Origin of the sequence: Aeoliella sp. (genome assembly GCF_965227375.1) — a bacterium.
In the GTDB taxonomy this organism is placed as follows: Bacteria; Planctomycetota; Planctomycetia; order Pirellulales; family Lacipirellulaceae; genus Aeoliella.
The window spans coordinates 2532959-2648301 of record NZ_CBDDFX010000002.1; the positions used below are offsets into that span (position 1 = coordinate 2532959).

A 115343-nucleotide genomic window follows, 5' to 3' on the forward strand; every position below is an offset into this window, starting at 1 on the left:
TGCCGGGCAACGCCATGCCGGCGGCGACGCCGCCCGACCTGCAGGCGGCCCCGCCGTTAGCTGAACCGCTAGCTGAGTATTAACGAAGACACCTCTCAGCGGCATTGTGGTCAATCCCTCAAGCCACAATGCCGCTTCTTGCTGCGCGCTCGCAGCCGTATGGCCCTTGGGCGACTTTGCCGATTCTACCGAAACTACTGCTTTCGCCAGTTGTGCCGAGAAAAAGCAAAGTAGCAATCATCCCGATACCGATTACTTTTCATGTTCCGAAGACTCTCGGGGCGCGCGGGGTGTATCCCACAGGCGGCTAGCAAATGCTAGCAGGCAACCAACACCCCACCAAAGACTCAGCACTTGGGCCTGGCCAACGTCGCTCGGGGGAGATGACAGTGTCGGGCTGACTACGATTCTGGGGGGAATCAACACATGTCACGCGTATTCTCATTCTGCGCCAGCCTCGCGCTGGTGCTCGTCATGTCCGGCGGCGCCTCCGCCCAGTTGGTACAGTCTGCCGGCTACCAATCCGACCAAGAGACCAACGATGTCTCATGGGCCCAAGCGCTCGAGCAACTCGATGGCCAGGGCAACGACATCGAACTGGCAAGCTGCTCCACCTGCTCCGACATGGACGGGGTCGGCTTCACTGCACCGAGCGGATCGTCGCTCAAGCTGCTCCCAATGGGTCGCGGTTCGCGGTTCTTCGTGGGCGGCGAGTACCTTTACTTGCGGGCCAATCCCAGCGAGGCGGTTGCCTACCTGGAACGCGACTTGGTCAACTTGACCGACACGTTCCATCAGTTCGACTTCGACTACAGCAGTTCGTTCCGCTTCTACGGCGGTTGCCGCAACTGTTGTGGCGAGGAAGTTCGCTTCACGTTCAGCCGCTTCGACACTGGCAGCGACTTTATCAGCCCCACCGAGACGTCTACCATTCAGATCATCTCGCCGCTGGAGCAGACACCCATCATCGATGGTTCCCGCGTTACCGGCTCGGCGGACATTAAGCTCGACTCGTTCGACCTGGGTTGGTCAAAGACCATTCCGATCGGCTCGCCGCTCTGCTGCGAAGATTCGTGCTGCGACCCTTGCGGTGACTGCTGCGATCCCTGCGGCGGCTGGTGCCCGGCTTGGGACTTCACCTTCACCGGTGCGGTGCGTGCCGTGGATCTGTCGACCAATCGCACATTCAACACCATCGACGCCAGCGACGACCTGTTGGAACAAGGTACTGCAATCTCCGACTTCCAGGGTGTTGGTGGTCGCGTTGGCTTGATGGGTCGACGATACTTTGGACGCCGTGGTATCTGCAGCGTCTACATGAAGGGCGACCTGTCGTTGCTCATTGGCGAGTACGACTCGGTGCTGAACTCCGTCGACTACTCCGGCACCGTGCCGGTCGACGCTGGCACGCAGTCGATTAGCTGTCGCCACTTGATTCCGGTCACCGAAATCGAGGCCGGCGGCACCGTGTTCGTCACTTGCAACACCAGCGTGTCTGGCGGTTACTTCTTCTCCGCTTGGCACGACCTCGGTTTCCGCGACGAGTACAACTTCCTGCTGCAGAGCAGCTACGACGATGCCAACATCATGGGCTTCGACGGCTTTTTCCTGCGAATGGAAACCTCGTTCTGATCAAAGAGACGAGACACTTGTAATACGAGCAGCAGAACAGCCGGCCCATTTGGGTCGGCTGTTTGCGTTGATCGGTTCAATGCGCCACACATCCGCTTCGCCAAAACCTGCGTCAAACAGATCTTTTTGTGTGGCGACCTCTGTGCGCGTTGGAAGTCGCCGAAAACTGAACTGGTCGCCACACGAAAAAGTCTGGCTTGACCAGATAAAGTCTGGCTTGACCAAACTCAGATACGGCCGAGCATCCGCTCGCGGCGGTTGCGGCGCTGAGCGCGAAGGCGGGCGCGACGCTTCGTCTCGCTGGGCTTCTCGTAGAACTCGCGAACTCGGATTTCTTTCTTGATACCGCTGCGTTCCACCAATTTGCGGAACCGACGCACGGCCTCCTGGGCTGTCTCTCGTTCGCGAAGCGTTAACTTTACCACGGGTACTCCGATACTCCTGGGATGGGGATACAACTACTCGGCGACCGAAGCCACAGTCAGCCGAGTCGCGTAGTATAGTCTATCCTGCGATTCTAAGTCCAGGCGGCACAAGGCTTTTTGATCGCTTGACTACGCTGCGAAACGACGACCTCGTGTTGGGCGTTTTGGGCCCAAAACGGGGATAAACGATCCATGGTACCAAAACTCCGTCGCTCCAGCCGCCTTCGATACTCCCAAATCCTTCTATAGCAACAACTTGCATCAACTGCCAATGTTAAAGTCCCATGAGTTTTGGGCCCCGGTTAACCGCAGTTGGGACAAAACCCAAAGTGGGACCAAAACCCCGATATCGTTCTGGACCTTTCCGATGACACGTAGGTCAACGGCTATTGGCATACCCAACTGCCCAGTTCCTCACCTACTCACCTACTCACCTACTCACCTGACATATACACAAGTTCAGTCACCCCATTAGACCAAACCGCAGTATGAATTCAACCGCTTTTTTGTACCTTGGCTGCTGACAAGCACTGACCGAATGCGTCGCGGACCGGAAACTCTCCATTGATCGACGCGACTTCACAGGCCCGGCCAGATAGAGTATCTGCAAGACTAGTTGTGGCGAACACACGGGACCGGCCCAATGGAATGCCTTCAATTCAGGCAACTGGCTTACTGCACATTACCTCACCTCGCGGATAAGATCCTCCTCCATCCGAGCGAGCCCATCCTTGCCGCTTGGTCGAACACCAGATTGTCGGTTCTACAGGTGGTCCCCGAAACGACAATAGCTTGGGAACTGGTGCTCGATACCGAGGCGGAGAGTCTGGCAGCTCTTTCCTCTTGCTCGATACAAGACGCAGACTGGTTTGGCGATAATCTGGTGGTCGCTGAGTTCGGCAGCCCAATTCAAATGCTAAACAAGGAAACGGGCAAGTTGGTGCGCGAATTGGGCGCGGCTGGCCTGTCGGCACGGTCGGGTTATCAGGCAGTTTTAGCCGATCACCTGTCTCACCAACTCTTCGCCAGCAAAGGCAAGCCGGAAATCACAGAGGTATACGGTGGCCCGGAACTAGAGTTGCAGGGAACTTATTCCGGCGGAACGTCTAACCTGCAGTTGCATCCAGGCGGAGACCTCGTCGGTCAGATACTCTGGAACACTCTCACCCCGCTCGTCCTGTCCAATCGGCGACCTCCATTCGGCGTGTACACAAATGCGGGAGTGGCGAGTCCTCCAACCGCTTGTTTCGCATTTCTCGCCGATGGCGAGCATGTGGCCTTCGTCTCGGAAAGTGGCCTTCTCCAAGTTGTTTAACTCTCTAGTTGGACTCTCGTGAGTTCGACAACTGTGGCTGATAAACAGCATGGCCCTGGCTGCGACAATCTGATGGCCCTTTCAGATGGATTGCTGCTCTATCCGGATCCGTTGGGAGCACTAGTGGAGTACGACGCTTGGCATGCATCCACGACCGCCGCATACAAGCTTCATAGCGCGCCAATCTGCTCCTTTAGTTTCTCCATCAACCAAAACCTCATGGCGAGTGTTGATTCGGCGGGCGACCTTGTTGTGTGGACCGTGAAAGGACTGCCACCAAAGGACGACTTGCAGCCGCGCACGCCCTGCATTCAGGGCAACTTCATTGAAGATCGCGCGGTACTGGATGAGGAGTTCAATTTCCGCAGTCTCGCAAAAAGCGAGTAGTCTCCTTGTTGCAACACAGCAGGCGCCTGAGATAAAACCTGTGTAGTGGATAGCCGCCTCACACCATTCTTGCTTCCTCATGCCACCACCCACCCGCAACGTTGCCCTCGCCTTCTTCGCTCACCCCGATGACGCTGAGATTCTGTGCGCAGGCACACTCCTTCGCTTGCGCGACTTGGGCTGGGAGATCCATATAGCCACCGCCACGCCGGGCGATGCGGGGACGATGACCTTGTCGGCAGAGGAGATCGCCGCGATTCGCCGGGGCGAAGGAGCAAGTTCCGCCAGGTTGGTAGATGGCACGTATCACTGCCTGGAAGAGCGTGACGCGAAGGTCGTGTACAACGAGCAATCCAATCAGAAGGCGATCGACCTGTTTCGCCAGGTGAACCCCACTCTGGTGTTCACGCACCCCCGCGAGGATTACATGCTCGACCACGAGCAAGTGCACCTCCTGGCCCGCAGTGCGTCGTTCGCTTTCGGTGTGCCAAACGTCTCGGAGGTGCCGCGCCCAGACGGGGCGACGATTCCTTGGCTCTACTACACCGATCCGGTGGAAGGCCGCAACCCGTACACCGGCGCCGAATCACCTTTCACCACGATGGTCGACATCTCGAGCGTCATGGATCGCAAGGTAGAAATGCTCGCCTGCCATGCGTCGCAACGCGAGTGGCTGCGTGCGCATCACGGTATGGACGAGTACATCGATGCGATGCGCCGTCACGGCTCGCAGCGAGGCGAACAAGCGTGCGTGCCATACGCCGAGGCATTTCAGCAGCACATGGGACATCCCTTTCCGCAGAACGACCTGCTTACCGAACTTCTGGGAGGTCAATCGTAGTCATGGCCCGCGCAATCAGCAAAGTCGCCCCCGATTGGTGGGACTACACCACGCTCGATCCCGAGATCCTGGCCGATGCGGCCCGTTTGACCGCCGACGACTTGGCCGCGCTGTCGCGCCCCGGCTTCCAAGTGAACATGTACGACTCGCTCGAGGGGCTGTACTGCGCCGAGGCGCTCGAGTACGTGAGCGTTTGGAAGCAGGCGACCGCGGATGATCCGGTTGGTATCTGCGGACCGATTGGACCCACCGAACAGTTGCCGCTGGTAGCCCAGATCGTCAACGACCTGGATATCGATCTGCGACACGCCCATTTCTGGGGCATGGACGAATGGATCGAAGACGGCCAGCCGGTCGATGCGGAACACCCGCTGTCGTTCGCCCGCGCCGACTTGAACTTGTGCTTCAATCGCATCCGCCCGGAGCTGCAGATGCCGCGAGAGAACATTCACTTCCCGGTCGACATCGACGCCTACGCGGCTAGCTACGACCAGGTGCGGTGCCTGCTGATGCAGGGAGGCCAAGGTGAAGTGAAGCACTGGGCGTTCAACGATCCGCCCAAGCGCGAAGGCGCCTACCAGGACGAGCCGCCACCGCCCGAAGAGTACTTGAAGCTGGGCACGCGGGTCACGGATCTGCATCCGTTGACCGTGATCCAGAACGCCCGCACGTCTGGCGGCGGGTACGTATCACAAGTGCCCACGCAGGCCGCCACAGTAGGCCCGCTGGAGACCTGGAAATCCGACTGCGTCTCGATCTGGCACCCCGGCCACCACGACAACGCGTTCGGCATCCGCCTTACAGCGCTGATGATCTCAAAGAACATCGTCGACACCTCGGTGCCAATGTCACTCCTCGCCCGCCACCCGAACGTGCGGTTCAGTTACTATCGTGGTGGGATTGGGCGTGTGGAGGTAGATATTCACTAACGGACTTGTGCGTTTAGAAGCCGGCCCCTCATTCGTGCGGTTCCCTTGGCGTCATGACAATTCGCTACAGTTTGCGAACGCTCGTCCTGTTCCTACCGTTCGCGTTGGTTTACTACCCGTGCGTGGCGCTCGGCGGATTGCTGATTCTGTTTGGTATTGCACCATTGGCATTCCTCGCCAGCGGTTCGCTGGAAAATGCCACCGACCGCACCGTGTGGGTTACGCCTGTGGGGACCGTGGGACCTCAGGGAGATCGCCATCTGCTGCCGCTCTATCGTCCCTCGTGGCCAATGTTCATCAAAGCTCAACAAGGACACTTCCGCGTCGAGCCAGGGGAGACCTTCGAGTTTGTCTACGATATGGACGACATCAACTTCTCTGAATTGGTGATCGAAGACGAGAACGGCGGCATGGGACAAATTGTCGTCAACCCAACGCCCACGACGCCGCAGTACATCGTACCCGCGCAGACAGATTATGTGCTCGATAATCAGACGGCCCTAAAGCCCGTGCCAGCGAAGGTGGCCGCAGCAGCACGTGGCGGCACATGGAACGGCCAACTCTGGTGGATGTACGCCGTGTGCGTACCGCTCGCGTTGTTCGAACTACTCCGTCAGTTGTACCTTGCTTCGCGACGCAAGTGATGAGCGTTACAAGACAGAGAGGTCTAGAAAATCACCGCCGATAGAAGAGTCCCGCGATGCAGCCGAGTAATGCAGTGCAAACGGCAGTCGGCTCGGGTACCCGCTGTGCTGCACTGAGTGCACTGGAAATCTCGGGCGTCGTGGCGCCAACGCGCTCGACCCAGAAGAAGTAGTCCGCGATGTCCACAATGCCTGGCGAGACTTCTTCGTTCGCCAGCGTAGTACCGCCCAGACTGTTCCGCCACACGGCGTAGTCCGCCAGACTAACCACACCATCGTTGTTGTAGTCGCCTTGCACATCGGTGGCGCCGACATAGATTCCCTGCTGGAAATTGTTGAGTACCTCGCCGGTGGTCAATACGCCGGTGTGAACTCGAACATCGGCAATGTAACCACTCCACGGATCGGTGACTCCGTCGCGAGCGCCGCCTACAGTGATCAGCCTGTGGGTGGTGTCCAAATCAGAACCACTGCTGTTCGCGTCCACCGTGTCGAACGTGCTGTTGAGCCTGCCATCGATGTAGCCGCGAACCAGGTCGCCGTCGTAGGTCCAGGCGAGGTGCTTCCAGCTACCCGTGTTTACCGAACCGGAACTCCAACCGCCATCGTTGTTCCAACCGGAGAACATGCCGTTGGATTGCGATGTGTAGCGAAAGCTGCTGAGTTGGTCGTTACCGCTCTCGCCCCACGACACCGCGGTGGCGCTGCCCGATGTGCTGCTGAGGTACACCCAGGCTTCGACGCTGCGGGTGTTGTTGCCTTCAATAGACGAAGGGGTCTGCGACTGCGAAATCACCGCATCCCCAATGTCGAGCGGCACGTAAAGTGCCTTGGGAACGCCCGCGGCGCTGGCGACGTTCAGGCTACCACCACCTACCGTGCCGAAGTTGCCCACCGAAGCGCCCGAAGTCGCGAGGTTGGTCCAAGTGGTCGCGGCCGAGTCGAGGTCCCGCGCCCGCAAGTCGACCACCAGATCGCCAGCGGTAATCACCGCCGCACTGGCATTCGAAAGCGAAGCGCAGGCTGCCACTAACACGATCGCTACGCCAAACATGCGGCAGCGACGCACGACTGGCACCGCGATCAACGCGAGGGCCACAATCCAAACCGTGGCGGGCTCGGGAACGTTCACTCCCGATGCCGCCGACCCGTTGGCCACGAGCCACAGCGAATTGCCAATGGTCTCCGTGCTAAATCCCGGCGTGATGGAGTCGAAGTCGCCGACCAGCGACACGGCCGAGAGGATCTCCCAACTTGCGCTGCCGGTGATCTCGAAACCGCCGACAAGTTCCACCTCCAAGTGCCCACCCAGTTCGACAGCGCCAGAAACACCGTAACTATCCGAGAGGCCAATGCCAGCCAAATCGATGGCCAACCCGCCGGACATGATATTCAAGTCGCCTTGGATGGTCGTGGTGCTCGCTCCGCCATCGGCTGTGTGGAGCGTGCCGCCCGCGATCTGCAGGTCGGCGTTGATTTGGTCGGCGGACAGCGTTCCGCCAGTGAACAGAAACTGGCCGTCGTCCTCCACCACCAGCAGCGGAGTGCTGAGTGTGCCGCCATGCAACTCGTACTTTCCATTCTCGATCGTAACGGCTCCGTCGAGCACTCGCAGTTCACCACCATACTGTCGAACGCGTCCTGTGGCCGTACCGCCCACCACGAGATCGTCGGTCACTTCGAGCCAACCACTGGTGACATACAGCTTGGCATCGGACCGATCGCCGACGCGGAGCGTGCCCGCCTTCTGCCCTACCGCGTCGATAAACGCCGCACCGTCGTTCACGCCGACATCGTCCACGCGCGACGGCTCCCAACGGTTGGTCCAGCGTTTGGAATCGGCGTAGCGACCGACGCCGGAGAACTCTACCGGCCCCACCGCGGCGAACGCCGCCAAGTCGTTCAGGTACTCTTCGAGGTCGGTGTATCCGTCGAGGTCAAAATCGTTGTTGTTGGAGGCTTGATTCGGATCGGTGCCGTGCTTCTCTTCCCAGTCGTTGGGAATGCCGTCCTGGTCCGAATCGGTAGGCGTGGGCAGTCCACCGAGGGTCGGATAGCCGTTATTGCTCACTGGCAGTTGGTTCTCATGGCTCACGCGCGAACCCGTACGGTTCACGATGTTGTCGTGCACCAGTTGGTCGACTTCGTCGCGAGCCCACGGAGTGGCGCCGAATTCGGCCAGCGTGCGAGTGTAAGCCGATGCCGGGCTGCCGGATTGCCACACGTCGGGAGCATCGAACGGCGTGGTGTACCAGTTGTAAGCGCTGCTGACGATCGACTGATCGGCCATCGCTTCGGCCCGGCTGTAGGTAATCGGATCGTCAGACGAATCGCCGTCGCGATCGAGAGCGTTCTCGGCGTAGTAGAGGTCGAAATTGAAGTCGCGGCCGCCGGTCATCATCGGGCGACCGTCTGAAATGTAAGTGTTGCCGTCGAAATTCGCCCGCCAGTGCGGCGAGACGGAATTTTCCGATTGGCCCGCGATGAAACCGTTGTGGTAGTCGTACACCACGTTGTCAAGCCAATCGACCAGGTTCGCCCGCGCTTTGGGATTGCGTGTCTCGTTGTGGGCGTACACGTTGTGATGGAACGTCAGGTTGCCAGCGGCGCCGCCGTTGTCTTGGATCAGTGATCCCGCCGAGTGATCTTCCATGCCGAAGCTGACAGAACTGTACTGCAGCGTGTAATTGGTGCCGGCGACCGGCAGCGACTCGTCGTAGCTGAAGCCGGCGGAGATGTGATCGTAGATCACTCGGTTCGACTGGTTGTTGGCGCCAGCGGCGTCCACCCGGCCTGCACCCTTACCCGGCCGGAACCGCATGTGCCGCACGACGATGTCGTCGCCACCGATAGAGAACTCGGCGTTTCGCACGCCAATTCCGCCAGGAGCCGTCTGGCCGGCGATGGTGATCTTGTCGCGGGTAACGCCCAGTTCGCTGTTGAGGTGAATCCAACCACCCACGTCGAACACGATCGTCCGCCCGCCGCTCGGCGCGTTCTGAATGCCGTATCGCAACGAGCCCGAACCGCTGTCGTTCAGATTGGTAACGTGGTACACATCGCCACCACGCCCACCTTGCGATGTCGCGCCGAAACCCTCCGCCTGGGGAAACGCCTTGACCTGGGCAAACGCCGGCGACGACGCCAGCAACAGAACGAGCGCCAGTCCAAGGGCACCCATGCCACCTGTTTTAGGACAATTTGAATCTCTAGTTTTCGGTTCCATCTGCATTACAACGCGTCTCGAGTGCATTCTCTGTAATCTCTCAGTCTGTTCTTCGGCGCAACCGCCCGCAAGCAGTTTGCCCCTGGAAACAAAGGCTTTGCGGAAGATGACAGCGCGTTTGCAGGCAGCGGAGATTGGGCGACCGTAATTGCCGCAGTGGCCGTCTGCTACGACCCGAACAACAACAACTCCACGCACCCAGAGTGGCTATGGCTCACGGCGCGCAGGTCGATTAAGTTCAAACGAGTGTCGCCTGCCAGATACGAATGCCATCGTCGCACGCGACCACGCATTTTACGCCGATTGCCTCCTTGTCCCGCTTATCCGAGCAAGTCATGAAAATACTCCCCGCATGCTTTGCCGCCCTGCTCTTGGCGTGCATTACCAACTCCTCGCCTGCCGACGATGCGGCCATCGGCTGGCATTCGGTCGATGGCATTGTGCAGCGCATTGGCACCCCGCAGTTTCCCGACCGGGAGTTCAACGTGGTGGACTTCGGCGCCAAGGGCGATGGCACCACCAACAGTCAGCCAGCCATTCGCGATGCCATTGAGGCCTGTCACCAGGCGGGTGGCGGACGCGTGCTGGTTCCGGCCGGCGATTATCGCGTCGATGGTCCGGTGCGACTGAAGAGCAACGTCAACCTGCACCTCGAAGCCGACTGCACGCTGCGGTTCAGCACCCGCGCTAGCGACTACTTGCCGGTGGTGTTCACTCGCTTCGAAGGCACCGAATTGATGAACTACTCGCCGCTGGTCTATGCCTTCGAAGAGACGAATATCGCCATCACTGGCGCCGGCGTGATCGACGGTCAGGCGGGACACGACAATTGGTGGAAATGGAAAGGCGCATGGGACGGCACGCCCGATATCGGCTGGAAAGAGGGCGATCCCGACCAAACCAGTGCGATAGATATCCTCCGTTCGCAGGCCGATAAGAACGTTCCGGCCGAGCAGCGGGTGTACGGCGAGGGCTCGCTGCTCCGCAGCAGTTTCGTTCAGCCTTATCGCTGCAAAAACGTGCTGATCGAGGGAATCACCGTGCGCAATTCGCCCATGTGGTGCGTCCATCCCGTGCTGTGCGAGAACGTCGTGGTGCGTGGCGTTACCGTCGATAGTCACGGGCCCAACAACGACGGCTGCAACCCCGAGTCGTGCCGCTACGTGCTGATCGAAGACTGCACGTTCGACACCGGCGACGACTGCATCGCTATCAAGTCAGGACGCAATACCGATGGTCGTCGACTCAATCGGCCGAGTGAGTACTACGTGATTCGCAATTGCACGATGCGCGACGGGCATGGAGGCGTGGTGCTGGGGAGCGAGATGAGCGGAGGCGTCCGCAACATCTTTGTCGAAGACTGCCAGATGGACAGCCCCAACCTCGAACGGGCGATCCGACTGAAGTCGAACTCGAACCGCGGCGGTTACCTGGAGAACCTCTTTGTCCGCAACGTCACGGTGGGGCAAGTGAGCGACGCCGTGCTGCGCGTCAACTTGTACTACGCCCACGAAACGGGCGATTACCCACCAACCGTACGCAACATCTACATCGAGAACCTCACTTCCCAAAAGTCGCGTTACGCGTTCTACTTCCGCGGTCTGAAAGAACACCCGATCGAGTCGATCACGATTCGCAACTGTACGTTTGCGGGAGCGGAGAAGCCCAGCGTCATCGAACATGTTCAACAACTCACCATGGAGAACGTCACGTTTCCGCTGGAGTAGGGTTTACTGCATCGTGGATTAATGCGGTATGGCGCTCCCCGAATAGAGCTCGGAATTGAATGCGGAAAAGGAACCACCCATTGCAAGATTGCATCGTTGAAGCATTTTGAGTCGGGTCCTAGTATGGAAAACATCGGCACATAGTTGCAGCTTGCAACTTGCATTAACACTTAGACGCTTTTCTCTCCACACGCATGTGGATCAGATTCATGGAATCTGGAATCGGATCAACGAACACTCCTCACGCTGTGAAGCGTTCGACTTCGCTGCGCGTCGACCCTAGCCACACCCCAACGGATCGCCAAACCGAACTGGCGCGCATCGTCCACTCGACGGTGCACTCCACACCGGTGTGGGATCTGCATACCCATCTTTACCCGACTGGCTTTGGCTCGCCGGTTCCGACGGTAAGCGACTCGGTCGATCCTCAGGGGCTTTCCCTGTGGGGCATCGACGAGCTGCTCACCTACCACTACCTGGTGGCCGAAGTGTACCGCGTCGTGCCTGCCACACGTTTGCCGTACGAACAGTTCTGGCGGATGAGCAAGTCGGAGCAGGCGGACCATATCTGGAAGAACCTGTTCGTCGACCGCACTCCGCTGAGCGAAGCTTGCCGTGGCGTGCTAACGACGCTGTCGCTTCTAGGGCTGGACCCCAATGAGCGCAATCTGGACAACCATCGCAAGTGGTTCGCCGAGCAATCGCTCGATAGCCACATCGACCGCGTGATGGACACCGCCCGGGTGTCTCGTATCACCATGACCAACGCGGTGTTCGACGACAACGAGCGCGAACGTTGGCTGGCGACCCCTTCGGCGGGAGCCGATGCTCGCTTCGAGGCGGTGCTGCGATTCGATCCACTGCTGCGCGACTGGCACTCGGCGGGTCCCAAGCTTCGCGAGTGGGGTTACGAGGTCGATCAAGATCTCGACGACAAGACAATCGGCGAGATTCGCCGCTTCCTGCGCGACTGGATCGGCAGGATGAACGCCATTTACTGCGCTGTGAGCCTTCCGCCCAGCTTCCGTTACCGCGGCGCCGAAGATCGCTCGCCCGGCAGCACGGTGTTTCGCGAAGCAGTGCTGCCGACCTTGGCCGAAGCCGGTTTGCCGATGGCCATGATGATCGGCTCCCGCCTGCAAGTGAATCCATCGCTGAAAGACGGCGGCGACACGGTCGAAAATTCCGACGTCGCCTCGGTGGTGCAGCTTTGCAGCGACTTCCCCGACAATCGTTTCCTTTGCACCATGCTAGCCAGAGAGAACCAGCACGAGTTGGCCGTGGCCGCGCGCAAGTTCGGCAACCTGATGGTCTTCGGATGCTGGTGGTTCTTGAACAATCCCTCGCTGGTCGAAGAGATCACGCGAATGCGATTGGAGCTGCTTGGCACCACGTTCGTCCCCCAACACTCCGATGCCCGGGTGCTGGATCAGTTGATTTACAAATGGGACCACAGCCGCAGCATCATCGCCAAAGTGTTGGCGGATAAATACGCAGATGTCGAAGCCACAGGCCGACGCGTAAGTGAGACCGACATCCAACGGGACGTGCAGCACTTGCTTCATGGTGCATTTGCCGACTTCCTAACACCTTGAAATCAATGCCTGACTCATCTACCCAACAGGCCACCATGTCGCCTGTACCGCTTGGATTAGAACCCACTTTTGGATTTGGCGATCGACTCGGAACCGCCACCGCAGGGCACCTTGCGTCCTTGAGAGAAGCTGGTGGGGCAATCCGTGGGATCTTCGCACAGCAGTCGATTCGCGAGATGACTCGCACCAATCGCACTCCGGACGAAGTGATGTCCTGTGCAGTGGGCGCACTTGAAGCCAACGCGTTCAGCGACCCTTGGGGCGCCGACGCCGATCACCTGAAGACCGAAGACGATGTCCGCAGCATGATGGCCGCCGGATTCGTGTTCTTTACGCTCGATCCCTCGGGCGACGTAGATCAGGAAGCCGACAACTACGACACCGCGCAACTGGCGGAGCGATTCGAGGCTTGCCGCGACTTCGCCCCTTGGTACGACTCCTACCTCGGCCAAACGATCCAGCTCGATTCGACCACCATCGACTTCAACCAGGACACCCTGAGCCGGGCGGCGGTGAAGTACGGCAAGTCGATCCAGGCGGCGGTGAAGCTTGCCAGGTTCGTAGAGTCCGAAGCGCAGCGTCTCGGCAAGTCGTTCGAGTTGGAACTCAGCGTCGACGAAACCGCCCAGCCAACCACACCCGCGGAGCACTACCTGATCGCCGATCAGTTTCGTCAGGCAGGCGTGAAACTCATCAGCCTGGCTCCTCGTTTCGTTGGCGACTTCGAGAAGGGTGTCGACTTCAAGGGCGATTTGCAACAGCTCGAAGCATCGCTTCGTGTGCACGCCGAAATTGCCGAGCGAATGGGCCCCTACAAGCTGTCGTTGCACTCGGGTTCCGACAAACTCGCTATGTACCCGCTGCTCGCTCGCACCACGAGCGGGCGGTTCCACGTCAAAACGGCAGGCACAAGCTACCTGGAAGCCTTGCGCGTCGCTGCACACAAGGACCCCAGTTTCTTCCGCGAGATTATCGACTTCTCCCGCGCCCGTTACGACGTGGACAAAGCCACGTATCACGTGTCCGCCGAAGTGAGCGAGTTGCCGGAGACTTCGCAGTTGAGCGACACCGATGCCGAAGTGGTTTACCTGGAGCGGTGGAGCGATGTCCCGACAGGTAGAGGATTCACCCAGCCCGGCCGCCAGGTGCTGCACTGCACGTTTGGCTCCGTGGTCACGGACCCGAATCTCGGCCCGCGGTTGAAGGACCTGCTGGCATCGCATGCGGAAGTCTACACCGAGGTCCTGCGTGACCACTTTGTGCGGCATCTGCAGGCGCTTCGTTGATGGATCACGCTCTCGCCACGCTCCGGTTATCCGCGTTCGCCGTGGTCCTGTGCCAACTCGGCGCCGCCGTGGCCAATGAGCCAGCCGATTTGCTCGTCGCGGCCGACGGATCGGGCGACTTTACTTCCATCCAGGCGGCGCTCGACTCGATTCCGGTTGGCAACGATCGCCGCGTTGTGATCCACATCGCGCCCGGGCAGTACAACGAGCGAGTTCGCGTCGATCACCGTTTCGTCACGCTCCGTGGCAGCGGCCCTGATCAAACCAAGCTCAGGTACTTCTTTCCGCGGGAAGATTACCATCGTCGCTACGACCGGTTCGGACCGGCAGTGCTCAACGTGTTCGGCGAAGACGTCATCGTGCAACAGATGACCATCGAGAATACGCAAACCGAGACAGACGTGCACGCGTTTGCTATCTACGGCCAGCCCCAGCGTTTCATTCTGGACAGCTGCCACGTGCTGAGCGAGGGAGGCGACACGGTCTCGCTGTGGAACACTTCTTACGGCATGTACTACCACCGCAATTGCCTGTTTCGCGGTGGGGTCGACTTCGTCTGCCCGCGAGGCTGGTGCTACGTGAGCGACTCGCGCTTCGAGTCGACCAACGGGAGCGCCGCGATCTGGCAGGACGGACACATGGACCTCGACATGAAGTTCGTCCTCCGCAACTGCGAATTCGCGGGACCTGAGGATTTTTCGCTCGGTCGCAATCACTACCCTTCGAAGTTTTATCTGCTCGATTGCCGCTTCGATGAGTCGATGGCCGACAAGCCCATAGAGGTCGTAAGTCAGCCGAAACAGTACTACGCACCTGAAGTCTACCAGCGGAAGTACTTCAGCAACTGCCACCGCGAAGGAGGCGACTACGCGTGGCATGCCGACAACCTGCAAACGGCCCCCGGCACACCTTCCGCCGACCAGATCACCCCCGCTTGGACGTTCGACGGACAATGGGATCCCCAGCGCAGCGACTCGCCAACGGTCGCCGCCGTGGAGTCGGAGGGCGACGAAGTGCATGTCTACTTCTCCGAACCCGTCGCGTGCAAGGTCACGATTTCGGTCGTTCGAGAAGACGGCACCCTCGCTCCGCTATTTCGCGGCATGGGTACCTCGCACCTGGTGTTCAAAGGTGGCACTGCTTCCTCGGCAGCTGCACGGCTGCAAACCTCCGGCGCGGCGATCCACGCGGTTACGGCCACGATAACTCCACGCTACGTCGAATCAACGGACCTACCAGGGTCGTCACCTCGGCAGAACCACAAAGTGCTCCTGGTCGGAGACTCGACCGTTGCCACTTATGAGGCTAACAACACTTCGCAAGGATGGGGAGCCACCTTCGGCCAGATGTTCGACGACCGGGTCGAAGTGTTAAACCACGCGCGCGGTGGGCGAAGCTCGAAGAGCTTCCGCGACGAAGGCCTCTGGGACATTGCCCTGGCGACAGAGCCCGATTTTGTATTCATCCAGTTCGGCCACAACGATAACCCAGGCAAAGGACCGGAGCGGTATACCGATCCAGCCGAAGGGGGAGAGTATCGCGCGAACCTACGGCGGTACGTTCGCGAAGCGCGCGAGGCGGGTGCCGTGCCGATCCTCGTGAGCCCTCCGACTAGGCGGCGATACCTTCCCGACGGGCAGATCGATCCTCAGGAAGGCAACACCCCGTACGCCGAGGCGGCCAAAGCAGTCGCACTCGAAACGGATTGTGCGTTTGTCGACCTGAACGCCGAAACCCGCCAGCTATTCAACCGGCTGGAAGAGAGCCACAGCCATTGGATTCAGCCGCTCGGCGACCGAACGCACTTTTCGCCGCGGGGCAGTCGTCGCATCGCACAAATCGTGGCGGCTGGCATCCAACATCAAGTTGAACCATTAGGTCGTTTCATCATCCAAGAGCAACTCGTTCGGCCGTGACATGGGGCGCATTCGGCCGATGGCGGGCCATCCCCAGTGCACCTACCTTCGGCTGCTAAGGGTAGCTATACTGAGATCCTCTTCCTGAAGCGCGGCCGGAGTGAATAACCGCAGGTGACCATGAGCAAGACTGTCTCGCTACTGCTAGTCGGCTGTGCTGCTTGCCTCTTGATCGCCGTATCAGCGGTTTCGTTCGTCGCGGGCGCCTCGACCACTCCCACCGATACCGTGGAGTTGAAGTTAGGCCACTCATTGGATCAAACTCATCCCGTGCACCTGGCGATGGAGTTTATGAAGGAGCGTCTGGCCGAGAAATCCTCTGGCACAATGATCCTCGAGATTCGACCCAATGGCCAGCTAGGAGCGGAAACCGAATGCGTGAGCCTTGTGCAGCGTGGCGTACTCGGCATGACCAAGGTCTCTGCAGCGCCGCTGGAGAATTTCGTTCCCGACATGGCAGTGTTCGGCATTCCTTACCTGTTCGAAGACGAAGAGCATTTCTGGCGAGTTCTTCATAGCCAGCTCGGCCGCGAACTGCTCGAAGCGGGCGCGGAAAAAGGCCTGCGAGGGCTTTGCTATTACGACGCCGGAGCACGAAGTTTTTACACCATTTCGCAGCCCGTGATGAAGCCCGAAGACCTGCAGGGGCTGTCGATCCGTGTGCAAGAGAGCCCCACTTCGATCGCTATGATCGAAGCCCTGGGTGGCTCGCCCACGCCAGTTGACTTCGGCGAACTCTACACGGCGTTGCAGCAAGCAGTCGTCGACGGAGCGGAGAACAACCCACCCAGCTTCTATACCAACCGGCACTTCGAAGTCTGCAAACACTTGTCGCTCGACGAGCACACGCGCACGCCCGACGTGTTGATTATCAGTGAACGATGGTGGCAGCGACTGACGCCCCAACAACAACAGTGGCTTACCGAAGCGGCCGAAGAGTCCGCGGAGTACGAACGTGAGTTGTGGAAGGAGAAAACCCAGGAAGCTCTGGCGGGCGCCAAAGAACGCGGCGTCACGATCCATCAGCCCGACCTCGAACCATTTCGACAAAGCACTTCCGAAATGGTGAAATCGTACGCAGGTACCTCGACAGGCGACCTGATCGAGAAGATTCAGGCCATGGGAGGCGAGCAATGATCCAACACTTGAAGAGCGTCGAACAGGCATTCGTTCGCGTGCTGGAATGGGCGGTGATCGTTTTGATCGTGGCCCTGGTGCTCGACGTGCTGTGGCAAGTGGCCTCTCGCTTTTTACTCGACGACCCCAGCACGTGGACGGTCGAAATGGCGCGGTACTTGATGACCTGGCTTGCCATGCTGGGCACCGCGGTAGCCTTCGCACGCCGCGAACACTTGGGACTGGACTACTTCAAGCAACAACTCCACTCCGACGCCCAGCGGCCCGTGGAGATACTCGGGCAGCTGGTGATCATCGCGTTTGCGGTGTGGGTACTCCTGGGTGGCGGCACGCGTTTAGCCACCGAAGTGTTTGCCTCGGGCGAGCTTACCCCAGCGTTGGGCGTGCCGAAGGGAGTGGTGTACCTGGCACCCCCCATCGCCGGAGCGTGCATCCTGCTGATCTCCGTGATCGAGTTGCTCGAGATGCTCACCGGCGCGAAGCCGGCCTCCGACTCGAGCCCGCAACCTGATGTCGACTCCGCCGAGGACGGCGATTGAAATAGCGTGGATACTCAACTACTCATCCTGGTCCTGACCTTCGTCGTCCTGCTGCTGATCGACGTACCGATTGCGGTGGCGTTGGCAGTGGCGGCTGCGTTGTCGCTGCAGTCGGCCGTGGGCGACGCAGCCAGCAGCGTCGTGGCGCAACGGATGACCGACGGCGTGGCCAGCTTTTCGCTGCTGGCCATCCCCTCGTTCATCCTGGCTGGCCGGCTAATGGGCGAAGGAGGCATGGCGCGCAGGCTGGTGCAATTTGCCACGGCGCTAATGGGTAACTCGCGCCGTTCGCTCACCTACGTTACGACTATCTCCTGCATGCTGTTCGGCGCCATTTCCGGTTCCGCCACCGCAGCGGTTTCCGGCGTGGGAGGAATGATCCTGCCCGAGATGAAGCGCAAGGGCTACCCGGTGCCGTTTAGCGTGACGCTCACCACGGTCTCGGCAACCACCGGCCTGATCATCCCGCCCAGCAACATCATGATCGTGTACGCCGTGGTGGCCGGCAACGTTTCGGTCGCCGCCATGTTCTTCGCAGGCGTGCTGCCGGGTATTGTGTTGGGCTTGGCCATCGCCGCGATGAGTCGGCTCATCACCCCCAAGCTTCAATTGGCCGATGTCGACGAGGGCGAATTCGACGGCATTCCGCTCGGCGAGGCGACCCTGCAAGCGTTGCCAAGTTTGCTGTTGATTGCGATCGTGCTGGGCGGAATCCTGTTTGGCGTGTTCTCTGCCACCGAAGCGGCGGCCGTTGCGGTGCTGTACGCGTTCGTGCTCGCGGTGCTCGTTTATCGCGAAATCCCCACTTCCGCCCTGCCCCGCATTTGTCTCGACTCCGGCGTCACCACCGCGGTGATCTTCTTCCTCATCGCCTCGAGCCAGGCGGTCAGTTGGATGCTGGCGTACGAGGCCATTCCACAGATGGTGAGCGAGGGACTGTTGTCGCTTACCGATAATAAGATCGCACTCCTGCTGCTGATCAACGTCTTGCTCCTGATTGTCGGAACGTTCATGGACATGACGCCTGCAGTGCTGATCTTTGCGCCAATCCTGCTGCCGATCGTCACCAGCCTGGGCATCCATCCGGTGCACTTCGGTATCATCATGATCACCAACCTGTGCATTGGGCTCTGCACCCCGCCTGTCGGCACTTGCCTGTTTGTCGGATGCGGGGTTGGCAAAACCACCATCGCGCAACTTGTTCGTCCACTGATTCCTTATCTGGCTGCGATGTGCGTTGCGCTGCTATTAATCACTTACTTGCCGGAGCTTTCGCTTTGGCTGCCGCGATTGGGTGGACTGTTGGACTAGGCGCGAAAGCCGTTTGGGATATCCACACCGAGACATTTCGGAATCGGTCACCCCGTATGCAACCACAAGGCTGCACTACGAATTACTGGTTGATACCGGCTGCCAAACATTGCACAATGCGTTCGGCATTGCCGATGAAGTCCAAGTGACTAGTATCCTATAGTCGCTATTAAACACCCAAGGTGTAGAACTTGTCGTGACAGATCGCAACCAACAGATCGCGCTAGCATTTCCGCGTGGTTCTCATCAAGAAGTATTGATCGAAGGCGTTACTCGCTTTGCTTCTGAGAACGCGCTGCGGTGGTCGTTGACGATTGCACCGGAATCCTTGCTGCTGTCGGTGCTCGACCTCGAAGGCTGGTCGGGCGACGGGGTGCTGGCGGCTTTGAACACCCCTGAGGAACTGGAGTACGCGGCCAAGCTGTCGATGCCGGTGGTGAACATCTCCAGTGCGCTAGCCGAGTCCCCGGTTCCACGAACCATGGTGGATAACTACGCGATTGGCGAACTAGCAGCCGACCACCTGTTCGCCCGCGGATTTCGGGAGTTCGCGTTCTTCGGCCTCGAAACCATTCACTATTCGCTCACTCGTTGGCGGGGCTTCAGCGAAAGCCTGGAAAAACAGGGGTGCAGTTGCTCGAAACTGCTGGCCACTCCGACCTTCCGCTTCGATGGGGCCACGTGGGTGGCGCAACACGAGCAACTCTCGAATTGGCTGGAGTCCCTTCCCCGACCGTGCGGCGTGTTCGTCGTGTCCGACTATCGTGCCTGTCAGGTTCTCGAAGCCTGCCGCGAGCAAGGCATCAGCGTGCCAGATCAGATTGCGGTGGTGGGAGTCGACGACGAGCAGGTGATCTGCGAACACGTTACGCCAACGCTCACCAGCGTCGCCCGCAACGATGCCTTGGAGGGCTACAAGGCCGCCGAGATGCTCGACATGTTGATGAAGGGCGAGGACCTGCCATCGGGCGAAGTCATCGTCCCGCCAAGCGAAGTCGTCACGCGCGACTCGACCGCGGCGTTCGCCGTGTCCGATGAGCGATTACACAAAGCGCTGGCACATCTTCACGAGCACATCCACAAACCAATCACCATCGAGGAACTCGCGGCCCATGCGGACGTGTCGCGACGGTGGCTCGAGTACGCATTCCGCGATGTGTTTCGCGAAACGCCCTATCAGTACATACGCCGTCAACGGCTGATGAAAGCCAAGCAGTTGCTGGCCGACGAGCCCAAGGCCAGCATCACGAGCGTCGCCAAGCGAACCGGCTTTGCTTCGGTCAAGCAGATGCGCATCGCCTTCCAACAGGCGTACGGCATGAGCCCCGGTGAGTTCCGCCGCTCCTTCGACAGCTAGTCCGAGCCGCGCCGGTGTGTAGTCATGCAACTTCATTTGCCAACCGTCATCTTCGGCTCCAGTGCGCTGGGCAACTTGTACGAAGCGCCCAGCGTCGAACAGAAGCTGGCGATCACTCGAGAGTGGTTGGCCTGCGGCGAGAGCCCCACGGTGATCGACTCGGCCGGCAAGTACGGTGCAGGACTCGCCCTGGAGGCAATAGGCAACAACCTGCGGGCGTTCGATGCCGATCCGGATGAAGTGCTGATCAGCAACAAACTCGGCTGGGTGCGCACCCCACTCACCACGCCCGAACCGACATTCGAACCGGGTGCATGGGTCGATATTGAGCACGACGCGGTACAGAGGATCAGCGGGCAGGGGATCCTCGACTGCTGGGAGCAAGGCCTCGAATTGCTCGGCGCGCCGTACCAGCCGCAACTCGTGTCGGTTCACGATCCCGACGAATACCTGGCTGCAGCCACCGACGACGAAGACCGCCAGCGACGCATCGAGAATCTGTTCGATGCGTACGACTCGCTGCTCGAACTTCGCGACCAAGGTGTTGTCCGGGCGGTGGGCGTAGGTTCCAAAGACTGGCGCGTCGCGCAACTGGTCGCCCAGCGTGTGTCGCTCGACTGGGTGATGCTGGCTAACAGCTTGACCATCTACACGCATCCCCAAGAGCTGCTCGACTGGATCGCCACGCTTCACGATCAGAACACCTCGATCATTAATTCGGCCGTGTTCAACGCCGGCTTCCTGGTGGGAGGGCGGTTCTTCGACTATCGCGTCCCCTCTCCCGAAGCGCCTGCCGACCAACCGCTGTTCGCGTGGCGAGCGTCATTCCTCCAACTTTGCCAGCAGCATTCGGTAGTTCCGGCGGCGGCCTGCGTGCAGTTCGCCCTTTCCCCGCCTCAAGTTGCTTCCGTGGCACTCAATACAAGTCGCCCTGAACGAGTCGCTGATTGTGTTGAGTTGGGCCGCACACGAGTGCCCAACGAATTCTGGATCGACGCAAAGACAACTGGTTTAATCGCCGACGACTACCCTTACCTGCCTAGCTAGTGCGAGCCGCACCATGAGAGTTCTTCAAATCACCAATCCGGGCGAAGCCCAGTTGATCGAGCGCCCCGTGCCTCGCCCCGGCCCAGGCGAGGTACTGCTGAAGGTCCGCACGGTGGGCTACTGCGGCACCGACCTAAGCACGTATCGCGGCGCAAACCCCTTGGTCCAGTATCCGCGCGTTCCCGGTCACGAGGTGGCCGGCACCATTGAAGAGTTCGGCGACGGGGTGAGTGCAGATTTATCCATCGGCCAGCACGTGCTCGTGTTCCCCTACACCGAGTGCGGTCAATGCACTGCCTGTCAGGCGGGCCGTCCGAATTGCTGCCAACACAATCAAACGCTCGGCGTGCAGCGCGACGGAGCCCTGGCCGAGTACGCCTGCCTACCCGCCGAGAAACTCATCGCCGCCCCGGGACTTTCGGATCGCGATCTTGCTCTGGTGGAGCCGCTCACGGTCGGCGCCCACGCCGTGGCGCGGGGCGCGGCGAACGAGAACGACACAGTGCTGGTCTTTGGCTGCGGCGCCATCGGGCTGGGCGTGATCGCCGCGGCGGCGAGTCGCCAAGCCCGCGTGATCGCCGTGGATATCGACGATGAGAAACTGGCACTCGCAACCAAGTGTGGCGCAGCCGAGTGCGTGAACTCCCAGTCCGAAGACCTCACCGCGCGCATCCAAGAACTCACCGATGGACATGGTCCCCACTTGGTGATCGAAGCGGTGGGACTGCCGCAAACGTTTCGCGCCGCGGTGGACTTGGTCGCATTTGCCGGCCGAGTGGTCTACGTTGGTTACGCGAAGGCCCCGGTGGAATACGAAACCAAGTTCTTCGTGATGAAGGAACTCGACATCCGCGGTTCCCGCAACGCCCTGCGGGCCGACTTCGACGCGGTGATCAAGATGCTGCAAGGAGGAACGCTGCCGGCCGACGAGATCGTCAACCGCACCACGAGCCTCGACAACGCCTGCGACGCCCTTGCACAGTGGGCCGCCAGTCCCCGAGAGGTAACGAAGATCCACGTCACGCTGGATTAACTACGGAGACCGTAGAACCGAGCGCAGTTCTTCCCCAGCACTCCCGCCTGCTCGGTGGGCGAGAGTCGCTTGAGGTAGTTGGTGACAATCTCCATCACGGCCGAATGCTCGCCAGCCAGCTTGCACACGGGCCAGTCCGAACCGATCATCAACCGCTCTGGGCCAAACGCTTCGAACACCACATCGAGGTACGGCTCAAAGTCACTCGGCTGCCAGGCTTGCCATTCGGCCTCGGTCACCATGCCCGATAGCTTGCAGTAGACGTTGGGAAACTCGGCCAGCGATTGGATATCCTCTCGCCAGGGCGAGAGATCCCCGCGCGCAATCGGCGGCTTGCTGATGTGATCCACGACGAATGGCTGATCGGGAAACTCGTCGACCAGCCTGCTGGCAACTGGCAAGTGCTTGGGAAAGAGCAACAGGTCGTAAGTGAGCCCATAATCGGCCAACCGCCCAATGCCATGGCGGAAATCGGCGCCGAGCATGAATTGATCATCAGGTTCGTCGTGAACCACGTGACGTACGCCCTTGAGCTTTGGGTGCGGGGCAAATCTGTCGAGTTGGCCCTCCAACTCCTCCGATCGCAGGTCGACCCAGCCTACGACACCTCGAATGAACTCGTATCGGTTGGCCAAATCGAGCAGCCACTCGGTTTCTTCGAGATTCTGTCGAGCCTGTACAACCACGCTGCCGTCGAAGCGGCTCTCTTTCAGCAGTGGCTCGAGGTCGACGGGTAGATAGTCGCGCTTCAGTGCGCCCATCTGCTCGTTCATCCATACATGCTCGCGTGGACTATAGCGCCAGAAGTGCTGATGAGAATCGATGCGCATTGCGGGTGTAGAACTTCTCTTCATAGAGCCTAAGAGATGATATCGTTGACCAACTCGCCATGCACGTCGGTCAGCCGGTACCGCCGGCCTTGGTGTTTGTAGGTCAACCGCTCGTGATCGATGCCCAGCAGGTGCAGCATCGTGGCGTGCAGATCGTGAACGTGAACCGGGTTGCGGGTGAGGTTGTAGCTGAACTCGTCGGTTTCGCCATACACCATGCCCGGCTTCACGCCGCCGCCAGCCATCCACATCGTGAAGCACCGCGGGTGGTGATCGCGGCCATAGTTGTTGGCCGTCAACGTGCCCTGGCTATACGCGGTGCGACCGAACTCCCCACCCCACACCACCAACGTATCGTCGAGCATCCCCCGCTGCTTGAGATCGGTGATCAAAGCGGCCGCGCCTTGGTCGGTGGCGCGGCACTGGCGGCGAATCTCGCTCGGCAGGTTGCCGTGTTGATCCCATCCTCGATGGAAGAGTTGAATGAAGCGCACGTTGCGTTCCGCCAATCGGCGCGCGAGCAGGCAATTGGCCGAGAAGGTTCCCGGCTCCCGCGAATCGGGACCGTACAGTTCGAACGTCGCTTCGCTTTCGTCCGACAGATCCGTCGCCTCGGGCGCGGAGGTCTGCATGCGAAACGCCATCTCGTATTGCTCGATTCGCTCCAGCACGCGCGGGTCCTGCGTCTGCTGGTACTGCAATTGGTGCAGCTCGCTCAAACGGTCAAGCATGTTCCGCCGGGCCTCGGGGCTCACACCGCCGGGGTTGTTCAGGTACAGCACAGGGTCTTTGCCGCTGCGAAACTGCACGCCCTGATGCGTCGACGCCAGGAACCCGCTACCCCACAATCGGGAATAGATCGGCTGCCCCGTCCCCCCTTTAGTCACCAACACGCAAAACGTTGGCAGGTCGTCATTCATGCTCCCCAACCCGTAGCTCAGCCACGCCCCGATCGACGGGCGACCGGCATTTTGGGATCCGGTCTGAAAGAACGTGATCGCCGGATCGTGGTTGATGGCCTCGGTGTGCATGGAGCGAATGATGCAAAGGTCGTCCACCACCTTGGCGGTGTGCGGCAGCAGTTCACTCACCCAGGTGCCCGATCGCCCATGCTGCGCGAACTGAAACTGCGCACCAGCCAGCGGCAACTTGGCCTGGTTAGCCGACATGCCGGTAAGTCGCTGACCTTGCCGGACCGAGTCGGGCAAGTCCTGACCGTTGAGTTCGTTGAGCAGCGGCTTGTAGTCGAACAGATCCATCTGCGACGGACCGCCGCTCATGAACAGGTAGATCACCCGTTTGGCGCGCGGTGCGTAATGCAACACATCCAGAGCGCCTGCTTTGGCCGCCGCGGTCGCGTCGTTTGGCAACAACTGCGAAAGTGCCGCCGCACCGAGCGACACCCCTGAACGAGCCAGGAAGTGCCGCCGGTTGGCGTACAGCGACAGTTGATCTTCTGGTGATGGGGAGGGGTTATTCATCAAAGAACGCACTCGGGGATTGCAAATCCAATTAACGTTTCATCGTCGCCGCATCGTGGTTCAACACCGCCTGAGCCACGGCGGCGAGTGCGGCCATATCCGCAGCCGTGGCAGCCTCGGGTTCTGGCAAGTCGCCAACGGACAGCAGCTGCTTGGCCGACTCAGGATTGTCGGCGTAGTACAGTCTCTGGTCTTGGTGGAGTTGCTTTAAGATCGCCAACTCTGCGTCGCTCGCGTGACGACTGGTCACCAGTCGGAAGAGCTGGGCGAGTTGCTCGTCCAGACTCGGCAGCTTCAGATCTTTGATGCGATAGGCCAAACCGCAGGCGGCTTCCACGTGCTGCGGGTCGTTCAACAGCACCAAGGCTTGCAGCGGTGTGACGGTCGATTGACGCTGCATGGTGCACACTTCACGGTCGGCCGCGTCGAACGACATCATCGCTGGCGGCGGGCTAGTGCGTTTCCAGACCGTGTACAAGCTGCGGCGATGGCTACCCGCACCGTGATCGCGTTTGTACGTGGCGGCTCCCTTTTCTTCCCACAACCCGGCAGGCTGGAACGGATGCGCCGGAGCGCCGCCGAGTTGTTCAAACAACAACCCGCTTGAAGCTAGCGCGGCGTCGCGAATCATTTCGGCACTCAGTCGCCCACTCGGTCCGCGAGCCAACAGTTCGTTCTCCGGGTCGCGTTCCAGCAGTTCGGCGTCCGCTCTCGACGACTGCCGATAAGTGGCCGATGTGACCATCAGCCGCACCAGAGCTTTGACGTCCCAACCCGATTCGACGAACTCCACCGCCAGCCAATCCAAGAGCTCCGGATGCGTCGGCGACGCGCCTTGGCTGCCAAAGTCGTTCGCCGTGCTTACCAGCCCCCGCCCGAAGATGGATTGCCAGAAGCGGTTGACGGCCACGCGCGAAGTGAGCGGGTGCTCGGGATGGGTCAGCCACTCGGCCAGACCCAGCCGATTCGGCGGCCCGACAGGCAGGTCCGGAGCGATCATGCTGAGCGTGCTTGCTTGCACGACCTCGCCGGGAGCATTGTACGCACCGCGCTCCAGCAAGTGAGTTTCGCCAAGGCTCACTTGGTCCTGCATGACGGCGATCTGATGGATCTGGTCGCGCAATCGATCGCGTTCGCGTCGCGCTTCAGTCAATTGCCCCACGGCCTCGCTGTAATCGGGATTCTGCCAAGCCAAAGTGTGTGCGAGCCACTCGCTTTTCGATGCCTCCTCGCTGGAGCGACCGCACAACTTATGGACCTCCAACGCCGTAAGCTGCTGGTCGTACACGTGCAGATCGTCAACCGCTCCGCCACGGAAGCCCGTATCGCGAAACCGCTGCCCCACGGCGAGCCGAACGTGCTCGTCGCTGGCGATGTCGCCCGCGACGTAACGGATGGTCCGTGTGAGCGAATCGTGCGTGGCTTGCGTGCTCGCTTCGGTGCCGTTGACGTACATCCGCACGCCGGCAGCACGGCTCGAGCCATCGTAGGTGACGACGAGCTGCGTCCATTCGTTCAGTGGCAAAGGCTCCTGGGCCACGACGTTGATCGCATCGCCCGGCCAGAAGTGCACCAGTGAGAACGCCGCTCGCCCTTGGTCGAGTACGATCTGGTATCCACGTCCGCAAGCGTCGAGCCATGCTTGCGAGCGGTGGACTACCACACAGCTCTGCTGTTCGACTGCCGGTCGTACCCAGATGCTCAACGTGAATGGATCGCACCGCTCAAAAGCGTGCGTTGGGCCGGTCCAACCATTGTCTCCATCGAGTTCGATACCGCGGCCTACCGCGCCGGCAATCGCCTTCGGCCGCCCCACCCAGCTTTCACCGTCACGCAGCGTTTCCATGTCATAAAAGCCGACCGGTGTGGGCAACGTCACTGCTGGTGGGCCGCCCTCCAAGTGCGTTTCGTTCGCCGCCTGACCAGCAGCGTCGACCTGCTGCTCCGCTTCCGCAACACGTGCCTCGAGCCGGGCGAGCTCCGCCGCCTGGTCCGTGGTCGGCAACTCCAGAGCCGGCGTGGGGACCGCGTCGGTGAAGTGAGAGTACAGTCCCAGCTCGCCCGTGTTGTTGAAAAAGGCAAACAGTTGGTAGTAGTCCTTCTGAGACACCGGATCGAACTTGTGATCGTGACACCGGGCGCACTCAAGCGTCAGCCCCAGCACCGCCGCGCCGAGCGTGTTGGTGCGATCGGCCACGTTCTCGGCACGAAACTCTTCTGGCAGGCTGCCTCCTTCGTTTGTCTCGCGATGCAACCGGCAGAACGCGGTCGCCAGGCGTTGCTCACGCGAAGACTCCGGCAGCAAGTCGCCAGCCATTTGCCAGGTGATAAACTCGTCGTAGGGTAAATTATCGTTCAGCGACTTGATCACCCAATCGCGCCATGGCCACACGCGTCGGAAGCGGTCGTTCTGATAGCCGTAGGTATCGGAGTATCGAGCTGCGTCGAGCCAGTCGACTGCCAACCGTTCGCCAAACCTTGGCGACGCGAGCAAGCGATCAACCACCCGCTGGTAGGCATCTGGCGACTCATCCGCCAAAAACGCGTCGATCTCGGCAATCGTCGGCGGCACACCGGTCAAGTCGAGGGTAACGCGGCGCAGCAGCGTCGTCTTCTCGGCGGCCGCGGCGGGACGCAATTCTTCGCGTTTCAAACGCTGTGCGACAAAATGGTCGATTGCATTGTTGCCCCACCCATCAAACGCCGGCGTGGGTGGCGTTGCCTTGTCAGGAGTGGCGAACGCCCAATGCTCCTGCCAGGGCGCTCCGGCGGCAATCCACCTCCGCACGAGGTTCTTCTCTTGGTCGGTCAGCGTGACCTTGAACTCCGGGGGCGGCATCTGCTCGTCAGGATCACCACTTTCGATGCGGCGAAGCAACTCGCTTTCGTCCGGCTCGCCCGCCACCACAACCGTGTAGTCTTCACTATCCGGTGCGGCGATAAAATCAGCGCCGACGTCCAAACGCAGATCCGCCTCGCGTTTGTTGCTGTCCGGCCCATGGCAGGCGAAGCAACGATCCGACAGCAGAGCGCGCACTTCCCGCGCCAGCGAGTCTGGCGTCTCGGCCAATGCTTGGTAGTCGAAGCACCACAGCAACATCAGCCCAACGAAGAGCTGACGCGCACCGACAAACTGTTGCATGGAACCATGGCACATCATACGCACATGATAGCAGATCGAACGCACAGACGTTCAGGCGGTTCCAAACACGCAATACATGCCGATCGCTTCACGTCCGACTGACTCGATGCGAGCGCACATACCTGAACTGCCGCCGCTCTTCCCGCAACACTTTGCCTATCGACCCCAAACTGGTCAGACGAGTGCCCCGCCAGCCATTCCTTGATTGGAAGACTTGAATGGAATAACGGTGGTGCAACCTTGTTGCTGCAGGCTCTCTTTGGTCAATGTTGCAACTCCATTGGGGGGGACAGCGGATGAATTCACACCCGCGGCCATCCGCACGAGGGCGATTTGAGAAGGTGCAGGTGCATTGTGCCAAACTGGACTTCACCTCCATATCGATGTCCAGTTTGCAAATGATTGCCGCACAAGTGCCGTATTCTGCAAGGGGAGGTCTAATTTGCGCAGGGGGTAACTATGCATTGCCAAAGGAGTCCTAAAACAGGGGCGCACGACGCGTGCAAACTCGGATTCTATGGTTATCTTGGAATTTAGTGAGTGGGCAGCTCATCTTTGGTAATCGCATGTGGTTACCTAGTCAGTTTGTGTTTCCTCTTCGACTCATTTGGTTGCTTCGGGTTTGCTTGAGCCGTGCCAACGATTGGCGGTCCCCGGGTAGCGTGAAGGAGGTATTAGCTCTTCTGTTTGGCTTCGCTGCTTGTGATGTCTGATACGGACCTGGCGAAGGGTCCAATTCAATTTCTTTCTTGTTTGGGAGTGAGATTCTTATGAAGATGTTCAACTGTGGATTAGCGATCCTTGCGATCGCGCTGTTGGCCACGCAGGCAAAGGCTGATCTCTTTGCCTACGAAGGTTTTGACCCTGCCGGCGCTACGCCCGACCAGGATCTTGTAGGCACCGCCAATGGCGCCACGAGCATGGGCTTCACCGGGGGCTGGGTGCTGACAAACGGCGGCAACGGTGCTTCCGCGTGGCGTGACGCTGGTCTGTCCTACCCCGGCACCTACGCCGGAACGAACACTGCGGTTGGAGGCCACGCTCAAAACACTGGCACAAACGTGAACTCGCGTATTGCTTCTGCGTTCAACGCAACCGCTGACGCCGCGATCAATAGCGCGGAAATCGTGTGGATGAGCTGGCTGGCCGAACGCGTCGGACCAACCACGACCGAGTACGGCGTAATTCCCGAAGGCGATCGACTGCTGTTCAACCGGCTTTCCGAGTATCCGCGCAACTTTGGTATGAAGATCGGCATGGAGGCTGTGAACAACAACGGCGATGACGGCCAGATCGGCAAAGGTAGCGACTGGAACAGCACCGGCGAGGTCTACGGTGTTGACACTCCACCGCACCTGGTCGACTCGTGGGGTGTAAACGACTTTGAAGACGTGGACGCTGTCTACACCGGTGAGTACTTTGACGATGGCACCGACCACATCGTGCTTAGCGTGTACCCTGCGTCGTCCACCTTCGCACTGTGGATCAACCCTGCCGCGGGAGATGCTCCGGACTATTCATTTCAGCACACTGATGAAGGAACGCTTCAGGAATTCGTCATGCACGCGATCGGCTTCGACGCCGGCAGCGATAGCGGTGATCGTGCGCCCGGCGACTGGGTGGTTGACGAAATCCGTATCGGCGACTCGGCGATGGACGTGGCCGGCCTCTCGTTGCCAACGGTAATCCCTGAGCCCTCTTCGCTCGTCGCGCTCGGCGGCCTGATCGGCCTGGCTGGCTTGGCTCGCTTGCGACGGCGGAGCTAGTTTGCAACAGATTTTGAATTCGAATGAGTAAGGATTCGGCGTCCGCGGCCATGGCCGCGGACGCCTTCCTTGCCAAATGCGTGCGGAACAGAAGACCGCTTTGGAGATGAAGCAGTCACATAATACATTTGGGAGCGCGACTCATCACGCTGCTCCCCTCGAAGTTCTAGGTTGTTCGTTCTAAAGATCGCCCCCTCAAATAGTACGGTGAGATGCGGCAGTTGATGACCGCGGGCGACAATTGGTTTACGCATAGGTACTTTCCTATTGCCCAATATCAAGGAGGCTCCGCCTGGCTGCGGAGGCTAGCGATGATTCGACGCGCCTTTGTTGTATCCCTATTTTCGGTTGGGCTTGTGTTTAGCGGGATCACAGCTCCTGACGCATTCGCTGAGGGAGAGTCGCTGGCCGAGTTCGAATGGAACGAGTTGGCAGGCGGAACCCACAACTGGACCGACACGTCGCCCAGCAACTGGATTGCGCCTACACCAGTGGACACCGGCAACCCGATGTACCCCCTGTGGTCGGACATTCCCGGCAACGACGACTACCCGGACGATCCCAGTCGCACAGACGCGGACCCCAACACGATCGCCCCAGTCGTGGGCGCAAACCTGTCGGTCGGGTTGACCGGCGACCTGACGGTCGACATCCCCACAGACGTGACAATCGCATCGCTCGAGATCGGTGTCGCGGGTCGCACCACAACCGTCGGCAGCACTGGCGGGCGGCTGCTGATGAAGCATGACGAGCCTAACGTCACAGTAGAAATCCCCGACCCCGACCCAGAAGCAGAACCGGGCACGATGGTCGACGAGTACACATTTGCGTACAACGCAGGACTCGCGATTATCAAAAGCAACGGCAGCGGATCCGCATCGAACGTGCTTGGTGCGGTTGTGGGATCGCAAGAGACCGTAGAGTTTGCCGGCGATAACTCGATTACGCTCTCCGGTGGACTTCAAGAAGTCGCATCGAACATTGGTGACGACACGATTGCCAACAACACCAATTTTCGTAGCCATGTCGGCTCATTTGACCCGATGCAACCGATCGAGGCGCAGACACGCGTGATCGTTACCGGGCTAACGACCACAGTCGTCGATAACCTGCTGAACGCAGACGATAACCCGGAGGACGTGCCGCTCTCGTTTAACCGGGGCGGGGCAACCACCCAGGAGTTTATGTCCGACAACAACCTCGAAGTGGGTAGGGACCACCCCCATGGCATCCTGGATCTGGTGGGGGGTATTACTGGCAATGGCCGCGTTAGGTTTGGCAATCAGTCGACGAATGAGGGCGCCACGCCGCTCAGCACGGTGGTCTTGTATGACAACAACGACATCGGCACGACGTCGACCGGCGCAGTGCTAACCGGCCGCGTCTTTATCGACCGCGGCAACGTGGTCATGCGCCACAACAACGCGTTTGGAACTGGCACGGTCGTCAATGGCACCGCCGCGAACCAGGTGGGCATGAACCTGGTCGTCGCGCCGGGACCCACTGAGTCTGGCAGCGTCGAGCGTGTGCTCGAGAACAACTTCTCGCTTCCGCACGACTTCACAGTAAAGAGCTCCGATGGAGACCATTCTCTAACTATCAACGGCGACACCGACGCATCGAACAGCGGAGCGTGGATCAACCTACTCCCAGACGGCCAACAGCTCACCATCAATGGTCAGGTCTGGACCAACGAAAATCAGGAAAACCGCTATGGCTTTGATGGCTCGGGCAAAACGATCGTGCGCGGACGCATCATTGCCTGGGACTCGGCAATCAAACCCATGCTGCCCCCCAACGGCACCACCACCCGTATCGAAAAGCACGGCACCGGCGCAGTGTACATCGAGTCCAGCCTCGGCCCCGACGGCGTGGTCGGCGGCGGCGACGACCACGACAACAGCACCACCTGGACGAACAACCTGTCCAGCGTGTCCGACGGACAAGAAGCAACCATTATCATCGGGGGCGGCAACCTGCACTTTCGCGTTGTGAGTGACATGGGCGCGTCGAATCTCATGGTTGAATCCAACGGCGGAGCGACCGGAATCGACTCCGGTACGATTGCCGCGGCCAGCAGCATCAACTCGCGATTCAGTCGCTCCCTCGATTACATGGGCCCCTTCGAAGGATTGCCTTTTCCCACACTCAGCCAGGACGTGGAGAGATCCAACGCCTGGGACCACGGTGGCCTGATGCTCACTACGGCCGCAGACGCCTCGGCCAACCTTGATTTCACCTCGGGTAGCCTCGTAAGTATGCAGGACATGACCGTCGCCGCGCCCGAAGGCGGCATCACCTACACCGGCACGATAACGCCAGCGGCGCTCGAGTACCGCATTGGCAACATCACCGGCAGCCCGACCACCTATCGCCTTGGTGGCGGTAGCGGCACGCTTACGATCCCGACCAGCAAACTCAGCGGTAGCAATGCGCTGCTGGCCACCAACGGCGGGGACTACAGGAATCCCAACGGAGAAGACCGCGTGCGACTGGGCATGGTCAAGCTGGAGGGCACTAACAGCTACACCGGCCCCACTACCGTCACCGGCAAGTATCAAAACACGCTGCAGGATGTCGCGTTCGCGGACAGTGTGAGTCTCGCAGAGACCCGGCAGTACAACGGAACCACGCTCGCGGTCGACCAGATGGGTGCGATCGGCTCGGGCCCGCTGATGATCCAGGGCTCCACCCTTCGCTATGAGGGCGTGGGCGAGAGCACCAGCCGCTTATTTACAGTTGGCACCCACGGCGCTACCCTCGATGCATCGGGATCCGGTGCAATCAACTTCTCGAGCACCACCGCGCTCACCATGGATACAGCTGAAGCACGCGGCGCGAATATCTCCGCAGGGTTCTCGCAGGGTGCGAACCAGTTGGTTGGCTTCTTCCATACCGATGACCTGGTGATTGGAATGGAACTTAGCTACCCCGACTCCGGAGGAGGGGACCCGCACGAAACCACCATCACGGACATCCTAAGCCCTACCCGCATTCTGGTCGAGGATGAAATCACCGACGACGCCACGACCACAGTGAGGACCGTCACGTTCACCGACACGGAGCGCACCTTCGCGCTCACCGGTGACAACACCGGCGACAACATCCTGTCTCCCGCGATCACCGACTCCACTAACAGCGGCGTGGTCCACGTCGAGAAGTCTGGTGTCGGCAAGTGGATCCTCAATGGCGCGAACACCTATACGGGCGACACCAACGTGCTACAGGGTACGCTCGGAGTGATGGATGGCATCGGTACTCTTGCTGCCGGCACCAATCTGATGCTGGAAGACGGGGCAGCTCTCCAGTTCGAGATCAACAGCGCCGGCACTCCAGGCACCGACTACGATCAGCTCACGATTGCAGGTGATGCTACGCTTGCAGGCCTGATTGATGTCTCGATCTTGGGTGCCGCTACGGCGGGGCAGACGTTCGACATCATCACCACCAGTGGTGGAACCATCGACATGACGGATCTCTCCGTCGTCGGCGATGGCAACTTCACGCTCTCCTTGGAGAGCATGGACACGATCTTGCGACTGACGGCAGGTTCCGCAGGCGGACTTGCCGGCGACTACAACGACGACGGCGTAGTGAACATCGGCGACTACGTGGTTTGGCGAAACAATCTTGGCAGCACAACGGCAATGCTGCCAGGCGACAACACGCCGGATATCGTCGATCAGAACGACTACACCGTGTGGAAGGACAACTTCGGCATGACGTCTGGTGCAATTGCGGGCATCTCCACCCAGCAAAACGTACCTGAACCCTCCACTATCGTGATGCTGCTTGCTGCGGCCGCTCTTGCCGTAACTGTAAAGCGTCGCGCATAAGTATAGACTTTGACAGAGTATTGAGATCGGCGGGTTCCACCGTCAGGTCAGATCCTGCCGATCTCCTCAGTTCGTGCCTCCACGCCCCGGCTTTAACCCTAGGCGTCAATTCTGATCATTACTGCCGCTGTTGGTTCTCTGCGCCCGTCGCGCGGACTCTATACAGCGGACAACTGAACCAAAGTCTGCAGCAAATGCGCTCGGCGATTTTGTTGGGCCGCACTAGTCGCCGAGGCTAAAGAAAGAGTAGCGGAAACTAGCTCTGAAGTACGCCACCCAACTTGGGTCGGGAGTCAAACTGGAGTCGGTGGCAAGGTCTGCTGCAGCAGTAACCTTCCTTTTCCCGCAGCCACTGCACACAGCCGCGCACCAGTAGATGGCAGACTCTTGTGATGACTTTCTGTGTGCCCTCGGCGAACGGTAAATTGTCCGAAAAGAAGCTGCCGCCCGGCAAGTTAAAAGACCGCTATCTGGTATATTACCAGGGTATTCGGTTCCCCTGGATGCCTAACACAGGAAAGGCTAAGAGATGACACGCAATCGGAACGCAGTGTGCGACCGAAGCAGTTCGCTGCGGGGTTTTACACTGGTGGAATTGCTCGTGGTGATCGCGATCATCGGCATTTTGGTCGCGCTGCTGCTGCCTGCTGTGCAGGCGGCGCGTGAGGCGGCGCGCAACGCGCAATGCAAGAGCCAACTCAAACAGATGGGCATCGCTTGCCTGAATCACGAGTCAACCTACAAGCACTTTCCATCGGGGGGATGGTCGACGCGATGGGTAGGTGACGCGGATGCTGGCTACGGCACCAAACAGCCTGGCAGTTGGACCTACAACATTCTGGCTTACACGGAGTTTGGCGCGCAGCGAGATCTGGGGCGTGGAATCTTGAACGGGATCATGAACTTGCAATCCCCTACGGCGGAGCAGCAGCAAGAGATGCTCACGTTGGTCTCCACCCCGATCGGATTGTACATGTGCCCATCGAAGCGACAGGTTCAAGCGTTCCCCTATGCGGACGAGCAAGAGTTCTTGGCTGAGAACGCTAAGGCATGCGTCTCCGGTGAGTGCCAGGTAGCACGGGGAGACTACCGGGCGAATGCGGGAAGTGCAAGAACTGGTGGAACGCAACCAAGCGCGGCATTCGCAATTAGGCAGTGGCTAACCCAACCGGTCGACAACAAGGGGTTTAACGGCGTCATCTACTCGCGTAGCACGGTCAAGGTGTCGCGGATTACCGATGGCACGTCAAAGACGGCGCTCATTGGCGAGAAAGCGCTGCGTCCCAACTACTATTTGACCGGCACTGACAGCTCGGACGACCAGTGCCTGTACACCGGGCATGACCAAGACAACGCCGGAGTAACCCGCTTCAACGGAAGCCCTTGGCCACCGATACCCGACGAGGACGTACAAAGCGACGCGGAGATGCGTTACCGATTCGGCGGTGCTCACGCATCCTCTTACAACATGCTGCTTTGTGACGGGTCGGTGCATACCTTCACCTACGACGTCGACCCTGAGGTGTTCGTCCTGTACGGTGGTAGGGATGACGGGGACGTGCTTACTCCATGAGCGGCTTGGAACAGACTAGATCGGCGCCAGCCTCCGCGCTACAGTCGCCGCAGCGAGTGTCCCGCGTCGCATTGGATCGCGAACACGCGAGCACTTGAATAGACCAGTTATCTCACACACTTTGGAGCCGCTTGTGGCAAAGTGCCGCTAGCGTAGAAATGGCCCCGCCTAACTTGTTTTCGTACACACCTCCCCCCGAACGGCTTGCCGTCCATGCTTCGACTCTGCCTGCTAACGTCGCTGGTGGTCATCGCAACCGCACCTCGCGGGTATTGCTCCACCGACGACCAGGAAGCAGCTTACCGTCAGGTCATTCAGGAGCGGGCGACTAGAATTGTCGGACCGCTTGGGATCGAAGATTCAGTCAAACAACAAAGAGTTGCCGACCTGGTCGCCGGCCAATATAGAGACCTTCGTGACATCCATGACCGACGCGACGAAGCGCTCGCAGCGGCCGGCGATAACCAAACACCGGCGCAAGATGCCTACCATCGCGAAGTAGTCGCACTGCATCGTAAGTTCGTCGCCCAATTGCTGACGGAACTCGAGCCACAACAAGTGGAGCAAGTGAAGGACGGGATGACCTACGGAGTCGCCCCTCATACCTACAGGGCCTACTTGAATCTGCTGCCCGATCTGTCGGATGAGCAGAAGCGATACATCCAAGCCAACCTGCTCGAAGCCCGTGAGTTCGCCATGGACGCGGGCTCGTCAAAGGAGAAGCACGCTTGGTTCGGGAAATACAAAGGGCGGATTAACAACTACTTGTCCAAGGCGGGTTTCGACCTGAAGCAGGCCGAGCGCGACCTGGCGGAACGATCGAGGAAGGGAAGTTGAATGTCGGACTCTAAACCGTACTTCCATACTTTCGGGCGAGCATTGCTGGCAACCACGATGATGGCCTCGTTGCTAATGACGTTCTCCCGCGCCCAGTATCCCACGATCAGCAACGACGTGGCCGCCGAAAGCGAGCGACGCTTCCGAGCAACCAGGCAGCACTCGGACGAAGCTTGGCGGGCCGCCCAACCGGCCATTGAAGCAGCGGCAGCCAACGGCAAGCCATTCATTCAAGATGCTCGCCGCCCGGATGATCTTCCCCAGGCGGACATCCCGGCATTCCCCGGAGCCCAAGGCGGCGGCATGTACTCCTTCGGAGGGCGCGGCGGCAAGGTCTATGTCGTCACTTCGCTTGAAGACAATGGGCCTGGCACCTTTCGCGAGGCCCTCGAGGCAGGTGGTCCGAGGATCGTCGTGTTCAACGTCGCAGGCATCATTCGCTTGGATGGTCCCGTTGTTGTCCGCGCACCTTACCTGACCATCGACGGATCGAGCGCGCCGGGCGATGGCGTTTGTATTGCTGGCGCAACGGTCGAGATCGACACGCACGACGTGGTGATTCGCCACCTCCGTTTCCGTCGTGGTGAGACGTGGGTCGGCGACCGAAACGATGCGCTCGGGGGAAATCCGATCGGCAACATCATGATCGATCACGTGTCGGCAAGCTGGGGTTTGGATGAGAACCTTTCGATGTACCGACACATGTACGAACCACCAGGCGAGTCAACGCGAGTTAAGCTGCCCACCGTGAACATCACCATCCAGAACTCCATCTTCAGCGAGGGCCTCAATACCTACAACCATGCGTTCGGTAGCACGCTCGGTGGCTACAACAGCACATTCCACCACAACCTGTGGGCGTGTAACACGGGACGCAATCCCAGCGTTGGCATGGTGTACGACTTCACGTTCATCAACAACGTGATCTACAACTGGCGGCACCGCACCATCGATGGCGGCGACCACCGCAGCTTCTACACAATCATCAACAACTACTTCAAGCCAGGCCCGGTCACGCCCAACCGCCCCATCGCCCATCGCATTCTCAAACCGGAGAAACGACGCAGCCCCTACTTCAATCTCGATTTTGGCAAAGCGTACGTCGCTGGGAACTTTGTCGAGGGCAACGAAGAGGTCACCAAGGACAACTGGGCCGGCGGTGTGCAACTGGAACTCGAAGACATGCTGCCAATCCGACAGCAGCTCACCCAAAAGCAGGCGAGCAACTACCAAGCCCCGGCCAGCGAGGACGAAAGGCGAGAGATCGCCGAACCGCTTCGCGAACAAGCGCTTGCCGAAATCCGCTCCGCTCGTCCCTATCCACACTCTTACGTGGATATCCAGCCTGCGGAGGAGGCGTACGAGTACGTGCTGGAAAACGTGGGTGCCACGCTGCCAAAACGCGATGCTGTGGACGAACGTATTGTAAAAATGGTTCGCACAGGCACCGTCACGTATGATGAAGGCAAGGGCATCATCACCGACATCGAACAGGTAGGCGGTTACCCCGAGTATAAAGGCGAACCTTACAAGGACAGCGACTCGGATGGCATGCCAGACGACTGGGAACAAAGCCATGGCCTCAATCCGCAGGATGCTTCCGATGCGGCCGAAGATCTGAACGGCGATGGCTACACCAACATCGAGGACTTTCTCAATGGCCTTGATCCGGCCGCGCCAAAGCAACAGTGGCCCACACCAAGAACCTATGAAGACCTGTTCTGGCAAAGCTTCTAATGGGTTCGGTTGGCGGCGGTGTGCAGTGCTCGCTATCGGCATCTTGTCGACGAACACTGCCACGGCAGAAGATGCAACCGTGCTCCCGCTGGATCACTCCCACCAGTTTGTCGAGCGGCTGAACGCCGCGGACGACGAGTACGTCGTCAACCTGATTCCCAACGCTGACGCTGCGGCGTGGATCGCGGACAAGGCTCCGCGTTTCGATTGCCCCTCCACGAGATTCGTCGAGACGTTCTACTTCCGCTGGTGGACACTCCGAAAGCACATCAAGCAAACACCTGATGGCAGAGTGCTCACCGAATTCATCACCCCGGTGAGCCATGCAGGCGCGCACAACACGATCTCTTGTGCCCTAGGACATCACATCGCCGAAGCCCGGTGGCTACGTGACCAGTCGCTGCTGGATGAGTACCTCCATTTCTGGCTCCGTGGAGGCCCCATTGCGGGACCGCAACCTCATCTGCACAAGTTCAGCAGTTGGCTAGCCGCTGCTATCAATCAACGAAGGCTGGCAACGGGCGACGATGCTTTTGCAACGGATCTGCTGGACGACCTGGTGGCCGACTACGAGCGGTGGGAAGACGAGCGACAGCTACCGAGTGGACTCTTCTGGCAACACGACGTGAAAGACGGAATGGAAGAGTCGATTAGCGGCGGGCGGCGCGTGCAAAACATCCGGCCGACCATCAACTCCTACATGGTTGGCAACGCGGAGGCCATCGCCGAGCTTGCGCGGCTCGCAGGCCGCGATGACCTGGCTCACACTTACCAGCAGAAAACCGAGACGCTAAAAGCACTGGCGGTCGAAGCCATGTGGGACTCGGAAGCGAAGTGCTTCAAGGTTCGTTTAGAGAATGGCGAACTCTCCGGCGCCCGGGAGGAAATTGGGTACATCCCCTGGCTGTTTGGGCTAGCGACCGACGAGCACGCGGTCGCCTGGAAGCAGACCCAGGATCGCGAAGGGTTCTGGGCGCCCCGAGGTCTGACCACCGCCGAACGACGCCACCCGGAGTTTCGCTCGCATGGCGTTGGCACCTGCGAGTGGGATGGAGCCGTGTGGCCATTCGCCACCAGCCAGACCCTCGGCGGAATGGCCAACGTGCTGCGTGGCCCAGAGCAACCTTACGTCACCCGCCGCGACTACTTCGAGCACCTGTTGCGTTACGCCGAATCTCACCACAAGGATGGCGCTGCCTACATCGGCGAGTACCACGACGAAGTCACCGGCGACTGGCTGATCACCGGACCAAAGGAACGACGAAGTCGCTACTACAACCACTCTACATTTTGCGACCTGGTGATTACCGGTCTGGTCGGCGTGACGCCCATGGACGGCGACCAGATTCGCGTCTCGCCCCTCTTGCCCGAGGACTCGTGGGACTGGTTCTGCTTGGACGGTCTCCCCTATCGCGGGCGGGAACTTACCGTAGTGTGGGACCGCGCTGGTACAATGTATGGGCTGAAGCCGGGACTCACCTTGCTATGCGACGGTGAAGTATTAGCGCATGCGGACACGCTCACCGAACTCAACGCTCAACTTCCACCCAAGGCTGCAAAGGATCGCACACCGTGAGACTTTCTCAACTTCTCCCCCTGCTTTTGGTGGTAAGCTGCGTCTTCACGAGCGCCCTGGCCGACGGCGGTCCGTGGGAACTGAAGTACTCTTCGCCCGCAAAGAAGTGGACCAGCGCTCTGCCTATCGGCAACGGCCGCATGGGCGGCATGGTGTTTGGCGGTGTCGCCGAAGAGCGAATCCAGTTTAACGAGGACTCAGTCTGGACCGGAGGCCCTCGCAGCTACGCCCACCCCGGTGCGTCGGAACACTTGGCGGAGATTCGCCAACTGCTGCTGGATGGTAAGCAACGCGAGGCAGAACTCCTGGCGTCGCGCACGTTCATGTCGCAGCCATTACGGCAAGAGTGGTATCAACCGCTAGGCGACGTCACCATACGGTTTGAGAACGAACCAGGCGAGGTAACGGACTATCAACGCACGCTCGACCTGTCTCGCGCCGTTGCGACGACCACCTACTCGCAAGCTGGCACGCGAATCACCCGTCGGGCGTTTGCGTCCTTTCCCGACCAGGCGATCGTCCTGCAATTGGAGTCGGATCGTCCTGGCGCGTTGGAGTTCGTGCTGGCGCTTACCAGTCCGCATGATCGCTGCGAGACGACCATCTCCGACGCCCGGGCGCTGCTACTCTCGGGCCAGGTAAACCCTGGCCAGAACGGAGATTCTCCGACCGATGGCCAGGTGAGCTTTGCCGCGCAACTGCGTGTGCTGGATACCGATGGCACGGTCACATCGGAAGTGAAGGAAGGAGATGCAGAACTCCGCATCGCCGGCGCCAGCAGGGCCACTATCGTTTTGTGTGCAGCCTCGTCGGTAGTCGACTATCGCGACGTTTCGGCGGATCCCAAAGAGCGATTACGGCGCGACATGGACGCGGTTGCCGAGAAAACATTCGCAAGCTTGCTCGCGCGTCACGAAGCAGATCACCGCGAGTTGTTCGGTCGTGTAAGCTTCTCACTGGGTGAGACGCCCGAAGCAGTGCGCGACCTCGATACCGACGATCGGCTGCTCGCCACGAAGCAAGCGGACGATCCCGACTTTGCCGCCCTTTTGTTCCACTACGGTCGGTACTTGATGATCGCCTCGAGCCGTCCGGGTGGACAGCCCGCCAACCTGCAAGGCTTGTGGAACCAGGACCTTAGCCCTGCCTGGGGTAGCAAGTACACTTGCAACATCAACACCGAGATGAATTATTGGCTCACGGGGCCCTGCAACCTGGGAGAATGCAACGAGCCGCTGTTCGAAGCCTTGCAGCAGATTGCCGAATCGGGAAGCGATACCGCACGCGTCCACTACGACGCTCCTGGCTGGGTACTGCACCACAACTTCGATCGCTGGCGGGGCACTGCACCAATCAACGCTTCGAATCATGGCATCTGGCCCACCGGCGGGGCGTGGCTGTGCCAACATCTATGGCTGCACTACCAGTACACTGGTGACTTGTCGTTTCTCGAACAGACCGCCTACCCTCTGATGAAAGGCTCTTCGGAGTTTTTTGCCCACTATTTGATGGAGGATCCACGCACTGCAGATGGCACGTTCATCAGCGGTCCGAGCAACTCGCCGGAAAATGGCGGCCTCGTCATGGGACCGGCCATGGATCACCAGATCATCCGCAACCTGCTCGCCAACACCATTGAAGCCAGCCAACTGCTGGGTGTCGATTCGGAACTTCGCGACCAATGGATCGACGTCCACCGGCGTATCGCACCCAATCGCATTGGCAAACATGGCCAACTGCAGGAGTGGCTCGAAGACAAGGACGATCCCAACAACCGGCACCGCCACGTGTCGCACCTGTGGGGACTGCACCCAGGCAGAGAGATCCACCCAGGAACTCCCGACCTATTCGCCGCCGCCAGGAAGAGCCTCGAAATGCGCGGCGACGGTGGCACGGGGTGGTCGCGCGCGTGGAAGATCAACTTCTGGGCGCGGCTTCGCGACGGAGATCATGCTCACTTGGTCCTCACCGGTCTGACCACACTCACAGTATCGGATAAGACCGACTACCGAGGGGGCGGGTTGTACGAGAACCTATTCGACGCCCATCCACCTTTTCAGATCGATGGCAACTTCGGCGCAACGGCAGGCATCATCGAGATGCTTGTGCAGTCGCACCTGGAGACCGAGGATGGCGTCCGCCGCGTCGACCTCCTCCCCGCTCTGCCATCCGCCTGGAGCGAGGGAACTCTGCAAGGCGTGAGGACACGTGACGGATTCGAGCTGGATATCACTTGGGAAAATGGCGAACTACGTGAGTGCCGCCTTACCTCGCATCTCAATCGACCGATCGAGGTCCACTACGGCGACCACACCATCCGTTCGGACATGAAACCTGGAGAGACCGTAGTTCTGAATAGCGAATTGAAGCGTGACGATGAATCCTAAGTCCTTAACTCAACGCATAGCGGCATTGAATTTCGCTTTCTGGCTAGTAAGCGGCGTTTCCTGGTGCGCAGAGCCGGTTGCGATCACAGACACCAGTCACAGTCGCCACGCACTGTTGCGACCCGTGGGTGTCGACGAGGTAGTGTGGACCGACGGCTTTTGGAAAGCTCGTACCGACGTTTGCGCTAATCAGACCCTCCCCTCCATGTGGGAATTGATGCGCGATTCACGATACAAACCGTTTCTCGAGCACTTCCTGATCGCAGCCGGGGATCAGGAAGGCGACTATCACGGTGCAGCCTGGAACGATGGCGACTTTTATAAGTGGATTGAAGCGGCCTGCTATGCGATAGCGGACAACCCCAACACTGATTTGTCAGCCGCCGTCGATCAGGCGGCGGCAGCCATCGTCGCTGCCCAGCGGGACGACGGCTACATCCACACGCCAGTGCTCATACGCCAGCGAAACGGCGACCAGACCGCGCAGCCGTTCGCCGATCGTCACGACTTCGAGGTCTACAACATGGGCCACCTGATGACCGCAGGCTGCGTGCGGTATCGGGCGACGGGCAAGCGGGATCTGCTCGACGCGGCGCGCAAGGCGGCCGATTTCCTTGTCGAAGCGTTCGCCGACCCCACTCCACAAATGGCGCGACAGGCCGTTTGTCCGTCGCACTACATGGGCTTGATCGAACTCTATCGCACCACGGGTGAGCAGCGATACCTCGAGGCGGCCCAACATGTGATCGACCTGCGCAACCTGGCCGCCGGGCTCGATGGCGGCGGAGACGACAACCAAGACCGTATTCCGTTTCTAAAGCAACGCGAAGCGGTGGGACACGCCGTGCGCGCAAATTACCTCTACGCCGGCGCTGCCGATCTGTACCTGGAGACTGGCGATGAGCAACTCGTCGAGCCGCTCGAAGCAGTGTGGCAAAACGTGAGCAGTAAAAAGCTGTACATCAACGGCGGCTGCGGCGCCCTGTACGACGGCGCTTCGCCCGACGCTTCGCGAGCCCAAGACCAGATCACCCGCACCCATCAAGCGTACGGACGCAACTATCAATTGCCTAACATTACTGCGCACAATGAAACGTGCGCATCGATCGGCGCTCTGCTCTGGAACTGGCGGCGACTGCTAGCCACCGGCGAAGGCCGCCACGCCGATTGGATCGAACTGGCACTCTACAATTCGATCCTCAGCGGAATAAGTCTCGACGGCACCAAGTATCTGTACGTCAATCCTCTGCGTGTGGTCGAGTCCGACCCCACGCAGTTGCGTTGGTCGCGACAGCGGAAACCGTTCATTGTCTCGTTCTGCTGCCCACCCAACGTCGCTCGGACGGTTGCCCAAAGCAGCGGCTACGCGTACAGCCATTCACCGGGCGCACTTTGGGTACACCTGTACGGCAACAATCACCTCAAGACCACCGTCGACGGCGAGCCGCTCGAAGTTGAGCAAACTACCGAATACCCCTGGGATGGCGAGATCACGTTCCGCTTCAAGCAATCGCCAAAGGGCAAGGTCGCCCTTAAGCTGCGTCAGCCAGGCTGGGCCAAGAAGTGCACGGTCATGCTCAACGACGAACCCATCGAAGCGGAGTCCAAGAATGGCTATCTGACACTCGACCGCGTCTGGAAAGTTGGCGATGAGATTCGCTTATCGCTCCCAATGCCAATTGTCACGCTAGAGTCGCATCCGCTGGTCGAGGAGACTCGCAATCAACTGGCAATCAAACGGGGGCCTATCGTCTACTGCCTGGAGTCGGCGGATCTACCTGAAGGCGTGGCGATGGACGAAGTAGGCCTCACGACCAACTTGGATCTGCGACCCATCCACAAGCCAGACCTCTTGGGAGGAGTGACGATACTTGAAGGAGAACTGCCCGTGCGCGAAGCGGGCGAGTGGAACAGCTTGTATCGAGTCGCCAACGAGCGCGATTCTCGCAAGGTGCACTGTCGGCTGGTTCCGTACTACACGTGGGGCAACCGTAAGCCGGCGGAAATGACGGTTTGGATGCCGCGGATGTGACCTCCTTCGAGTCAGCTACTCAACCGGTGTCAGCCACACGACCGAGGTCCGCATGGTGGTCGTGTCTCCTGCGTCGTACTGCGACTCTTCAACCACCTTGCCGGTTCTCGCATCAATCCAACGCGTGCGGAAGCGTCGCTTGGAATCGGCTTGGGGAATCTCTAGCTCTGCATTTGCGTCGACAGCATAACAAAGCTGTTCTCCGGAGTCGCTAACGAGTCGCAGCAATCCATCACCACTTTTCTCTGCGGGCAGCATACCGACCAGCGCCTTCCCGAGCTGCATTGGCAGCGGAGGAACCTCCGCCAGCGATCCGCCCGCCATCAGCACAGCCCATCCTGGGTTCGGGGTGGAACACACGCGATGGGCGGAGAAGATTACGGGCTTTTTGGGGAAACGCGTGCGGTACTCGCGCACGGCTTTGGCGACAGCCGAGAAGTCACCTCCCGCGCTTCGCATCTGCCGCTGGTGCTGCCGCGGCGCCATGTTCGCCCCGCCGGGGGGAGCATACACCCGGCCGTCCCGAGTGTAGCACCAATAGCGAACGTCTATCACATCGATCTTGTCGGACCGCGTCGCATCGTCGAGCATTACGTCTTGCACGTCCTTGGTAGCGCTAATCGCAAGCAGACACTCCGCTCCTGACTCTGCACGCGATTGGGACATTGTGTCGAGCCAGAACTCGGTGAACTCGAGCGGCCCCGTGTACTCAGCACTGGTCATGTGAATCACATTGTGTCGATCGGCGAACGCCGTGACGCATTGTTCCAAGTACGCTTTGTGCAACGCCCGCAGCGGTGCGTTGTCAGGGCTATAGAACTGATGGGCGATGAAGATCCGCTTGTCACCAATATAGGGCGGTGGTTCGCTAAGGCCGGTATCGTTGATGTTGTTCACCGGCCGCCAGGGACAGTCGGCCCAGTGGGCACCGGCCTCCAGAATGTTGTGTTGGAAGTAGCACTGGTGGATCAACAGCTTCCCTCGCTCGTCGCACAGGCGGGCCATCTCCGACAGTCGCGACCAGTACCACGGGTTGTACCGCGTCACATCGTAACGGCTCAAACCATCCCACGCTTTACCTCCACCGGTGCGCGCGAATGGTTGCTCGAAGAACGGAGGTACCACCGCGCTAGTGGCACGACGGACCATCAAGTGATCGTCTCGACGCCGGTCGTACCACAAGCCGTAGTGATGGTCGTAGGCAACTTGTCTGCGAGCGTCCATCTCGTCAAGCAATTTAGGCAACTCGTCGGTTAACCCGACCCCGTAGCGTCCTGGCGCGAAACGTGTGATCGAAGGCCCGAAGGCTGGCGCATCGTCGGGCCGAACCGTGCCCCGCCACCAGGTCGGCGACAGCGTGCCGCCCGTGAGCACCTGGCCATCGACCGTCAGCCAGCCGTTGACGATCTGCACTTGCTGAACCTCTACCGGCGGACTTGCAGGTGGCGTTTCGATTCGCTTGGCAGTACTTGGATTCGGTGGAGTCTCCGCCTCCCTGAAACGCTGTTCAATCACATCGCGCAATGTGCGAGCGGGTTCGTTTGATTCGGCAACGAACGCCTCGGCTTCTTTGTACGTGGGACTCGTCGAAGCGCGGGGGTTGAGCAAGAAGGGGCCAACACGCTTGGCAGCCTCTGGTCCGTGATGTTCAAGCACTTGCTGCTGAAAGAGGCTAATCGGGCGGACGAAGTCACTGTCTCCTTGAATCTCACCATCGCCTACCGGCTGCGCCCAGAAACCGACTACCCAGTTCGCCGCGCCGGGCGGGTTGAAGCAATGGATCTGCGCAGCCTGGCACTGCCACGCCAGACAGTTGGCAGCCGACCACCCTGCCCCCAGCGGATCGAGCCAGCGATTGCCAAAGAACAAGTTACCTCCGTCGATCCGCACATTGTCGTACAGCACTCCGGTCGCCCAACTTTCTAACGGTCCACTATCGCCGTGGGTGTTGTAGGCGTAGCAATGGACAAACGCATTGGGCCCCGGTGCGCAGTGCCCAACGGCAAAGTCGTTCTGCCCATGCTCGGCCCAACATCGCAGGAAGAGCGTCTGACCTCCCTGCGTGAAGAAGCTCTGCCGACGGTAACCGCCGACTTCCGAAATCGGATCGAGGCTGATGCAATCTTCAACCGTCACCCGAGAGCACCCTTCCCTCAACAGCACTGCTCCGCCTGCGAAGTGTTCGAAACGCACACGCCGAATCCATATGTCGCGGGCGTGGTTGGCCACTACTCCGTACCAACTGTGCTCTTCGTCGTGAGGATGATCGCTACTAAACTCGCTACGGAGCTGTAGGTCCTCAATACCAATATTCTCGATGCGTCCGCCGGGCTCGTAGCGGCAGACAGTGCCCATGGTATCGACTTCTCGATCCATCGCGCAGGTGAGCGGAACATCGAGCGCGATCTTGTTGCCATCGACCTGGCTAATGGTGCGTTCCCACCGCAAATCGCACCGCCCCGCGCGCCATCCGACGCCCAGCACCTTGGCGTCGAGCTGCTTGATCCAGGCATCCGAACTCGGGCGCGTGATCAACACTCGGTCGCCGGGGCGAAACTTGCTGGCACTCGCTAGTCGCAGTTCGGTCGCCCCGACGGGCACGTACTCTTGCTCGATGGTTACCGGCTGGCCAAAGTCCGGCACCGGGACGTCTCGTGGGCAGACTCGGATCAGTGGGCGGCGTCCCTCACCGGTCGCGATGAGCGTTGTCCCTTGGTCCGTCGCTCCCGCGCCGCGCAGCACGACTCCACTCTCGGCGATGCGTAGCTGGCCTGCCACACGGTGCTCACCTGGGGCGAGATAGACGGCGCCGCGGAAGCCCTGTTTGTCGAGTGGCAACTGGGCGACTGCATCGATAGCAGCCTGAATGCGCGATGTCGCGTCGCCTGGCAATGCTTCGACCACGAAGTTAATCTCAACACTCGGCGGCGACTCCGCACTGCCGCGATACCCGCAACTGGAAAAGTCCGGCACACGATCTCCAGCCGGAGTTGCGTGGTATTCGAGCCGATCGCCGCTCCCCAAGCTAACGGGCCCCTCTGCTCTGCCCTCTTGCCAAACGCCGGCAATCACGGCAAGCAAACCGGCGACAATAAAACTAGCTGTGAATCTCATGCAGTTCACCTTCAACTTCCAGCGACTCCGTAGAGGCAACGCCGGTAGGCCGGCGCCTCCAGTAGTTGGCCAGCAGCGAGCCGGAGACATTCATCCAGGGACTGAACAGGATCGGCGCCAGCCCCACTGTAGCCATTTTACCCATCGCGTCGGCCAGCGTGACACCCATTGCCCCGTTTTGCATGCCCACTTCAATAGCGATGGTCCGAGCACCAGAAACATCCATACCAACCGCTCGGCTCAAAGTGTAGCCAAACAAGTAACCCAGTGTATTGTGCAAGACTGCCGCTATCAAAAGCACTCCGCTTAGATCGATGAGCTGGTCTCGCCCATCGGCAACAGTAATGGTTGTAAAGTACAGAATCCCTATCATGGATATGACTGGCATCCAGTCGTGCAGCCGCGGATATCGCTGGATCGCCAAGTGATAGGTGACGCCTGCCGCAATTGCTCCCAGCAAGTAATTGAGCAAGGTGACAACCTCAAGAATATTGGACTGTTCACCGACACGCGACTCAAACCACTGCCACCCGCCGAACACTAGCAGTAACAACCATGCTGCGGCCAGGGCCCCGATGGTGAAGATGGTTTTGCGAGTCTTTTGCGGCGCTGCAATCAGCACATCGTGCAGCATTGCCGCGGCGATGGGAACGATCATGATCTTGATGATCGTCAGCATCATATTGACGAAGTTGACCGGGACAAACTGCCCCGCGAGTAGCTTCATCCACGTGGGCGTCACCACCGGCGCCATGAGCGTGGCCACTGCGGTGAGTGTTACCGACAACGCCAAGTCGCCACGGGCGAGGTGCACCATGACGTTCGATGCCAAGCCGCTGGAGCAGCAGCCGATTAGCACCACGCCAGCGGCAATCTCATCGGGAAGTTGCAGAGCAAGCGCCAAGCCCAAGCCGACGAGTGGCATGATCGTGAATTGGCACACCAGTCCCACTACCACCCGCAACGGAGTGCGAACGACTCCCGCGATGTCCGCCAGACGCATCTGGGTGCCCATACCGAACATCACGCCTTGCACCATCAGCAGCTTTAGCCAGCTGTTCTGAAGATCGATCGAGTATCCCAACAACCGCAAGTCCAGCAGCAATTGCGGGTAGAACATTGCCAAGGCGATCCCTGCGACCATCCAGGCGGTAAATCGAAACGGCGCCACCGACTGGCGCTCCCCCAGCCCGATGGCGAGCGATACCAACCCACCAATGAGCACGGCCGCGCCCGACGCCCGGCCCGATGCCAAGAAAGCTGCACCAAGCGCTATCATGAAACCGGAAAGTGCCAGAAAGATGCGGTACAACTTCGCCATGATCTATCCCCGGCAATGCTCCGCTAGGTAGGCAACCGCCAACCGAGGACTGGAGAGGATCGGCGTACTCAGCTCCCCCAACTGCTGTACCACTCGGGCCATGGAGGCCTGGGCCAGAACGACAACGTCGTTCTCCTCGGCCAGCTTGGAAAGCGCCTCGGCGACCATGACGTCGTGCCGCTGGCTGTCGCCAGACATCAACGCTTCGAATGCCCCTTCGCACAGTTTGGCCGTGAGCTGAATCCGCTTTCCGGCAATGCTCGCGCGACGCTCGATCAGCGATGCCGTCGGCTGGAGCGTCGTCGGCAATGTGGCCGCTACACCGATTCGCTCGCCGCTCTGCACCGCCAGATCGGCCATAGGCTGGTCGACTCGCAAGACTGGCGTCTCAACCAGCGTGGCGGCGCGCTCCACGGCGTCGCCAATCGACGAGCACGTTACCAGAATGTGATCCGCACCCGCTTCGCTGGCCGCGATCACCTGCGACGCCACGCGGCGGGAGACACTCGGCGTGAGTCGGCCCGCGGCGATGACGTCCTTGATCAGGCTGTCGTCGGCGATATTGAACACAGCCACGTCGGGCAGAAGCTCCTCGCAAAGCTCCGCGAACACCGGCACCAGTGTAGCCGAAGTATGGATCAGCCCCAGTTTGTTCATGCCTGTACTCTCTCTTTCGTCATCAGGTTCGCCAGAAACTCAGGCTGACCAACCTGGCCACCTTTTAGAACGATCTTGAGGCCATCGAGCCATGGCTCCGGCGACGCAACTCGGCACACTGGTGCACCAGTGGTCAAAGTAGCTGCCATCTCAAGGCACTCGATCGGCAGCGATCTGGCAGTGTGGCTCGACGTGTCTCCCCCCGCGATCACCAGCAGATCGGGCCGCGATTGCTGGAGTACCAGTTGACATAGCCTGCCATAACATCGCCCGAGTAGCTCCGCTGAAAGCTCGCTGCCTTCGGTCTTGGCTTCGGTGGCTACAATTACCGATTGCGATGCCGCCATGCAGTCGACCACCTGCCGCGCAACCTCCGCGACCCAACCATCGCCAGAATTGAGTTGCTCGACCGTAAGCGTCAGTTTCTCCATGCCGGCCGCTTGAGCGGCTGCCACCTGCCCGGCGGTGACCGGCGAGCAGCTACCCGCAAGCACGAGCACTGGCCCTTGAATACTCGCGTCCTTCTTCCGATCGCGCTGGGTGATTCTACCTGTCGCGTTCCACTCCGCAGTGAGCACTGACTCGGCTGCCGATGAACCCACCCAAAACAACGGTTCATCGGGTGTGCCCAACGGCTCGACCAAGGCGCCGATCATTCCGAAGTGTTCCTCGGAGAGTGTATCGAACAGCACGACTTGGTTGCCCTCGTCGTTCACGAGTCGCTCCAATTCCGAGGCGGCGTCCTCGGTGGACTGATCGAGGGTGCGTATGTCGATAAGGCCGATCTGCTTGTCGGTTTGCTTCGCCAGGTGGAGTCGCAGGTCGGATTCGTCTGCCGGTGTTGTCGGATGCTGGCTTATCGAGGGATGTCGATCGAGCCGGAAGGCTGGGCCATGGGCGCCGATGCCCATCGAGGCGAACAGATTGCCGAACACACACCACCTTCCTAGCGTCGGGGTACCGACGACCACTGGGATGAAGGGCCCACTGAACACCTCGGCGGCCACGTCGATCACACGGCCGATGTTTCCTACAGCCGGAGAGGAGTCGAACGTTGAGCAGACCTTGTAGTGAACGTGCGGAGCTCTCAGATTCCGCAAGGACGCAAGCGCAGGTCGAACTTCCGCTTCGAGTTGATCGGTCGGCATCGCCCTGGTGGCTCCGGCGACGCCAACGGCTTCGATACCGGGATAATTGGCCAACGTTTCGATAGTTGGTGGACGGAGAAATAGCGCAGTCGGCACGCCTGCCAGTTCGAGCCGCTCCATGGCGTCGGTCGCGCCGGTGAGGTCGTCTGCGTAGTAGGCCAATCGCAAGTTAGGGCCGGTGGAGGAAGTCATGCACTGCCCCCGGCGATCTGTTGCTGAAGGTCCGGGCCGCCAAACTTCTCCACCGATTGACGGAACTCCGTATAGGTGCTGGCCGCTTCGACGAGCGACAACCCGCCGACGGCCGCCTGCCATGCCTGCTGAATCGCCACCACACCTGCCGCAGGTCCGCCGGGGTGAGCCATGATGCCTCCGCCCGCCATGTACAGCAGGTCAGTCGTATTCGTGAGGCGATAGGTCTCGAACGCTTGCCCGCCCCACTGCCCTGACGAAACGACCGGCAACAGCGGCCGAAGCTCTCCAAGCGACTCCCCGCAGGCAGCGATCGATCGAACCACCGAGTCGTCGGACTCCCAGAACTTGTTGTCGATTCCGTTTACGTGCAACTGGTCGACACCGGCTAATCGCCACAATTTGGCGTAGGCAGGAAACTCGACGCCGAGCATGGGGCAGCGCGTCATCATTCCCCAGCCGTTGCGGTGAGCGTGAATAGCGAGGTCGCCATGCTCGCACAGCTTCTTTACGGCCACCAGCCCGACGCTGTTGATACTGACCATCGCACAGGTGCCGCCCGATTCGACAAGCATGTCGTAGTGCCGCAGCATGGCGTCGAGTTCGTCCGTGACGTTCATGGCGAGCATCACGCGCTTGCCGTTCCGATCGGCGTGCCGATTCACCACGTGCATGAGCGCGGCCAGTCGCTTCTCGAACGGCGAGTGCGGCGGGTTGGCCATCAATTCGTCGTCTTTGATGAAGTCGACTCCCGCGGCCACGATTGGTTCGATCAGGTGCGCGGTTTCTGTCGGGGAGAGTCCCACGCTTGGCTTGATGATTGTGCCGATCAAGGGACGGTCGGCGACTCCAGTAAGCTCGCGACATCCTTCGACGCCATGGCTGGGGCCTGGGTAAGGCGCCAACAACTCGTCAGGAAAGCGGAGGTCAACTAGCTTAAGCCCCGTAAAACAGCGTAGCTCGTAGAGGTTCCCGCCCACCGTGGAGGCAATGGCTGGCAAGTTCGCGCCGAAATTCTCTACGGACCAACTCACGCTAATTCTAACCCGCTTGTACTGCTCGCCGGGCCGGCCTCCAGGTAGGCTTGGCTGGTCAACAACCTCCAACGGTTCGATTCGTTCCACTCGAGCGGCGAAACGTTGTTTGAGCTCGTCCGATTCACCCGGCACAGAGACGAATGTGCCGGAAGACTGCTCGCCAGCCAATTGCGCAGCCGCATCCTCCACCGGCATCGGAGTTTCGACCAAGTACGTGGCTGTTAGGCGAGACATAAACGGGTGAGAGTAGGACTAAGGAGCGGGCGAGCCGCTGGGTTGCTTTAACGCAGCACTCGCTCGACGGCCACATGCCAGCCATCGACCAGTTTGCTTAGCTGATCGGACTTCATCTGTGGCTTGAACACGGTCGCGTCCCGCGGTAATTGCCGCAGCGACTCCATCGAGTCGACCATTCCCAAGCCAAGCATGCAAGCCATCGCTGCGCCGAGCGCCGAAAAGTGAGGTGAGGACGCAGAAACTAGTTCCACTTGGGCGATGTCCGCCACCATCTGCATGAGCAACTGATTGCGAGTCGGGCCACCGTCGACGCAGAGCGAAGCGGGCCGCACGCCGCTCTTGGCCAGCATCTCCATTACATCGCGGACCTGAAACGCAATCGACTCGAGCGCAGCGCGGCACAGGTGCTCGCGCCCGGTGTAAGCGGTCATTCCAACAATAGCCGCCCTGGCGTCGGGCTGCCAGTAGGGAGCACTCAGCCCCGAGAAGGCGGGAATCAAGTAGACTCCCCCGCTGCTGTCGACCATCCGCGCGAGTTGCTCCGCCTGTTCCGGAGACTCGATCAAGCCGAGTTGATCTCGCAACCAGGCGATCGTCGCTGCCGAGTAGTTGATGAGCCCTTCCCAGGCGTAGGTCGGCTTACCATTCACCACCCACGCCAGCGCCGCCACGGCGCCGCAGTCGGGCATCTGCAGATCGCCGATGTTCAACAACACCGAGGTGCCGGTGCCGAAAGTGGCCTTGGCATCGCCCGGAGAAAAGCACCGCTGAGCGAACAACGAGGCCTGCGAGTCGCCCATCACCCCGCAGATTGGCACACGTGCCGGCAGCGCGCCACCCAGGTCGGTTTCGCCAAACGTGCTCGTGTTCTCGCGGACTTCGGGAAGCGATTCAATCGGCAACTCAAACAGATCGCACAACTCGCGATCCCAACTTCGCTTGTCGATGTCGTACAGTAACGTCCGACTGGCGTTGGTTGGATCACTGGCGTACGTTTGCCCTCCAGTGAGGCGATGCACCAAGTACGCGTCGATGGTCGATACGCATGCGTCGCCCTGCCGGGCGGCCTCAGCGATATCGGGCCGCTCTCGCATCAGCCATGTGATTTTGGCGCCAGAGAAGTAGGAATCGATCCGCAGCCCGGTCTTCTCCGTCACTCGCTGCTCGTGCCCCGCCTGACGGAATTCCTCGCAAACGCTGTCGCCGCGGCGGCACTGCCACACTACCGCATTGGCGAGCGGCCTGCCGGTGGCACGATCGAAGGCGACGAATGTCTCCCTCTGGTTGGTGATCACGACGCCTCGCACCTGAGCAAGCTTGTCTGAGTTGCGGCTGCAGAGTTCCCGGGTGCACGTCAGCAGGTTCTGCCAGATCTCCTCCGCGTCATGCTCCACCCAGCCCGGTTGCGGATAGTGTTGGCGGTGCTCGCAGGATGTCGAGTCGAGTACGGTCGCTTGCGAATCGAACAGGATCGCCTTGGTTGCCGAAGTGCTCTGGTCGATGGCAACTAGCAGGCTCATAGGGTGGCCCCTTCTGCCGCCAGCGCCTCGCGCGCCTGACTAGCAATGCCCTCCATCGAGATCCCATAGTGAACGAAGATATCGGCCTGGCTGCCGGTGTAGGTGTCTTCGTCCGGGATGGCGACGATGCGGAATGCTGGCGTGACTCCCGCGGACAACAGCGTGGCGGCACAAGCCTCACCAAGTCCGCCATGGACCGAATGCTCCTCAGCGGTGACCACCGCACGACATTCGCGCCCTGCCGCCAGAACGGCCTCCGCATCCAGGGGCTTCACGCTCGGCACGCTCAGCACACGAGCGTCGATGCCTTCTTCCTCTAGCTGTGCCGCGGCCAGCAAGCAATGAATCGTCGCCTCGCCGGTGCCGATGAGCGCCACGTCGGATCCTTCGCGAAGCACCACCGCTTGACGGGGATCAACTGGAGCCGCCGAATCGCTCAGGTCGTACATTGCGGCTTTGCCGAATCGCAAGTACACCGGCTTGGCGTGGCTCGCCGCCCAACGCACGGCGGCCTGGGTCTCACGATTATCGCCGGGCGCGAGGATCGTGATATTCGCGATCGCTCGCAGCGCGGCGAAATCGTGGAGCGAATGATGCGTGCTGCCTAACGCACCATAGCTCACTCCGGCGCTAATGCCGACCACGTTGACCGGCACGTCGGAATAACACACGTCGTTCTTGATTTGCTCCAGCGAACGAGCGGTTAGGAAGCATCCGGGGGAAACTGCGAAGACCTTCTTACCCGCGGAAGCCAGCCCCGCCGCGACGCCCACCAGATTCTGTTCGGCAATGCCGACTTCGACAATCTGCTGTGGAAGCGCCTGGCCGAACGGCTTCAGCTTTCCCGAACCGCGTGAGTCGCTGGTCACCGCCAGTACGTCGCGATCCTGCTCGGCCAGAGCGTGCAGCGTTTCGGCAAAAACTTCGAGATTCGCGCGACCCTTCTTAAGGCCGAGACGGTCGATCTGCCGCTGAGCTTCAGGCGAGTAGACACTCGGGGCGGGCGCACTCATGTGGCCACCCCCTTTAGCTCGTGCAGCTGATTCTCCAGTTCCTCGATTGCCTTTTCGTATTCTTCTTGGCTCGGCACACCATGATGCCAGGCAACGACATTCTCCATAAAACTTACCCCTCGCCCTTTCGTGGTGTGGGCGATCACGCAGGTGGGCTGGCCGGGCGTGGGGCTCTGGAGTGCATCGGCGAGAGCCTCCATCGAATGTCCGTTAACCTCCACGACTCTCCAACCAAAGCTGGCAAATTTCTCGTCGAGCGGATCATTCGAGCAGACGTCGCGAGTTGGCCCGGTAATCTGCAAGGTGTTGCAATCCACAATGGCCGTGAGATTATCTAGCTCGTAGTGCGCGGCGCACATTGCGCCTTCCCAGTTGGAGCCTTCGGCCAATTCGCCGTCCCCCAGCAGGGTGAAAACTCGGTAGGGCGACTCGTCCAACTTCGCCGCCAGGGCCATGCCAACCGAAATAGGCAGGCCATGCCCGAGCGCTCCTGTGTTCATCTCGATGCCCGGCACCTTCCGAGTCGGATGACCCACAAACGGCGAACCACCGTGACAAAGCGTGGCAAGTTGATCGGCCGGAAAGAACCCCTGATCGGCCAGCACCACGTACAGCGCCTCGACCGAGTGCCCTTTACTCTGCACGTAGCGATCCCGATTCGGGTCGGCCCAATTATCCGGACCAACGTTCAGCACGCGATTGTAGAGCACGTTTAGGATATCAACGCACGACAGGCTGCCACCAGTGTGCCCGGCGCCAGCATCGTAGATGATGCGCAGCACGTCTCGACGATACTCGAGGCTCTTTACTTGCAGTTCATGGTTGGTGAACTCTGAAACGCTCATCGATGGCTAACACTCCCCGTGTACATAAGTGGGCCAATCGAGATACGTTTCGAAGGCTTCCGCGAGTACAGCGGCGGTGTGCGACTGAGTCATCACGACGTGATGCTCGAACCCCTGACGGCACACGTGCTTCAAAAGTCCTTGCAGGTTGGGCACTTCGGCGACTGCGCGAGTGCCAAACGTATCGAGTTGGTCGTTGGTAAGCTGCCCCTGGCCGACGTAGGCGCGGACGCGACCATCGCAGTCGGCCGTGGTCAATCGGCCGTAGGTGAGGGGACCCTCGGGTGTGCGGCCCTTGAGTGCCCCGTAAGTGTTTTCTTCGCCGAGCGTGCTACCGAGGATAGGCGCCGTGGCAATTTCGATGTCCGGCAGAAAGCTCTTGGCCCAATTGCCGCAGTGGAATAGTGTGCACTTGTCGTCATAGTCGCCGTAATTGTTATTCCAGTCGACCAAGGCCGCTGGTGTCGACGACGCGAGTTGCATGGCGTACATGGTGAGCGTACCTGTCACGTCCACCTCGCAGGCACTGGGCATGAACCGCTCGCTCATCATGCTCATCAGCGTACAGACGTTGCACCCCATATTTTGTTGCACCGACGTCCAGCACTGAATGGCCGTCGCATCGAGCGCGTTCTCTTCCATCCAGTCACCGAGCACCACGCCCATGCGAGCCATCTGAACAAGCTTCTCATGCGGCACGCCCGGCGCGGGTGCGTAGCCCTGGATGTCGTCGAGCTTGGCAGCCACCCGGCCGTCGTCGGCCGGGAGCTTCTCGGCGGTCGCGATGAACTCAGAGAGATCCACCGTGGTGACGCTGATGCCGTTGCGTTCCAGGATCTTCTCGCTGTACCGCACGGTGTTAAACGCCCCGGGGCGCGCACCAACGGCCCCCAGGCGCACGCCGCGTAGGCCGTTCACCACTCGGCACACGGCAACGAACTTCACCAAGTCGCCACGAAAGCTGTCACTGGAAGGGGCGGAGACGTGCTTCTCGGTAAGCGTAAACGGCATACCCGCCTGAACAAGATTGTTGCACACCGAGATTTTGCCACAGAACGCATCGCGACGCCGCGACACGCCCAACTGATTCAGGTCGTCAGGATACCCCTGCACGAGCACGGGCACGTCGAGGGCCGCCAGTTTAAGCGTGTCGGCCACGCCTTTCTCATCCCCGAAGTTTGGCAGGCAGACCAGCACTCCGTCGATCTCGTCCCGGCGGCTGCGAAAAAGCCCCGCGCACCGGCGCGCTTCGGCGTGCGTTTCCACGCCGCCCAGCTTCGACTCCTCTTCCGATAGCCACACCGGCGTGATGTTTAGCTCTTGAAACAGCGCAGCAATGTCGCCGCGAGCTTCGGTGATCAATTGATCGGGGAAGAAGTCGCGATTACCGACGATCACCCCTAGTGTCGCAGGACGGCTCTCGGACAAGGATATCTTAGCCATGATGCTGTACCCCACTGAGGGAATGGATCCATCGCATGCCAATATCTCCGCCGCCAGGGCACATCGACGAGCGGACTGGCTCGTGGCAGCTTTGAGCTTCTTCATTCAATGCGCTCGAATCGGCATGTTCTTCTTGCTCGCTACCAGCCTTCTGCAGACCATCGAGCACCCGACGTTCGACTTTTAGCACGGTGCCATGTTTGTGGCCTTGGGGAAACTGAACTTCGTCCTCCAGGTCCTCGAACGACTCGAAATCGGTTGTCGACACCGCTCGGTATTGGTGGTCGCCGTACTGGTCGAAGTAGATCAGCCAACGGTCGCCCACCTTAGCGACCGAAGGACCTTCGGTCTTGAAGGCGGTGATCGGCTTGGTGACGTTCCTCCACGGCCCGGTCGGAGAATCTCCCTCAGCCACACGCAGTGCAAGTACGGGGCGGGTGTTGTCTTTGAGCACTAACTTATAGGCCGGACCTTCGTCGCGGCCCCAAGGTACGATCACCGCGTCGATCACACTGAAGCCGGGTTCGCAAAACAATTGCGCCGGCGAGAACTGCTTGAAGTCCTTGGTGCGTGTGTAGTACATCCGATGGTTGTTGTCTTCGCGTTCCTCGCGGATTGGATAGCGACCAGGAATGGTCGAAGCCCAGGCAATGATGAAGTCCTGGCTCTTGCTGTCGTAGAACAACTCTGGCGCCCAGACGTTCACCGTGCTGGGTTCGTGCTCCATGACCGGAATGAACCGTTGCGGCGACCAATGCACCAGATCGCTTGACGACGCGTACCCGAACCCCAGGTCACCGCGCCAATTGGTGGTCCACACCAAGTGATAGGTGCCGTCCGGCCCCTGCACCAAGCTGGGGTCGCGCATCAAGTGGCCTTTCCCGGCAGCGGGCTTCATGAACACCCCCGGCACCCGTTTCCATTGGAGACCATCGCCACTCCACAGGAAACGCAGCCCGGCAGTCGCAGGTTCCTCAAAAGAGGTAAACAGATAGACTTGCTGCTGGTCAGCGGTCGTCTCATCCGGCTCTTTCGCGCGGAGCAAGCTCCCCATCCAGACGTACACCCCGAATGCCACAAGGCACCAGCAAACAGCGCTAGCAGGGAGTCGTCGGTTAGCAAAGGCGGCCATGATGTGGAAAACGCAGCACTGAATGAAATCGATCGAGCCAAATCAACGGAACGCTGACACTATTCAATTGGGGCGTGCAGTTCTTCGGTCCCCATAGCGCGCCGTTGAGGCACCCTAGAGCGTTCCAACGCCGGATCGACAACATACTCCTAAGGAGCGTGCGATCGCAGTAGGCGGGACTCAACGCTGTGTGGAGGCCACAAGGGACTATCCGTGCGATACTCATCACCGCCCTCAACGTCGCAATACGGCAACAGCTTCGCATCGTCTTCAATCGCAACTGTTTGCCGAAAGCTACCAATGCCAGATCCGTTGGAACTTGGATATCCTTAACCACGCTCTCGGTCGCGGAAATCACGCGGAGGCAAACCCTCTCGCTCAATGAACATGATCCGCATCCGCTCGCGGCTGGGAAAGCCAGACAAGTATGAGACCGTCTTGATAGGCAGATCGGTCTCCAGCAGCAAACGCTTGGCTCGAGCGAATCGACAAGCGTTGATTTCGTCAAGAACACTCCTCCCAAGCGACTCCGAAAAGCGTCGATCAAGGGTCCTACGGGTGACAGGAAGTTGTCGCGCCACATTCGCAACCGCTAATGGAGGTGTGTGGGTATCGTTCCAGATGATTTCGATAGCCGCGCGAACAATTTCATCCTCTATTTCGCTTGCTTCCGGCGGAGTGGAATCATCCCTCTCTTCATCGCTGTGGAAATGGAAATCCGTTGCCTGGTTGATCGCATCCCACAGCGGGCCAAGTGCGGCGGCCGCCACGGCGTTGCCATTCTGGCTCGGCGAGTGCTGTACGGTTCGGAGCAACCGATCAAACCCTTGTCGCAGCGACTCTACGTGATTGGGCGTGACGATGGCCCGTTGGGAGGTGACACCACCTTCTTGCAAGCACTGCGCGACCGCGGAACCACTCAGCGACACCCATCGTTCCGTCCAGCCAGTGTCGTGCACAGGGCGATAGCGGTGCCAGACCCCGGGAAACAGGAAGAGCAGCGCGTCGCCGTGGAAGCGAACCAGTCCCGTTGCAGACGATTCGAACTCACCATGGGCATCGGTGATGTAGACAATCTGATACTCCGGCAGCACTCGCCCCGTACACCACTTGAAGTTGTAGAGATTCGGGTGGTTGCCGTCCGCGTAAGACTCGCCAGGCAAGACTTCACGCATACCAACACCATTCACGACGGCTTGCCCCGCATTGCAGGCAGCCACAGGCAGGTACCTAAAGAACTGCCGCCCACGCTCAGCCACACGATGCTTCTGCGTTCGAGGCGCGGCCTTCCGACTTTGGAGTCCAAATGCGGATCGAGGAAGACTCGAAAGCAGTTCGTGAGAAGCGGGAAAATTTAAGGCTGTCATACCTGTTACTCACCAACACAAGCTAATGGAAACGTACTGTCACGCGACGAGGATTACTTGGTAACAGCCTTGAGCGCCATGCGCATCGAAGGCGGCAGGTTCAATGTTCCGAGGTTTATCGGTGCATCGCCATTGTCTTCACTTCGCAACGATTGATCGCAGGAATGTTGGATATGGTTGATCACCAACTCAGAAGCTCGCGCCGAATCTCTCGCTACCAGAGCCGCTAAAATTTTGCGGTGCCAATCGTTAGCGTCAATCACTCGCTGGAGGGAGTGCACACCACGACGTGCATAGAACATCGAAGAGATACTTCGAGTCTGCTCGAGAATATCCCCTAACCTGCGGTTTCGCGCCGAAGAGATAATCAGCATGTGGAAAGCCATATCGGCTGCCAGGAATCGATTGAGGGCTTCGCCCTCTAGCGCGGTGGCACCACTTGATTGTGCCGAAGTTATTTCTGTATCGATTGCCACGCAGAGAAGCTCCAATTCTTCGAGCACCTCAGCGGTGATACGGTCGGCCGCTTTCGCCGCGGCCATTCCCTCCAACGCCTGCCTGATCTCAAACAACTCGCGCAAGTCTTCTTGAGATAGACTGCGGACCACCGTGCCATAGCGGGGGATCTGGTCGACGAGGCCTTCGTGTGATAGCCGACGCAGCGCCTCCCCTACCGGGGTGCGGCTTAGTCCAAGCTCTTTGGCAATCGCGGCCTCAGATACCATTGCCCCTGAAGCGAGTTCTCCGGAGGTAATTCGCTCGCGAATCGCCGCATAGGCGAGCTGCGAATGGCTTTGCCTGTTCTTCATGGTGATAGCCACTTCTGCCGTGGGTCGGCTCGAGCACAAGCACTCAAAAGTCGATTCAGCGAAAGTGTATGGATGGGTCGAATAGTTCTGGAAAAGACAAGCCCAACCTCCGGAAACCGGGAAAGCCGCAGCTTGGATCGCCTTACGATCCCACTGGAATCCCAGTGGATCTTCACCCCATTGGACACCACTAAACCCTTACAGTCAATGAATTTAGGTCGCACAGTTTTTGCAATCACAGCGCCTTTGCTTGCAACACAGGGGTAACTTGCGAACTGGCCGGTCCAGTCTACGCAAACTCCCTCCGCACCTATTTTCCGACACCTCAAATGTGGAACTATTCCTTTTGGTCAGAGGGGTGATGATATGCCAAATGGGACGTTTCTCCCTTGTAGGCAGCCACGCTTATAGTAACTGTCTCAATTCAGGTCGGACCGCGCGCCTGCTCGTTACATAATGGCTGTTATGCTGAAGAGACGCGTGTTCTCTCCCGCATTGCACTTCGCTGCGCACAGGTAACTTGATGCTCTTATCGCGTTCCATTCGATTCGGCCAACCGACTTCATGCGCGCTGCCGTTCTTTGTTGCCTTCGGGTGGACTCTCGTACTCGTCCTGCCCTCCTTAGCGCCCGCTGAAACGGTTAACAACAGCGCAGTTGTCGCTAGCGAGTTCATCTACACCGATGCGCCGTTTCCTTCTTGCCACGCTTCGACCTTGGCAGAAACACCGGAGGGTCTAATTGCGGCGTGGTTCGGTGGCACGCACGAACGGCATCCCGATGTTGGAATTTGGGTTTCCAGAATGACACCCCAAGGTTGGACCGCCCCCGTCGAAGTGGCTAATGGGATCACCGACGAAGAACGCTTTCCAACTTGGAATCCTGTTTTGTTTCAGGCAGCCGAAGGACCGTTGCTGCTGTTCTATAAAGTAGGTCCTACACCACGTGACTGGTGGGGCATGTTGATGAAGTCCGATGACAACGGCAAGACATGGTCAGAACCCACACGCTTGCCGCCGGGAATCATGGGGCCCATCAAGAACAAACCGATTGAACTTGCTGACGGCGTGCTGCTGTGCCCTTCGAGCACGGAGGACCAGGGATGGCGATTGCATTTCGAGTACACCGCCGACCTCGGCAATACTTGGCGTCGCAGTTCGCCACTGAACGATCCAGAACACATCAAGGCGATTCAACCTAGTGTTCTTGCCTACGGACCACAGAAGCTCCAAGCCATTGGTCGGACGCGCGCCAGCGGAATGTTCCAGGTTTGGTCCGAGGACGGAGGGGAGACCTGGGGCGAAGTGACCAAGCTAGGCCTTCCCAATCCCAGTTCAGGAACCGACGCGGTTACGCTGGCCAACGGCCAGCAGTTGCTGGTCTACAACCACAGTCCTACCTATAAGGTCCGTAGCCCCCTGAATATCGCCTTGTCGCGAGACGGACTGCAATGGAACGCTGCATTGGTGCTGGAAGACAATCCCGACGCACCTGCAGGCTTTTCCTATCCAGCCGTTATCCAAACCTCGGATGGCTTGGTCCATGTCACCTATACATGGCGGCGCGAGCGAATCAAGCACGTGGTGATCGATCCACAGCGACTGCGATCCGAACCCATCGTCGACCTTCAGTGGCCCGATGGCATAGAGGAGGCGCCGTGAATCTGCCGATCGTCGACCTTCTCGTCATAGCCGGGTATCTGCTTGGCGTATTCGGGCTGGGATGCTGGTTCGTCCAGCGGAGCCGGACCACCAGTGGTTTCATGGCCGCAGGCGGGCGTCTACCAGGCTGGGCCGTGGGGCTTTCGATCTTCGGCACTTACCTATCCAGCAACACGTTCCTCGGCGTACCTGGTAAAGCCTATGGCGCCAACTGGAACGCATTCGCGTTCTCACTATCCCTACCACTGGCAGCTTGGATTGCGGTCCGCTGGTTTGTTCCGCTGCATCGCAACAGCGGTTCGATCTCTGCCTACGATCACCTGGAGAAGCGATTCGGCCCTTGGGCCCGCACCTACGGCGTGGCATGCTACATACTGATCCAGCTTGTTCGCGTGGGTGCCATCCTGTTCGCCGTGTCATTGGTCCTGTCAGCCCTCACGGGATGGTCGCAACCAGCAATCATCATCACCGCCGGCGCGTTGGTCACCGTATACACGGCGCTCGGAGGAATCGAAGCGGTAATCTGGACCGACGTCATTCAATCGATAGTGCTGACAGTGGGCGCGGCCATTCTTCTACTGCTCATGCTCTTTGGTATGCCGGAAGGACCTGGACAAGCGGTGCAAATCGCCAGGGAAAACGACAAATTATCGCTCGGCAGTATTTCGTTTGATCTCACCACGTCGACTTTCTGGGTACCGTTGTTGTATGGTTTGTTCGAGAACCTCAAGAACTTCGGCGTCGATCAGAGTTACGTTCAGCGATACCACGCATCGCCAACAGAAAGGCAGGCCGCGCGAAGCGTGTGGCTCGGGGCCCTGCTCTACCTACCGGTCTCTGCAGCCTTCTTTGCCATTGGTTCAACCGCCTACGCCTACTACCAAACCCACCCGAAGATGCTTGCCGAAGTCGAAGCCCAAGTGGCCCAGCGGGCGGTGGACGCCGGGGAACAGGTTCCTGTGATGACCGACGCCGCGGTGGGCGACAGCGTACTGCCGCATTTCATCGTGGACCAGCTACCCACGGGCGCTACCGGGATATTGATTGCCGCAATCTTTGCCGCGGCCATGAGCAGCATCGACACTTCGCTCAACAGTTCCGCCACAGTAACCCTGCTGGATATCTACAAACGTTACCTCCGCCCCGATTGTGGAGAACGCGAGTCGATGGTCGTGCTCTACGCGGCCACCGCAGCCATGGGCGCGGCCGGAGTGGCCGTGGCCCTGGCTCTGATTGGCACCGAAAGCGTATTGGATGCCTGGTGGACGTTGTCAGGCATATTCTCTGGAGCATTACTGGGCATCTTCCTGCTAGGTGTCGTTAGCAAGCGGGCCACGCGAACTGCGGGTCTGATCGGTGTGGCTGCTGGCTTGCTAGTGATCCTTTGGCTCTCGCTGCCGCAACTGGAGAAGGCAAACCTAGTCTCGTTGTCTTCTCTGCTGCGGAATCCGCTACACGAACATATGACGATTGTCGTCGGAGCAATAACCGTTGTCCTGGTGGGTACCGTGGCCGCATTGGTCATGACGAGGAAATCAGCCACCGTTTAGAAGTTGGGAACGCATGTCAGATTCACTTTTCTCCAAACCGCTGCGAGGTGTCGTGCCTCCGCTTGTCACGCCACTGGTCGATGACGAACTCGACAAAAAAGGGCTCGATCGGCTGCTCAGTCGCATGATGGCGAGCGGTGTGCACGGGCTCTTTCTTCTCGGCACTACAGGCGAAGGTCCTTCGCTGAGCTATCGCCTGCGACGTGCACTAGTGGACTCGGTGACTACTATCGTAGCAGGACGAAAGCCGGTGTTCGTGGGCATCACCGATACCTCGCTGAGCGAATCCATCGACGCCGCTCGATGCGCTGAGGCAGCAGGAGCCGATGCGGTTGTGTACGCCCCGCCTTGCTATTTCCCCACAAGTCAGCAGTCGCTGGCCGATGGGTTGCGGCAATTGGCGGATCAATCGCCCCTGCCGGTGCTGCTCTACGACATGCCCGCTTTGACGAAAACCAAGTTCGAGATCGACACGGTGGCCAGCCTACTCGACGAACCGAACATTGTTGGCCTCAAAGACAGTTCCGGCGATTTGGAGTACTTCCGGCAGTTGCTCGATCTCAGAAAGGACCGTCCAAGCTGGACCCTAATGACCGGCCCCGAACACCTCATGGCACCGAGTGTTGCGATGGGCGGCGATGGCGGCGTATGTGGCGGCGCCAACGTCCATCCGGGGTTGTTTGCGGAACTTTTCGATGCCGCTGCAAATGGTGCAGCGCCTCGCGTGGAAACACTTCAAAAGAAAGTAGAGATACTGGGTGGACTTTACTCGCTAAGCGAAGATCGCGGAGTGGCCGTCATCCAGGGAGTCAAAGCGGCCTTGGCGGCTCTTGGCATTTGCAGTTCCGAATTGTGCTCACCGTATCACCCCCTACCGGCTGATCGCGGCCAAGCGGTATTGGAAGTGTTGTCCGAGGTGGGGTTGATCGAGCCCGCAGCCAATCACACCCCCAGCCCCTTGGCTTCGACCAACAGTTCGTAGCTGAACCAGTCTCTTTGCAGCATGCCCCGCCAAACTGAATCTGAGCGATTCCGTATCTCGCGCCATCGCGTTCTACGATGTCTCGGTGGACGCCAGTACCATGTTGATGGGGATGTCTTCGCACTACTGGGTGAACGGGATGATCAGCCAGATAGCCACTAAGACAAGCGGAAGTCTCCCTAATTTGGGACCTCTTGGCGAGCAATCGTGTACCTTCCTTGGTTCCCCTGAAAACCAACAGCTTGCTCAATAACGGGCGTGGAACGGGGCGACGATCGCATGGAAATCGGCTATACTGAGCGTCAGGTGGTGCACTCTTCCTCTGCGGAGACTTTTCGATGATCAATAAATGGCCTTTTTGGCTCGTGGTCGCAGTCGCTCTAGTAGCCATCTTGGCATATCGCAAGACGATTCCTTCGGAGACCATTCAGGCGCCTCCTCCAAGCAGGATCGCCATCGTCACTGGCGGCTCGGGTGACTATTGGCAATCCGCTGTGGCTGGTGCGCAGGCAGCAGCCAAGGAACGCGGAATCGAATTGGATGTCCGCATGCCGGAATCGCCAGAGAACATTGAAGAGCAGATGCAGTTGCTATCAGCGTTGGGCACGACCGACGTGGACGCCATCGCCGTCAGCCCGCTGGACGAAACCAGCCAACTTTCGGTGATCAACACGCTCGCCGCCCAGAGACCCGTCGTCACCTTCGACTCCGACGCCCCTCAATCGACGCGTCATGGGTACGTAGGAACGAGCAACTTCAGTGCGGGTCTAATGGCTGGCACCTTAGTGAAGACGGCAATATCAGACGGCGGAAAAGTCGTGGTGCTGATGGCCAACACCACCAAGTCCAATATGCAAGATCGCAAGGCGGGATTCCAGACACGCATCGCCGAGTCGCCTAACCCAGAGGAGTCGCCGGTCGATCCACGGTTCAACGTCGTCGGTTTCCTGACGGATGACGGCGACAATGAGAAATGCGAACAACTCTTGAACGAGACTTTGAACGAACACCCGGATCTGGCTTGCGTGGTTGCCATGAACTCCAGGCAGGGCCCGATCGTTGTCAAGGTGCTCAAACAGCGCGAAAAGGCTGGGGATATCAAAGTAATTACCTTCGACACCCCAGAAGAAACTCTCGCGGCGATCGAGGAAGGGGTCGTGTTCGCCACCATTGCCCAAGATCCTTACAAGTACGGCTACGAAGCGGTTGCTATGATCGACAAGCTGTGCCGCGGCGACAAACGGTATTTGCCTATGGTGGGACGTGGCGCAATCCACGTGAGCGTGGAGCCCATCAAGAAAGACGACGTCGAAGCTTTTCGTAAACGCACCGCTTCGCGTAAGCAATCCGACAGCGCATAGTGTTCTAGCTCTCGGCAAGACGGATTTCGCCCGCAATGTTGGCCAAAGGGGCCGCTATGCGCTCGCAGGAATGGTAGATAGATAACACAGGAGATGGCACCTTGAGAATTGTGACGCTTGCTCTGCTGCTGGCGCTGCCAATGGTCGGCACGGATGCCAGCGCCTTGAAGGTCGTTGGACCGACGTGTGAGTTTGCAACCGACCCGCTGGGAGTCGACACGCGTCAGCCGCGTTTGTCCTGGCAAGTCGAGTCCAACGAGCGTGGCGCACGACAAACGGCCTGGCAGGTCCTCGTTGCCACGAGCCCCAATCTGCTGACCGATGGCGTTGGCGATTTATGGGATTCCGGAAAGCAACAGGGAAGTGAAACACTGCTGATCGGATACGAAGGCAAACCGCTTCAATCGAGCCAGCAAGTCTTCTGGAAGGTGCGAAGCTGGAACGTAGAGGGGGAAGCCTCCAAGTGGAGTCCAGTCGCGACCTTCACCATGGGCATCTTGGACGAGGCCGAGTGGCGTGCCGAGTGGATCGTTGCGCCGTGGCAAACCGAGTCGGTCTTGATGCGCAAGAGTTTCCCGGTAAAGGCGGGCTTGAAGCGGGCCGTGGCCCATGTGTGTGGCTTGGGGCAGTTCGAGATGTCGCTCAACGGACGGAAGTCGGGCAAGCACCTCCTGGCGCCAGGTTGGACAAAGTACAACCGGACCTGTTTGTACGAGACCCACGACGTCACTTCGCTGCTGGAGGAAGGCGAGAATGCCGTTGGCCTCGTTCTTGGCGACGGAATGTACCATACTGAGCGGCGCAATCGCTTTAGCAAATTCCAGGGCACTTTTGGACCGCAACGTGCCTACGTTCAAATCGAGCTGGAATACGAAGACGGCACCAAGCAACAGGTGATCACCGACGATTCCTGGCGCGTCGCCCCTGGCGCGGTGACCTACAACGACATCTTTGGCGGCGAGGACTACGATGCGCGCCGCGAGCCACAAGGCTGGGACCAAGTCGATTTCGACGACTCGTCCTGGGCTCAATCCGTTCCGCTGGTGCGACCAAAAGGTAAACTTCGTGGCCACACGTACTCGGCACCATCCATCGAAGCGATAGAATCGCGCGACGCCACGGAGGTTACCCGCGAAAGCGATGCGCGCTACATGTTGGATTTCGGCCAGAATACGTCGTACATGCCGCGCATCACCGTTAGTGGTCCCAAGGGGAGCACCGTGCGTCTTACCCACGCCGAGGTGCTTGATGAACAGGGCAATATCGATCGCGGCACTTGCGGTGGAAACCGGGGCCCTGCCTACTGGCAGTACACCAAAGCTACCGACGGCCCGGAGGAGTGGTTCCCCAAGTTTTTCTACGCCGGGTGTCGATTCCTGCAGGTGGACCTCCTACCGGCCGAGTCCGATGGCGCTCTGCCGAAGCTCGACCACATCGAAGGCGTCGTGGTGCACTCCACCGCCCCGCCGGCGGGTGAGTTCGCTACGTCTAATGAGCTACTCAACGAGATTCGCACACTTGTGAGGTGGGCCCAGCGGTCGAATATGGTCTCGGTGCTGACCGACTGTCCGCATCGCGAGAAGCTCGGGTGGCTAGAGCAGTACCACCTGAACGGCCCTGGCGTGCGGTACGAATTCGACGCGCATCGCATTTTCATCAAAGGAATGCAGGACATGGCCGATTCGCAGCTCGACAACGGGCTGGTACCGAACATCGCGCCGGAATACGTGGAGTTCCCAGGCACGTTTCGCGCCGCCGCCGAGTGGGGATGCGCGGTGGTGCTCACGCCTTGGCAACACTACCAGGCGACCGGCGACCGGAAGTTGCTCGCCGAATACTACAAAGTGATGCAGCGCTATCTGGAGTACCTCGAGTCGATTGCCGAGGACGGAATCGTCTCAGAGGGTCTTGGCGACTGGTACGACCTCGGCCCCGCCGACCGCCCCGGCCACGCCCAACTGACTCCCCCGCCGGTGACCGCCACAGCATTTTACTTTCGCAGCGCCGAAGTCATGAACCAGATTGCCGAACTACTCGGCAAATCAGAAGACGCTGAGCGGTATCGGGAACTCGCCGATTCCATCCGCGACGCGTGGCAAAGAGAGTTTCGCAACGACGATGGCACCTACGCGACCGGTTCCCAGTGCTCCAACGCGATCGCCCTGGTCATGGGGCTAGCTGCGGAGGAAGACCGAGACGCCGCACTCGCTGCGTTGGTCGAAGACGTCGAGTCACGCGGCAACGCGATGACGGCTGGCGACGTCGGATTTCGTTATCTGCTGCAAGCGCTCGCGCAAGGTGGTCGTTCGGATGTAATCTACGCGATGATCAACCAATCGGATCGCCCCGGCTACGGCTATCAGCTTGCGCACGGCGCAACGAGCCTCACCGAAGCCTGGGACGCCAACCACCATGCATCGCACAATCACTTCATGCTGGGGCACATTACCGAGTGGTTCTACAAAGACCTGGTAGGCATCGCACCGGATCCCTCGGATCCCGGCTACAAGAAGATTGTGATTCGCCCCAATCTGGTGGGCGATCTCAAGTGGGCCGATGCTACCCACCACTCAGTGCGCGGGCCCATTCATGTGAAGTGGGAGCGTAGTGGCAAGGATCTGACCCTGAGTGTTTCGATCCCCGCGAACACGACTGCCACGGTGTTTGTCCCGGTGGAAGAAGGACAGCAAGTTTCCGAGTCGGGCCACCCTGCCGCCCAAAGCCCTGGCGTCAAGCAACTCGCTGGCAAACCGGGTCGGGAAGTGTTCGCAATTGAGTCCGGCGAGTATGAGTTCGTCGTCCGGTAGGCGATATTGTAGTGAGCTACTGGCCGATAATCAGCCTGAATCCTCCCACGAGTGCCACGACCATCACCCAACCCAACACTATTCCCAGTACCGAGGTGATCGAGGGAATGGGAACCTGCAGGCCCCACCGGTCCAAAAGCATCTGTCGCTTGGCGGGTGGGGTTCCTTCGGGAAGATGGCAAGGCTGCGTGATTTCTTCACCCGGGCGCACTGGCGTGTAGATCAGATCGTAGAAGCGGTTTAGCTTCTCTTCCGCCACATTGCGGGTGCCTAAGCTCACCACAACGCACGCGACGACTCCACTCGTGAGATAGAAGACCACCACCCAGGGATCAGAGAAAACCGTCCCATCTCCTTCCCTCAAGACGATGCCCCAATTGGTGGCCCACTCGTACCGTGCGAGCCAATCGACGAAGCTGTTAACATTGGTGAGCGCCCACGCAACGACCGCCGCCAGCGTGCCCGCCCAAGCGCCCTCGACGGTGGCTCGACGCCAGAAAAGTCCAATCCAGAAGGCGATGGCTACCATGGGTGCAATGCGGAACCACACGTTCAACGCATCAACCACCCCCTCGACCGAGTAGGCGAAGAGGACTCCTCCGGCGACGATGCCAACCGATGCAATGCGGCCTACCGTGAGGTAATGCTGGTCGCTGCGGTTCGGTTTCACGTGCCGGTAGAAGTTCTCGGTAAACAGCGCCGAGGCGCTAATCATGATTGCGTCGCAGGAACTCATGATCGAAGCCAGCAGGCACGACAGGAAGATGCCGAGTAGTCCAGGAAGCATGTTGGGCAGGAACTCACGGGCGACGTGCCCGTAGAGGTAGTCGGGATCGATCGTGCTCAGGTCGACTCCGCTATTGAGGTACCAGGCCACTGCGGCGAGCGACGTCACGCTCCAAGCCATGGTGCAAATACGTTTCACGATGTTGCCAATCATGAAACCCACTCGGCCATCCATCTCGGTCCGTCCCGCGCCGCATACGCCCATGATGAAGGGCTGCGCGACAATGCCCACCAACGCCTGGATCGAATACATCACTACAAAGAACATGCCGAGTTTCCCCGGCCGGACCAGGGAGAGCATAGCGGGGTTGTGTTCGGTCAACGTTGCCTGCATTCCCTCGAGCCCACCGGTCGCCTGCAACACGAACGGAAGCAGCGCGAAAGAGAACGCAATTGTCATTAGCCCTTGAACAAAATCGGTCACCACGGCAGCACCAAGCCCGCCAGCCATCCCATACACGAGAAACAGCACGGTGACCACCACGATCGCGTAGTTGGCATCTATCGTTCCACCGGTACAGGAGTCCACCATGGCACCCGCGCCCTTGAGCAGCAACCCGATCTTCACCGCCATGCCAACCACGCCAAATACGCAGTACAGCAGGGCGACACTTCGGTTGTAGCGCAGTTCGTAGACGTCGGCCGTCGTAACCGCTCGCAAGCGGCGCATAATGGGCGCGATCACCCAATAGAACGGCGTAGCCGGCAGCCAGACCCACTGCCACCATATGGCCGAAAGTCCATTGGTCAGGGTTTTCGATGCAACGGTCACCGCCTGATCGGACGAAGTGCCGGTGCCGAAGGCGAACGTGATCATCATCGCCTTGCCGAATCGGCGTGGCATAAAGAAGTCGCTCGACGACTTCACACGCCGCGCAGTCCACGCCCCGAGCAGCGTGATTCCGATGAGATAGACTGGCAGCACGGCCCAGTCGATTGGCATCATGTCGAAGACACCTCGAAGCGAAGCCAGGAGTTAGGGATCGGAAATCTTTGAGTAGTCACGGTACTGGCCTTCGAGTTCGTCGGACGAGAGCGTCTTGCCCGAATGCAGTAGCACCCCGTACCGCAACCGCAACGACTCACCGGGCGAAACGGTCACGCGGCTCGGCTCTCCGGCATCAAAGGCCGCCAGGGCGAATGGATTGGCGGCCAGAAATCCGTAATCGCGAGCGTGCATTCGCGTCGCGCGGAAGTTGTCGGGATGGCAAAACAACGCAACGCCCGCTGGCTCTCCTTTGAGCTTGCCGCGATAGTCAATCCAGCGCGCCGACTTACCCCAAATCTGCTCGGCGTTTCTGCGCCCCTCGTTGTCGATTATTTCTCCCGTGCCAGCGGGAACGGGGTCGGGCCCTCCCTGCTCTACTCTCAGCGGAGTGGCCACACGCAGGCCGAGGCCCATTTCCTCCTGGTCGCCAAACCAGAACGGCTTGTCGCTCGAAAAGGTCGTATCCCAGGTAAGCAAGATGCCGTGCTTGGTACGACGCAGCGTGTAGCGCGAACGATCGCGACAGATGGTCGACTGCTGGTCGCCGGCGGTGTAACGATTCTCGACGCGGATTGTCACGACTCCGTCTTCAAGCTGCGGCTCTTCAAGAAATCGCTCGTGCACCACCGCGGCCTTCAGCCGCCAGTTGTCGGAACCACTCAAGTCGCCGAATGCTAGCCATAGCCCGGGATGATACTCGGGATGATCCATCCGATCTTCGCCTTCGATCGGCGGATGATTACGGGTCAATCGCGTTCCATCGGGCGAGCTCAGGTTGGCGAAGTACGGGCGACTGATCTTGGGATCGTCGTACGCGTACTTCGCGATCGGCTCGCCGTCAAACAGAATACGGACCTCGCCCGACGTGTTCTCGGTAGAAAACTCACCGGCGCGGCTCTGGATCGGCAGAACGAGCACCGTGACGAGTACAAATAGTAGAATGCGCACCACTGCTAAACGTTGGGGGTCGCCCAATGCCCTCCGTCGCGATACTTGCGGCCGAGCAACTCTGCCGCTTCCTTGTCACCAACGATCTGTTCGGCCTTCGGGTCGAACTCGATGGAACGGCCTGTCTTCAACGCGATGTTTGCCAGATGCACCGGGGCGATGCTACGGTGGGCCTCGATCAACGGCGCCGCCAGTTCGGCGTTGCCTCGCACAGCGTCGAGGAAGTTATCAAAGTGCGCAAAGCCTGTACTACGTGGGACTTTTACCGCATCGATCCGTTCGTTCTTGGCCCCCAGTATCTGTAGTTTTCCCCGTTTGCTGAGGAACATCTGGCCTTCGGTTCCATAGAACTCGACACCTGAGTCGCAGTTCATGGGGTAGTTGGTCGACCACAGCCGCATCTCGAAAATGAGCTGCTTGGTCTTCGCCCCGTTGTCGCCTGGGTACTCAAACACGCAAGTGGCCGTGTCCGGGAATTGCTGATCATCGTCGTAGAAGTACTTGCCGCCGGTGGCGTTGACGCGACTGGGCAGCGAGTCGACCCCTAAGCCCCAGCGGGCGTAGTCGAGTTCGTGGGCGCCGTCGTTGCCGATGTCGCCAGTGCCGAAGTTCCACCACCAGTGCCAATCGCTGTGCAGGCGGTTTGCTTGGTAGGGCATCCACTCGGCGGGCCCTACCCAAGTGTCGTAGTCAATTGTCGCCGGCGGTGTCGAGGGATTCTGGTGACCAATCGAGCCACGACGCTGGATGTTCCAAGCTTTGGCAACCAGCACCTCGCCGATCACTCCTTCGTGCAGGCGCTGAATTGCATCTCGAGTGAACTCGCGGGAACGCTGCTGGGTGCCGTGCTGTGCTACCACACCGCTTGTCTCCGCCGCCTGGAGCAACAGCTGGCTCTCGCGCAGATTGTGGCTACAAGGCTTCTCAACGTACACATGCTTCCCCGCCTGGCAGGCGAGGATAGCAGCGGGGGCGTGCCAATGGTCGGGCGTGGCGATTACCACCGCGTCAATGTTCGGATCGTCCAAAAGTCGCCGAAAGTCGGTCACTGCGCTAGCGCCCGACACGCCACACGCTTCGGCCGCTGCGGCCAAACGTTGCTGGTCAGGGTCGCACACGGCTACCACTCTTCCGTGGTAGGCTCTGCCGCGCACGCCACAGCCGACCAAACCGACGCGTACCTCGGAACTCGGCGCGTTGGCCCAGCCTCGACTTGCTGCTCCGGCTGCGACCGCCGCGGCGGAACTCAACAAAAAATGCCTGCGATGAACAGCCACTACTTACTCCTCACGGATTGAATCTCACCTTGCAGCACACGCACAATCGCACTGTTGTCCAAATCGCCCAGGCCCATCGACTCACCCAGTTCGAGAAGCTGCAGGTGCGTCTTCGACAACGGCAAATCCAGATTTCTCTTCGCGGCTTCCTCGAGTATGATCCGCACGTCTTTGGCGTGCTGCGTCAATCGGGCCTGGGTGGCAAAGTCGCCATCGACCATCTTCCGCCCCTTGGTATCCATGACTCCCGAATAGGAGTTGCACTGCTTGAGCACGGCCAGTGTGTTGGCTGTATCCAGGCCGAGACGATTGGCCAGCACCAGCCCTTCGGCTAAGGCAACACGATTGAGGCCGAGTATCAAATTGTTGACGAGTTTGAACTTGGCCGCCGCGCCCCACTCGCCGACATAGTGCGCAGCAGCCGTGAGAGCCTGCAACAGGTCTTGGTTTTGCTCGAGAGTGCTCTGGCTGCCCCCCACGAACGCAACTGCCTGTCCGCGGCGAGTTTGATCGCTAGAAGCAGCGATGGGCGTCTCCAAATACTCTACACCCGATTCTGCAAGCCAACCGCCCAGTTGCTGCGCGTCGTCGGGGCCACCGGTCGTGGCGTCGACCACCAACTGCCCTTGCTTAAAACCGCTTGTGAACCTCTCCAGGCACTCGCGGACGGCGGCAGAATTGTAGAGACACACGACGATTCGCTGGCACTCCTCCAACGGATTGTCAGACCACACCGCACCCCGATCGATCAGCGGCTGCGCTTTCTCCTTGGTACGGTTGAAGCATCGAACCTGCCAGTGCTGGCCTAGCAAACGATCGCACAACGCCGACCCCAACAGTCCCAAGCCTATCACGCCAATCGGTGCGCTATTGGTGTTGGACTGGGGCATGGTTGCGGCTTTGAAAACAGGATTGGGCACGGACCGTGTAGGCAAACCTCTAGGTTACCGGCAGAGCGGGCGCGTGCCACGCGGTTAGGGGCCGGTTGTCCGAAAACGGGGCCCAATCGGGGCCCTGCCAAGTGACTTGGTGCTGGGTTGCGACCTACTCCACGAGTTGATTCAAGTACTCCTCGAGGTTCGTGTACCCATCGCTATCGGCGTCGGCATTCCGATCCCCTGGGTCGTCGGGGTCTAACCCTTGGGCGGTCTCCCAATCGTTGGGCATGCCATCGTTGTCGGTGTCCCAAGCGGCTGGTCGAGTCACCTCCGGGTAGTCATCCCATCCACCCACATCCTCTTGCGAGTCGGGAAGGCCGGGCTTGCCGCTGATGCTGCCTTCGTAAGTGGTCTTCCCCTCGCGTGTCTCGCGCAGCACTCGTTGGTCGTGCTCGTCGAGTTTCGGAAAGTTACAACCTACGTCGCCGACCACACTTTCGTACGCTTCTTGAGCGGTCTGCGTTTGTACGTAGGGGGGAAAGAACGGCTCGTCGTGCATGAAGCTCGACAGCGGCTCGCCGCGCGGCTCGACGATGCCCGTGTAGCCTTGTTGGTTGTCGTAATGTCCCTCCATCACGTTACCCGCCGCGTAGTAGTCCTGCGGGCCGAAGGCCTCGATGAAGTCGCGTTCGGGCTTCAGCACATGAAATACGCGCGTCGCGGGCCCAGGTTTGTAGTAGTTGTTGACGAACTGCACAAGCCGCGCGCCGCCGTCGGTAGTGCGGTAGTCCCAGTTGTAGACAACATTGTTGCGGATATCCAACACGCCGCGATGCCGAGTCGCCTGATTAACACCACCGGCAAGGCTCCAGTTGCGCCCCGCGCAATGGGCGAGCAGATTGTGGTGGAAGCTGCCAATGTCGCCGCCGATGCTGGCCGCGAAACCATGGGCTTTTCCTTCTCCATACTTCTTGTGGCCCGCTATGTTAAGGGCTTCGGAGATGAGCGTACGCTGCAGCGTGATATTCAACGCCCCGCGGGAACTGAACGACTCATCCTGCGTCCAGCTAATCGAGCAATGATCGACGATAGAATGATCGCAACTCGCCAGCCCCATACCGTCGAGCGTCCTGCCCGCAGTATCGCCGGGACGGACTCGTAGGTAACGAATCACCAAGTCGTCGGCACCTAGCCCTCCCAGGTTGTAGTTGCTTACGCAGATACCCATCCCGGGTGCGGTTTGGCCAGCGATGGTAAGTTCGCTATTACGCATGATGAGCCGATCCTTGAGCACGATGCGGCCCGAAACGTCGAACACCACTGTACGGGGCCCCTCGGCTTCGACCGCCGCCCTCAAACTGCCAGGGCCGCTGTCGTTGAGGTTGGTGACTTTGATCACTCGCCCACCGCGCCCACCACGTGCAAAACGGCCGTAACCTTCCGCACCAGGAAAGGCGAGGTGGCGAACGCGGAAGGACCACAACTCACCAGGCGTGACCGAGCCGTCAGCATCCACGGTGTCGACCCTCCAGCAGTAGCAATTCAGGCTATCGTTTTGGTCGATCGGAACTTCGATTCGTGGTTCAGCGGTCGTGGCCACTGGTTCCGCCGATCCGCACTGTTTTTCTGCCGACGCTGGATCCGGATTACTCGCCAAGTAGACTCGGTATTCCTTCGCTCCGGGCACTGGCTCCCATGCCAGCTCTACCTGGCCGTTGTCGCCATCCACATGCCAGTCGTAGTTCGCCGGGGTGGGGGCGCGGGCCCTCGACCGCGGATCTGTCGCATCGAGTTCCAGCGCGTTAAGCACTACTGGACCACCGCTCGCACTCTCCAAGCGCAGCGTCACAGGGCCCTCGCCAACTTCGAACTCGATGTACGCCGACGCCATCTGGTGATCTTGCTCAACCGCGGTGCTTGGAGTGACCCGCTCGGATTTCTCACCGTGACTCAACGTCATCTCAGCGGCATCCCCTTTGGGCAAATTGTGGTACGTTGCGAGGCGATGTTTGCCAGGAGAGAGATTGGACAGCACGATCTCGATCGCTCCGGACTCGCAAGTAACGCCATCGGCTGCGACGCTTGCGCCAGTGGCAAGCGCCGGCTTGTGCAAAAAGCCTTCCAGCGTTCCCTCTTTGGCGCGAATTTCCAGACTGCCATCCTCGAAGGTTTGGATGGCTGCTGCTTCTGAACCAATCTCCCACTCCTGCCAGCCGAGCGTCTCGGCATCGGAGCGACCCGTCGCAGCGCTGAGATCGAACCGCTGCGCCGTGCATGCGGTGCAAACACACAGGGCGCTCAGTGTGGCGACTACGGTGGACTTCGGCATCGACATATCTGGCTTCCTTACTTCGGCTTGAAATTCAGTTCGATCTGGCATTCAGGCAGACTATCGCAGTCCGCCGAAAGCGTGGCCGTTCCCCCTTGTCCGGTGCTCCTTAGGACAACCAGCGCCCGGCCTTGGTGCGTCGGCCATTCCAGATCCGTATACGCCAACCGGCTCGTTGGATCAGCGTTTCCTACAGCGATGATCTCCGCAGGCCCAGCAACGGAGAAAGCGATTAGGCGCTCTTCGGTCGGGTGGGTCATCCCTCGGCTGTCCGTGACACGCACATTGACAAACGCGATGCTCTGACGGTCCGCAGTTATCGTGTCCTGTTCCGGCGCCAGCTCGATACGCGTAGCTGCTTCGGCAGTGGCAAGTTCCACCTGCTGCGCGACTCGCCCCTCCTGCAAGCCCTCCAGTACCAACTGCCCGGGTTCGTAGGGCACATCAAACACCGTGTGGAACTCCTGGCCCTCGCCCGTCGGCGCCTCGGCCACGACCCGACCATTAAGCGAGAGCCGCACTCCGGGATAGCGGCTGTAGGCGTGAACCTTCAGAGGTGTTCCTTCGGGAACCGGCCAAGTCCAACTCGCCTGACAGGGCAAGATCGACCACGGCGTGAGTTGCCATTGACCGCCATCGGGAGTTGGCTCTTCAACGGCCAGGTACAACTTCTCGCCACGGTCCCACACGATGTTTCGATAATGGGAGATTGGCTTGCGACGCCCCACCAGGTCGATATCTCCACACAACGCAGCGCGCCACGGAAAGTGATCGCCCTCCCAAGCCTTGCGTGGCTCCTCCCCTGGAGCAAACACCCGCCCGATGGCTGCTTCGCCCAAGTAGTCGATGGCCGACCATACGAAATCGCCAATGACATAGGGATGCGACTGTACCGCTTGGAAACTCTCAAAGGCATCGTGAGGGTAGGACTCGCTAGCAAACATTACTCGCTGCGGCATTCGTTTGTGGTCGGGCTCGTAGCTGATCGACTGATAGTTGTATCCCGCCACGTCCACCGGATCGAACATTGGATCGAGGGGTTTCCACTTGCCCTCGCCAACTCGGTTGAGTCCGATGGTCACCGGGCGGGACGAATCGATCTGGCGGACGCTGGCGGCAAGCTCCTGCGCCAGTTGTGGCCCGCTTTCCTCACCGCGTTCGAACACTTCGTTGCCGATACTCCACATCACGACGCACGGATGGCGGCGATCGCGAACCATCGTGGCCGTGAGGTTCTCCTTCCACATCGGTTGGAATCGCGGCCCGTAGTCGCGCCGGACCTTCGACTTCACCCAACCATCGAAGAACTCATCGATCACTAGCAATCCATGTCGATCACACGCGTCGAGGAATGCCTCGCTGGGTGGATTGTGAGCGGTGCGCACCGCGTTGAAGCCCGCCGCTTTCAGCAACCGCGCCCTGCGGTCTTCGGCCATGTCGTACGACGCCGCTCCGAGTGGACCGTGGTCGTGGTGCACGTTGCCGCCAAACATCTCGATGGAGCGGCCGTTGAGCAGCAAACCTCGCTCCGCGTCGATGGTCACTGTTCGCAGGCCAAACGCATGGTCGACCTTGTCGATCTGCGTGCCGTTGGCGTCCTCGGTCGCAAACACACGCAACTGTAGTTGATGAAGCGTGGGCGAGTCGGGCGACCACGGTTCGGCTGAATCCAGGCTCACCTGGCGTTCCACCTCGATGCTCTCACCAGCGCCGACTTCGACTCGACGCAGATTAGGATGATCAGTCTGCGGCGCCACATCGGCGAACGCTTCCTCGACATAAACCGTGCGATCAGCATCGGTTGTATTGACAACCGTGTAGTGGAGTGTGAACTTGCCAACCGGTCCTCGTGGCGAGGCCTCGGTCCACACGCTTTCTGGCAGGATATGCACGGGGGCGAGACGGCGGAGCCAAACATGTCGGTAGATTCCCGATCCACTGTACCAACGACTGTTAGGCTGTTCGGAATTGTCCACCCGCACGGCGATGGTGTTGTCCGCTTGGGCGCCGTGCTTCAGGTGCGGTGTGATGTCGAACGAGAATGGAGTGTAGCCGTAATCGTGCCCGCCGAGTCGCTGCCCGTTGAGCCACACCTCAGCATTCTGATACACGCCTTCGAACTCCAAGCGGAACCGTTCGCCGGGCGACTCTTCCTCAATGGCGAACGGCAGGTGATACCAGCCGATCCCCGTCTGGTGGAATCCCCCGCCACCTTGCGACGGGGCGGCTGCTACGGGTGGAGCTTCGGTGCTCCAATCGTGTGGCAGGTCAACGCGACGCCACTGGGTATCGTCGAATGCTGGCTTCTGCGCTCCCGGCGTATCGCCACGTTTGAACAACCATCCTTCGTCCAGCAGACGACGCTCGCCCGCAATCAATATCGAGGGCGCGATGCAGAACAGGATGGTGAGAAGTCGCGTTAGGCGCATTCTGTTATTGGACCTGAAATATGGGGCAATTCGCCACCATCTGACGCAAAACAAGGCACGAAACAAGCGATCTTTAATTGGTGTCGAATTCGCTAAGCGTTTAGCATAAATGGAACACTAGGAGGAAGTTGTTTGAACGCCTTGTCCCGATGCTGTGCATGGCTTTGCTTGATTGCGGTCCTCGGGATCGTTGCGTCGTGCGAATCGCCGGTTCATAGCGCTAGTCCGAGCGAACTCGAGCAGTCTTTTCGCTCCCCGGGTCCAGCCGCAACCCCGTGGACATTCTGGTATTGGATGAATGGCCGCGTTAGCCCGGAGGGAATTACCGCCGACCTGGAGGCGATGCAACGCGCAGGCTTGGGTGGCGCGTACTTGATGCCGATCCAGGGCCCCGAGTCGCCACCTCAATTCGAGCCATTGGCCACGCAACTATCGCCACGATTCTGGCAGATGGTGCGTCACGCGGCTAAGGAAGCCGATCGGCTGGGCCTGCAACTGGGCGTCCACGCCTGCGATGGGTTCGCCGTCGCCGGCGGGCCGTGGATCACCCCCGAACTTTCGATGCAGCGCCTCGTCTGGGAGCGGATTCCTATTGCCGGCGGACAAGTCGTTCGGCTGCAAATTCCCAAACCGGCGCACAATCACGACTTTTACCGCGATGTAGCTGTGTTGGCATTTCCAACTCCACCTGGGGGAAGCGTTCGCAGTGACCAACTCTCGCCACACGTTACCACCAGCGACAACGAAACTAACGCATTGCGATTGGCATCCGCTGGCAACACCGACCGCTATCGTTCGGAAACTCCGTGCTGGATTCAATTCGAGTTCGATGAGCCACTGACTTGCCGCAGTGTGACAATCTCGCCCGATGGGAATAACTATCAATGTCAACGGATGTCGATTCTGGCGAGTGAGGACGGGGAGAACTTTAGGCTACTCAAACAATTCGCTCCCCCCCGCCATGGCTGGCAGGACGAAGCAACACCCTGCACTCACTCGATCCCTGCAACGACCGCCAAGTACTTCCGCTTCGCCTGGTCGCCCGAAGGTTCCGAACCTGGCGCAGAAGACCTCGACGCGGCCAAGTGGTCTCCCGTGCTGAAGCTCAACTCGATCCTGCTACACAGCTCGGCCACCATTCCTTCGTACCGCGGTAAGAGTGGCACCTTGTGGCGTGTGAGTGAATGGGCCGATTCCGATACGATCCCCAGCGACGATTGCGTGCCGCTTGAGCAGATTATCAACTTGAGCGACCATCTCACCGACGACGGACGCCTGGAGTGGAATGCCCCGCCAGGTGACTGGACGCTACTGCGAATCGGACACACCACGACCGGCAAGACGAATGCCACTGGCGGCGTTGGGCTCGGACTGGAATGCGACAAACTCAATTCGGCGGCCGTGCGCCTGCAGTTCGACCAGTGGTTCGGTGAGTTCCGCCGCCAGATAGCTGATGAACTGGGCGAAGAGGCAACCGCCCGCGTCCTGACCACGTTTCACGTCGATAGCTGGGAATGTGGTAGCCAAAACTGGACACACGACTTTGCGGAGCAGTTTCGTCGCTTGAGAGGTTACGATCCGCGGCACTATCTGCTCTGCGTCGCCGGCATCCCAGTCGAGTCCGCGGAGTCAAGCGAGCGATTTCTTCGAGACCTCCGCCTTACAATTGACGACTTGAAGACAGAGGCTTTCTATGGCACGCTGCGCCAGCTCACCCGACAGCAAGGCTTGAAGTTCTCGGCCGAGTGCACCGCGCCGACCATGACGGGCGATGCGATGCGGCACTTCGCGCAGGTGCACGTACCAATGGGCGAGTTCTGGCTCAACAGCCCCACCCACGACAAGCCGAACGATATGCACGACGCGGTGTCAGCAGCGCACATCTATGGCAAGTCGATCGTTCAATCGGAGGCATTCACTCAACTACGAATCCGCTGGGACGAAACTCCCCAGCAACTCAAGGCCTTAGGCGACCGCCAGCTGGCACTGGGGACCAACCGGATGGTCATGCACGTCTTTACGCACAACCCTTGGCTGGACCGCAAACCGGGGCAGACACTCGGCGGCGTAGGGCTCTACTTCCAGAGAGACCAGCCTTGGCTTACCGCCTCGCGCGGTTGGATGCAGTATTTCGCTCGTTGCAGCAGCGTGCTGCAGCAAGGTCGCCCGGTAGTCGACATTGCTGTGTGGACCGGCGACGACATCCCGAGCCGCTCTCACACGCCCGAGCGGCTCATCACCACGCTGCCAAGGCTCATCGGCAGCGAAGTTGTAGAGCGCGAGCGCAAGCGGCTTGATAACCAAGGCCAGCCGCTGCGCGAGAGACCAACTGGCGTGCGAGCGTCGGCCAACATCGTGGATCCAGCCGATTGGGTGAATCCCCTTGGTGGTTATAAGTATGATTCAGTCAACAGCGACGCACTTCTGCGGCTGGCAGCAGTCAAGAATGGCAGAATCGAGCTTCCAGGTGGAGCGAGCTACGGCTTGCTCGTCCTGCCAGCCGCCAACCCGATGATGCCCGAAGCTGCGCGCGTCACACCAGAAACTGCCGAGAGGTTGGCCGATTTCGTAGAGCAAGGAGGCACCGTCTTATGCTGTGAGCCGTTCGACCACTCGCCAAGCTTATCGCAAGAGGATGCCGACACACGGGTTGGTGCAGCACTGCAACGACTGAAGGCTCACCCGGATCGGTTTTTTGATAGTGTTTGGGAAGAGCCAACACTGACACGCATCGGAATGCTACCCGACCTAGCGATCGAGTCCAATTCTTCTGGAAACTCCCAAGCATTGGCCTGGAATCATCGAACCGGCGACGGTTGGGACGTCTACTTTCTCTCCAATCAATTGAATTCTGCGCTCGAGGTCACACTCTCAGTCCGGTGCGTGCGACGCCGAGTCGAGTTATGGGACCCCGTGACCGGCACGATCCGCCCGCTTCACGCGGAGGGTGTTACTGAAGATCGAACGAGGTGCACCGTAGCACTTACCCCCTCGCAAAGCCTGCTGTTGGTGCTGCGAGACGATCTGCCTTCCTACGCAGACGAAAATTCAGAACGGGCATCCACCACAACGGCTCTCGCCGGTCGATGGCGTCTGCGTTTCAAAGCGGCCGTGGGCGACAATCCTCCGGAACGAGAGATCGACGAGTTAGCGGACCTCTCGCAAGACGACGACGACACGCTAAAACACTTCGCCGGGACAGCGATCTACGAAACCGCCTTCTCTTCCGAGCCTGAGAGCGACCGGAAGACGTGGCTGGCTTTCGATAAGGTCGCGCCGCTCGCGGAAGTCGAGGTCAACGGGCGAGACTGCGGAGTGGTGTGGACCGAGCCCTGGAGAGTGGATGTCACCAAGGCGCTACAACCGGGTGAGAACCGGATCACCGTGCGCGTGCCGAGCACCTGGAAGAATCGCCTGATTGGCGACGCTAAGTTGCCGGAAGCCGAGCAGGACACCTGGACCACGGCTCCCGTCCGCCTGCCAGACAACGACCTGACCCCTTACGGTCTGATCGGGACCGTTGAACTAGTCACCGAGTAAACTATGAATCGCATCGCTTCCACGCTCTTGCTTTGTGTCGCCATTTCGCCGCTGTCACTGGCGGAGGAAGCCGCTATTCCCGATGACACAATGCAAGAGGTCTACGAAAAGCTCAAGACCCCGTATAAGTACGGCCCACTCCTCACTCCGGGAGAGGACGAATACTACGACTGTCCCAACGTATTCCGCCACAACGACAGGTGGCTGATGGTTCTGGCGCGATTCAAAGACAAAGTCGGCTACGAAACGATCCTGGCTGAAAGCGACAACTTGGTCGATTGGAAGATCACAGGCACGTTGCTCGGTTTCCGCGAACAAGGATGGGATCAATGGCAGGCAGATGGCAGTATCGCCTTGATGGATCCCGAATGGGGCGGGAGCTACATGCTGCAGCAACACGACGGCAAGTACTGGATGTCGTACTTTGGTGGACACAAGAAGGGCTACGAAACCGACCCGCTCTCCATCGGCATGGCCTGGACCACCACGCCAGATGAGCCACAGCAGTGGACTCGGCTAGCGCAAAACCCGGTAATGACGCCCGATGACACAGACGCGCGCGACTTCGAAAAGAAGACGCTCTACAAAAGCCACATATTCCATGATCCCGACCAGACATTGGGCGCACCATTCGTCATGTTCTACAACGCCAAACAGCAGGGCGACTGGATCGAGCGGATTGGCATTGCGGTTTCCGACGACATGCGTAAGTGGCGACGTCACGGCGATGGACCTGTGATCGACAACTTCAAGGGCATCTCCGGCGATCCGCAGATCATCCGTATGGGCGACCTGTGGGTAATGGCCTATTTCGGCGCTGGCTGGAAGAATGGGGCGTTCGACACGTTTGCCGTCTCTCGCGACCTGGAACACTGGACCAAATGGGAAGGCAAGGACCTGCTCGAGCCTTCAGAACCTTGGGACACTCCCTTCGCTCACAAGCCTTGGATCATTAAGCACGACGGAGTCGTGTACCACTTCTATTGCAGTGTCGGCGGCAAGGTGCGGACGATCGCTTTGGCAACGTCTCACGATCTTCGCAAGGGAGAATCGAAGGACACGCCGTGACGCACTGCACTCGCTCACTAACATTTATTGCCTGGCTGGCTGCTTCGCAGCTACTCGCCGCTGCGCCGGATTGGGAGAATGAGCAAGTTCTCCACCGCAATCGCTTGCCAGCCCGTGCGACGTTTTGGCCGATGGGCTCGGAGCAGAACGCAATCTCGGGCAATCGAGACGAGTCTCCATGGGTCCGCTCCCTCGAAGGCGACTGGCACTTCCACTGGTCTCCGACCCCCGAAGCAAGTTCGCAAGAATTCTATTTGCCGAAGTTCGACAGCAGCAATTGGCCGACGATTCCGGTGCCCTCCAACTGGCAGATGCATGGTTACGGCACACCCATCTACAAAAGCTCCGGCTACACGTTTCGTATCGATCCGCCGCGAGTGACGTCGACACCGCCAGAAGACTGGACAACCTTTCTCGAACGCAATCCAGTCGGCTGTTACGCACGATCGTTTGAGATCCCTGGCAACTGGTCCGCCCGCAGGACTTTCCTGCACTTCACCGGCGTGGAAGGGGCCTTCGAGGTGTGGATCAACGGGCGCGCGGTTGGCTACAGCCAAGGCAGTCGCTCGCCGGCTGAGTTCGAAGTGACCGATCTCGTTCACCCAGGCGAGAACCTGATCGCGGTTCGCGTCTATCGCTACAGCGATGGCACCTACCTGGAAGACCAGGACATGTGGCGACTCAGCGGCATTCATCGCGAAGTCATGCTCTACTCGACACCACAGGCGAGGTTCGCTGACTTTACCGTTCGCACGCTCTTGGATGAAGACTACCAGGACGCCACACTCGATATCGATGTGAAGCTCGACGCGGCTTCACCAGCCAGCATCGAAGGATGGCTGGTAGACGCTCGACTATACGATCCATCGGGCCAGCCGATCTTGCCGAGTTCACTGCACCATGACGCGGAACCGATCCTGAACCGCGACTACCGCGCCAACATTCTGGTTGAACGAACGCCCCAACGTGGCGTCGGCCCTTTCGGATGGCTTCGTACCAAGGTAACGAATCCCGCTAAGTGGACCGCCGAGACGCCGAACCTCTACAAGCTAGTGCTTTCGCTTAAGGACGCCAACGGACGAACACAGGAAACCATCGCCTGCGACGTTGGATTCCGACAGATTGAAACGCGCAACGGCCAACTACTCGTAAATGGCAAACCAGTAAAGCTACGCGGGGTGAATCGCCATGAGCACGATCCGGTTCGTGGTCACGCGGTGACCTACGAGCAAATGCGCCAGGACGTCCTGCTGATGAAACGGGCACATGTCAATGCGGTGCGGACGGCTCACTATCCGAACGATGCTCGCTGGTACGAATTGTGCAACCAGCTTGGGCTGTACGTGTTCGATGAGGCCGACCTCGAAACACACGGTCTTCGCGGGCGACTGGCGAATGATCCACAATGGGCGGCCGCCTTTTTGGATCGTGTGGTGCGGCTGGTGGAGCGTGACAAGAACCAGCCGTGCGTCATCTGCTGGTCGCTGGGAAACGAGTCGGGCTGGGGACCAAACTTTGTCGCCGCGTCGGCCTGGACCAAGTCGACCGACCCCACTCGCCTAGTGCACTACGAAGGAGCGCAGGGCGCAAGCGATCCGGCCGAAGTGGACTTCATCAGCCGCTTTTATCCTCGACTTCGCGCGGAGTATCTCGATCCCGATCTGCCCGACGACCCCAACGCCGAAGACCCACCCGAGAACGCCCGCTGGGAAAGATTGCTGGACGTCGCCGATACACAACCGGGCGAGCGACCGATCATCACCAGCGAATACGCCCACGCAATGGGAAACGCGGTCGGCAATCTGTCGGAGTATTGGGAAGAGTTCGAATCGCACCAACGGCTCGCTGGCGGATTCCTCTGGGATTGGGCCGACCAGGCTTTGGCAATCGAGCGGCCAGACGGCGTCGCGTACAGCTACGGCGGAGCTTTTGGCGATAATCCTAACCATGGCGGCTTCTGTTTGAACGGAATCGTAATGGCCGACCGCCGCCTGACTGCCAAGTACTTTGAGGTACAGAAGGTCTATCAGCCCGTCCGACTGAAGTTTCTCTCACAAACCTCCGAAGGTGTTCAGGTCGAGGTGACCAACAATCGACACGTGTTGGATCTGTCCGATCTGCGGACAGTTTGGCGTCTAGTCGACTCGAGTGGTTCGGCCATCGATGGAGAAGGTCCCCAGGCAACTGCCGCACCGGGCGAGTCGACCGTACTCGAGCTGCGACTACCAACGAGCAATCTTGAGGGCGACATCTGGCTCGCTGTAGCGTTGGTGCAGAAGCACGGCAACGATTGGGCGCAGGAAGGGCACATCGTGGCGAGCAGCCAGTGGCAGTTGAGTGGAAAGCGAGAACCTAAAGAACAACTAACGCCTGACGCCCAAGCGCCGCTACGCATTATCGATGGCGACGATCAACTAGTCTTAGAGGGCCGTTTGCTGCGGGCGACATTCGATCGGAATGCCGGCTGGCTAACGCGATTGCAGTACGATCAACACGATGTCCTCGCTACGGACGACACATCCAGTCCACGCCTGCAAGTCTTTCGCGCACCGACCGATAACGATCGTGGCTTCGGCAATTGGCTTGCGAAAGCGTGGCGCGAAGCTGGCCTGGAGAGCACGCAGCTCATTCCGCGTGGCAGCAGCATCGAGCGAATCTCACCTTCAGCGGTTCGGGTGCTAACTTCGTACGATGGGAAGCTTGCGCTGGGAGGAGTTATTCATTCGGTGGAGTGGATCGTCCACAGTAGCGGACACCTCCAGATGAACAACCGCTTCGAACCCTACGGTAAACTGTCGCCGCTGCCGCGGATGGGGGTCGTCATGCATGTGAATGGCGAGTTGCAAGAGTTGGAATGGTTTGGTCGCGGCCCGCACGAGAACTACCCCGACCGCAAACAGTCGGCGTTCATCGGGCGGTGGAGCAGCGTGGCGTCCGAAACCACCACGCCCTACCCCCGGCCGCAAGAGACAGGGTCGCGACAGGATGTACGATGGGTATCACTCGTCGACAAGTCGCGGCGTGGGCTGCTCGTCGTCGCGAAGCAGCAGCTGCTGGCATTCTCAGCGATACCGTACACCGCCCAGCAACTAGCCGCTTCTCGCCAGTGGCACGAATTAACTCCGCGTGACGACGTGGTGCTTTCGCTCGACGCGACTCAGTGCGGGTTGGGTAATAGCAGTTGCGGCCCCGGTGTGCTGAAGAAATACGCGGTCATGCCGGAGCCGATCGAACTAAACCTGACCTTTGCCCCACTCGCCCCTGAAGACGACCCGGGCAAGGTAGCACAGAGACTAGCGCGGCAGGACGAATCTCAGTCCGATTGAAACACTTCCTTCAGATAGCGCACGTTCTCACTGAAATTTCTTCGCACGTTGCGGGCGTCGTTCGCATCGCGAGACCTCTCGACCACCAACCAGCCCGACCAGTCCATCTCGTCAAGCGTTTGCTTCACCGCTGGCATATCGAGCCGCTCATTGTCGCGCAACAGCACACCATCCTGGTCGGTGCAGTGGATTTGACAAATACGTTTTCGGCCAAGCGTCTCAAGTTCCTTGAAAAGGTCACGATCGGCTTGCAGTGCGTTGGCGAAGTTAAAATAACTGCGTACCGAAGGCGAGTCGATTTCGTCGATCAACTCTGCCTCCTCAGCCGCCGGCAAGGCGGTCTCCAATCCGATAACCGCTTTGACCTTTTCCGCTCTAGGGGCTAGCTGCTTGAGCCGCTCCACGATCTTGGGTCGCAACTCTGGCTTCTGAACCAAGTCGCCCTGTACTCCCAGCGGCAGGAACGCCACCCGCACCTGCATGGCCTCCATGGTGTTCAGACAGTCGCCCACCATTCGGGGTACGGTCGGTCGTTCGGCGAACGACTGGGCGTAGAAGCCCGACATCGCTAGAGAACAAATTGCTACTCCGCGGTCCTTCGACTCGGCCAGGAACTGCTCCCGCGCTTCTGGGTTGTTGAGTTTGCTCTCGAAAGTCTCCCGCGAGCCCAGCGAGCCCATGTCGACTTCCAATCCGTCCGCGCCAATCTCCTCCGCCAGCGCGAACGCACCCAGCTTTTGCCGCTTGAGAATCATCCAGTCGCACACGCCGATCCGATAGCGCGGCGGGGCTTTCTCCGTCGCAGCACACAAAGGAGATGCCAATTGGCAGCCCAAGGCGGCGCCCGCTACCTGCATGAATTGTCTTCGGTGCATGACGAATTACTCCCTCCACGAGAAAGGTACAGCTACTGTTGAATCTGCACGGATGACGGCTCTGCCCCATCATGCAGCCGAACGTTGTCGCCCGAAAGCGGTGGCGTTACGTTACTGAACGCAATATCCTTGGACTGGGGACCGGAGACCTCGATCTCTGGCAATCCGTCGGCGACTACCAGTCGGCAGTTTTCGTACATCACCCGCACTGCGTCCAGGAACTTCAATGCGGGTTGCTCCGCTCGAAACGTGCAATCAACAAACTCGCAATCCGCCACATCGGCCAGATTAGGCAATCCGGGACCCGTGATCGAGAGTCGTTCGAACAATAGATCGCTAGCTGGGCTCTCGGGGATGCCTTTGATCTTTAGTGCATTCCCCGTGGCACAGGTTCCTTCGAGATCGCGAATAGTCAGATCCCGATAAAAGGGCGTCAGCCGGGTATGTTCCCGGCGTGGCAACCGATTGCCCAGTTCGCCGACGTACATGGGCAAGCCGATCATGTCGATGAGAACGCCGTGGTAAGTAGCCGTAAATCGCACTCGCTCAATGTTGATTCGCTCTCCACCACCTCCGCGAGGTCGGCGCGTCTTGATGTAGACCGCATGGCGAACGCCTTCGAACACGCAATCGTGCGCGTAGATATCACGGATGCCGCCGGCAGTTTCGCTGCCGAATGCAATACCGCCCGTCCCTCCTGTGGAGTGATTGAACCGCAGCACCACGTTTTCTACAGGCTTCGAAGTACGCAATCCATCTTCGCCGCGTCCGGCTTTCAGGGCGTAGCAGTCGTCGCCGGTGTTGGTCGAGCAATACTCAACCAGCACATTGCGACAGGAAACTATGTTCACTCCGTCGCCATTTACCACTTCTTGACTTTCGATCGTGACACCGCGGACGATCACTTGCTCGCAATAAATGGGAACAATGTTCCACATCGGGCTATTGCGCAGCGTCACACCCTCGATGAGCACCTCGCGACAGTCAAGCAAGCAGACAAATTGTGGCCGCAAGTAGTGCCGGCCATTGCGTCCATCCATCACGCGTTGCTCAACCGGCACACTTGTGTCTAGGAGATCGTCTATCAAGCCCTTCCGCGCCTCACGAAGCGGTCCACTCTTGGGCCCGACCAACTTGCCGCCCCCAGTCACGGCGATGCGGTGGGCATCGCGGGCGTAGATAAGGGCGCCCACCGACATCACTTCCGTGCCTTCGTAACGCGTCTGCACAACCGGCAAGTAGTCTTCAACCTGCCCCGAGAAGTTGAGCGTCGTGCCGCGAGGCACATGCAGATTCACGCCCGACTTCAATTCTACTCGGCCCGTAAGCCACTCGCCCTCGGGTAGCACCAGTGTGCCGCCTCCAGCGGCCGACAGTTGATCGATCGCCACCTGAATGTCGCGAGTAACAAGCGTGGTTCGTTGTTTGGCAGAATTCAGTTCGAGCGCGACGCGGCGATCGCCAAAATGAGGCTTCGCAAGGTCGCCCATCTCAAATGGAGCGGTGATCGGCGCTATCTCCGGCGGCATCGCGCCCGGTCCAACCTGATCTGAGGACAGCGTCGAGGCCTCATTCGCCAATGCAACCGAGCACAAAGCACCTACGACTAGCGCGGCGATGCTCCCAAGCACTCTTAAGTGTGCCTTCCGCATTGCATAACTCCTTAGCGGCGGAGAATCAGCACCCAATCGGTACTGGAGTTGGGCGGCTGGACCTTCACGCGGTGAGTGCCGTCGAGTCGCTCATCGGGCTGATTGGTAGCAACCTCATTTTCGGCGACGCTTAACCTAGCAAACGGCTTTTGCTCTCCGGTCTTGGCGTCGACCCACACATTGTTGGTGTACTCCCCTGGAGTCAGGTGCACCGAGAACGGTTCGCCGCGAGTGGCAAACACCAGGTACTGCGCGCCCTGCTCGGCGAGGCACCACACGCGGAACGGGTCGTGTTGAGTCAGCAGATAGTCCGCTGGCTGCATCGCGTGGAAATCGACTTCCTCATTGATCACATCCGCGAGGATGTCGATGTACTTCGCTGAGACCGTGTAGGGGTTGTCGTTGCCATGGAAAGGCATCCCCTCGGGCCCGCGGACAGCCAACTCGTATTCCTTCGCGTGGCCGTTCCAGCAAAACGATGCTCCCGCCAGCGTACAGCCCCACGCGGCCTGCCTCAGATCGTCTTGCGTCGCTCCGGTTCGCTCGTGCCAATAGCGACGCCACAGCGCATTGCCTTCGGACATGTATACCGGCTTGCCGGGCACGTAGCCTAGCAGGCAGGCTTGATGATGAGTCCACGCGGTTTTGTGATAGAGACGATCGATTGGCTTCTCGGGTGCGGCAATCTGGTGGTTTTCGATCGCCGCGAAGTTGTACTCTGGGCGGTGATATTCATTGTCTCGCGGAAACTCGTCTTCGTAAGTCCGCAGATGATCGAAGACGTCGTACTTCTGGACGAGGCGGGCCCATCCCAACGCGTGACTCTCGCGATGCCCGGGATCTTCCCATACGAAGTTCCAACCCGACAGATTCGCGTACGGTGCCAATCGGGCGACCGTGTAACGAACGTAAAAGTCCTTCTCTTCGTCGGAGAGCTTATCCCAACTCGGACCGTCATTCTTTCGGCCCTCGAAACCCAGGAACATGTGGACATGCACATCTCGATCGTTCAGCCAGCCGAGATGCCGCTCCATCCGCTGCCAGACATCGAGCTGCATGGTGGTCGACGCTTTGCCTTCCTGATACAGGGCGAGATTTTGTGTCGACGGTGGCGGGCCGTCCAGGTAGTATTGGCCAAAACAGCACAAAGAAAGAAGCCAATTCACCTGCAGGTGGTTGTACCCGCGGTCGAGGAGCGGTTGATACACGTTGGCGGTCACCCAGTCGAACGGCTGGGCAATGGAGCCATGCCCGGTCTCGTAGTAGGACTTGATCCACACCGGATCGGTGCCGTTGTATGCGAACCAGCGAGGATTTTTCTCGTACGGTCGCAGCATCCCCTTGCCCGCACCGTCGGTCACGCAGCGAAAGCTGCCCTCGCCGCCAGGTGTTCCGTCGCTCCAGGTCCAGTGGTAAGTCCACTTGCCCGGTTCGTCGGGCATGAAGCGGAGCTTCCAGACGTTGCCGTTCGATACATCACCGCCACCACGACCGTCGCCATCGTAGAAACCAATGAACTCGACCTCTCGCCCAGTTGGAGAAACATACTTGCAGCGGAGCTCGGTATCCGTGAACTTGTTTGTGTAGGCCTTGTTGTTCTCGATGGAGGCTTCGAACACGCGGTACAGCGGAACATCATCGGCCAACACCGAGCCGCTTGAGTACGCAACACCGACAACAAAACACAGAACAGTGAAGCAACACAAGCATCTGTTCCAAAGTAAGCAGTTCATAGTAGTTCACAGAAATGACATACAATACGAGAGACTAGATCCGCCGATCACCTAGCAATTGATCCTATTCCAAGAGGCTACGTGATTCAAACCTCCTTTTACGCATTCCGGCGGCCCATTCTTGAGTTAGCGGTCGTGACGGAAGGACTCTGTTCATGCCCAACTCTGAGCACTCTTCTATAGTCGAGCGCCTTGATGCACTGTACGAGTTCGATCGAGAACCCGTAAGCGAAGACAAGCTATACGGTTGGCGGACGTTTATCGCCATGTTTTCCAGTGAGCACATTGCAGGAACCGAATTCGTCCTCGGCCCGTTGCTTGTCCTGCATGGCGTGACTGCTTATGACGTGTTCGTCGGCTTGGCGGTCGGCAACGTGCTGGCGGTGTTGAGTTGGGTGCTCATGTGTGCGCCGATCGCGGTACGCGAACGGCTGACAGTGTATTGGCAAATTCGCCGCATCGCGGGACCGTATCTTACCGTGCTGTACTCGGGCTTGTTCGCGGTCATTCTCTGCCTGCTGGCAGGAGCGATGGTGAATGTCTCAACCACGGCAGTGGCAAACGTGGCTGGCGTCGAGAGTCCCAATTTCGTGGAGAACGAGTACGTCCCATCACTTCCCTGGATTGGCATCGCCGTGGGGGTAGGCGTCATTGTTGCCCTGTTGGCCGTACTGGGTTTCGAGCAACTGGCTCACTTTGCAAAAGTCGCTGCGCCGTGGATGCCGTGCGTGTTTCTCGCAGGCGGACTGGCATCCCTGGCTTCACTAGGAGTCGAAGGACCAAGCGATTTCTGGCGCGTTGCCAACGACAAGATTTGGACCGGCGTGCCGGAAGAAGGCGAGATCCACTACGGATTCTGGCACTGCGTGGGCCTCGCTTGGCTGTGCAACATCTCCCAGCATATGGGCATGGGCGACGTTACGATCTTTCGCTATGCCAAAAAGTGGCAGATGGGGTTTAGCTCCGCCTTTGGCATGTTTCTGGGGCACTACATGGCGTGGATCTGCTCGGGCATTATGTGCGCCGCGTTCAAATACGCGGAGATCTCAGCAGGCGTGGCTGAGCCGAACGTCAATCCCGGCAACATTGCCATGTTCTCCGCCGGGTACGCGGGACTGGTGTGCGTCGTGCTCGCCGGGTGGACCACAGCGAACCCAACTCTATACCGCGCTGGACTCGCGTTTCAGGTCGCGACGCCCAACTGGCGACGTTGGGCGGTGACACTCTTCGCTGGCGCGATCATGATCGTTGCCGCATGCATTCCTGCGGTGATCCACTATCTGGATCGCATCGTGGCCTACTACGGCTTGTTCTTTATGCCGCTGGGAGCGTTCATCTTCATCGACTACTGGGTGTTTCCCCGGCTCGGCTTGACTCCGTACTTCGCAGAACGCAAGCGGCTGCTCTGGAGTTGGCCAGCCGCTGTGGGTTGGCTGGGCTCATTCGCCATCTGCTTCCTATTGTACGCCAAAGATCAATACCAGGCATTTGAGTGGCTGAACAGCTTCCTCCCCGGATTTCTCGCAGGATACAAAGCCGACATGTTCCTGCAAGTGCTACCCGCTTGGGTGATCGCTGTGTCACTATACACCATCTGCAGTCTATTGCAGCAAATGACCTCGCGCGAAGACTACAACATGGAGAGCCAAGTATGACAGGCCCACTTTCGTCCGTGCTCAAGTTCATCGCCATTTTAGGACTGGTAGTATCCGTCGCTTCCGGAGTCTCCGTACTTACCGGCGCGATTAGCCACGGGACCTACAACCTGCTCATGGTGCTCGGCATGCTCATGTGGTTTGGGTCCGCCGTGTTCTGGATCAAATCACAACCGCTTGGCGAATAATCCGCACGATCAACTACCATTCGACTGAAGCTTGATGAGCACCCCATCCCGCGTGACCCACCTGCGATGCGAATACCTCGAGAACCCGCTAGGCATCGATGAACTACGACCTCGGCTAAGTTGGCTCTTGGAGTCCCGAAGGCGCGGCGCCCGGCAAGTTGCCTATCGTGTGACGGTGGCAAGTTCCGCCGAGACTCTCTCCGCTGGCGAGGCTGACCTGTGGGATAGTGGGCGAGTGGAAAGCGATCAGTCCACGCACGTCGAGTACAGCGGTGCGCCGCTCACCTCTCGGATGGTGTGTCATTGGCAAGTGACGATTTGGGACGACTCGGACAGCGAACTGACAAGCGCGTCTGCGCTGTGGACGATTGGCTTGCTCGAAGCGACTGACTGGCAAGCCACCTGGATCAAGGCCAATCCAGAAGTGATCGACCGCGACGCCGAAGCTAACCAGCCAACGGAACTGCAGCCTGGCACGCCGACCTTGTTTCGCAAGCCGTTCGCAGTTCCCAGTGGTGTTCGCCGCGCTACGCTCTACGCAACCGCTCGCGGGCTTATCATCCCGCGGTTAAACGGAGAGGAAGTGACGCCCGACAAGTTCCTGCCCGAGTGGACCGACTACCACAAGCGTTTGCACTACCGCACGTTCGACGTGACCGAACAGGTCCGCGAAGGCGAGAACGCACTCGCAGCGACGCTAGGAGATGGGTGGTGGAGCGGGTACATCGGTTGGCAAGAGACGCGCGGGCAGTATGGCACGCTCGAAAACAGCCTGCTAATGCAACTGGAAATTGAGCTGGAAAACGGCGAGCTGCTGCTGGTGCCCACCGATACTTCATGGAAATGCGATACAGGGCCGATTCTCGAGAGCGATTTCATGATGGGCGAGACCTACGACGCTCGTCGTGAACAGCCAGGCTGGGATTCCGCCGGGTTAGACGACTCCCAATGGCTCGACGTCCTCCAAGCCGATCCGCCACGCGTCCGCATTCCTGAGTTCGGGTTCTCTAACAATCAACAGGTCCAAACGGAACAGCCCTTGCCTTTGGTTGCACAGCGGAGCGAGCCAGTTCGAATAGTCGAGACGCTGGAGCCCATCTCAGCGCACCAGGTCGAAGGCGGAGGAACCGTATACGACTTTGGGCAGAACTTCGCGGGCTGGGTCGAGTTGACGCTCAGCGGCCCCGCCGGCACGCGGGTTCAATTGCGACACGCCGAGCGGCTCAATCCCGACGGCACGCTCTATACGGAGAACCTCCGCCGCGCCACCGCTACCGATGTTTACATACTAAACGGAAGCGGCACCGAAGTTTGGCAGCCGAGTTTCACATTCCACGGTTTTCAGTACTTGGAGATCACCGGACTGCCCGAGCCGCTTCCGCTCGACCAGGTGCGCGGCTGCGTGGTGATGTCCGACACACCACCGGCCGGCGAGTTCGAATGCTCGCACCCGCTGGTGAACCGCCTGTGGAAGAACGCGCTGTGGGGGCAGAAGGGCAACTTCCTTTCGGTCCCCACCGACTGTCCGCAGCGTGACGAGCGCTTGGGGTGGATGGGCGATGCGCAGATCTTCATGCGGACCGCGACCTACAACATGGACGTGGCCGCGTTCTTCACCAAGTGGATGACAGATATCGCCGACTCGCAGGACGTCGATGGCATTTTTCCTGACGTCGCACCGCGCTTGAACGAGGGCGATAACTTCATTGGGCTCGATGGACTCGGCGGCGCGGCCGGATGGGCGGACGCGGGGTGATCGTGCCTTGGACCATGTGGCGGGTGTATGGCGACCGCCGCATCGTCGAGCGGCATTGGGATTCGATGGTGCGATGGATCGACTGGCTCGAATCGACCAATCCCGACGGAATCCGCTGCAACCATTTGGGAAACAACTACGGCGACTGGCTGTGCATTCCCGCCGACACCACCTTTCGCACGCATTCCGAGATGAAAACCCTACTGGCGACAGCCTACTGGGCTCACGACGCGGCCTTGTTGGCACAATTGGCGCGCGTTCTCGATCGCCATGCGGAAGCAGATCGCTTCGAGGCGATGGAAGCCCGCGTCCGCGACGCGTTTCAGGGGAAGTGGCTCGCAGATGACGGGCGTCTCGCGGTCGAAACGCAAACGGCCTACTTGCTCGCCCTGGCGTTCAACTTGCTGCCTGAGGAAGCTCGAGAGCCTGCCGCTACGCAATTGGTCGCCTTGATCGAAAAGGAAGGCTGGCACCTGAGCACCGGATTCATCGGCATCAAAGAACTGAATCCAGTGCTCACGCTCACCGGCCACGCCGATGTTGCTGGGCGGCTCCTAGTGAGCGAGGACTACCCGTCTTGGCTCTACCCAGTGGTGCACGGCGCCACCACGATTTGGGAACGCTGGAACGGCTGGACCGCGGAAGAAGGGTTCTTCAATCCCCAGATGAACTCATTCAACCACTACTCCCTCGGTTCGGTAGGCGAGTGGTTGTATCGGCACCTGGCGGGCATCGAACTCGACACGGAATTCTCGGCATTCAAACGCTTCGTCATCAAACCTTACCCTACGGGCGGTCTGCGGCAGGCCAGCGCTAAGTATCGGTCGATACATGGGGTGATCGAAAGCCGCTGGGAACTGTCTGGCGAGCGCTTGATGCTGTTTGTTACGATCCCCGCCAACACACAGGCCACGGTACAAGTCCCGTGTGGTCCGGAGGTCCAGGTGCTGGAGAGTGGTCAGCCAGTGGACAGCTCCGAATGGATTCACTCACTGGGCCACGACGGTAGGTATGCCGTATTCGAAGTTGCCTCTGGCAGTTATGAATTCAGCATGGCGTAGCTACCCGTCATGGTGAAGAAGCATCGAAGAAGAAGCTCACTTTGCCTTCGTATCGTCCCTTAGCCTCCGCCAACTGCCCCATCGGCCCGGTGGAGTCGGCCGGCTTGAACTTGCTGCCCACGGGAGGAATGGCGTTGAGCAGAGCGACCCCGCACTCAGGCAGGGTGAAGCTGGTCTTCCCCCGCATCTCCTCAGGGGCCTGAGAAGGCAGCAACACTTGGACGAAGATGTCACGTTGGTGCGGTACCATCGTCACCCGCCCTTCGGTGGTTTGCAATTGCATCCAATGCACATTGGCAAAGCAACCCTTGAATTCCGGATACTCCCAACCGGAGTAGCCAGTGATGGTGTCGTTATAGTCGTTCTCCCAGACACCCAACGTCACGCCAGCGCGACGATTCTTCCACACGCGAAATGGTCCATCTCCCAACCACCGCTTTGATTTCACTTGCGATTCGGGATAGTCAAACGTTACGCCACAGTACTCCAGTGGGCCCTTTGCTGAGTACGCATACTCGCAGTCGATCCAGCCATCGCTGCGAACGGTCCAAGTCACACTTTGCAGCGCACCGGAGTACGCCGCTTTGATCGTTGCCACGCCTCCGGCGACGGAATGCGACAACGACTGCAGTTGTGATTCACCTGTGGTCGCCACCGGACCATCCTTGAACGAGAAAGCTACCCCGGCACGGGAGACATTTGCCAACATACCGTTCTGCTTGTTGAAACGGACGAGAAGGTCGCCAGTTGTGACGACAACTTGCCCACCCACGACCTTCACCTTTGCCGAAGCGTTCCTATCCGAGCGAATGTAGTCCTGCGGCTTCGACTCATGCACTGGCCACACCCAAGTCCAGAGTTCACGGCCACTGGGATCGTCCACCCGCACCGCCAGGGCGTCGGCCGAAGTAGATTCGCCTGGAAGGTCGAGCAGAAGCTCACCTGCTTCCCCCGGCGAGATTGTTGGCAAGGACATTTTTCCCGATGCAAGCACTTCGAATCCAGCAGTTCGATCCTCTGGCCGAGGGAGTCTTCGCAGCTGCCACGTGAGCGGACATTCGTCTGCATTGGTGAAGCTGTAGTCGTTTTGGATCGCCAAGCGATGACCATCGGCGAGCTGCAGTTGAATGGGCGACCATAGCTGCTGAATGGTGTAGAAGCTGGCCTCGCGCTCGCGGTAGGGCCCCACGATCCCGTCGGGCGCCTGGTTGCCCGAGCAGTCGACCGTGCCATCGGGGCGCCGGATGCCCTCGTCGAACAGGTTCCACAGGAACGCCCCGCCGAGAACCGGGCTCTGGCGCATCATGCTCCAGTAGTCTTCCAAGCCCGCGCCCGATCCGCCGTCGTACAGTCCGTGCAACATTTCGGTTGGCATGTAGATATACTTATTGGGGTCGTTCACGTCTTCCCACTCTTGGTACTCCTCTCCAGTTCCGTGCCGGGTAGGCGCACCGCGACTGGCGACGATCGCCCGCTCGTACTCCAAGTAGTGAGCCGTGTTAGTTTTCTTGTATGCCTCCCACGGATGCAGCACCTCGCGTTGCTGCGGATCGTACCAACCGAACACTTCGTCGAGCGAGAGGTTGTATCCTCCCTCGTTCCCGTTGTCCCAGAAGATCACCGATGGATGATTCACATCGCGAGTCACCATCTCTTCCACCAGCTTCCGCCCCACGTGCGTATCGTACGCCCAGTGCCAGCCGCCTAACTCGTCGAGTACGTACAATCCCAATTCGTCGCAGAGGTCGAGAAACTCGGTATCCGGCGGATAGTGCGACATCCGTACCGCGTTCATGTTCATCGCCTTGATCGTCTTGATGTCCAGTCGATGGACCTTCTTGCTAAGGCATCGCCCTGAATCCGGCCAGGTCGAATGGCGATTAACGCCCTTGAGGACAACGCGATTTCCGTTGACGTAGATTCCATCGTCGCGACGAACTTCAACCGTGCGGAAACCGAAGCGTTGAGAAACTTCATGCACCACTTCGTCTCCCCGCAGTAGGCGAAACCGCGCTTCGTACAAGTTTGGCTTCTCCGCCGACCACAGCTTTGGCGACCCGACTTTCCCCGCTACCCGTGTGGGCCCGTCCGCCGTGTATGCGGCAACGAACGCGTCTCCCACCGCCTCGCCTGCGAGCGTATAGACTTGTGCTTCCACACGTAGCGCAGCGTTCTCGGAAGCATTGATGGGCACCTCGGCCGCGAACGAGCCATCGGCACGAGCGTCGATTGCCACTCGTTCGATGAACTCGCTCGGAACGACCTCCAGATAAACCGGCCGGTAGATGCCACCAAACACCCAGTAGTCAGCCAGCCGCTCGGCCTTGTTAACAGATGCATTTGCGGAGTGCTTGGCCACGTCGACTTCCAGCAGGTTCTCTTCGCCTAGTCGCAGCAAGTCGGTGATCTCGTGAGAGAACCGGTAGTAACCTCCTTGGTGAGTGGGTCCGACAGTCTGCCCGTTGAGCTTCGCCGCGGCGTCGGTCATCACGCCTTCGAACACTAGCAATACACGCTTGCCTTGCCAACTAGCATCGGCACCGAAGCGATGCTTGTAGAGCCCACGCTCGTTGGCAGCCTCACCGACATCCTTCTTGTAGTTGAGCGTGCCAAATCCTTGCAGTTCCCACTGCGACGGAACAGGTATCGTCGACCACTCGCCCGAGTTCCGGCCCGAGGTACAGTAGAACTGCCAGTCGACCGTGTGATCTTTGTCGCGTCCGGACAGGTAGACGCGGTTGGTCTCCTCGCCAGCGCACAATGAGGCCACCGTGGCAGCGAGCACAAACAAGACAGCAGTTGATCGCATTGTAGAGTCCATCATACGCAGTTTCTGTCGAGCAGTTACCCAAGTTTCAATCAGTCGCTGGACGCGCGTTGGGCGTGCTGCAGCAAGTCACGATATTCGCTTTCTAGGCCTGCACGCTGCTGCACCGACTCGGAGACAGTCGGGCCGTTGTTTTCCCACACGTTCCCCGGGCCAACCGCGTTGGAGAGGAATCGCTCGGCAGGGCACCAGTTATTGCGCACGGTGATGTCCGACGATCCTTCGTCCAAGTACAGATAGAACCAGTGCTCCGCGTCGTGCACGTAGGGGCTCATCTTGATGCTGTGGATGTAGTTCTCTTCGATCACCGTTCCCGGCTGTGCCGAAAGCGTATAAACGCCGGCGGTATCCGACATGCGGGTGGCGATATGGTGAATGTGATTGGCCGCCACGCGGTTGTTTCGCATGGCGTTCGCGTCGCGGGTCCATCCCCAACCGAGGCTGATCCCGGTATACGACAGATTGCACACCTCGTTGTGCTCAACGACCACCTCCCGCCCGTAACCGATGCAAATGCCGACGCAGCCCCAATCCTCAGTGCCGCAGTCGGTCACCAGGTTGTTTGTAATCTTCTCGCGTTGGCAAATCACGCGCTCGTCGCTTGGATCGTAGGCCAGGTGCGTTTCAATGGCTCCCTCCTGGAACGAACCAAGTTGCAAGCCGTTGCCGCCGATGTCTTGGAACGTGCATCCTTGAACCAGATCGCCGTGCGTCGCCCAGCGAAGATCGAGTCCCGCCGACGCAAGGTGTTCGAATCGACAGCGATCGAAGACAATGTGATTCGCCCCTTCCACCAGTACTGCAGCCGGCGGCCGGCCGATCCAAGCTTGGTTGTCGAGGCTGCGCCACTCGGGCGTGCCCTTGGGCCGCAGCTTGTAGGCCTCGGTCAAGTACAAACCGGCCTGCAGCGGAACGTGCCCCTGGCGCGACGGACGTAGCCATGTGGTGTGCTGGAAACCGATACCGCGAAACGCCACGTGGCTGACAGGTCGGTCCACTGAGCCAGCAACCTCCACCAAACTCTCCAGGGCGGGCACAACCACCTCATCCTGCTGCAAGTCTTCTCCACCTCGCGGCCAGTAGTAGACTCGGCCAGCCCTGCGGTCCAAGTGCCACTCACCCGGCTGATCGAGTAGCTCGAGCGCACCAGAGAGAAAGAACGGCGCACCTTCAGGTTCCATTACCGGTGGCGGCCAAGGATGCTCGAACTCCAATCGACTCTCTGGCTGGTGGAAGCCGGCGAGAGACTGATTTGCGTCATTAACCAACGACTTGATGCGGAGGTTGGCAACCTCCCACATCTGTAGCAGCGTCATCTCCAGATCATCGGCGTTGTGATACGGCCCTGCGAGAGACCGGCGAATGCCCGCCACCCGGTCATCGCGTTTCCAAGCGGTGAGGCGGGCCATCGTCGGTGCGTCGGGTTCACGGGCGCGGGTGGCTTTCTGATTGTCCACCCACAATTGGCGAAACTCGAGCGCACGGCCATGAAACTCTGGTACGTCGGCAACCCATACGTGCCCCTGCGCTGTTTCTGACAAACCCGGCGGAGCCTCAGTCACTCGCCGCCAATCCGATAGAACCACTCCGCCACTGAGCACGGGGAACTCCTCGGGCGCGGCCTCGAATACCAAACGACCATCGGGCGTACCGGAATCTTCCGGACGGACGCAAAGTGGGCTGGTCAATCGATACACCCCACCGCGCAGGATGATTCGAACTCCGTCGGCGATCTCAGGACTCTTGAGTCGTCGCATCTCCCTCGCGCCGCGAAGCGCGGCCTCCGGCGAGGCGAACGGGCGCTCGCGAGTGCCGTCGCTAGTGTCGGATCCGTCGGGCGAGACCCACAACTGCACCTCGGCCATGGCACAAGGTGGGCAGTTACTACCCACTGCAGCCACAGCTGCTAGCAGCAAGGCGGTACGCATTGGCAATCGAGTGAACACGGCGACCTACATGACAAACTGAAAGAAGCAATACAAACTAACCATGATCACAGCCAACATTCCCCACCCGACTATGCCCGCGCCGCCCAAACCGTGCTGCGTGGCGTAGGCCTCGGCCAGCGAGGGAAGTGGTGTCTCAGTTTCACTATGCACCGTGGCGAGCGACACGGCAACCATTAACACCACCAGCACGGCAAACAACACAAAGGACTGCGTGAGAAAGTGAAGGCTACAGAAACGGATCACCAGTTGGGCAACAGGTGTGGTCGCCTCGCCGACCGATAGCAGCGAGTCAAAGTCGCTCAGGTTGGCGATCCCCACCGCTAGGCAAATCGCACTGCCAAGCACCAAAGTGGTTAACGCGGCAGCGGCCGTTGCCCGCCTCCAGAAAATGCCGAGCACGAAGACCGCTGAAATTGGCGGCGCCATGTAGCCAATAATCGATTGGAACAGGTCAAACAGATTCAGGTCGCCCGACTCCTGCGTATGCCTCAAATAAAAGGCGATCCCTACCGCCATCAAACCGGAAAGCAAGGTGGTAATGCGGCCCACCAGCTTGGCGTGATGCTGCGAGTGGTTGCGCGAGAGCCATCGCTGATGAATATCGAGCGTATAAATGGTACTGAACGAGTTGAGCCCGGAGTTCAGCGTCGACACCACGGCTGCTACCAGAACCGAGACGATCAGGCCCTTAAGGCCGTAGTCGAGGTATTCGTTGACGAGCAGGAGGAATACTTGCTTATCGTCGTCAATGCCCGGCAGCGTCTTGGCGGCGCAGATGCCCGGCACGAGAAAGATGAACGGCGGCAGGATCTTTAAGAATCCGCAGAATAGCGTGCCCCCCTGCCCTTGCCGCAGGTCGCGCGCACCCAACACCCGCTGCACGATGGTCTGGTCGGAGCACCAGAACCAGAGCGATAGGACCGGATAGCCGAGCAAAAACGCGTACCATGGTGTTGCGTCGCCAGCGGGGCGAAGCAGTTGCCAGGTTTGTTCGGCGGGGACCTTGGTGACCTCAATCTGGCGCAAAGCATCGAAGCCGCCAACATGCGACAGGGCGATGATGGACAAGATCGACGCCCCAACAATCATCAACACCGATTGAAACGAGTCGGTCACCATCACCGCCGCCAGCCCGCCGGCAATCGTGAAGCTGGTGGCCAGCACCGCAAGCAGCCAGATGCAAATGGCGATGTCCCAACCGAGCAGTTGTTCGAGTAGCGCACCGCCGGCAAACAGGGTGCCGCCAATCCAGAGCACTACGGTGCTGAACAAGGCGTAGAACGACATGAAGGTGTAGCACTTCCGCCCGAATCGCTTGTTCAGAAAGGCGGGCATCGTTGAAATGCCCGTCTTCATGTAGAACGGCACAAACACCATGCCCAACAGCAGCAGAAACACCCACGCCATCCACTCAAAGTTGGCCGCCACCATGCCGGTGGTGTAACCCGCGCCACATACAGCGATCAAGAACGTAGGCCCAATGTTGGTGCCGAAGATCGAGAAGCCCACATTGGCCCAGCCCATCGAACGTCCGCCCAGGAATAGATCTTCGCTCCCCCGCCGGCGATAGCTAACCACCCCACCAATCACCAGCAGCACGACGATGTACGTGAAGAACACCGCCAGGTCAAGCCACGACATATCTAGGTCGCCGCTCGCAAAGGCCAAGATAGGGGGAACGTAGTGCATAGAGGAGGTGAGTCGTAGTAAGCAACCCAAAGGCTGGGCGACTCGAATGCCAGGAGGAGTCTAGTTGTCATTCACTTTGCTTAGCGGCGCCCAAATGCCTTCGGTTGCATCGGGAAAAGGCTGCTGGCAGGCGTCGGTCAGTTTCCACCATCGCTGGCTGATGGGGTCCTGCTTGCTAGCCCGATCGTCGGCTGCCTGGTTGTTGCCCATATACTCCAGGTACAAGAACTCGACCAGTTTGTCGTTCAGCTCCACCATGAACACACTCAAATTGCGGTTGTTGCCCCTCACCACCTGATCGACCACGCCGGGCCACACGGTCTGGTGCAGAGTGCGGTACTCGCTTTCCTTTTCCGGCTTCACGGTGGTGCCAATCATCAGTGTGCTCGTCGGCTCACGGTCGACATCGAGGCCGCGAATGAAGTTGATCCACTCCATCTGCAGCCACCGCCGGCCATAGGTCTGAGCCCGGCGGTGCGAAGAAGTTGAATCTTTCCAGTCAATCGACTCGGTGGCCGCTTCAAATGCCTTGGCGGCTTCAAGATACTGGTTGTCGCCGTTGAAACTGAAATAGGCCACCGCGTACTGCTTGCCTTCGATCTCACGCGTGAAGAACTGCATGCTGCCGATGCCAGCAGTTTCGAGACGTGCGCGGACTTCGGCGGACTGGCAATCGCGAACCGCTTGTTGAAACTCAGCCTCCTTACCCGGCTCAACAATCGCCAACAGCCCTACATGCGTCGGCTTGCCAGAATGCAAATAGGCTTCGTACGGACCGAAGGATAATGCACGGGGCATGAAGAGGCAGAGCACTGCCACGAGCAAGAAAGGGACTTGGTATCTCATCACTCTCCAACCTATTGGATGGGAAGTTGCGATCCATCGCGGAGGAAAAGGGGGATTCGCTCGAGCGGCGCAGCGACTACTATCCGTTGGCCACCGGGATGCGTCTCGCTGGTCCACGCGTTGGTCCATTCGGCGCCGGCTGGCAGGTAAACCGAGCGAGTGTTCGCCCCCGATTCGAGCACCGGGGCAACCAACAAAACAGGCCCGAATAGGAACTGATCGTCGCACGTTACGGCTTGCTCGTCGTCGGCAAAGTCGAACAACAGCGGCCGCATCAGCGGGCACCCCGTTAGCGAGGCCTGCTTCATTTGCTCCATGATGTAGGGGCGGAGGCGTTCGCGGAACATCAGGTATTCGCGCAGAATTTCGTACGCCCGTTCGCCATAGCTCCATACTTCGTTCGGGCCGCCTTGGGTGGGATCGCTCGATTCGGGGTGATCCAGCGAACTGTTACGCCACCCATGCAGTCGAAATAGCGGGCAGAACGTTCCGTACTGGAACCAACGGACCAACAGTTCGCGAAAGCCCTCGTCCTCGACTTGCCCACCGAAGAAGCCGCCGATGTCGGTTGTCCACCATGGGATGCCGCTCATCGCCGTGTTCAGTCCCGCACGCACTTGCTGGCGGAGGTCGTCCCAAGTGGAGTGGATGTCGCCCGACCAGAGCGCGGCGCCGAGTCGCTGGCTGCCGGCGAACGCCGCGCGACCTAGCGTAACGATCTCCGTTTCGCCCTCGCTCTGCATCCCCTCGAAGAAGGCACGCTGCTGCTCGAAGGGATACATTCCAGCGACTTCTTGACCGTTGCCGAGGTGGTAGCGGAGGTTGCCGTGGTCGTAAGTGCTCATCTCCGGCTCGATCGCATCGAGCCACCAGATACGGATACCATACCGAAAGTAGTTCTCGCGCACTTTGTCCCAAAGGAACTCTCGAGCCTCGGGATTCGTTACATCGAGCAGCGCCGAGGTGACCGTGTGATCCACGCCCGAATCGGTGAAGTCGACCAAGCGGTTGAGCCCCTGCTCGGTCTCGACCAGCAAGCCGCGGCGGGCGAGTTCGGTAAAGTTTTCGCTATCCGGGTTCACGGTGGGCCAGATCGACACCATCAACCGCACGCCTAGCTCGTCGAGTTCGTGAACCATGGCCTCGGGATCGGGCCAGCACTCGGGATCGAACTTCCAGTCGCCCATCTTGGTCCAATGGAAGTAGTCGGACACGATCACCGACAGCGGCAAGCCCCGACGCTTATGCTCGCGGGCGACTTCCAGCAATTCCTCCTGCGTCTTGTATCGCAGCTTGCATTGCCAAAAACCGGCCGCCCACTCCGGCAACTCAGGCGGATGGCCGGTCAGGTTGGCGTATCGCTCGAGCACCTCGGCATAACTGTCGCCGGCCATCACCACGTAGTCGATCGCCCGCGTGGCCTCGGCCACCCAACGCGTGCGAGTGCGGCCGAGTTCCACCCGCCCCACCGCTGGATTGTTCCACAAGAGGCCATACCCGCGGCTGGAAACCATGAACGGAATCGAAACTTCGGAATTGCGATGCGTAAGCTCCAGTACGCAGCCCTTCTGGTCGAGCAGGCCATGCCGCCGCTGCCCAAGGCCGTAGATGCGTTCGTCTTCCCACGCGGTGAAGCTAGCCGTGGCATGCAACAGATCGCCGCCGACGGACTTGAACGTTCGCGAAGGCGGATGGTTCGTACGGTAGGCGATTTCTTCCAGTAGTGGCTCGGTCGCACCGTTTCTAAAGAACCGCACGCGTCCGCGAGAATCGACCGCAGCCGAGAGTCCGCCATTGGTGATGCGAGATTCGTCGACGCCTAAGTAGATTTCGGCTTTGGTCTCGGCCGGATCGAGCAACGTCCAGTCGCGCCGCGGCATCTCCGCAGCAATGGTCGAGCGGACTCGCAAACAATCCCGCCCCCAAGGTTCGATCCACAGAGTTTGCCCGCGCTGTCGCCAGACGAGTCGCTGGCCTTGCTGCGAGAAGTCGCTCTGGGAAGCCAATGTCATACGCTCGCCACTGCCGATGGATAGTCGCGTGAATTGCTACTCGGGGAAAGGGCCGTACTTTGCCGCCGAGTCTTCCATGTGGTCGTACACGTTCTGTCCGTCCGTAAGGAATGGCGTAGCCATCGCCCAGGGCTTGCCGTCGGGGCGGCGGATCGGCTCGCAACTGTACTGTGGCAGGTAAACGCGTCGCATGCGGTTAGTCTGGTTCGCACCGCTTCGGTGCAGGTTGTAACTCGTGAACGCCACAACACTGCCGGCCGGCACGATAACCGGATCGCCCGGGTCGTCGCCATCGTAGCCAATCACGTCGTTGGTGCCCGATTCGAGCGTGTGTTCCAGCAGGCAATCCTTGGTACCGCCACGCGAGTGCGGCAGTAGGTACACGGTTCCGTTTTCTTCGCTCACGTCGTCGAGCGTGCACCACACGGTAACGTACGGCTTGTGGTTCGCGCCTTTTTCGTAGTGCTTGACGTAACCGCTGTCCTGGTGCCAGCCGAACTTCATCCCCTGCTCGGCGCCTTTGACCACCCACTGTTCATGGAACAGATACACGTCCGGCCCAAGCGCCGCCTGCGCCACCTCGGCCATCAAGGGACTAAACAGAAACTTCCACATCCGCCGACTGAGCCGATAGCGGTTGTTGATGAAGTACCGCTTGCCACGGTGGCACAGATTGTCGACCTCCACTCCCTTGGCGTCCATGATGGAGTCGAAGTAGCCCAAGAAGTACGAACACTCCTCGCGTAACATCTCGAGCATGTCCTGCGGGATCACCCCCGGCAGGATCATGAAACCCTCTTCGTGGTATTGCTCGCGTTGGTCCTGCGGAACGACGCTCATCTCTTCATCCATTGTCTTAGTGACCGAACATACCGTGTGCGGGCCTGCATTCCCGCGAGTCTTTCACTCTAAGAGAATTCGTGGCGGTCGTCAGGGGAAAATGGGCCCTGTTTTCGGATACGGAGCGGACGTGCGGTGGCCAGTTTGGTCTGTGAAAGAGTTAGTTGTCAGCCCCGTCTACTCCCCCTTCGAGGCGACAGGCGAATCAGGCCGGCCAATCCTAATGCACTTGCCACTGCAAAGTGCAGAAGCAAACTTGGCTCTGGTACGCCGGTTGCGCGAACCATAGCGTTCCCATCGACACCAGGAAACGAGAAGTTCGGTTCCAGGTTGCTAGTGTCGATGTTGGGCGTAAGAAGTGTATAGGTTGCGCCCTGGAACATCGATTGGTCTGTTGAAATCGGCGTGGGACCTGCGGATAGATTTCGAACCAGTGCCGCGGCCAGGAAGTTGCCGGCGACTTCAGTGGGGGTGATTGGATACTCGACGAATGTATTGCTATCGGGATTGGTAATGGTTCCAGATTCTGACGTGAGCAACACCAAGTCATCCAACACCCCGTCGTTGTTGGGGTCGTCGTACAAGAGAACTTCAATCGGAGTGCCAACCGGTGCGTGGCCAGGATTGTTTGGCGACCCCCAGGCCACCGCGATAGCTGTTATCACGCTGCCGCCTGTCTTTGCTGTGAAGAGATTGCCGATGAACCCATCTGCCCCATCAAAACCTCCACGAACAACCTCTGCCGATCCGTCGTCGACAGAGTAGACGACTCCAGCATCACCCACGCCGGCAATTAAGAACCAAAGGCCACACACGGGAATAAGCACCTTCATCTTCTTCCCTCCCAACATAGACAAGTAGCAGGACGAGAGAGGCGAAAGCTCCTTGCCGTCACCTGATATTAGCATAACCCGCTCCAGTTGGAGTTCAACCAACTGAGCAACCTACAAACTATCTAGGCTTTCGTCGCTGCAGCGCTTGGGGCTGCAACAGGAGCCGGCGTGCGGCTGAATACCACCATGGCGCCGGCGGTGAGGAACAGCGCGCAAGCGGGGTAGAAGGTCCAGTTGGGTGGCGACTCGCCCAGAATGTAGTACCCCAGCACGCCCGCAAAGGCAAACTGCATCATGCTAGCCAGGCTGACGACCTGCCCGCGGATGTATCGCATGGCGTTGCTCAACAGCGAATGACCAATCACTGTTGGGATGAGCGCCAAGGCAAGCACTAATGGCAATTCGCGAGCCCAATCGACCTCGGCATCGCTCGCCACAAATGGAACAGCAGCAAACGCGATTGCCGCCGCGTAGTAGTACAACGGAACCACGTACAGCCAGATGGTTGGATGCTGTCGGTACCGGCGGGCCAGCGCCAGGTAGACCGCCAACAACACCATGGCGGCCAGGCAAATAACATCGCCACGGAAATGGTCGGCGCTCAGATGGAAATCGGCAAAAAACAACAACATCAAACCAGCGAGGGTGATCCCTGTCGCGGCCAACTCTGTGCGGTTTATCTTCTCGCTGGCCAACCAATAGAGCAAAAACGGCATCGCCACCGGTGCGAGGTTCACCAACAAGATGGCGTTAACCGACGTGGTGAGTCGCGCTCCCACGATCCAACCAAAGAAGTGAATCGCCAGCACGACTCCCGGAATCAGCGGAGTGATAAAGTGCTGCCGAGTCAGCGTATCGCGGTGCTTGCGAAAGTCGCGAATGAAAAGTGGCGTCAACACGACTGCGGCAATCGAGAGCCGCAAGGCAGTGAGCAAGAACGGGTCAATGTGCGACTGCTTGATCCACAGCACCGACGTCGAGCAAGCGAAGACGCCAAGCAAGAGAAGAAACGACTGCACTAGTGGATACTCGGATCTCGCGATGCAAAACACCTGGCCAAGGGACGACAGTCCTGCACCTTAGCAAAAAGAAATGTGATCGCAAGCTCTGTGGCAATCAGCGGCCACGGCTTCACCGCAATCACAGGGAAGGAACAAGTCGCGAACACAAAAACCGGTACTCAAGAACTCCAAAACCGGTGTGCAACTAGCGCCTCACAACTATTGGCGCGACAGTTCCTCAAGAACCACGAGCTGCTCCGCACGTCTACGTGAGCCGGGATCGAGCGAAAGCGCTTTGCGCTGGGACACAAGAGCCGCTTCAAGGTCCCCCGAGAGTTGCTCCGCGCGGGCGAGAACCGACCAGTACTCGGCGTCCTCCGGCCGTAGATCGCAGGCGCGTTTCGCCGCGCTGACTGCGAGTGTCGCGTCGCCGGGTAGAACGTGCTCTGAAATGTAGGCAGCTGACATCGCAAGCCTGGGATGATCGTCCCAACATTCATCCACTACCTCCTCCATAAGCACCACGGCACGATCTTTCAAACCCGCTCGGCGTAGGTAACTTGCTTTGACCATCTTGGGTTCCGGCATCCCGGGGCGATCGGCAATGATCGTGTCCAGGATTTCGAATGCCGTATCCCAGTCTTTCTCCCGCGCTGCTTTTTCGATCTTCTGCCGATCTTTGGCTACTTGCTGAATCATCTTGCGCTCTCGCGCCAGCGTCAAACGATAGGCGTCGCGGTTCCAGTTGCCCTCGAGCACGGATGCCAGCACCACAGGCAATCCAGCCGGATCTCCCATCCACTCGATCCGGCCGTCTTGGCCGATGATGAACGAAACTGGCACGCGCGGTGCTCCGCTGCCGCGAACGTAGCGGTTGGACGTCACGCTGTTGTTGTCGATCGCCACAGCAAAGTCGAACACACTCTCCCGCCTTTGTCCGTAGTCCCCCTCACTCTCCAGAAACCGCTGGAGCGTCTGCTTGGGTTCCGCCGTGATGGCGATGATCTGGACGCGGTCTTTGTAGCGCTGCTGAAGCTCGGTACGCCGTGCCATCTGTTGCACGTACGGCTGGCACCAAGTGGCCCAAAACTCGACGACGATCACATTGGAGTCGCCGAACTTGGGCGTATCACCAACGAGGCATTCGGCAACTGCAAACGGAGGAGCCTTGTCTCCCACGCTCAACAAAGGCCTCTCCGACTGAAGCAACTCATAGGGTTGAGCACCGTTGGGATTTTGCCCCCAAGCAGGCGCACCCGCGAAGGCAGTCATGGCAAGCAACAGACCACACGCGGCAATGCAAGATCGTTTTATGCTTCGCTTGTAGCACATATTTAGTCTTGAAGGAGAATCACGCTCATCCGAAATCACAGTGTTCACATGGCACGCGTGCGGATACGTCAGATCCGCATCTACAATGCGTACTTATCGTTCAGGTACTGCTGCACCTTCGTCCGCTCGTCTTGCGAGAGCGCGGAATTGTAGACAATCACCTCGGCAATATCGCCGCAGAACTTCCAGACATGCGGAACGTTGTGACAACCAATATAGGGTTCGACTTTGGCGCTGGCCGGCTGCTGGGCATCCGCCTTACCCTGGCTGCTACCATTAACGAACAGTTCGGCTGCGTTTTCGGAGTGAGCATAGCGATAACACAACGACACCGGTTCGTCTTCCGCTGGTGCCGGAGCGGTGATCAGCCCACAGTTCGTAGGTTGACCTGCCGCACCAGCTCCGAACGACAACCGCGTTCGCAGCTCATTGCTACCATGCAGCTGTTCGACTAGCACCGTCGGCGAGCCCACGAGTTGGAACAGTTGAGCCCGACTGGTTCTCTCCGGCAGTGGGCTTTGGCCATAGGGCGAACCGTGAGAATCGAAGACCATGAAGATCGTCAGGTCCTCCTGCGTTTCAAGCGGCGAGACATTCATGCCCGTGGAGATTCCGTCGAACCTCAAGCATGGCTTCCCGTTCAGGCCATTGGCTATCCACAGCGGCTTGGCAAAGTTCTTCACCTGCCAGGCGTTTTCCGCTTTCTGATTGTCACCTACCAAGATGTCTCCCCACGCGCTGGCCGCCAAGAAGCGATCACCTTCGTTGCGTGGTCCTTTGCGAACGTTGCAGTCGGCCGCTAGCCACAGGGCGAGCGAGCGATGTACTTGCAGGTCCGGCATCGTGAACGACTCGCCAACCTGCTCCAACGACCGACTGAAGGCCTCGGTGGGCGCGGCCAACGACTGAGGTTCAGCAGCCTTACGGTCGTACCGCACCGTTTGATCCTCTAGCAGGCTCACCGGTTTGGTGCGAGGTTTGCCTTGTTCGTCGAGACGTTCGACCGTTACTTCTCCGTCGAACACGTGCACTTCGGCATCGCCCAGCTCTTCCACCCGCAGGCCGAACGAAGTGCCATGATCGACGAGCCGAGTCTCGGGCGCATTAACGGCGAACCCCTCCGCTCCATCCGGAACGTCGGCCGAAAGTGTGCCGAAATGCAGGTAGCCGCCGTTAGGTTGGTCGGTGGTATAGCGGGCGGGCCCTTGCAGGATCACGCGCACGCCAGTCTTGTACTGGAATTCGATAAGACCGCTATCGATCTCCAGTGTCTGTCCGAGCCGTAGCTTCGAGGAAGACTCCACCGCCCATCGTTCGTCGCTACGAACGCAGTCGACCTTGCGGGTGATCCACGCGACGACATCGCTGTCGCCGCTCTCGATGGGACTGTTCTCATTGGGCGAGAAGTCCTGCGGCTGCTGCTGGGCCACTTGTTGGGCTGGCTGCGAACCGCCATCCATCCAATGGCGCGCGCCCAGCGCACCGAGCACCGCCGCAACACTGGCGCTGAGCATCAGCGCGGCCGCGATGGTCCAACGGCTCCATTCCCGTGCGGCCGGCTGCTCCTTGGGTCGGCGGTTAACCGAGGGGGCCGCGTCGGCGGGCGTACCTTGTGCGATGCCGAGTTGGTCCAGCACCTGTTGCTGAGCTTCCTCGGACGACATCCACTGCAAGTCGGCGCATAGGTGCGTGTACTGCACATAGTACTGCCGTGCTTGGGGATCGGCGAGCAACTCGTCCAAACGTTGGGAATCGGCAGGCGTGAGGTTCCCCTCGCGCAGCAAGGAAAGCAACTTGCGAAGTTCTTCCGGTGGAGTGTAATTCGTGTTCATGAATGTCCCTCTGCGCTTGTCCTGCGCGTCACGCATTCGAAAAGGCTGTCGTGAATCCTGGTCAACGATTTGTATACTGGGCGTGCTGGCCGCACAGGCGAGCGGACGCGCAGGAACAATCGGCAACGCCCCCTCAGCCAGCAGGTTTAGCTGCTGGGACTTGTGGCCGCCACTGGAAAGGAATGGAAGATGCTATTCTTCTCGATCTTGCTAGCCTGCGGGTTGGTCGTGAACTGCGTTTCGATTCACTACGAAACGTTGCGACTGCTCACGCGGATGTCGCGAAAACAGAAACGGTGGTACTCCAATCGCTTCCGCGCTTGCCTGCTGGTGCTCGGCTGCATGGCAGCCCACGCAATGGAGGTAGTCCTTTTCGGATTGGGGTTTCAACTGATTGAATTCGTAAACCAGGGATCGGACCTGCACGGTTCGACTCCCGACACCTTTAACTGCAACTACTATTCGCTGGTCGTCTATACCTCGATTGGCTTCGGCTACGTGGTGCCCGTGTCGCGCGCCATGCGGATGTTGACCGCGTTCGAAGGCCTGACCGGCGCGATCCTCATCGCCTGGACAGCTTCGTTCATGTTCTTTCACATGCAACAGTTCTGGAGGTTTGAAGAAGAAAACTCCCCTTCCAGTTGAGAACCGCAGCATGCCCGCGTGAATGGACGCCGCCCCACTCTCGACGACTAGCCCACAAGACGTTTTGGTCCACCTGGTCCATTACTGCATTTGCCCACTTTCATAAGTCGTTACTTGCCAGCGGCTTACGGTTTCGCCCACCCTGAGTAGTTCCCCGATTTCGATCCGTGGTACCAAAACCCCGGCCACGGAAATACCCACCCGCTGACGTAAGTCGTTTTGCGACAGCGAGTTACTACAACCACCCCACCGGGACGCCCGCGGAGTTTTGTCCCTGGTAGTTTTACGGGAGGACAAAACCCGCCAACAGTGATTCAACAGGAACGTGCGGCCAGCGAGTCACCTCACCGCAGCCGGCACCCAGCCGACTGCGCATACCGCCCCCCGCCAACTGCGAAGCAGCCTTCCTCATTAGATCAAATCCGAGAGCGGATTCTACGGCGATTTTTTTACAGCCGGGATTTTGAGGGGAATAGAATTCGCCAAGGTGCCGCTAGATTTCCACGTGCATCACTCCGCCAACTTCGTCGAAGTGACCAATCTTGAGCAGCACGCCGGGCGCGTCAGGCATTTCGGCGACGAACGCCGGGTCGCACACCAGCACCGGTGTCGAAAGGTAGAGACCCAGCGACGTGAGGTACGACACGGTGAGCGACAACGCGACGAACCATGGCACCGCGCCAGCCGCCATTTCCAGTAGTTGCTGGCGTTTGGCCCGCGACAGTTCTTGCTCGATGCAGTACTGATCGATCACCTCCCGGCGGTCGAGCGGGTTGGTCAATTCGAGCATGTCGTCGAACGTGCAAGGCGTCGTGCGGCACTTCTGGTAGGTGCGCGCGGCGCCCATGGCGGTCTTGCGACGTTTGAACTCCAGCCTCGCTTGCAGCGCGTCGATCTGCTTCTGCCGGCGTTGGACGTAGTGGTTCACGACCAGCCGTGGCAGGGCCAGTGCGGCATTGCCCACCGACGCGATTGCGTGCGTCGTACGTTGGAACACGGCCTGGCGGCGGTACTCGGCAAACACTTCGGCTTGGATCTTCTCGATCGCCCGATTCAGATCTTCGCGGGTGGTGAGAATTAACTCGTCGCCCGACTCCACGCACAGCGGCTTGAGGTAGTAAACCTTCACGCCCCGCCGCTGCCCCGGCCCGGCGAGAAACTCCTCGAGCCGCGTCTGCACACACGCGGGCACGGTGTCTTCAATCGTATCGAAGTCCTTCTGCTCGGTAACACTCACCAGGAAACGGCCCTTGGGCAGTCGGATCGAAGGCGCCAGCAAGTCGATCTCGCGAACCTGAGTGAACTCCTGCCGATGCTTGGCTTCCACCGCATCCCACCGAGTTTCCTGCGAGGCAAACGGCCGCGTCTGGCGGATCATCGTCTCGGCGAGGGCCGCGTTTTGATCCTTCGGCGGCACCCAAATCGGCTCGCCAACCCAATGCCCGAACGGCTCGAGCTGTTGTTCGAGCGTAAACGGTTCGCTGGTCGCCGGGTCGAGAATCGAAGGCCGCACCGGGCGCGTTCGAGATCGAGCAACTGGCTGACGATGCATCGTGGTGGGCATGTGACGGCTCCAAAATGAGAGAAATCAGGCTACCAAACTCGATTCGCGCTAGCAGCCGGAGGGCCCCGGCCAAATAGCGGGAAAACCCCGCTCATACGCGTTCGCTGTTCAGCACCCGATTTATTCGCCCCGGGCGAACACTTCTTGGAACAAACCAATTGTTAAAATGGGCAGCTTGAAACCAGTTTCGATTGCATGGTGACCATTTTATAACCAAGGTATGTGACGCAGGCTGGGCCAACGTCCTTTCTCGCTTCCGAACACAGATGCAAAATTCGCCTCACACCGTGAACTTGAGAATCGCAACCGGCTGCTTGACGGCATTCGCTGTACTCGGTTTCGTTATAATTCTCAGCGGCCTTACGCTTGAACTGTATGTGTATGAGCGATATGAGGCTGCCATTCGTGACTTCCCAGCCGTTATTAACGGTTGGTGGCTGGTTGGTATCGGTACCGTTTTTGCCGCAGTATTTGCTGTCGCCCGCTTTGATCCACGCAGCATACTGACTATTGACTCCTCGGGCATACGAGCCCCAAGACATGGCGTAGAGACTCCGATTGGTCACATACGAAGCATTAGGCTTCTGAAGGACGAGGAGGAACGCTTAGCCTTCATCGCTGTAGACGTGACTAATCCGGGCATAATTCGAGGTGCAGACAAACCAAAGAACCGATATAAACTCGAAGCACTGCACCTCGACGCCAATACGATACCCTTCTCACTGGCTTTTCTCGTCTTCGACGAGCAAGAACTCGTAGCAGCAATCGATGAATTGAACGCGATGATTGAACGAACGCACGTAAACGACACATAGCAACCGGATAGGTCGGATCGCGACTCACAATCGCTTCAGCAGCGAAGCGACAACCATCGCCAGCAGGTACACCGAGGAGGGTTCTGGTACAGCGGTGATCTGTTCTAGCCCATCTCCGGACATCGACTTACCGAAGTTGGATCGCCACAGCAAGTAGTCGGCGGCGTCTACCAAGTTGTCTTGGGTGCCGTTGCCAGAGAGCACGGCGGCGTCCTCCGTGGCGCCCAGGTGGTTTCGCCACACGGTGAAGTCAGCGAGGTTCACGAGTCCGTCGCCATTGAAGTCGCCTTCGAGACGCATCGCGACGGAAATCGTTCCGTCCAATGGAAGACTGGAAACATCCCAGCGAAGTCCGGCCCCCAGTTGTGGCAACTCGTAAGTGTCGAAGTCCCCCAGGGCGGACTGAAAGTCCAAGAGATCAAAGTCGTCGCCAGGCACGGGAGCGGGACTTCCTTCCGCCAAGGTTACCTGCAGTGTACCAGCCAGACTGGCAACTCCGTTAACAACGAGCCTGTCGTGCACTTCGCTCGTGCCGATGTCCAGGGCAAGGATCGCACTCGCACTCTGCGTGTAGTCGCCATCGACCGTGAGCGTGGCACTACCTGTGATCACGGTAGGCCCAGGTGGAAGCTGGCTGTACGAGATATCGTCGACGTAGGCGTTCAAATCGGCGTGGTTATTGGACAACGTCATGAAGGTGACCAGGTCGTTGTCCGAGGGGCCGTTTCGGAAGGCGAAGTCGTCGGCAAACTTGATGGCCGTAGCAATGCCATTCGGGTCGCCGCCTGTCGAGTAGTAGGCATCGTAGGTATCCGAGTCGTTGTCGACCACTAGCCAGATGTCGTACCAGGTGTTTGCGTCGAGGCCGGTGACGAGTTGCTGGAAGGTGCCGCCGTTGCGTGCGCCCAGCGTGGGTCCACCGTTGTTAACCAATGCGACTTGCACCTCGTATTCGCCGTATGAGAAGCTGTCGCCGGAGGCAACGTCCGACAAACCATAGGACACGTCGGGAGACGCGTCGTCGGTGCGGATTCGGAAGTAGTACGTGCCCGATTCCCCATTGGCGATGGTTGGTGCGGTCCGGGTTGCGCCACGCTGCCCCGCGCCCCAGCCAACCGCAAGGTGTTGCGTGGAGCCATTGTCTTGGATGGCCACCAACCCAGTTCCGGCATCGTTATTCGTTGTCCATGGGCCACCGTTCAGTTCGAACGCGCTACTGCCAGCGGGGTGCGCGTTGCCGACCGAATAGCTCTCGAAGTCGTCAACGAGGTTCGCCGCTCCACCTCCCGGTATGACGGTCAAACCACCCTGCCCCACTTGGATGACCGTTCCGGGCTGGGCGTTGAGGGCGCCAGCGATGGTTCCCGCTCCGGCAACCGTCGAGTTGCTGGCGGTGAGGCTGCCTTGGAAGGATGCGTTGGAGCTCAACTCGACGGAGGAGTTGTTTGTGGCGACCAGGTTCCCATTCACGCTGCCCTGGATCGTCAGTTCCTGACCATTCAGCGAGTACGCTCCGCCAGCGGCCGCCGTGGTGTCCAGGGTGCCTTGCCGCCCGACTTGGATGGACGGAGTGCCGGAAAGCTGCGCCGCGCCGGACAGGGCGAGCGTGCCGCGGACAATCTGAGTTTCGCCGGTGTACGTGTGATTGCCACCAGCGATGGCAACGTTGCCACCCCCGATGACCCGCAGATTGCCGGAGCCCGCAATGCCCGCGCCGGTCACGGTGTAGCTCGCACTGGAGTTGCTAAACGCAACGCCCATTGGAGCGAGCGGCGCGGCGAGGTGCACCTCGTAAGAACTTGCCGAGTCGTCGAACGCGACTTCATCTCCGTCGCTGTACACTTCGACCGTCCCGCCGCCGCTGTCCCAATTGGCCGTGACGCCCTGGTCCCAGGCGGTGGGATTCGTGGCGTCGCCGCGCCATAGCAGGGACTTGGGATCCGTTGCTGCAAACGACAGACCGACGATTTCGGTATCCCAGTTGGTATAGCTGTTGTAGTTGCCCCGCATCCAGGTGACGGCCGTGTTCTGACCGTTCCACTCGGGTACCACCGGGCGAAGGTTGTCGATGGTGGAGTTCTCCGTAATTGGCGTCCAGGTCCACGACTTGCCAAAGTCGCTGGTAAATCCTTCGTACAACTCGTACTTGTCGGTGCTCGACTCGTCTCGTGGATCGATCGTCGACGACATGTACACGACATTGGGATTGCTGGGGTCGACGGACGCCAGCCCTGTATAGTCGGATTCCGCCGAGTAGAGGAAAGCGCCCGCCTTGGCCATCTCGTTGACTTGCCAGTTCGCTCCGTCGAAGCGTGCGTAGAAGAACCGATGGTCTTGATTGCTGTCGTTGACGCGAGCGGAGAGAATGCCGACGGGGTTGCCTGTGTTGTCGATCTCCAGGTTGATGGTCCAGGCGCGATTCATGGTGACACCATCGAACTGCGACCCGTTCTCGAACACCCGCGAGAGCGACGATGGCGCGACACCATTGGCGTCGAACAGATCGCCATCGATGGTGGTTCCGTCGCTGTTGTACAGCACGCCGTCCTGAACGTAGCCGTGATAGACGCTGTTCTGGTAGTTGCGCGGATGGCGCTCGGTGGCGATGAAATGAATCTTCTTGCCGTCCGATGCGTAACGCAGGTAAGGTCGGTCCCCTCCCCCACCTTCCGTGAGTAACTTGCCAGCGTTCGTCCACGTGGTGCCGTGGTCGTTGGAGATCTGCACGTTCGGATCGTAGTTGACGGTCCTGGTGAAGTTGTACGTGCGACCAGCTCCATTGTTGTCGTCCGGCAAATAATACGTGTTGTTGTAAGTGGTCCCGGCGCCGTTGTTGAGCGTTTGTTCTGGCCCCCAGCTTGTCGCGTCGTGTGGATTGGTCGAGATTCGCCAGCGCGTGAGCGGGTCGGACCCGTGCTCGGAGTACATCG

Annotated in this window: 75 protein-coding genes and 1 pseudogene (1 of these 76 cut by a window edge); 38 read left to right on the plus strand and 38 right to left on the minus strand. The window is 59.5% G+C overall.

Features of this window, described 5'->3' with window-relative positions:
• Positions 1 to 426: 426 nt before the first annotated feature.
• Positions 427 to 1632 carry a hypothetical protein gene (locus tag ACQK2L_RS22965; RefSeq protein ID WP_425399388.1) on the plus strand — a complete coding sequence of 402 codons (1206 nt, stop codon included), beginning with the start codon at positions 427 to 429 and terminating at the stop codon, positions 1630 to 1632.
• A gap of 227 nt (positions 1633 to 1859) precedes the next feature.
• Here the strand turns inward: ACQK2L_RS22965 and rpsU are convergent, their stop codons facing one another.
• The gene (rpsU, locus tag ACQK2L_RS22970) at positions 1860 to 2057 is read right to left on the minus strand and encodes a 30S ribosomal protein S21 (protein WP_252854389.1); all 198 of its coding nucleotides are present in this window, start codon (positions 2055 to 2057) and stop codon (positions 1860 to 1862) included.
• A 643-nt stretch (positions 2058 to 2700) separates the two neighbouring features.
• Here rpsU and ACQK2L_RS22975 point away from each other — a divergent pair.
• The 5 genes from ACQK2L_RS22975 (at position 2701) to ACQK2L_RS22995 (ending at position 6173) form a co-directional block, all read left to right on the plus strand.
• The gene (locus tag ACQK2L_RS22975; RefSeq protein WP_425399389.1) at positions 2701 to 3372 is read left to right on the plus strand and encodes a hypothetical protein; all 672 of its coding nucleotides are present in this window, start codon (positions 2701 to 2703) and stop codon (positions 3370 to 3372) included.
• 18 nt (positions 3373 to 3390) lie between these two features.
• The gene (locus tag ACQK2L_RS22980; protein ID WP_425399390.1) at positions 3391 to 3759 is read left to right on the plus strand and encodes a hypothetical protein; all 369 of its coding nucleotides are present in this window, start codon (positions 3391 to 3393) and stop codon (positions 3757 to 3759) included.
• Between the two features lie 79 nt (positions 3760 to 3838).
• The gene (locus ACQK2L_RS22985) at positions 3839 to 4600 is read left to right on the plus strand and encodes a PIG-L deacetylase family protein (protein WP_425399391.1); all 762 of its coding nucleotides are present in this window, start codon (positions 3839 to 3841) and stop codon (positions 4598 to 4600) included.
• Between the two features lie 2 nt (positions 4601 to 4602).
• Complete coding sequence (locus ACQK2L_RS22990) at positions 4603 to 5529, plus strand: glucosamine-6-phosphate isomerase (protein WP_425399392.1); 927 nt, start codon at positions 4603 to 4605, stop codon at positions 5527 to 5529.
• 53 nt (positions 5530 to 5582) lie between these two features.
• The gene (locus tag ACQK2L_RS22995) at positions 5583 to 6173 is read left to right on the plus strand and encodes a hypothetical protein (protein ID WP_425399393.1); all 591 of its coding nucleotides are present in this window, start codon (positions 5583 to 5585) and stop codon (positions 6171 to 6173) included.
• Between the two features lie 31 nt (positions 6174 to 6204).
• On the opposite strand, the gene ACQK2L_RS23000 is transcribed toward ACQK2L_RS22995, so the two are convergent.
• A complete protein-coding gene (locus ACQK2L_RS23000; protein WP_425399394.1) occupies positions 6205 to 9354 on the minus strand; it encodes a LamG-like jellyroll fold domain-containing protein in 3150 nt (1049 codons plus the stop codon).
• A 380-nt stretch (positions 9355 to 9734) separates the two neighbouring features.
• Here ACQK2L_RS23000 and ACQK2L_RS23005 point away from each other — a divergent pair, with 380 nt between their 5' ends.
• The 10 genes from ACQK2L_RS23005 (at position 9735) to ACQK2L_RS23050 (ending at position 22347) form a co-directional block, all read left to right on the plus strand.
• Complete coding sequence (locus tag ACQK2L_RS23005) at positions 9735 to 11126, plus strand: glycoside hydrolase family 28 protein (RefSeq protein WP_425399395.1); 1392 nt, start codon at positions 9735 to 9737, stop codon at positions 11124 to 11126.
• Between the two features lie 248 nt (positions 11127 to 11374).
• Entirely contained in the window at positions 11375 to 12721 is a 1347-nt protein-coding gene (locus ACQK2L_RS23010) for a hypothetical protein (RefSeq protein WP_425399396.1), read from the plus strand.
• Between the two features lie 5 nt (positions 12722 to 12726).
• The gene (locus ACQK2L_RS23015; protein ID WP_425399397.1) at positions 12727 to 14007 is read left to right on the plus strand and encodes a tagaturonate epimerase family protein; all 1281 of its coding nucleotides are present in this window, start codon (positions 12727 to 12729) and stop codon (positions 14005 to 14007) included.
• The gene (locus ACQK2L_RS23020) at positions 14007 to 15923 is read left to right on the plus strand and encodes a pectinesterase family protein (protein WP_425399398.1); all 1917 of its coding nucleotides are present in this window, start codon (positions 14007 to 14009) and stop codon (positions 15921 to 15923) included. The genes ACQK2L_RS23015 and ACQK2L_RS23020 overlap by 1 nt, the downstream gene beginning before the upstream one ends.
• Before the next feature lie 120 nt (positions 15924 to 16043).
• The gene (locus tag ACQK2L_RS23025) at positions 16044 to 17060 is read left to right on the plus strand and encodes a TRAP transporter substrate-binding protein (RefSeq protein ID WP_425399399.1); all 1017 of its coding nucleotides are present in this window, start codon (positions 16044 to 16046) and stop codon (positions 17058 to 17060) included.
• Positions 17057 to 17599 (plus strand): TRAP transporter small permease, encoded by a 543-nt coding sequence (locus ACQK2L_RS23030; protein WP_425399400.1) that lies wholly within the window; start codon positions 17057 to 17059, stop codon positions 17597 to 17599. Before ACQK2L_RS23025 ends, ACQK2L_RS23030 begins: the two co-directional genes overlap by 4 nt.
• Positions 17600 to 17605: 6 nt before the next feature.
• Positions 17606 to 18910: a TRAP transporter large permease gene (locus tag ACQK2L_RS23035; protein ID WP_425399401.1), complete on the plus strand. Its 1305-nt coding sequence runs from the start codon at positions 17606 to 17608 to the stop codon at positions 18908 to 18910.
• A 196-nt stretch (positions 18911 to 19106) separates the two neighbouring features.
• The gene (locus tag ACQK2L_RS23040) at positions 19107 to 20267 is read left to right on the plus strand and encodes a substrate-binding domain-containing protein (RefSeq protein ID WP_425399402.1); all 1161 of its coding nucleotides are present in this window, start codon (positions 19107 to 19109) and stop codon (positions 20265 to 20267) included.
• A gap of 24 nt (positions 20268 to 20291) precedes the next feature.
• Positions 20292 to 21314: an aldo/keto reductase gene (locus ACQK2L_RS23045; RefSeq protein ID WP_425399403.1), complete on the plus strand. Its 1023-nt coding sequence runs from the start codon at positions 20292 to 20294 to the stop codon at positions 21312 to 21314.
• A gap of 13 nt (positions 21315 to 21327) precedes the next feature.
• Positions 21328 to 22347, plus strand: coding sequence for a zinc-binding alcohol dehydrogenase family protein (locus ACQK2L_RS23050; protein ID WP_425399404.1), 1020 nt, complete (start codon positions 21328 to 21330; stop codon positions 22345 to 22347).
• Here the strand turns inward: ACQK2L_RS23050 and ACQK2L_RS23055 are convergent.
• The 3 genes from ACQK2L_RS23055 to ACQK2L_RS23065 are packed head-to-tail and all read right to left on the minus strand — an operon-like array spanning position 22344 to position 27800.
• A complete protein-coding gene (locus tag ACQK2L_RS23055; RefSeq protein WP_425399405.1) occupies positions 22344 to 23177 on the minus strand; it encodes an amidohydrolase family protein in 834 nt (277 codons plus the stop codon). The genes ACQK2L_RS23050 and ACQK2L_RS23055 overlap by 4 nt on opposite strands.
• Positions 23178 to 23206: 29 nt before the next feature.
• Positions 23207 to 24658 carry a DUF1501 domain-containing protein gene (locus ACQK2L_RS23060; protein WP_425399406.1) on the minus strand — a complete coding sequence of 484 codons (1452 nt, stop codon included), beginning with the start codon at positions 24656 to 24658 and terminating at the stop codon, positions 23207 to 23209.
• A 31-nt stretch (positions 24659 to 24689) separates the two neighbouring features.
• Positions 24690 to 27800: a DUF1553 domain-containing protein gene (locus ACQK2L_RS23065; RefSeq protein WP_425399407.1), complete on the minus strand. Its 3111-nt coding sequence runs from the start codon at positions 27798 to 27800 to the stop codon at positions 24690 to 24692.
• Between the two features lie 770 nt (positions 27801 to 28570).
• Here ACQK2L_RS23065 and ACQK2L_RS23070 point away from each other — a divergent pair.
• The 8 genes from ACQK2L_RS23070 (at position 28571) to ACQK2L_RS23105 (ending at position 43544) form a co-directional block, all read left to right on the plus strand.
• A complete protein-coding gene (locus ACQK2L_RS23070; protein WP_425399408.1) occupies positions 28571 to 29566 on the plus strand; it encodes a PEP-CTERM sorting domain-containing protein in 996 nt (331 codons plus the stop codon).
• A 311-nt stretch (positions 29567 to 29877) separates the two neighbouring features.
• Positions 29878 to 33402 carry an autotransporter-associated beta strand repeat-containing protein gene (locus tag ACQK2L_RS23075; RefSeq protein WP_425399409.1) on the plus strand — a complete coding sequence of 1175 codons (3525 nt, stop codon included), beginning with the start codon at positions 29878 to 29880 and terminating at the stop codon, positions 33400 to 33402.
• A gap of 529 nt (positions 33403 to 33931) precedes the next feature.
• Positions 33932 to 34975: a DUF1559 domain-containing protein gene (locus ACQK2L_RS23080; protein ID WP_425399410.1), complete on the plus strand. Its 1044-nt coding sequence runs from the start codon at positions 33932 to 33934 to the stop codon at positions 34973 to 34975.
• 213 nt (positions 34976 to 35188) lie between these two features.
• A complete protein-coding gene (locus ACQK2L_RS23085; protein ID WP_425399411.1) occupies positions 35189 to 35812 on the plus strand; it encodes a DUF3826 domain-containing protein in 624 nt (207 codons plus the stop codon).
• Entirely contained in the window at positions 35813 to 37549 is a 1737-nt protein-coding gene (locus ACQK2L_RS23090) for a pectate lyase family protein (RefSeq protein WP_425399412.1), read from the plus strand.
• Entirely contained in the window at positions 37521 to 39125 is a 1605-nt protein-coding gene (locus tag ACQK2L_RS23095) for an MGH1-like glycoside hydrolase domain-containing protein (protein ID WP_425399413.1), read from the plus strand. The genes ACQK2L_RS23090 and ACQK2L_RS23095 overlap by 29 nt, the downstream gene beginning before the upstream one ends.
• Positions 39122 to 41512 (plus strand): glycoside hydrolase family 95 protein, encoded by a 2391-nt coding sequence (locus ACQK2L_RS23100; protein WP_425399414.1) that lies wholly within the window; start codon positions 39122 to 39124, stop codon positions 41510 to 41512. The genes ACQK2L_RS23095 and ACQK2L_RS23100 overlap by 4 nt, the downstream gene beginning before the upstream one ends.
• Positions 41502 to 43544 (plus strand): glycoside hydrolase family 127 protein, encoded by a 2043-nt coding sequence (locus ACQK2L_RS23105; RefSeq protein WP_425399415.1) that lies wholly within the window; start codon positions 41502 to 41504, stop codon positions 43542 to 43544. Before ACQK2L_RS23100 ends, ACQK2L_RS23105 begins: the two co-directional genes overlap by 11 nt.
• Positions 43545 to 43559: 15 nt before the next feature.
• On the opposite strand, the gene ACQK2L_RS23110 is transcribed toward ACQK2L_RS23105, so the two are convergent.
• The 12 genes from ACQK2L_RS23110 to ACQK2L_RS23165 all read right to left on the minus strand — a co-directional run bounded on the left by ACQK2L_RS23110 (position 43560) and on the right by ACQK2L_RS23165 (position 59379).
• Positions 43560 to 46658 (minus strand): DUF6298 domain-containing protein, encoded by a 3099-nt coding sequence (locus ACQK2L_RS23110; RefSeq protein ID WP_425399416.1) that lies wholly within the window; start codon positions 46656 to 46658, stop codon positions 43560 to 43562.
• Positions 46642 to 47979, minus strand: coding sequence for a bile acid:sodium symporter family protein (locus ACQK2L_RS23115; RefSeq protein ID WP_425399417.1), 1338 nt, complete (start codon positions 47977 to 47979; stop codon positions 46642 to 46644). Before ACQK2L_RS23115 ends, ACQK2L_RS23110 begins: the two co-directional genes overlap by 17 nt.
• 3 nt (positions 47980 to 47982) lie before the next feature.
• The gene (locus tag ACQK2L_RS23120) at positions 47983 to 48636 is read right to left on the minus strand and encodes an aspartate/glutamate racemase family protein (RefSeq protein ID WP_425399418.1); all 654 of its coding nucleotides are present in this window, start codon (positions 48634 to 48636) and stop codon (positions 47983 to 47985) included.
• Positions 48633 to 49976, minus strand: a complete 1344-nt coding sequence (locus ACQK2L_RS23125) for a four-carbon acid sugar kinase family protein (protein ID WP_425399419.1) — start codon at positions 49974 to 49976, stop codon at positions 48633 to 48635. Before ACQK2L_RS23125 ends, ACQK2L_RS23120 begins: the two co-directional genes overlap by 4 nt.
• Positions 49973 to 51247 carry a ribulose-bisphosphate carboxylase large subunit family protein gene (locus ACQK2L_RS23130; protein ID WP_425399420.1) on the minus strand — a complete coding sequence of 425 codons (1275 nt, stop codon included), beginning with the start codon at positions 51245 to 51247 and terminating at the stop codon, positions 49973 to 49975. Before ACQK2L_RS23130 ends, ACQK2L_RS23125 begins: the two co-directional genes overlap by 4 nt.
• Positions 51248 to 51294: 47 nt before the next feature.
• On the minus strand, positions 51295 to 52770 hold the full coding sequence (locus tag ACQK2L_RS23135; RefSeq protein ID WP_425399421.1) for an FGGY family carbohydrate kinase: 1476 nt from the start codon (positions 52768 to 52770) through the stop codon (positions 51295 to 51297).
• The gene (locus tag ACQK2L_RS23140) at positions 52767 to 53783 is read right to left on the minus strand and encodes a transketolase family protein (RefSeq protein ID WP_425399422.1); all 1017 of its coding nucleotides are present in this window, start codon (positions 53781 to 53783) and stop codon (positions 52767 to 52769) included. The genes ACQK2L_RS23135 and ACQK2L_RS23140 overlap by 4 nt, the downstream gene beginning before the upstream one ends.
• Positions 53780 to 54628 carry a transketolase gene (locus tag ACQK2L_RS23145; protein WP_425399423.1) on the minus strand — a complete coding sequence of 283 codons (849 nt, stop codon included), beginning with the start codon at positions 54626 to 54628 and terminating at the stop codon, positions 53780 to 53782. The genes ACQK2L_RS23140 and ACQK2L_RS23145 overlap by 4 nt, the downstream gene beginning before the upstream one ends.
• Before the next feature lie 6 nt (positions 54629 to 54634).
• Complete coding sequence (locus ACQK2L_RS23150; protein ID WP_425399424.1) at positions 54635 to 56071, minus strand: L-fucose/L-arabinose isomerase family protein; 1437 nt, start codon at positions 56069 to 56071, stop codon at positions 54635 to 54637.
• Positions 56064 to 57203: a glycoside hydrolase family 43 protein gene (locus ACQK2L_RS23155; protein WP_425399425.1), complete on the minus strand. Its 1140-nt coding sequence runs from the start codon at positions 57201 to 57203 to the stop codon at positions 56064 to 56066. The genes ACQK2L_RS23150 and ACQK2L_RS23155 overlap by 8 nt, the downstream gene beginning before the upstream one ends.
• A 329-nt stretch (positions 57204 to 57532) precedes the next feature.
• Positions 57533 to 58378, minus strand: a complete 846-nt coding sequence (locus ACQK2L_RS23160; protein ID WP_425399426.1) for a helix-turn-helix domain-containing protein — start codon at positions 58376 to 58378, stop codon at positions 57533 to 57535.
• A 245-nt stretch (positions 58379 to 58623) separates the two neighbouring features.
• Entirely contained in the window at positions 58624 to 59379 is a 756-nt protein-coding gene (locus ACQK2L_RS23165) for a GntR family transcriptional regulator (protein WP_425399427.1), read from the minus strand.
• A gap of 523 nt (positions 59380 to 59902) precedes the next feature.
• On the opposite strand from ACQK2L_RS23165, the gene ACQK2L_RS23170 reads away from it, so the two are divergent.
• The 5 genes from ACQK2L_RS23170 to ACQK2L_RS23190 all read left to right on the plus strand — a co-directional run bounded on the left by ACQK2L_RS23170 (position 59903) and on the right by ACQK2L_RS23190 (position 67739).
• Entirely contained in the window at positions 59903 to 61039 is a 1137-nt protein-coding gene (locus tag ACQK2L_RS23170; RefSeq protein ID WP_425399428.1) for a sialidase family protein, read from the plus strand.
• Positions 61036 to 62589 (plus strand): sodium:solute symporter, encoded by a 1554-nt coding sequence (locus tag ACQK2L_RS23175; RefSeq protein ID WP_425399429.1) that lies wholly within the window; start codon positions 61036 to 61038, stop codon positions 62587 to 62589. Before ACQK2L_RS23170 ends, ACQK2L_RS23175 begins: the two co-directional genes overlap by 4 nt.
• A gap of 13 nt (positions 62590 to 62602) precedes the next feature.
• Positions 62603 to 63571 carry a dihydrodipicolinate synthase family protein gene (locus ACQK2L_RS23180; RefSeq protein WP_425399430.1) on the plus strand — a complete coding sequence of 323 codons (969 nt, stop codon included), beginning with the start codon at positions 62603 to 62605 and terminating at the stop codon, positions 63569 to 63571.
• Between the two features lie 338 nt (positions 63572 to 63909).
• Positions 63910 to 64932, plus strand: coding sequence for a substrate-binding domain-containing protein (locus ACQK2L_RS23185; RefSeq protein ID WP_425399431.1), 1023 nt, complete (start codon positions 63910 to 63912; stop codon positions 64930 to 64932).
• A gap of 110 nt (positions 64933 to 65042) precedes the next feature.
• A complete protein-coding gene (locus ACQK2L_RS23190; protein WP_425401118.1) occupies positions 65043 to 67739 on the plus strand; it encodes a glycoside hydrolase family 78 protein in 2697 nt (898 codons plus the stop codon).
• A gap of 16 nt (positions 67740 to 67755) precedes the next feature.
• Here the strand turns inward: ACQK2L_RS23190 and ACQK2L_RS23195 are convergent, their stop codons facing one another.
• The 6 genes from ACQK2L_RS23195 to ACQK2L_RS23220 all read right to left on the minus strand — a co-directional run bounded on the left by ACQK2L_RS23195 (position 67756) and on the right by ACQK2L_RS23220 (position 77374).
• The gene (locus ACQK2L_RS23195; RefSeq protein ID WP_425399432.1) at positions 67756 to 69471 is read right to left on the minus strand and encodes a sodium:solute symporter family protein; all 1716 of its coding nucleotides are present in this window, start codon (positions 69469 to 69471) and stop codon (positions 67756 to 67758) included.
• Positions 69472 to 69501: 30 nt separating this feature from the next.
• Positions 69502 to 70461 carry a DUF6807 family protein gene (locus ACQK2L_RS23200; RefSeq protein WP_425399433.1) on the minus strand — a complete coding sequence of 320 codons (960 nt, stop codon included), beginning with the start codon at positions 70459 to 70461 and terminating at the stop codon, positions 69502 to 69504.
• A gap of 5 nt (positions 70462 to 70466) precedes the next feature.
• On the minus strand, positions 70467 to 71738 hold the full coding sequence (locus ACQK2L_RS23205) for a Gfo/Idh/MocA family protein (RefSeq protein ID WP_425399434.1): 1272 nt from the start codon (positions 71736 to 71738) through the stop codon (positions 70467 to 70469).
• Entirely contained in the window at positions 71738 to 72628 is an 891-nt protein-coding gene (locus tag ACQK2L_RS23210; RefSeq protein WP_425399435.1) for an NAD(P)-dependent oxidoreductase, read from the minus strand. The genes ACQK2L_RS23205 and ACQK2L_RS23210 overlap by 1 nt, the downstream gene beginning before the upstream one ends.
• 154 nt (positions 72629 to 72782) lie before the next feature.
• Positions 72783 to 74951, minus strand: coding sequence for a hypothetical protein (locus ACQK2L_RS23215; protein WP_425399436.1), 2169 nt, complete (start codon positions 74949 to 74951; stop codon positions 72783 to 72785).
• 11 nt (positions 74952 to 74962) lie between these two features.
• Positions 74963 to 77374: a glycoside hydrolase family 2 TIM barrel-domain containing protein gene (locus ACQK2L_RS23220; RefSeq protein WP_425399437.1), complete on the minus strand. Its 2412-nt coding sequence runs from the start codon at positions 77372 to 77374 to the stop codon at positions 74963 to 74965.
• A gap of 168 nt (positions 77375 to 77542) precedes the next feature.
• Between ACQK2L_RS23220 and ACQK2L_RS23225 the strand changes: the two genes are divergently transcribed.
• Genes ACQK2L_RS23225 through ACQK2L_RS23235 form a run of 3 tightly spaced genes read left to right on the plus strand, consistent with a single transcriptional unit; the run spans position 77543 to position 85308 of the window.
• The gene (locus ACQK2L_RS23225) at positions 77543 to 80914 is read left to right on the plus strand and encodes a glycosyl hydrolase (RefSeq protein ID WP_425401119.1); all 3372 of its coding nucleotides are present in this window, start codon (positions 77543 to 77545) and stop codon (positions 80912 to 80914) included.
• A 3-nt stretch (positions 80915 to 80917) separates the two neighbouring features.
• Positions 80918 to 81982 (plus strand): hypothetical protein, encoded by a 1065-nt coding sequence (locus tag ACQK2L_RS23230; protein WP_425399438.1) that lies wholly within the window; start codon positions 80918 to 80920, stop codon positions 81980 to 81982.
• The gene (locus tag ACQK2L_RS23235; protein ID WP_425399439.1) at positions 81979 to 85308 is read left to right on the plus strand and encodes a glycoside hydrolase family 2 TIM barrel-domain containing protein; all 3330 of its coding nucleotides are present in this window, start codon (positions 81979 to 81981) and stop codon (positions 85306 to 85308) included. Before ACQK2L_RS23230 ends, ACQK2L_RS23235 begins: the two co-directional genes overlap by 4 nt.
• On the opposite strand, the gene ACQK2L_RS23240 is transcribed toward ACQK2L_RS23235, so the two are convergent.
• The 3 genes from ACQK2L_RS23240 to ACQK2L_RS23250 are packed head-to-tail and all read right to left on the minus strand — an operon-like array spanning position 85296 to position 89481.
• Positions 85296 to 86183, minus strand: coding sequence for a sugar phosphate isomerase/epimerase family protein (locus tag ACQK2L_RS23240; protein ID WP_425399440.1), 888 nt, complete (start codon positions 86181 to 86183; stop codon positions 85296 to 85298). The two genes, ACQK2L_RS23235 and ACQK2L_RS23240, sit on opposite strands and share 13 nt — an antisense overlap.
• A gap of 32 nt (positions 86184 to 86215) precedes the next feature.
• The gene (locus tag ACQK2L_RS23245) at positions 86216 to 87835 is read right to left on the minus strand and encodes a glycoside hydrolase family 28 protein (RefSeq protein WP_425399441.1); all 1620 of its coding nucleotides are present in this window, start codon (positions 87833 to 87835) and stop codon (positions 86216 to 86218) included.
• 11 nt (positions 87836 to 87846) lie between these two features.
• Positions 87847 to 89481, minus strand: coding sequence for a DUF5060 domain-containing protein (locus tag ACQK2L_RS23250; protein WP_425399442.1), 1635 nt, complete (start codon positions 89479 to 89481; stop codon positions 87847 to 87849).
• A gap of 242 nt (positions 89482 to 89723) precedes the next feature.
• Here ACQK2L_RS23250 and ACQK2L_RS23255 point away from each other — a divergent pair, with 242 nt between their 5' ends.
• The 4 genes and pseudogenes from ACQK2L_RS23255 (at position 89724) to ACQK2L_RS23270 (ending at position 94228) form a co-directional block, all read left to right on the plus strand.
• A complete protein-coding gene (locus ACQK2L_RS23255) occupies positions 89724 to 91223 on the plus strand; it encodes a purine-cytosine permease family protein (protein ID WP_425399443.1) in 1500 nt (499 codons plus the stop codon).
• The gene (locus ACQK2L_RS23260) at positions 91220 to 91411 is read left to right on the plus strand and encodes a hypothetical protein (protein WP_425399444.1); all 192 of its coding nucleotides are present in this window, start codon (positions 91220 to 91222) and stop codon (positions 91409 to 91411) included. Before ACQK2L_RS23255 ends, ACQK2L_RS23260 begins: the two co-directional genes overlap by 4 nt.
• A gap of 292 nt (positions 91412 to 91703) precedes the next feature.
• Positions 91704 to 93832, plus strand: a pseudogene (locus ACQK2L_RS23265) (family 78 glycoside hydrolase catalytic domain); the annotation flags it as partial.
• Entirely contained in the window at positions 93833 to 94228 is a 396-nt protein-coding gene (locus ACQK2L_RS23270) for an alpha-L-rhamnosidase C-terminal domain-containing protein (protein ID WP_425401120.1), read from the plus strand. It begins immediately after the preceding pseudogene.
• A gap of 7 nt (positions 94229 to 94235) precedes the next feature.
• On the opposite strand, the gene ACQK2L_RS23275 is transcribed toward ACQK2L_RS23270, so the two are convergent.
• From ACQK2L_RS23275 to ACQK2L_RS23320, 10 genes are all read right to left on the minus strand, one after another.
• Entirely contained in the window at positions 94236 to 97037 is a 2802-nt protein-coding gene (locus ACQK2L_RS23275; protein WP_425399445.1) for a glycoside hydrolase family 2 TIM barrel-domain containing protein, read from the minus strand.
• Positions 97038 to 97087: 50 nt separating this feature from the next.
• Positions 97088 to 98920 carry a right-handed parallel beta-helix repeat-containing protein gene (locus ACQK2L_RS23280; RefSeq protein WP_425399446.1) on the minus strand — a complete coding sequence of 611 codons (1833 nt, stop codon included), beginning with the start codon at positions 98918 to 98920 and terminating at the stop codon, positions 97088 to 97090.
• An 87-nt stretch (positions 98921 to 99007) separates the two neighbouring features.
• The gene (locus ACQK2L_RS23285) at positions 99008 to 100645 is read right to left on the minus strand and encodes a sodium:solute symporter family transporter (RefSeq protein WP_425399447.1); all 1638 of its coding nucleotides are present in this window, start codon (positions 100643 to 100645) and stop codon (positions 99008 to 99010) included.
• A gap of 108 nt (positions 100646 to 100753) precedes the next feature.
• Complete coding sequence (locus ACQK2L_RS23290) at positions 100754 to 101539, minus strand: L-rhamnose mutarotase (protein ID WP_425399448.1); 786 nt, start codon at positions 101537 to 101539, stop codon at positions 100754 to 100756.
• A gap of 11 nt (positions 101540 to 101550) precedes the next feature.
• On the minus strand, positions 101551 to 103551 hold the full coding sequence (locus ACQK2L_RS23295) for a glycoside hydrolase family 31 protein (RefSeq protein WP_425399449.1): 2001 nt from the start codon (positions 103549 to 103551) through the stop codon (positions 101551 to 101553).
• Between the two features lie 36 nt (positions 103552 to 103587).
• Positions 103588 to 104391 (minus strand): phytanoyl-CoA dioxygenase family protein, encoded by an 804-nt coding sequence (locus tag ACQK2L_RS23300; protein ID WP_425399450.1) that lies wholly within the window; start codon positions 104389 to 104391, stop codon positions 103588 to 103590.
• 167 nt (positions 104392 to 104558) lie between these two features.
• Complete coding sequence (locus ACQK2L_RS23305) at positions 104559 to 105224, minus strand: hypothetical protein (RefSeq protein WP_425399451.1); 666 nt, start codon at positions 105222 to 105224, stop codon at positions 104559 to 104561.
• Between the two features lie 122 nt (positions 105225 to 105346).
• Positions 105347 to 106243, minus strand: a complete 897-nt coding sequence (locus ACQK2L_RS23310) for a DMT family transporter (protein ID WP_425399452.1) — start codon at positions 106241 to 106243, stop codon at positions 105347 to 105349.
• A 201-nt stretch (positions 106244 to 106444) separates the two neighbouring features.
• Complete coding sequence (locus tag ACQK2L_RS23315; protein WP_425401121.1) at positions 106445 to 107404, minus strand: redoxin domain-containing protein; 960 nt, start codon at positions 107402 to 107404, stop codon at positions 106445 to 106447.
• 233 nt (positions 107405 to 107637) lie between these two features.
• Positions 107638 to 109389: a hypothetical protein gene (locus ACQK2L_RS23320; protein WP_425399453.1), complete on the minus strand. Its 1752-nt coding sequence runs from the start codon at positions 109387 to 109389 to the stop codon at positions 107638 to 107640.
• Positions 109390 to 109578: 189 nt separating this feature from the next.
• On the opposite strand from ACQK2L_RS23320, the gene ACQK2L_RS23325 reads away from it, so the two are divergent.
• On the plus strand, positions 109579 to 110034 hold the full coding sequence (locus ACQK2L_RS23325; protein ID WP_425399454.1) for a potassium channel family protein: 456 nt from the start codon (positions 109579 to 109581) through the stop codon (positions 110032 to 110034).
• 493 nt (positions 110035 to 110527) lie between these two features.
• Here the strand turns inward: ACQK2L_RS23325 and ACQK2L_RS23330 are convergent, their stop codons facing one another.
• Positions 110528 to 111598: a hypothetical protein gene (locus tag ACQK2L_RS23330; protein ID WP_425399455.1), complete on the minus strand. Its 1071-nt coding sequence runs from the start codon at positions 111596 to 111598 to the stop codon at positions 110528 to 110530.
• A 293-nt stretch (positions 111599 to 111891) separates the two neighbouring features.
• On the opposite strand from ACQK2L_RS23330, the gene ACQK2L_RS23335 reads away from it, so the two are divergent.
• A complete protein-coding gene (locus ACQK2L_RS23335; RefSeq protein WP_425399456.1) occupies positions 111892 to 112413 on the plus strand; it encodes a hypothetical protein in 522 nt (173 codons plus the stop codon).
• A 24-nt stretch (positions 112414 to 112437) separates the two neighbouring features.
• On the opposite strand, the gene ACQK2L_RS23340 is transcribed toward ACQK2L_RS23335, so the two are convergent.
• Positions 112438 to 115343 carry the 3' portion of a BNR-4 repeat-containing protein gene (locus tag ACQK2L_RS23340; protein WP_425399457.1) on the minus strand. The gene runs 325 nt beyond the window's last position, so 2906 of the gene's 3231 nt are visible here — the last part of the coding sequence; its start codon lies beyond the right edge, outside the window — the gene reads right to left on this strand; it ends in the stop codon at positions 112438 to 112440.

What these genes read in the sequence shown, in the direction of transcription:
- ACQK2L_RS23275 (WP_425399445.1), bottom strand. Translation starts at nt 97,037, where the DNA reads ATGCGATCAACTGCTGTCTTGTTTGTGCTCGCTGCCACGGTGGCCTCA.
- ACQK2L_RS23165 (WP_425399427.1), bottom strand. Translation starts at nt 59,379, where the DNA reads ATGAAGAACAGGCAAAGCCATTCGCAGCTCGCCTATGCGGCGATTCGC.
- ACQK2L_RS23320 (WP_425399453.1), bottom strand. Translation starts at nt 109,389, where the DNA reads ATGAACACGAATTACACTCCACCGGAAGAACTTCGCAAGTTGCTTTCC.
- ACQK2L_RS23120 (WP_425399418.1), bottom strand. Translation starts at nt 48,636, where the DNA reads ATGAACAAACTGGGGCTGATCCATACTTCGGCTACACTGGTGCCGGTG.
- ACQK2L_RS23245 (WP_425399441.1), bottom strand. Translation starts at nt 87,835, where the DNA reads ATGCGGAAGGCACACTTAAGAGTGCTTGGGAGCATCGCCGCGCTAGTC.
- ACQK2L_RS23215 (WP_425399436.1), bottom strand. Translation starts at nt 74,951, where the DNA reads ATGTCGATGCCGAAGTCCACCGTAGTCGCCACACTGAGCGCCCTGTGT.
- ACQK2L_RS23145 (WP_425399423.1), bottom strand. Translation starts at nt 54,628, where the DNA reads ATGAGCGTTTCAGAGTTCACCAACCATGAACTGCAAGTAAAGAGCCTC.
- ACQK2L_RS23255 (WP_425399443.1), top strand. Translation starts at nt 89,724, where the DNA reads ATGCCCAACTCTGAGCACTCTTCTATAGTCGAGCGCCTTGATGCACTG.
- ACQK2L_RS23135 (WP_425399421.1), bottom strand. Translation starts at nt 52,770, where the DNA reads ATGAGCCTGCTAGTTGCCATCGACCAGAGCACTTCGGCAACCAAGGCG.
- ACQK2L_RS23170 (WP_425399428.1), top strand. Translation starts at nt 59,903, where the DNA reads ATGCTCTTATCGCGTTCCATTCGATTCGGCCAACCGACTTCATGCGCG.
- ACQK2L_RS23045 (WP_425399403.1), top strand. Translation starts at nt 20,292, where the DNA reads ATGCAACTTCATTTGCCAACCGTCATCTTCGGCTCCAGTGCGCTGGGC.
- ACQK2L_RS23270 (WP_425401120.1), top strand. Translation starts at nt 93,833, where the DNA reads ATGAACTCATTCAACCACTACTCCCTCGGTTCGGTAGGCGAGTGGTTG.
- ACQK2L_RS23180 (WP_425399430.1), top strand. Translation starts at nt 62,603, where the DNA reads ATGTCAGATTCACTTTTCTCCAAACCGCTGCGAGGTGTCGTGCCTCCG.
- ACQK2L_RS23125 (WP_425399419.1), bottom strand. Translation starts at nt 49,976, where the DNA reads ATGACTTCCTCCACCGGCCCTAACTTGCGATTGGCCTACTACGCAGAC.
- ACQK2L_RS23230 (WP_425399438.1), top strand. Translation starts at nt 80,918, where the DNA reads ATGAATCGCATCGCTTCCACGCTCTTGCTTTGTGTCGCCATTTCGCCG.
- ACQK2L_RS23280 (WP_425399446.1), bottom strand. Translation starts at nt 98,920, where the DNA reads ATGGCCGAGGTGCAGTTGTGGGTCTCGCCCGACGGATCCGACACTAGC.
- ACQK2L_RS23060 (WP_425399406.1), bottom strand. Translation starts at nt 24,658, where the DNA reads ATGAATAACCCCTCCCCATCACCAGAAGATCAACTGTCGCTGTACGCC.
- ACQK2L_RS23080 (WP_425399410.1), top strand. Translation starts at nt 33,932, where the DNA reads ATGACACGCAATCGGAACGCAGTGTGCGACCGAAGCAGTTCGCTGCGG.
- ACQK2L_RS22975 (WP_425399389.1), top strand. Translation starts at nt 2,701, where the DNA reads ATGGAATGCCTTCAATTCAGGCAACTGGCTTACTGCACATTACCTCAC.
- ACQK2L_RS23090 (WP_425399412.1), top strand. Translation starts at nt 35,813, where the DNA reads ATGTCGGACTCTAAACCGTACTTCCATACTTTCGGGCGAGCATTGCTG.
- ACQK2L_RS23330 (WP_425399455.1), bottom strand. Translation starts at nt 111,598, where the DNA reads ATGCCCACCACGATGCATCGTCAGCCAGTTGCTCGATCTCGAACGCGC.
- ACQK2L_RS23005 (WP_425399395.1), top strand. Translation starts at nt 9,735, where the DNA reads ATGAAAATACTCCCCGCATGCTTTGCCGCCCTGCTCTTGGCGTGCATT.
- ACQK2L_RS23160 (WP_425399426.1), bottom strand. Translation starts at nt 58,378, where the DNA reads ATGCGTGAAGTCTTGCCTGGCGAGTCTTACGCGGACGGCAACCACCCG.
- ACQK2L_RS23070 (WP_425399408.1), top strand. Translation starts at nt 28,571, where the DNA reads ATGAAGATGTTCAACTGTGGATTAGCGATCCTTGCGATCGCGCTGTTG.
- ACQK2L_RS23240 (WP_425399440.1), bottom strand. Translation starts at nt 86,183, where the DNA reads ATGCACCGAAGACAATTCATGCAGGTAGCGGGCGCCGCCTTGGGCTGC.
- ACQK2L_RS23140 (WP_425399422.1), bottom strand. Translation starts at nt 53,783, where the DNA reads ATGAGTGCGCCCGCCCCGAGTGTCTACTCGCCTGAAGCTCAGCGGCAG.
- ACQK2L_RS23185 (WP_425399431.1), top strand. Translation starts at nt 63,910, where the DNA reads ATGATCAATAAATGGCCTTTTTGGCTCGTGGTCGCAGTCGCTCTAGTA.
- ACQK2L_RS23300 (WP_425399450.1), bottom strand. Translation starts at nt 104,391, where the DNA reads ATGAGCGTCGTTCCGCAGGACCAACGCGAGCAATACCACGAAGAGGGT.
- ACQK2L_RS23085 (WP_425399411.1), top strand. Translation starts at nt 35,189, where the DNA reads ATGCTTCGACTCTGCCTGCTAACGTCGCTGGTGGTCATCGCAACCGCA.
- ACQK2L_RS23210 (WP_425399435.1), bottom strand. Translation starts at nt 72,628, where the DNA reads ATGCCCCAGTCCAACACCAATAGCGCACCGATTGGCGTGATAGGCTTG.
- ACQK2L_RS22985 (WP_425399391.1), top strand. Translation starts at nt 3,839, where the DNA reads ATGCCACCACCCACCCGCAACGTTGCCCTCGCCTTCTTCGCTCACCCC.
- ACQK2L_RS23105 (WP_425399415.1), top strand. Translation starts at nt 41,502, where the DNA reads ATGAATCCTAAGTCCTTAACTCAACGCATAGCGGCATTGAATTTCGCT.
- ACQK2L_RS23220 (WP_425399437.1), bottom strand. Translation starts at nt 77,374, where the DNA reads ATGCGCCTAACGCGACTTCTCACCATCCTGTTCTGCATCGCGCCCTCG.
- ACQK2L_RS23095 (WP_425399413.1), top strand. Translation starts at nt 37,521, where the DNA reads ATGAAGACCTGTTCTGGCAAAGCTTCTAATGGGTTCGGTTGGCGGCGG.
- ACQK2L_RS23155 (WP_425399425.1), bottom strand. Translation starts at nt 57,203, where the DNA reads ATGGCCGCCTTTGCTAACCGACGACTCCCTGCTAGCGCTGTTTGCTGG.
- ACQK2L_RS23115 (WP_425399417.1), bottom strand. Translation starts at nt 47,979, where the DNA reads ATGGCGAAGTTGTACCGCATCTTTCTGGCACTTTCCGGTTTCATGATA.
- ACQK2L_RS23075 (WP_425399409.1), top strand. Translation starts at nt 29,878, where the DNA reads ATGATTCGACGCGCCTTTGTTGTATCCCTATTTTCGGTTGGGCTTGTG.
- ACQK2L_RS23195 (WP_425399432.1), bottom strand. Translation starts at nt 69,471, where the DNA reads ATGATGCCAATCGACTGGGCCGTGCTGCCAGTCTATCTCATCGGAATC.
- ACQK2L_RS23295 (WP_425399449.1), bottom strand. Translation starts at nt 103,551, where the DNA reads ATGACATTGGCTTCCCAGAGCGACTTCTCGCAGCAAGGCCAGCGACTC.
- ACQK2L_RS23285 (WP_425399447.1), bottom strand. Translation starts at nt 100,645, where the DNA reads ATGTCGTGGCTTGACCTGGCGGTGTTCTTCACGTACATCGTCGTGCTG.
- ACQK2L_RS23000 (WP_425399394.1), bottom strand. Translation starts at nt 9,354, where the DNA reads ATGGGTGCCCTTGGACTGGCGCTCGTTCTGTTGCTGGCGTCGTCGCCG.
- ACQK2L_RS23110 (WP_425399416.1), bottom strand. Translation starts at nt 46,658, where the DNA reads ATGAGATTCACAGCTAGTTTTATTGTCGCCGGTTTGCTTGCCGTGATT.
- ACQK2L_RS23050 (WP_425399404.1), top strand. Translation starts at nt 21,328, where the DNA reads ATGAGAGTTCTTCAAATCACCAATCCGGGCGAAGCCCAGTTGATCGAG.
- ACQK2L_RS23260 (WP_425399444.1), top strand. Translation starts at nt 91,220, where the DNA reads ATGACAGGCCCACTTTCGTCCGTGCTCAAGTTCATCGCCATTTTAGGA.
- ACQK2L_RS23025 (WP_425399399.1), top strand. Translation starts at nt 16,044, where the DNA reads ATGAGCAAGACTGTCTCGCTACTGCTAGTCGGCTGTGCTGCTTGCCTC.
- ACQK2L_RS23150 (WP_425399424.1), bottom strand. Translation starts at nt 56,071, where the DNA reads ATGGCTAAGATATCCTTGTCCGAGAGCCGTCCTGCGACACTAGGGGTG.
- ACQK2L_RS23020 (WP_425399398.1), top strand. Translation starts at nt 14,007, where the DNA reads ATGGATCACGCTCTCGCCACGCTCCGGTTATCCGCGTTCGCCGTGGTC.
- ACQK2L_RS23030 (WP_425399400.1), top strand. Translation starts at nt 17,057, where the DNA reads ATGATCCAACACTTGAAGAGCGTCGAACAGGCATTCGTTCGCGTGCTG.
- ACQK2L_RS23325 (WP_425399454.1), top strand. Translation starts at nt 109,579, where the DNA reads ATGCTATTCTTCTCGATCTTGCTAGCCTGCGGGTTGGTCGTGAACTGC.
- ACQK2L_RS22990 (WP_425399392.1), top strand. Translation starts at nt 4,603, where the DNA reads ATGGCCCGCGCAATCAGCAAAGTCGCCCCCGATTGGTGGGACTACACC.
- ACQK2L_RS23015 (WP_425399397.1), top strand. Translation starts at nt 12,727, where the DNA reads ATGCCTGACTCATCTACCCAACAGGCCACCATGTCGCCTGTACCGCTT.
- ACQK2L_RS22965 (WP_425399388.1), top strand. Translation starts at nt 427, where the DNA reads ATGTCACGCGTATTCTCATTCTGCGCCAGCCTCGCGCTGGTGCTCGTC.
- ACQK2L_RS23290 (WP_425399448.1), bottom strand. Translation starts at nt 101,539, where the DNA reads ATGAGATACCAAGTCCCTTTCTTGCTCGTGGCAGTGCTCTGCCTCTTC.
- ACQK2L_RS23055 (WP_425399405.1), bottom strand. Translation starts at nt 23,177, where the DNA reads ATGCGCATCGATTCTCATCAGCACTTCTGGCGCTATAGTCCACGCGAG.
- ACQK2L_RS23065 (WP_425399407.1), bottom strand. Translation starts at nt 27,800, where the DNA reads ATGCAACAGTTTGTCGGTGCGCGTCAGCTCTTCGTTGGGCTGATGTTG.
- ACQK2L_RS23130 (WP_425399420.1), bottom strand. Translation starts at nt 51,247, where the DNA reads ATGTCTCGCCTAACAGCCACGTACTTGGTCGAAACTCCGATGCCGGTG.
- ACQK2L_RS22995 (WP_425399393.1), top strand. Translation starts at nt 5,583, where the DNA reads ATGACAATTCGCTACAGTTTGCGAACGCTCGTCCTGTTCCTACCGTTC.
- ACQK2L_RS23305 (WP_425399451.1), bottom strand. Translation starts at nt 105,224, where the DNA reads ATGAAGGTGCTTATTCCCGTGTGTGGCCTTTGGTTCTTAATTGCCGGC.